General features: G+C 65.8%; 96 protein-coding genes and 1 pseudogene (2 of these 97 cut by a window edge). 50 read left to right on the plus strand and 47 right to left on the minus strand.

The features are described 5' to 3' along the window. The 5 genes from secF to queA form a co-directional block, all read right to left on the minus strand. Window positions 1-501 carry the 5' portion of a protein translocase subunit SecF gene (secF, locus tag NH14_RS10095; protein WP_035526871.1) on the minus strand. 450 nt of this gene lie to the left of the window's left edge, so the window shows 501 of its 951 coding nt (coding positions 1-501); it begins with the start codon at window positions 499-501; its stop codon lies off the left edge, out of view. Between the two features lie 15 nt (window positions 502-516). Then, a complete protein-coding gene (gene secD / locus NH14_RS10100) occupies window positions 517-2,595 on the minus strand; it encodes a protein translocase subunit SecD (protein WP_035526869.1) in 2,079 nt (692 codons plus the stop codon). Window positions 2,596-2,758: 163 nt separating this feature from the next. Continuing rightward, entirely contained in the window at window positions 2,759-3,088 is a 330-nt protein-coding gene (gene yajC, locus NH14_RS10105; RefSeq protein ID WP_035526866.1) for a preprotein translocase subunit YajC, read from the minus strand. A 330-nt stretch (window positions 3,089-3,418) separates the two neighbouring features. Beyond that, window positions 3,419-4,618, minus strand: a complete 1,200-nt coding sequence (gene tgt / locus NH14_RS10110) for a tRNA guanosine(34) transglycosylase Tgt (RefSeq protein WP_035526862.1) — start codon at window positions 4,616-4,618, stop codon at window positions 3,419-3,421. 99 nt (window positions 4,619-4,717) lie between these two features. Next, window positions 4,718-5,791: a tRNA preQ1(34) S-adenosylmethionine ribosyltransferase-isomerase QueA gene (gene queA, locus NH14_RS10115; RefSeq protein WP_035526859.1), complete on the minus strand. Its 1,074-nt coding sequence runs from the start codon at window positions 5,789-5,791 to the stop codon at window positions 4,718-4,720. A gap of 239 nt (window positions 5,792-6,030) precedes the next feature. Here queA and recG point away from each other — a divergent pair, with 239 nt between their 5' ends. The 5 genes from recG to ubiA all read left to right on the plus strand — a co-directional run bounded on the left by recG (window position 6,031) and on the right by ubiA (window position 12,623). Next, window positions 6,031-8,334: an ATP-dependent DNA helicase RecG gene (gene recG / locus NH14_RS10120; protein WP_035526856.1), complete on the plus strand. Its 2,304-nt coding sequence runs from the start codon at window positions 6,031-6,033 to the stop codon at window positions 8,332-8,334. A 192-nt stretch (window positions 8,335-8,526) separates the two neighbouring features. Next, the gene (locus tag NH14_RS10125; protein ID WP_035526853.1) at window positions 8,527-9,486 is read left to right on the plus strand and encodes a hydrogen peroxide-inducible genes activator; all 960 of its coding nucleotides are present in this window, start codon (window positions 8,527-8,529) and stop codon (window positions 9,484-9,486) included. 387 nt (window positions 9,487-9,873) lie between these two features. Beyond that, window positions 9,874-11,331, plus strand: coding sequence for a catalase (locus NH14_RS10130; protein WP_035526849.1), 1,458 nt, complete (start codon window positions 9,874-9,876; stop codon window positions 11,329-11,331). An 82-nt stretch (window positions 11,332-11,413) separates the two neighbouring features. After that, a complete protein-coding gene (locus NH14_RS10135; RefSeq protein WP_152617154.1) occupies window positions 11,414-11,599 on the plus strand; it encodes a hypothetical protein in 186 nt (61 codons plus the stop codon). Between the two features lie 157 nt (window positions 11,600-11,756). Then, window positions 11,757-12,623, plus strand: a complete 867-nt coding sequence (ubiA, locus tag NH14_RS10140) for a 4-hydroxybenzoate octaprenyltransferase (RefSeq protein WP_035526847.1) — start codon at window positions 11,757-11,759, stop codon at window positions 12,621-12,623. A gap of 84 nt (window positions 12,624-12,707) precedes the next feature. On the opposite strand, the gene proC is transcribed toward ubiA, so the two are convergent. The 6 genes from proC to NH14_RS10170 form a co-directional block, all read right to left on the minus strand. After that, window positions 12,708-13,523 carry a pyrroline-5-carboxylate reductase gene (gene proC, locus NH14_RS10145; protein ID WP_035526844.1) on the minus strand — a complete coding sequence of 272 codons (816 nt, stop codon included), beginning with the start codon at window positions 13,521-13,523 and terminating at the stop codon, window positions 12,708-12,710. Window positions 13,524-13,545: 22 nt separating this feature from the next. Next, window positions 13,546-14,256, minus strand: coding sequence for a YggS family pyridoxal phosphate-dependent enzyme (locus NH14_RS10150; RefSeq protein ID WP_035526841.1), 711 nt, complete (start codon window positions 14,254-14,256; stop codon window positions 13,546-13,548). Window positions 14,257-14,475: 219 nt separating this feature from the next. Then, on the minus strand, window positions 14,476-15,705 hold the full coding sequence (gene glcF, locus NH14_RS10155; protein ID WP_035526838.1) for a glycolate oxidase subunit GlcF: 1,230 nt from the start codon (window positions 15,703-15,705) through the stop codon (window positions 14,476-14,478). A gap of 18 nt (window positions 15,706-15,723) precedes the next feature. Then, window positions 15,724-16,812, minus strand: a complete 1,089-nt coding sequence (gene glcE / locus NH14_RS10160) for a glycolate oxidase subunit GlcE (RefSeq protein WP_035527054.1) — start codon at window positions 16,810-16,812, stop codon at window positions 15,724-15,726. A gap of 189 nt (window positions 16,813-17,001) precedes the next feature. After that, complete coding sequence (locus NH14_RS10165) at window positions 17,002-18,486, minus strand: FAD-linked oxidase C-terminal domain-containing protein (RefSeq protein ID WP_407947138.1); 1,485 nt, start codon at window positions 18,484-18,486, stop codon at window positions 17,002-17,004. Between the two features lie 61 nt (window positions 18,487-18,547). Continuing rightward, the gene (locus NH14_RS10170) at window positions 18,548-19,963 is read right to left on the minus strand and encodes an FAD-binding oxidoreductase (RefSeq protein ID WP_035526831.1); all 1,416 of its coding nucleotides are present in this window, start codon (window positions 19,961-19,963) and stop codon (window positions 18,548-18,550) included. 191 nt (window positions 19,964-20,154) lie between these two features. Between NH14_RS10170 and NH14_RS10175 the strand changes: the two genes are divergently transcribed. Next, window positions 20,155-20,787 carry a cob(I)yrinic acid a,c-diamide adenosyltransferase gene (locus NH14_RS10175; protein WP_035526828.1) on the plus strand — a complete coding sequence of 211 codons (633 nt, stop codon included), beginning with the start codon at window positions 20,155-20,157 and terminating at the stop codon, window positions 20,785-20,787. Window positions 20,788-21,003: 216 nt separating this feature from the next. After that, window positions 21,004-22,209 carry an NO-inducible flavohemoprotein gene (gene hmpA, locus NH14_RS10180; RefSeq protein ID WP_035526825.1) on the plus strand — a complete coding sequence of 402 codons (1,206 nt, stop codon included), beginning with the start codon at window positions 21,004-21,006 and terminating at the stop codon, window positions 22,207-22,209. A 101-nt stretch (window positions 22,210-22,310) separates the two neighbouring features. On the opposite strand, the gene aroG is transcribed toward hmpA, so the two are convergent. Then, entirely contained in the window at window positions 22,311-23,384 is a 1,074-nt protein-coding gene (gene aroG / locus NH14_RS10185) for a 3-deoxy-7-phosphoheptulonate synthase AroG (protein WP_035526822.1), read from the minus strand. 62 nt (window positions 23,385-23,446) lie between these two features. Between aroG and NH14_RS10190 the strand changes: the two genes are divergently transcribed. Next, window positions 23,447-23,752 (plus strand): hypothetical protein, encoded by a 306-nt coding sequence (locus tag NH14_RS10190; RefSeq protein ID WP_152617153.1) that lies wholly within the window; start codon window positions 23,447-23,449, stop codon window positions 23,750-23,752. Between the two features lie 72 nt (window positions 23,753-23,824). Here the strand turns inward: NH14_RS10190 and tldD are convergent, their stop codons facing one another. From tldD to NH14_RS10205, 3 genes are all read right to left on the minus strand, one after another. After that, window positions 23,825-25,291 (minus strand): metalloprotease TldD, encoded by a 1,467-nt coding sequence (tldD, locus tag NH14_RS10195; RefSeq protein WP_035526820.1) that lies wholly within the window; start codon window positions 25,289-25,291, stop codon window positions 23,825-23,827. A 99-nt stretch (window positions 25,292-25,390) separates the two neighbouring features. Next, window positions 25,391-26,275: a carbon-nitrogen hydrolase family protein gene (locus NH14_RS10200; protein ID WP_052148073.1), complete on the minus strand. Its 885-nt coding sequence runs from the start codon at window positions 26,273-26,275 to the stop codon at window positions 25,391-25,393. A 79-nt stretch (window positions 26,276-26,354) separates the two neighbouring features. Beyond that, window positions 26,355-30,785: a YhdP family phospholipid transporter gene (locus NH14_RS10205; RefSeq protein ID WP_035526818.1), complete on the minus strand. Its 4,431-nt coding sequence runs from the start codon at window positions 30,783-30,785 to the stop codon at window positions 26,355-26,357. A gap of 210 nt (window positions 30,786-30,995) precedes the next feature. Here NH14_RS10205 and glnE point away from each other — a divergent pair, with 210 nt between their 5' ends. The 4 genes from glnE to NH14_RS10225 all read left to right on the plus strand — a co-directional run bounded on the left by glnE (window position 30,996) and on the right by NH14_RS10225 (window position 38,136). After that, window positions 30,996-33,818, plus strand: a complete 2,823-nt coding sequence (gene glnE / locus NH14_RS10210; protein ID WP_035526816.1) for a bifunctional [glutamate--ammonia ligase]-adenylyl-L-tyrosine phosphorylase/[glutamate--ammonia-ligase] adenylyltransferase — start codon at window positions 30,996-30,998, stop codon at window positions 33,816-33,818. Window positions 33,819-34,241: 423 nt separating this feature from the next. Then, window positions 34,242-34,976 carry a gluconate 2-dehydrogenase subunit 3 family protein gene (locus tag NH14_RS10215; protein ID WP_035526813.1) on the plus strand — a complete coding sequence of 245 codons (735 nt, stop codon included), beginning with the start codon at window positions 34,242-34,244 and terminating at the stop codon, window positions 34,974-34,976. 6 nt (window positions 34,977-34,982) lie between these two features. Continuing rightward, on the plus strand, window positions 34,983-36,758 hold the full coding sequence (locus tag NH14_RS10220; RefSeq protein WP_035526811.1) for a GMC family oxidoreductase: 1,776 nt from the start codon (window positions 34,983-34,985) through the stop codon (window positions 36,756-36,758). 16 nt (window positions 36,759-36,774) lie between these two features. After that, window positions 36,775-38,136 carry a c-type cytochrome gene (locus NH14_RS10225; RefSeq protein ID WP_035527048.1) on the plus strand — a complete coding sequence of 454 codons (1,362 nt, stop codon included), beginning with the start codon at window positions 36,775-36,777 and terminating at the stop codon, window positions 38,134-38,136. Between the two features lie 95 nt (window positions 38,137-38,231). On the opposite strand, the gene recN is transcribed toward NH14_RS10225, so the two are convergent. Together recN and NH14_RS10235 are read right to left on the minus strand one after the other, a co-directional pair. Further along, the gene (gene recN, locus NH14_RS10230; RefSeq protein WP_035526809.1) at window positions 38,232-39,911 is read right to left on the minus strand and encodes a DNA repair protein RecN; all 1,680 of its coding nucleotides are present in this window, start codon (window positions 39,909-39,911) and stop codon (window positions 38,232-38,234) included. Window positions 39,912-39,918: 7 nt separating this feature from the next. Next, on the minus strand, window positions 39,919-40,830 hold the full coding sequence (locus tag NH14_RS10235) for an NAD kinase (protein ID WP_035526806.1): 912 nt from the start codon (window positions 40,828-40,830) through the stop codon (window positions 39,919-39,921). A 221-nt stretch (window positions 40,831-41,051) separates the two neighbouring features. Between NH14_RS10235 and hrcA the strand changes: the two genes are divergently transcribed. The 9 genes from hrcA to NH14_RS10280 all read left to right on the plus strand — a co-directional run bounded on the left by hrcA (window position 41,052) and on the right by NH14_RS10280 (window position 51,339). Next, window positions 41,052-42,071 carry a heat-inducible transcriptional repressor HrcA gene (gene hrcA / locus NH14_RS10240; RefSeq protein WP_035526803.1) on the plus strand — a complete coding sequence of 340 codons (1,020 nt, stop codon included), beginning with the start codon at window positions 41,052-41,054 and terminating at the stop codon, window positions 42,069-42,071. Between the two features lie 230 nt (window positions 42,072-42,301). Beyond that, window positions 42,302-43,369: a ferrochelatase gene (gene hemH, locus NH14_RS10245; RefSeq protein WP_035526801.1), complete on the plus strand. Its 1,068-nt coding sequence runs from the start codon at window positions 42,302-42,304 to the stop codon at window positions 43,367-43,369. Window positions 43,370-43,406: 37 nt separating this feature from the next. Then, window positions 43,407-43,814 carry an RNA-binding S4 domain-containing protein gene (locus NH14_RS10250; protein WP_035526799.1) on the plus strand — a complete coding sequence of 136 codons (408 nt, stop codon included), beginning with the start codon at window positions 43,407-43,409 and terminating at the stop codon, window positions 43,812-43,814. A gap of 519 nt (window positions 43,815-44,333) precedes the next feature. Beyond that, complete coding sequence (grpE, locus tag NH14_RS10255; RefSeq protein ID WP_035526797.1) at window positions 44,334-44,906, plus strand: nucleotide exchange factor GrpE; 573 nt, start codon at window positions 44,334-44,336, stop codon at window positions 44,904-44,906. A 261-nt stretch (window positions 44,907-45,167) separates the two neighbouring features. After that, a complete protein-coding gene (gene dnaK, locus NH14_RS10260; protein WP_035526796.1) occupies window positions 45,168-47,111 on the plus strand; it encodes a molecular chaperone DnaK in 1,944 nt (647 codons plus the stop codon). 317 nt (window positions 47,112-47,428) lie between these two features. Further along, window positions 47,429-48,565, plus strand: coding sequence for a molecular chaperone DnaJ (gene dnaJ / locus NH14_RS10265; RefSeq protein ID WP_035526794.1), 1,137 nt, complete (start codon window positions 47,429-47,431; stop codon window positions 48,563-48,565). Window positions 48,566-48,610: 45 nt separating this feature from the next. Further along, entirely contained in the window at window positions 48,611-50,512 is a 1,902-nt protein-coding gene (pabB, locus tag NH14_RS10270; RefSeq protein ID WP_035526792.1) for an aminodeoxychorismate synthase component I, read from the plus strand. Between the two features lie 285 nt (window positions 50,513-50,797). Beyond that, a complete protein-coding gene (locus NH14_RS10275; RefSeq protein WP_035526785.1) occupies window positions 50,798-51,040 on the plus strand; it encodes a type II toxin-antitoxin system CcdA family antitoxin in 243 nt (80 codons plus the stop codon). Beyond that, entirely contained in the window at window positions 51,040-51,339 is a 300-nt protein-coding gene (locus NH14_RS10280) for a CcdB family protein (protein WP_035526783.1), read from the plus strand. Before NH14_RS10275 ends, NH14_RS10280 begins: the two co-directional genes overlap by 1 nt. Window positions 51,340-51,615: 276 nt before the next feature. Here the strand turns inward: NH14_RS10280 and panB are convergent, their stop codons facing one another. From panB to hda, 6 genes and pseudogenes are all read right to left on the minus strand, one after another. Then, window positions 51,616-52,431: a 3-methyl-2-oxobutanoate hydroxymethyltransferase gene (gene panB / locus NH14_RS10285; RefSeq protein WP_035526781.1), complete on the minus strand. Its 816-nt coding sequence runs from the start codon at window positions 52,429-52,431 to the stop codon at window positions 51,616-51,618. Window positions 52,432-52,473: 42 nt separating this feature from the next. Then, the gene (locus NH14_RS10290; RefSeq protein WP_035526779.1) at window positions 52,474-53,157 is read right to left on the minus strand and encodes a deoxynucleoside kinase; all 684 of its coding nucleotides are present in this window, start codon (window positions 53,155-53,157) and stop codon (window positions 52,474-52,476) included. After that, a complete protein-coding gene (gene folK, locus NH14_RS10295) occupies window positions 53,154-53,747 on the minus strand; it encodes a 2-amino-4-hydroxy-6-hydroxymethyldihydropteridine diphosphokinase (RefSeq protein WP_035526776.1) in 594 nt (197 codons plus the stop codon). The genes NH14_RS10290 and folK overlap by 4 nt, the downstream gene beginning before the upstream one ends. A 66-nt stretch (window positions 53,748-53,813) precedes the next feature. Further along, complete coding sequence (gene pcnB / locus NH14_RS10300) at window positions 53,814-55,430, minus strand: polynucleotide adenylyltransferase PcnB (RefSeq protein WP_035526774.1); 1,617 nt, start codon at window positions 55,428-55,430, stop codon at window positions 53,814-53,816. Beyond that, window positions 55,427-56,113, minus strand: coding sequence for a histidinol-phosphatase (locus NH14_RS10305; RefSeq protein WP_035526772.1), 687 nt, complete (start codon window positions 56,111-56,113; stop codon window positions 55,427-55,429). Before NH14_RS10305 ends, pcnB begins: the two co-directional genes overlap by 4 nt. A gap of 644 nt (window positions 56,114-56,757) precedes the next feature. Further along, window positions 56,758-57,462: pseudogene (gene hda / locus NH14_RS10310) on the minus strand (DnaA regulatory inactivator Hda); the annotation flags it as partial. A 187-nt stretch (window positions 57,463-57,649) separates the two neighbouring features. On the opposite strand from hda, the gene purM reads away from it, so the two are divergent. Continuing rightward, window positions 57,650-58,711 (plus strand): phosphoribosylformylglycinamidine cyclo-ligase, encoded by a 1,062-nt coding sequence (purM, locus tag NH14_RS10315; RefSeq protein WP_035526770.1) that lies wholly within the window; start codon window positions 57,650-57,652, stop codon window positions 58,709-58,711. Between the two features lie 103 nt (window positions 58,712-58,814). Here the strand turns inward: purM and kynA are convergent, their stop codons facing one another. The 3 genes from kynA to kynB all read right to left on the minus strand — a co-directional run bounded on the left by kynA (window position 58,815) and on the right by kynB (window position 61,759). Next, window positions 58,815-59,792, minus strand: a complete 978-nt coding sequence (kynA, locus tag NH14_RS10320; protein ID WP_084225438.1) for a tryptophan 2,3-dioxygenase — start codon at window positions 59,790-59,792, stop codon at window positions 58,815-58,817. A gap of 10 nt (window positions 59,793-59,802) precedes the next feature. Then, window positions 59,803-61,053 carry a kynureninase gene (gene kynU, locus NH14_RS10325; protein WP_035526768.1) on the minus strand — a complete coding sequence of 417 codons (1,251 nt, stop codon included), beginning with the start codon at window positions 61,051-61,053 and terminating at the stop codon, window positions 59,803-59,805. 67 nt (window positions 61,054-61,120) lie between these two features. Continuing rightward, on the minus strand, window positions 61,121-61,759 hold the full coding sequence (kynB, locus tag NH14_RS10330; protein WP_035526766.1) for an arylformamidase: 639 nt from the start codon (window positions 61,757-61,759) through the stop codon (window positions 61,121-61,123). 131 nt (window positions 61,760-61,890) lie between these two features. On the opposite strand from kynB, the gene NH14_RS10335 reads away from it, so the two are divergent. Next, window positions 61,891-62,394, plus strand: a complete 504-nt coding sequence (locus NH14_RS10335; RefSeq protein WP_035526763.1) for an Lrp/AsnC family transcriptional regulator — start codon at window positions 61,891-61,893, stop codon at window positions 62,392-62,394. Between the two features lie 50 nt (window positions 62,395-62,444). Here NH14_RS10335 and NH14_RS10340 read toward each other — a convergent pair whose 3' ends face one another. Beyond that, window positions 62,445-62,969 carry a flavin reductase family protein gene (locus NH14_RS10340; protein ID WP_035526759.1) on the minus strand — a complete coding sequence of 175 codons (525 nt, stop codon included), beginning with the start codon at window positions 62,967-62,969 and terminating at the stop codon, window positions 62,445-62,447. Window positions 62,970-63,263: 294 nt separating this feature from the next. Between NH14_RS10340 and NH14_RS10345 the strand changes: the two genes are divergently transcribed. From NH14_RS10345 to msrA, 3 genes are all read left to right on the plus strand, one after another. Continuing rightward, on the plus strand, window positions 63,264-63,551 hold the full coding sequence (locus tag NH14_RS10345; RefSeq protein ID WP_035526756.1) for a CopG family ribbon-helix-helix protein: 288 nt from the start codon (window positions 63,264-63,266) through the stop codon (window positions 63,549-63,551). Then, window positions 63,551-63,835, plus strand: a complete 285-nt coding sequence (locus tag NH14_RS10350; protein ID WP_035526753.1) for a type II toxin-antitoxin system RelE/ParE family toxin — start codon at window positions 63,551-63,553, stop codon at window positions 63,833-63,835. The genes NH14_RS10345 and NH14_RS10350 overlap by 1 nt, the downstream gene beginning before the upstream one ends. 69 nt (window positions 63,836-63,904) lie before the next feature. Then, window positions 63,905-64,453 carry a peptide-methionine (S)-S-oxide reductase MsrA gene (gene msrA, locus NH14_RS10355; protein WP_035526750.1) on the plus strand — a complete coding sequence of 183 codons (549 nt, stop codon included), beginning with the start codon at window positions 63,905-63,907 and terminating at the stop codon, window positions 64,451-64,453. 9 nt (window positions 64,454-64,462) lie between these two features. Here msrA and NH14_RS10360 read toward each other — a convergent pair whose 3' ends face one another. The 3 genes from NH14_RS10360 to pdxH all read right to left on the minus strand — a co-directional run bounded on the left by NH14_RS10360 (window position 64,463) and on the right by pdxH (window position 68,047). After that, window positions 64,463-65,851 (minus strand): DUF72 domain-containing protein, encoded by a 1,389-nt coding sequence (locus NH14_RS10360; RefSeq protein ID WP_084225436.1) that lies wholly within the window; start codon window positions 65,849-65,851, stop codon window positions 64,463-64,465. Between the two features lie 128 nt (window positions 65,852-65,979). Beyond that, window positions 65,980-67,194: a class I SAM-dependent methyltransferase gene (locus NH14_RS10365; RefSeq protein ID WP_035526747.1), complete on the minus strand. Its 1,215-nt coding sequence runs from the start codon at window positions 67,192-67,194 to the stop codon at window positions 65,980-65,982. A 217-nt stretch (window positions 67,195-67,411) separates the two neighbouring features. Beyond that, window positions 67,412-68,047, minus strand: a complete 636-nt coding sequence (gene pdxH, locus NH14_RS10370) for a pyridoxamine 5'-phosphate oxidase (protein WP_035526745.1) — start codon at window positions 68,045-68,047, stop codon at window positions 67,412-67,414. Between the two features lie 181 nt (window positions 68,048-68,228). Between pdxH and NH14_RS10375 the strand changes: the two genes are divergently transcribed. After that, complete coding sequence (locus NH14_RS10375; protein WP_035526743.1) at window positions 68,229-69,110, plus strand: tRNA threonylcarbamoyladenosine dehydratase; 882 nt, start codon at window positions 68,229-68,231, stop codon at window positions 69,108-69,110. Between the two features lie 136 nt (window positions 69,111-69,246). On the opposite strand, the gene NH14_RS10380 is transcribed toward NH14_RS10375, so the two are convergent. The 4 genes from NH14_RS10380 to NH14_RS10395 all read right to left on the minus strand — a co-directional run bounded on the left by NH14_RS10380 (window position 69,247) and on the right by NH14_RS10395 (window position 72,283). Further along, complete coding sequence (locus tag NH14_RS10380) at window positions 69,247-69,549, minus strand: type II toxin-antitoxin system RelE/ParE family toxin (protein ID WP_035526741.1); 303 nt, start codon at window positions 69,547-69,549, stop codon at window positions 69,247-69,249. Beyond that, the gene (locus NH14_RS10385; RefSeq protein WP_035526739.1) at window positions 69,546-69,788 is read right to left on the minus strand and encodes a type II toxin-antitoxin system ParD family antitoxin; all 243 of its coding nucleotides are present in this window, start codon (window positions 69,786-69,788) and stop codon (window positions 69,546-69,548) included. The genes NH14_RS10380 and NH14_RS10385 overlap by 4 nt, the downstream gene beginning before the upstream one ends. A 695-nt stretch (window positions 69,789-70,483) precedes the next feature. After that, window positions 70,484-71,332, minus strand: coding sequence for a thioredoxin (trxA, locus tag NH14_RS10390; RefSeq protein ID WP_035526737.1), 849 nt, complete (start codon window positions 71,330-71,332; stop codon window positions 70,484-70,486). A 66-nt stretch (window positions 71,333-71,398) separates the two neighbouring features. Beyond that, on the minus strand, window positions 71,399-72,283 hold the full coding sequence (locus NH14_RS10395; RefSeq protein ID WP_035526733.1) for a pirin family protein: 885 nt from the start codon (window positions 72,281-72,283) through the stop codon (window positions 71,399-71,401). A gap of 186 nt (window positions 72,284-72,469) precedes the next feature. Here NH14_RS10395 and NH14_RS10400 point away from each other — a divergent pair, with 186 nt between their 5' ends. Next, window positions 72,470-73,387, plus strand: coding sequence for an EamA family transporter (locus NH14_RS10400; protein WP_035526731.1), 918 nt, complete (start codon window positions 72,470-72,472; stop codon window positions 73,385-73,387). Between the two features lie 57 nt (window positions 73,388-73,444). Here NH14_RS10400 and NH14_RS10405 read toward each other — a convergent pair whose 3' ends face one another. Together NH14_RS10405 and tsaE are read right to left on the minus strand one after the other, a co-directional pair. Further along, complete coding sequence (locus NH14_RS10405) at window positions 73,445-75,034, minus strand: N-acetylmuramoyl-L-alanine amidase (protein ID WP_035526728.1); 1,590 nt, start codon at window positions 75,032-75,034, stop codon at window positions 73,445-73,447. After that, window positions 75,016-75,558 carry a tRNA (adenosine(37)-N6)-threonylcarbamoyltransferase complex ATPase subunit type 1 TsaE gene (tsaE, locus tag NH14_RS10410; RefSeq protein ID WP_035527039.1) on the minus strand — a complete coding sequence of 181 codons (543 nt, stop codon included), beginning with the start codon at window positions 75,556-75,558 and terminating at the stop codon, window positions 75,016-75,018. The genes NH14_RS10405 and tsaE overlap by 19 nt, the downstream gene beginning before the upstream one ends. 65 nt (window positions 75,559-75,623) lie before the next feature. On the opposite strand from tsaE, the gene queG reads away from it, so the two are divergent. The 7 genes from queG to NH14_RS10445 all read left to right on the plus strand — a co-directional run bounded on the left by queG (window position 75,624) and on the right by NH14_RS10445 (window position 82,703). Then, window positions 75,624-76,883 carry a tRNA epoxyqueuosine(34) reductase QueG gene (queG, locus tag NH14_RS10415; RefSeq protein ID WP_084225434.1) on the plus strand — a complete coding sequence of 420 codons (1,260 nt, stop codon included), beginning with the start codon at window positions 75,624-75,626 and terminating at the stop codon, window positions 76,881-76,883. Window positions 76,884-76,933: 50 nt separating this feature from the next. Then, window positions 76,934-77,407: a methylated-DNA--[protein]-cysteine S-methyltransferase gene (locus tag NH14_RS10420; RefSeq protein WP_035526726.1), complete on the plus strand. Its 474-nt coding sequence runs from the start codon at window positions 76,934-76,936 to the stop codon at window positions 77,405-77,407. Further along, entirely contained in the window at window positions 77,404-78,354 is a 951-nt protein-coding gene (xerD, locus tag NH14_RS10425; RefSeq protein ID WP_035526724.1) for a site-specific tyrosine recombinase XerD, read from the plus strand. The genes NH14_RS10420 and xerD overlap by 4 nt, the downstream gene beginning before the upstream one ends. 74 nt (window positions 78,355-78,428) lie before the next feature. Then, on the plus strand, window positions 78,429-78,920 hold the full coding sequence (gene ybaK / locus NH14_RS10430; protein WP_035527033.1) for a Cys-tRNA(Pro) deacylase: 492 nt from the start codon (window positions 78,429-78,431) through the stop codon (window positions 78,918-78,920). Between the two features lie 171 nt (window positions 78,921-79,091). Next, entirely contained in the window at window positions 79,092-79,712 is a 621-nt protein-coding gene (gene plsY, locus NH14_RS10435) for a glycerol-3-phosphate 1-O-acyltransferase PlsY (protein WP_035526722.1), read from the plus strand. A 159-nt stretch (window positions 79,713-79,871) separates the two neighbouring features. Then, window positions 79,872-81,671: a methyl-accepting chemotaxis protein gene (locus NH14_RS10440; RefSeq protein WP_035526720.1), complete on the plus strand. Its 1,800-nt coding sequence runs from the start codon at window positions 79,872-79,874 to the stop codon at window positions 81,669-81,671. 582 nt (window positions 81,672-82,253) lie between these two features. Then, window positions 82,254-82,703 (plus strand): DUF2442 domain-containing protein, encoded by a 450-nt coding sequence (locus tag NH14_RS10445; protein ID WP_035527030.1) that lies wholly within the window; start codon window positions 82,254-82,256, stop codon window positions 82,701-82,703. Window positions 82,704-82,829: 126 nt separating this feature from the next. On the opposite strand, the gene NH14_RS10450 is transcribed toward NH14_RS10445, so the two are convergent. Further along, on the minus strand, window positions 82,830-83,315 hold the full coding sequence (locus tag NH14_RS10450) for a YajQ family cyclic di-GMP-binding protein (RefSeq protein WP_035526718.1): 486 nt from the start codon (window positions 83,313-83,315) through the stop codon (window positions 82,830-82,832). Between the two features lie 308 nt (window positions 83,316-83,623). Here NH14_RS10450 and murB point away from each other — a divergent pair, with 308 nt between their 5' ends. Then, entirely contained in the window at window positions 83,624-84,697 is a 1,074-nt protein-coding gene (murB, locus tag NH14_RS10455) for a UDP-N-acetylmuramate dehydrogenase (RefSeq protein ID WP_407947134.1), read from the plus strand. Between the two features lie 77 nt (window positions 84,698-84,774). Here the strand turns inward: murB and NH14_RS10460 are convergent, their stop codons facing one another. Then, complete coding sequence (locus tag NH14_RS10460) at window positions 84,775-85,602, minus strand: EAL domain-containing protein (protein WP_035526714.1); 828 nt, start codon at window positions 85,600-85,602, stop codon at window positions 84,775-84,777. A 341-nt stretch (window positions 85,603-85,943) separates the two neighbouring features. Between NH14_RS10460 and hmgA the strand changes: the two genes are divergently transcribed. Together hmgA and fahA are read left to right on the plus strand one after the other, a co-directional pair. Then, a complete protein-coding gene (hmgA, locus tag NH14_RS10465; protein WP_052148065.1) occupies window positions 85,944-87,269 on the plus strand; it encodes a homogentisate 1,2-dioxygenase in 1,326 nt (441 codons plus the stop codon). Next, on the plus strand, window positions 87,266-88,606 hold the full coding sequence (gene fahA / locus NH14_RS10470; protein WP_035526712.1) for a fumarylacetoacetase: 1,341 nt from the start codon (window positions 87,266-87,268) through the stop codon (window positions 88,604-88,606). The genes hmgA and fahA overlap by 4 nt, the downstream gene beginning before the upstream one ends. 41 nt (window positions 88,607-88,647) lie before the next feature. On the opposite strand, the gene NH14_RS10475 is transcribed toward fahA, so the two are convergent. Beyond that, on the minus strand, window positions 88,648-89,805 hold the full coding sequence (locus NH14_RS10475; protein WP_035526710.1) for an MFS transporter: 1,158 nt from the start codon (window positions 89,803-89,805) through the stop codon (window positions 88,648-88,650). A 277-nt stretch (window positions 89,806-90,082) separates the two neighbouring features. On the opposite strand from NH14_RS10475, the gene NH14_RS10480 reads away from it, so the two are divergent. Continuing rightward, window positions 90,083-90,343, plus strand: coding sequence for a hypothetical protein (locus NH14_RS10480; protein ID WP_152617150.1), 261 nt, complete (start codon window positions 90,083-90,085; stop codon window positions 90,341-90,343). Between the two features lie 129 nt (window positions 90,344-90,472). On the opposite strand, the gene NH14_RS10485 is transcribed toward NH14_RS10480, so the two are convergent. Beyond that, the gene (locus NH14_RS10485) at window positions 90,473-92,254 is read right to left on the minus strand and encodes a winged helix-turn-helix domain-containing protein (protein WP_035526705.1); all 1,782 of its coding nucleotides are present in this window, start codon (window positions 92,252-92,254) and stop codon (window positions 90,473-90,475) included. A 353-nt stretch (window positions 92,255-92,607) separates the two neighbouring features. Here NH14_RS10485 and NH14_RS10490 point away from each other — a divergent pair, with 353 nt between their 5' ends. After that, a complete protein-coding gene (locus NH14_RS10490; protein WP_052148064.1) occupies window positions 92,608-93,159 on the plus strand; it encodes a plasmid fertility inhibition factor family protein in 552 nt (183 codons plus the stop codon). A gap of 112 nt (window positions 93,160-93,271) precedes the next feature. On the opposite strand, the gene NH14_RS10495 is transcribed toward NH14_RS10490, so the two are convergent. After that, a complete protein-coding gene (locus NH14_RS10495) occupies window positions 93,272-94,300 on the minus strand; it encodes a LysR family transcriptional regulator (protein WP_084225430.1) in 1,029 nt (342 codons plus the stop codon). After that, window positions 94,297-94,551: a hypothetical protein gene (locus tag NH14_RS10500; RefSeq protein WP_152617149.1), complete on the minus strand. Its 255-nt coding sequence runs from the start codon at window positions 94,549-94,551 to the stop codon at window positions 94,297-94,299. Before NH14_RS10500 ends, NH14_RS10495 begins: the two co-directional genes overlap by 4 nt. 323 nt (window positions 94,552-94,874) lie before the next feature. Here NH14_RS10500 and aspT (NH14_RS10505) point away from each other — a divergent pair, with 323 nt between their 5' ends. The 3 genes from aspT (NH14_RS10505) to NH14_RS10515 all read left to right on the plus strand — a co-directional run bounded on the left by aspT (NH14_RS10505) (window position 94,875) and on the right by NH14_RS10515 (window position 100,248). Further along, complete coding sequence (gene aspT, locus NH14_RS10505; protein WP_035526702.1) at window positions 94,875-96,557, plus strand: aspartate-alanine antiporter; 1,683 nt, start codon at window positions 94,875-94,877, stop codon at window positions 96,555-96,557. Window positions 96,558-96,752: 195 nt separating this feature from the next. Beyond that, window positions 96,753-98,438 carry an aspartate-alanine antiporter gene (gene aspT, locus NH14_RS10510; RefSeq protein ID WP_035526699.1) on the plus strand — a complete coding sequence of 562 codons (1,686 nt, stop codon included), beginning with the start codon at window positions 96,753-96,755 and terminating at the stop codon, window positions 98,436-98,438. 157 nt (window positions 98,439-98,595) lie between these two features. Further along, window positions 98,596-100,248, plus strand: coding sequence for a bifunctional aspartate transaminase/aspartate 4-decarboxylase (locus tag NH14_RS10515; protein WP_035527022.1), 1,653 nt, complete (start codon window positions 98,596-98,598; stop codon window positions 100,246-100,248). Window positions 100,249-100,370: 122 nt separating this feature from the next. Here NH14_RS10515 and NH14_RS10520 read toward each other — a convergent pair whose 3' ends face one another. Beyond that, on the minus strand, window positions 100,371-101,579 hold the full coding sequence (locus NH14_RS10520) for an MFS transporter (RefSeq protein ID WP_035526696.1): 1,209 nt from the start codon (window positions 101,577-101,579) through the stop codon (window positions 100,371-100,373). 356 nt (window positions 101,580-101,935) lie between these two features. On the opposite strand from NH14_RS10520, the gene xdhA reads away from it, so the two are divergent. From xdhA to NH14_RS10540, 4 genes are all read left to right on the plus strand, one after another. Further along, the gene (gene xdhA, locus NH14_RS10525) at window positions 101,936-103,492 is read left to right on the plus strand and encodes a xanthine dehydrogenase small subunit (RefSeq protein WP_035526693.1); all 1,557 of its coding nucleotides are present in this window, start codon (window positions 101,936-101,938) and stop codon (window positions 103,490-103,492) included. Window positions 103,493-103,539: 47 nt separating this feature from the next. After that, window positions 103,540-105,894: a xanthine dehydrogenase molybdopterin binding subunit gene (xdhB, locus tag NH14_RS10530; RefSeq protein WP_035526690.1), complete on the plus strand. Its 2,355-nt coding sequence runs from the start codon at window positions 103,540-103,542 to the stop codon at window positions 105,892-105,894. A 48-nt stretch (window positions 105,895-105,942) separates the two neighbouring features. Further along, window positions 105,943-106,551 carry a xanthine dehydrogenase accessory protein XdhC gene (gene xdhC, locus NH14_RS10535; RefSeq protein WP_052148062.1) on the plus strand — a complete coding sequence of 203 codons (609 nt, stop codon included), beginning with the start codon at window positions 105,943-105,945 and terminating at the stop codon, window positions 106,549-106,551. A 229-nt stretch (window positions 106,552-106,780) separates the two neighbouring features. Beyond that, window positions 106,781-108,208: a Fic family protein gene (locus NH14_RS10540; protein WP_152617148.1), complete on the plus strand. Its 1,428-nt coding sequence runs from the start codon at window positions 106,781-106,783 to the stop codon at window positions 108,206-108,208. A 3-nt stretch (window positions 108,209-108,211) separates the two neighbouring features. Here the strand turns inward: NH14_RS10540 and NH14_RS10545 are convergent, their stop codons facing one another. The 3 genes from NH14_RS10545 to NH14_RS10555 all read right to left on the minus strand — a co-directional run bounded on the left by NH14_RS10545 (window position 108,212) and on the right by NH14_RS10555 (window position 111,667). Beyond that, the gene (locus NH14_RS10545) at window positions 108,212-109,195 is read right to left on the minus strand and encodes a LysR family transcriptional regulator (RefSeq protein WP_035526685.1); all 984 of its coding nucleotides are present in this window, start codon (window positions 109,193-109,195) and stop codon (window positions 108,212-108,214) included. Window positions 109,196-109,424: 229 nt separating this feature from the next. Next, window positions 109,425-110,078: a 2-hydroxychromene-2-carboxylate isomerase gene (locus NH14_RS10550; protein WP_035526682.1), complete on the minus strand. Its 654-nt coding sequence runs from the start codon at window positions 110,076-110,078 to the stop codon at window positions 109,425-109,427. Between the two features lie 149 nt (window positions 110,079-110,227). Beyond that, window positions 110,228-111,667, minus strand: a complete 1,440-nt coding sequence (locus NH14_RS10555; RefSeq protein WP_052148061.1) for a TAXI family TRAP transporter solute-binding subunit — start codon at window positions 111,665-111,667, stop codon at window positions 110,228-110,230. A gap of 612 nt (window positions 111,668-112,279) precedes the next feature. On the opposite strand from NH14_RS10555, the gene NH14_RS10560 reads away from it, so the two are divergent. Together NH14_RS10560 and NH14_RS10565 are read left to right on the plus strand one after the other, a co-directional pair. Continuing rightward, entirely contained in the window at window positions 112,280-112,645 is a 366-nt protein-coding gene (locus NH14_RS10560; RefSeq protein ID WP_035526679.1) for a BON domain-containing protein, read from the plus strand. 231 nt (window positions 112,646-112,876) lie between these two features. Then, a complete protein-coding gene (locus NH14_RS10565) occupies window positions 112,877-113,137 on the plus strand; it encodes a hypothetical protein (protein WP_035526677.1) in 261 nt (86 codons plus the stop codon). Between the two features lie 30 nt (window positions 113,138-113,167). Here NH14_RS10565 and NH14_RS10570 read toward each other — a convergent pair whose 3' ends face one another. Further along, entirely contained in the window at window positions 113,168-113,956 is a 789-nt protein-coding gene (locus NH14_RS10570; protein WP_035526674.1) for a sulfite exporter TauE/SafE family protein, read from the minus strand. A 285-nt stretch (window positions 113,957-114,241) separates the two neighbouring features. Between NH14_RS10570 and rarD the strand changes: the two genes are divergently transcribed. Continuing rightward, window positions 114,242-114,382, plus strand: partial view of an EamA family transporter RarD gene (gene rarD, locus NH14_RS10575; RefSeq protein WP_035526671.1) — the 5' portion only. Its footprint extends 753 nt past the window's final position; the window shows 141 of its 894 coding nt (coding positions 1-141); the start codon lies at window positions 114,242-114,244; its stop codon lies off the right edge, out of view.

Below are 114,382 nucleotides of genomic sequence, written 5' to 3' on the forward strand. Positions count from 1 at the left end.
CGCTATCACGCCGGCCACGGCGTACTTCCACTCGAAGCGGAACGACAGGTAGATGATGATGCCGGCGACCACGCACGCGAGCGCCAGCAGGCCGTCCGTGGCGAGCTCCTTGCCGACCTGCGGGCCGACGAACTCCACGCGCTGCAACTGCACCTGCGCGTTGTCGGCCTTGAGTGTGGACATCACCTGGTCGCTTTGCTGCGCCGACGAAAGGCCGTGCTTGAGCGGCAGGCGGATCAGCACGTCGCGCGAGGTGCCGAAGTTCTGCACCTGGGCGTCGTCATAGCCGATCTTCGCGAGCGAATGGCGCACGGGTTCGAGCGGGACCGCCTGCGGGTACTGCACTTCGATGACCGTGCCGCCCGTGAACTCGACCGACAGATGCAGGCCGCGGTGAAACAGGAAGAACACCGCCGCGATGAACGTGATGAAGGAAATCGCGTTGAAGATCAACGCGTGCTTCATGAACGGGATGTCTTTGCGGATGCGGAAAAATTCCATGTTCTTGACTCCGTATCAGCGCGACGAGCCCGGCGTGCCGGGGTCGCCAGGATTGTTGCGGCGGCGCACGACCGGCTTGGCGCGGGTGGTGCCTTTGGCGCCCTTGGCGCCGGCCTTCGCCGTGGCCTTTTCGGTTTCGCGAGGCTTCGCGGCCGAAGCCATGGCGCGGCCCAGATCCGTGTCGGCGTCGGACGCGCCCAGTGCGAGCCCAGCCGCGTTCGTACCCGTTTCCGGCTCCGGACGCCACACCTGGCCCACGGCCAGCGACTTGAGCTTCTTCTTGCCGCCGTACCAGAGATTCACGATTCCGCGCGAGAAGAACACGGCCGAGAACATCGAAGTGAGAATGCCGATGCAGTGCACGATTGCGAAGCCGCGCACCGGGCCCGAGCCGAACGCGAGCAGCGCGAGACCGGCGATGAGCGTGGTCACGTTCGAGTCGAGAATGGTGGCCCAGGCGTGCGCGTAGCCGTTCTGGATGGCCAGTTGCGGCGGCGCGCCGTGGCGCAGCTCTTCGCGCACGCGCTCGTTGATCAGCACGTTCGCGTCGATCGCCATACCGAGCGCGAGCGCGATAGCCGCAATGCCCGGCAGCGTGAGCGTGGCCTGCATCAGCGAGAGCACGGCCACGAGCAGCAGCAGGTTCACCGAGAGGCCGATCATCGAGATCAGGCCGAACAGCAGGTAGTAGCAGATCATGAACACGGCGATCGCGGCAAAGCCATAGACCACCGAGTCGAAGCCCTTGCGGATGTTGTCGGCGCCAAGGCTCGGGCCGACCGTGCGTTCTTCGATGATGTCCATCGGCGCGGCGAGCGAGCCCGCGCGCAGCAGCAGCGCGAGGTCGGCGGCAGCTTGCGGCGTGGGCTGGCCCGTGATCTGGAAGCGGTCGCCGAGTTCCGACTGGATCGTGGCCACCGTGAGCACTTCACCCTTGCCCTTCTCGAACAGCACCATCGCCATCGGCTTGCCGATGTTGTCGCGCGAGACGCTGCGCACCGAGCGCCCGCCTGCCGAGTCGAGTCGGATGTTCACCGACGGGCGGTTGTGCTCGTCAAAGCCCGCCGAGGCGTCGATGATGCGGTCGCCCGTGAAGATCACCTGCTTGCGCAGCAGCACGGGACCGACGTTGCCTTGCGTGAAGAGCTCGTCGCCCGGCGGCACCGGATCGGACGGGTTCGGGTGCAGGCCGTTCGGGTCGGCGAGACGCGCTTCGAGCGTGGCCGTGCGGCCGATGATGTCCTTCGCCTTCGCGGTGTCCTGCACGCCCGGCAGCTCGACCACGATGCGGTCGTCGCCTTGCTGCTGGATCACGGGCTCGGCCACGCCGAGCTCGTTCACGCGGTTATGCAGCGTGGTGATGTTCTGCTTGAGCGCGGCGTCCTGCACCGACTTCTTCACGGCCGGCGTGAAGGTGCCGACGAGCTGCGCGCCGCCATCGGGCGCGTTCTGCGTGGCCCAGACGAGTTCGGCGACGCCGCTCGAGCCCGACAGCACCTTGCGCGCCTGCTCGGCCACGGCCGGGTCGGCGAAGTTGATCACGACGCTCTGGTTGACGCGGTTCACGCCGCCGTCGCGGATGTTCTTGTCGCGCAGGATCGTGCGTGCGTCCGAAGCGTCGGAGTCGAGCTTCTTGTTGAGCGCGCCGTTCATGTCGACCTGCAGCAGGAAGTGCACGCCGCCGCGCAGGTCCAGACCGAGGTACATCGGCAGCGCGTGCAGCGCCGTCAGCCAGCGGGGCGAGGCGCTTTGCAGGTTCAGCGCGACGATATAGCTCGGGTCGGTCGGGTCGGGGTTCAGCGTCTTCGCGAGCACGTCCTTCAGACGCAGCTGCGTGTCCGTGTCGGCGACGCGCACGCGGATGTTCGCGTTCAGCGACGAGTTGTCGAACGTGACGTCGTCGGCCTTGATGTTGTTCGCGGGAAGCGCGGCTTCGATCTGCGCGAGCGTGCCCGAGTCCAGCTTCACGGTGGCTTTGCCGCTCGATACCTGGACCGCCGGCGCTTCGCCGAAGAAATTGGGCAATGTGTACACGAGGCCGATGACGAGCGCCACCAGCATCACGACATATTTCCAGAGGGGGTAACGGTTCATTGGTTGGCCCAACGGGGGAGGGAAATGGCCTGCACGATGTGCGCGCGTCCGACCGAGCCTTCATGATGCCCTTGCGGGCGTGTCAGGGACACTTTGGCGGCGGGGCCGGACGCGCAAGGCCGCTGCTAAGCGCGGCGGCCAGGAGAAGATGATCGCTGGAGGCTTACAGCGACTTGATCGTGCCCTTCGGCAGGATGGTCGAGACCGACGACTTCTGCACGGTGATTTCCGTGCCGTCGGCGATTTCGACGCCGACGTAGGCTTCGCTAACCTTGGTCACCTTGCCGACGATGCCGCCGCTCGTGATGACTTCGTCGCCCTTGGCCATGGCGGCGAGCATGTTGCGGTGTTCCTTCTGGCGCTTCATCTGCGGACGAATCATGATGAAGTACAGCACGGCGAACATCAGAATGAGCGGCAGGAAGCTCATGAGGCTCGATTCTGCGCCGCCGACTGCGGAGCCTTGGGCGAAGGCATTGGAAATGAACGACACGTTGGTCTCTCCGTTTATACGATCACTACGATCAAAGATACGATCAAAAAGCGAGCCGATTATTCTACCACCGGCAAGATACGCGACGAGGGCGCAAAATGGGCTTTCCGATCAAGCTGTTATCACGTATTTGCCCGCTTGGGCGGGGTGCGACGCGCGTGACCCGGCTGGAAAAGCGCCCATGAAGCACCATCAAGGCGAAAGGTAATTGTAAAGTCTGGCGGCGCCCGCCGCATTCCGATATCGGAAAGCTTCGAAAGCGCCGCCGCCTTTTCGAGATGCTTGAGGCTTCGAGATGCTTGAGGCTTCGAGATGCTTGCCGCGCCGCGCTCAATCCACGCCGCGCGCGCGATTTTCCGCAAAACGCTTCCTGAACGCCTCGAACGTCTTCGTTTCGATGGCCGCACGCATCTCGCTCATCAGTTCGAGGTAGTAGTGCAGGTTGTGGATCGTGTTGAGCTGCGCGCCGAGGATCTCGCCCACGCGATGCAGATGGTGCAGATAGCCGCGCGTGAAGTTGCGGCAGGTGTAGCAGCCGCATTGCTCGTCAAGCGGGCGCAGCGAGTTGCGATGCACGGCGTTGCGGATCTTGATGTCGCCAAAGCGCGTGAAGATCCAGCCGTTGCGCGCGTTGCGCGTGGGCATCACGCAGTCGAACATGTCGACGCCCGAGGCCACGCCCGCCACGAGGTCTTCGGGCGTGCCCACGCCCATCAGGTAGTGCGGCTTGTCGGCGGGCAGCTTCGGCGCGATGTGCTCGAGCACGCGCATCATGTCTTCCTTGGGCTCGCCCACCGACAGGCCGCCGATCGCGTAGCCGTGGAACGGCATCTGCGAGAGGCCGGCCAGCGATTCGTCGCGCAGGTCCTCGAACATGCCGCCCTGCACGATGCCAAAGAGCGCGTTCGGATTGCCAAGACGGTTGAACTCGTCGATCGAGCGCTTCGCCCAGCGCATCGACATGCGCATGGAGTCGGCCGCTTCCTTGTGCGTGGTCGGCACGCCGTTGGTCGCGTAAGGCGTGCATTCGTCGAACTGCATGACGATGTCCGAGTTCAGCACCTTCTGGATCTGCATCGACACTTCGGGCGAGAGGAACAGCTTGTCGCCGTTTACGGGCGAGGCGAAGCGCACGCCGTCTTCGGAGATCTTGCGCAGGTCGCCGAGCGAGAACACCTGGAAGCCGCCCGAATCGGTGAGGATCGGCCGGTTCCAGCCCATGAAGCGATGCAGGCCGCCGTGCGCTTCGATCGTTTCCAGACCCGGGCGCAGCCACAGGTGGAAGGTGTTGCCGAGAATGATCCTGGCCTGCATTTCTTCGAGCTCGCGCGGCTGGGTGGCCTTGACCGTGCCGTAGGTGCCCACCGGCATGAAGATCGGCGTTTCGACCACGCCGTGATTGAGCGTGACGCGGCCGCGGCGCGCGAGGCCGTCGGTGCCGAGCAGCTCGAATTTCAGGCCATTTTGCGGGCGTTCGCCCAGATAGGCGCCGTGTTCGGCGCGTGCGCTATTTTGATGACCGTCGGTCATGCGATTGACTCCTGTGCTACCGGAAAACAGTCCGGCGCAATGGGGTGAAAGCCGCCGCGCACGAGGAGCGCGCGACGGCGAGGAAAAAGAGGCGAGCGCTTACGAATTGAGCGCGTCGTCGGTTCTCGTCAGCAGCATCGCGTCACCATAGCTGAAGAAGCGATAGCGCTCTTCGATCGCGTGACGGTACGCGGCGCGAATCGTCTCGATGCCTGCGAACGCCGAAACCAGCATCAAGAGCGTTGACTTCGGCAGGTGAAAGTTCGTGACGAGCCGGTCCACTACGCGGAATTTGTACCCAGGCGTGATGAAGATGTCGGTCTCGGCGGACGTGGCGGCGAGTTCGCGGCCCGCGTTCGCCGCATCGCGCGCGGCGGCTTCGAGCGCGCGCATCGAGGTAGTGCCTACCGCGATCACGCGGCCGCCGCGTGCGCGCGTGGCCGAGATCTTGTCGACGAGAGATTGCGGCAGTTGATACCACTCGCTGTGCATCGTGTGATCGGCGATGTTCTCCACGCGTACCGGCTGGAACGTGCCCGCGCCCACGTGCAGCGTGAGTGTGGCGCGCTCCACGCCTTGGGCGTCGAGCTGTGCCAGGAGCGCGTCGTCGAAATGCAGGCCCGCCGTGGGCGCGGCCACCGCGCCTGGATTTTGCGCGAACACGGTCTGGTAACGCGTCTCGTCGTTCGCGTCGGCGTCGTGCGTGATGTAGGGCGGCAGCGGCAGGCGGCCGAATTGCTCGATCAGCGTGAGGCAGTCGTCGGGGAAATGCAGCGTGTAGAACGGCTCCACGCGCTCGCCCACGGTGACGTCGAACGCATCGGCCAGGCGCAGCACGGTGCCCTGGCCCGGGCTCTTGCTCGCGCGAATCTGCGCGAGCGCCGTGCGCGCGCCGGTCAGGCGCTCGACGAGCACCTCGATCTTGCCGCCGCTGGCCTTCTGGCCGAAGAAGCGCGCCTTGAGCACCTTGGTGTCGTTGAATACGAGCAGGTCGCCGGGCGCGATGCACGCGGGCAGCTCCGCGAAGCGGCGGTCGGTGAAGCGCGCGGGTTGGCCCGGCAACCGGGCGGTGTTGTCCACCTCCAGCAGACGGCTCGCGCTGCGCTCGGGCAGGGCGGTCTGAGCGATCAGCTCGGGAGGGAGATCGAAGTCGAAATCGGAAAGCTTGAACATGCGGCCTGATGAAACGGAAATACGGCTCGGAAATACGGCGTGAGACCTGGCGCGCGCTGCTTTGGAGCAGCGAAACCGTCGGGTGACGGACCTCGGTTGCGCCCCAAAATGCAGCCGCAATGGCCGCCCGCGCACAGCGAACGGCTATGATTGCGGAACATGCCCGCCGGGAGCGGGCTTGTCGCGCGTTACGCGCGGCGCCTTGCCGGAAAGCCGATATTGTACTTGCGAAGCTGCTCATGCCCTCGTCCGTTAGCCGATTGATTTCCCAAGCCGATGCCACGAGCGAAGTGCACGACGATGCGCACGACGGCGCACGCGAGCCGCAAGCGCCGCCGCGCAAACGCGCAGCCCGCAAGCCATCGGCCGACAAAGCCTCGGACAAAGCCACAGCCAAAGGCGGCGACGTCGCCACGGCCAAAGACAAACCCAAGCTCGCCAAAACTGCCGATCGTCTCGCCAAGCTCGGCCTCACGCGCGACATCGACCTCGTGCTGCATCTGCCGATGCGCTACGAGGACGAGACCACGCTCACGCCCATCGGCGAACTGTTGCCGGGCGGCATGGCGCAGACCGAAGGCGTGGTGTTCGACAACGAGATTGCTTATCGCCCGCGCCGCCAGCTGCTCGTGAAGCTGCGCGACCCCGACCACGCGAGCGGCGACGAACTGCATCTGCGCTTTCTGAACTTCTACGGCTCGCAGGTCACGCAAATGGCGGTGGGCAAGCGCCTGCGCGTGCGCGGCGATGTGCGCGGCGGCTTCTTCGGCATGGAGATGGTGCATCCGGCCGTGAAGGTCGTGGAAGGCGACACGCCGCTGCCGCAGGCGCTCACGCCGGTTTATCCGTCGACGGCGGGCGTAAGCCAGGCCTATCTGCGCAAGGCGATCGACAATGCGCTCTCGCGCGCCTCGCTGCCCGAACTCTTGCCAGAGGCCGTAGCGCGCGAATTCCTGGCGCCGCTCAATCTGCCGCAGCTGATGGATGCGGTGAAGACGCTGCATCATCCGCCCGTGGACGCCGACCAGCACGAGTTGATCGACGGCACGCACCCCGCGTGGACGCGCATCAAGTTCGACGAACTGCTCGCGCAGCAGCTTTCGCTCAAGCGCGCGCACGAGGAGCGCCGCACGCGCGCCGCGCCCGCGATGGCGCGCCACGTGGCCGGACGCGATTCGAGCACGGCGCTGCTCGCGCGTCTGCGCGCGGCTCTGCCGTTCACGCTCACCGGGGCACAGGAGCGCGTGGTCGAGGAGATCGCGCGCGACCTCGAACAGCCGCACCCGATGCAGCGTCTCCTGCAAGGCGATGTGGGCAGCGGCAAGACCGTGGTGGCGGCGTTAGCGGCCGCGCAGGCCATCGACGCCGGCTACCAGGCCGCGCTCATGGCGCCCACCGAAATCCTCGCGGAGCAGCACGCGCGCAAGCTGCGCGGCTGGCTCGAGCCGCTCGGCGTGCAGGTGGCCTGGCTCTCGGGCAGCCTCAAGGCGAAGGAAAAGCGCGCCGCGCTCGAAGCGGCGGCGCTGGGCACCGCGCAGCTCGTGATCGGCACACACGCGATCATTCAGGACGCCGTGGAATTCGCGCGGCTCGGTCTGGTGATCGTCGACGAGCAGCATCGCTTCGGAGTCGAGCAGCGCCTCGCGCTGCGCGCCAAGGCCCAGAACGCGAAGACGCCCGAGCAAACCACGGCGGAGACAAAAGCGGCAGCGCGCGAGTTCCAGCCGCACCAATTGATGATGTCGGCGACGCCGATTCCGCGCACGCTCGCCATGACGTATTACGCGGATCTCGACGTCTCCACCATCGACGAGCTGCCGCCCGGCCGCACGCCCATTCTCACGAAGCTGATCTCCGATGCGCGCCGCGAAGAGGTGATCGCGCGCGTGCGCGCGGCGGCGCTCACGGGGCGCCAGGTGTACTGGGTGTGCCCGCTGATCGAGGAAAGCGAAACGCTGCAGCTCCAGACCGCGGTGGAGACCTACGAAACGCTCGTGGCCGCGCTGCCAGAGCTCACGGTCGGGCTCGTGCACGGGCGGCTTGCTTCGGCGGACAAGGCCGCCGTGATGGACGCGTTTTCGCGCAACGAAGTGCAGCTGCTGGTTGCGACTACGGTGATCGAAGTGGGCGTGGACGTGCCCAACGCCTCGCTGATGGTGATCGAGCACGCCGAGCGCTTCGGGCTCGCGCAGCTGCACCAGTTGCGCGGACGGGTGGGGCGCGGCAGTGCGGCATCGGTGTGCCTGCTGCTCTATAGCGGGCCGCTCTCGTTCACCGGACGCGCGCGGCTGCAGACCATGCGCGAGACCACCGACGGCTTCGAGATCGCGCGCCGCGATCTGGAGATTCGCGGCCCCGGCGAGTTCCTCGGCGCGCGCCAGTCGGGCGCGGCCATGCTGCGCTTCGCGAGCCTCGAAAACGACGCCTGGCTGATCGACCCCGCGCGCGAGGCGGCGGAATGTCTGCTGCGCGAATGGCCGCACGTCGTCACGCAGCATCTGAACCGCTGGCTCGGCGCGCGCGAGCAGTATCTGAAGGCATGACGAAGGCCCGGAGGCTGATCAAGTCTGTCTTCGCCGGGCCAAATGACGCACGCGCGGAACCCGCGCGCCGCCGCGCCGTCTGAGCGTTTTGCGATCCTGCCCCGCATAGGGGTGTTGATTATTGGCGAATCATCGCCATAGGTGTATAAGTACAAACTATTGATTCACCTCTTTTGATTGGTCCCCAAAGAAATGACGCTCACAGAACTGAAATACATCGTTGCTGTTGCCCGCGAGCGCCACTTCGGGCGGGCCGCCGAGGCGTGCTTCGTGAGCCAGCCGACCTTATCGGTTGCAATCAAGAAACTCGAAGACGAGTTGAACGTGCAGATTTTCGAGCGCGGCACGAGCGAAGTAAGCGTGACGCCGATTGGCGAGCAGATCGTGACGCAGGCGCAGCGCGTGCTCGAACAGACGCTCGCCATCAAGGAAATCGCCAAGCAGGGCAAGGACCCGCTCGTTGGTCCGCTGCGTCTGGGCGTGATCTACACGATCGGGCCGTACCTGCTGCCCACGCTAGTCAAGCAGATGATCAAGCGGGTCCCGCAGATGCCGCTGATGCTCCAGGAGAACTACACGCTCAAGCTGATCGAGCTGCTCAAGCAGGGCGAGATCGACGTGGCCATCATGGCGCTGCCGTTCCCCGAAACCGGGCTCACGCTGCGCGCGCTCTACGACGAGCCGTTCGTGGTCGCGCTGCCCTCGGGCCATGCGTGGGAGCAGCGCGAGAAGATCGACCCCGACGACCTCAAGCAGGAAACCATGCTGCTGCTCGGCAGCGGCCATTGCTTCCGCGACCATGTGCTGGGCGTCTGCCCGGAGTTGATGCGCTTTTCGCAGAACGCCGACGGCATCCAGAAGACCTTCGAAGGCTCGTCGCTGGAGACCATCCGCCATATGGTGGCGAGTGGCGTGGGCATCACGGTGCTGCCGCGCATGTCGGTCACCGAAGTGAAGCCGCATGCGGGCGGCGTGGATTCGGGCCTGCTTTCCTACGTGCCGTTCGACGACCCGGTGCCGGACCGCCGCGTCGTGCTGGCGTGGCGCAAGAGCTTCACGCGCATGCCGGCGATCGAGGCGATTGTCGACGCGATTCACGCCTGCGAACTGCCGGGCGTGAGGCGGGTCGAAGCGCCCGCCGAGGCCGCTTGAAGCCCGCTTGAAGCCCGCTTGAAGCCCGCTTGACGCCCGCCTGACGTTTTATCGCCCCGCGCGTCAAATCCGCGTGGGGCATGCTCCCCTCCCAACTTCCCCCCGCATTATTTCTATCGTGCGACCCCAATAAGTCACGCCTATTCGATAGATTAAATAAATCAAATTTCAAATATCAATAGTGCTTGATACAGTTCTTCACACCGACCCACTCAAGACGAACTGGAGAAAGCGATGCAAATCAACGTTCCGAACCCCGCCGCCGCAGCGGCTCAAGCGTCCGCCTCGGAGAGCGTTATCGCAGGCTTGCGTACTGTCGCGTTTTCGTTGCTCGTCGACCGGGCTCTCTCCGCCTGACCGATTTCCCACCCTTATCAGGAGTTCAGAATGACCGACCGTACCCTTACCTCAGCCGCGGGCGCACCCGTTGTCGACAATCAGAACTCGCTTACCGCTGGCCCGCGCGGCCCGGTGCTGTTGCAGGACGTATGGCTGATCGAAAAGCTCGCGCACTTCGATCGCGAAGTGATTGCCGAGCGCCGCGTGCATGCCAAGGGTTCGGGCGCATTCGGCACGCTCAAGGTCACGCATGACATCTCGCGCTACACGAAAGCCAAAGTGTTTAGCGAAGTCGGCAAGGAAACGCCGCTTTTCATGCGCTTTTCGACGGTCGCGGGCGAGCGCGGCGCAGCCGATGCCGAACGCGACGTGCGCGGCTTCTCGATCAAGTTCTACACGGAAGAGGGCAATTGGGACGTCGTCGGCAATAACACGCCAGTGTTCTTCATTCGCGATCCGCTCAAGTTCCCGGATTTCATCCACACGCAAAAGCGCGATCCGCGCACGAATCTGCGCAGCAACGTCGCGGCTTGGGACTTCTGGTCGCTCCATCCGGAATCGCTGCATCAGGTCACGATCCTCATGAGCGATCGCGGCATTCCGAAGAACTATCGGCAGCAGCATGGGTTCGGCTCGCACACGTTCTCGTTCATCAACGCGAACAACGAGCGCTTTTACGTGAAGTTCCACTTCAAGTCGGCGCAGGGCGTGGAGAACTACACCGACGCCGAAGCGGCGCAGGTGGTCGCGCAGGACCGCGAGTCGGCGCAGCGCGATCTGTACAACGAGATCGAGAAGGGCAATTTCCCGAAATGGCATTTCCGCATTCAGGTGATGCCCGAGGCCGATGCCGCCAAGGTGCCGTACAACCCGTTCGACATCACGAAGGTGTGGCCGCACAAGGATTACCCGTTGATCGAGGTGGGCACGATCGAGCTCAATCGCAATCCGGAGAACTACTTCGCCGATGTCGAGCAGGCCGCGTTCACGCCTGCCAACGTGGTGCCGGGCATCGGCTTCTCGCCGGACCGTCTGTTGCAGGGGCGTTTGTTCTCGTATGGCGACACGCAGCGTTATCGCCTCGGCGTCAATCATCACCAGATTCCGGTGAACGCGCCGCGCTGCCCGTTCCACTCGTTTCACCGTGACGGTGCGCTGCGCAGCGACGGCAATCTCGGCGGCACCGTGAACTACGAGCCGAGCCGCACGGGCGAATTCGCGCAGCGTCCGCAGGCCGGCGAGCCGGCGCTCGCGGCAGGCGCGGTCGATCACTACGATCACCGCGAGGACGACGATTACTACAGCCAGCCAGGCGCGCTGTTCCGCCTGTTCGATGCGGGCCAGCGCGAACGGCTCTTCGGCAATATCGCGCGAGCCATCGAGGGCGTGCCCGACGACATCGTGCAGCGGCAGATCGAGCATTTCCGCCGCGCCGATCCGGCGTACGCGCAAGGCGTGATCGCGGCGATTGCCACGCTCGCCGAGGCACGCAAGTCGGCGCGGTAATCGCGATTCACAGAGAAGGGGCGCGGCGTTGCTTTGGGCGCGCGCCGCTGCCTGCAAGGCAAGACGTCACAGGAGCACGATCATGACCAGGACGATGACGATGACACTCAAGACCATGGGCCCGGGCCGCGCAGCCGCAATGGCGCGCACGCGCGCCGAGGGCACGCAGGCGGTGCGCCGCGCGGTGGGCTTCGCGATCGTGGCGAGCGGCTTCGTGGCGCTCGCCTCGCAAGGGCTCGCGCATCTCACCCCTTTGATGGGCCACTGAGCCTGAACCACCCAAGCTCGATGCTGGGCTGATTCCGGGCGCGATGCGGGGTTTGATGCGGGGATGGAAGCGGGTCCGCCGGCGTGGGGGACGATGGGCGGGCGGGGCAGCGCCGCTCTCGCCTACAATAGGCGGCATTGTTTTTCCCGTTCCCATCATGTTCGCCCGACTCCCGCTCTATCTGCGGCTCGTCCGCATGGACAAGCCTGTCGGCAGCCTGCTGCTGCTGTGGCCGACGCTCAACGCGCTGTGGATCGCCTCGAATGGCCATCCGTCGCTCTCGCTGCTCGTGATTTTCACGGTGGGCACGGTGCTCATGCGCTCGGCGGGCTGCGCGATCAACGATTACGCCGACCGCGACTTCGACCGCCACGTGAAGCGCACGGCCGAGCGGCCCATCACCTCGGGCCGCATCCACGCATGGGAAGCGGTGGCGATTGCCGTCGTGCTCGCGTTCGTCTCGTTCCTGCTGATCCTCCCGCTCAATGCGCTCACCAAGCAGCTTTCGGTCGTGGCGCTGTTCGTGGCGGGGTCGTATCCGTTCACGAAGCGTTTTTTCGCGATTCCTCAGGCGTATCTGGGCATCGCGTTCGGCTTTGGCATTCCGATGGCGTTCGCCGCCATCCAGGATCAGGTGCCGATGCTCGCGTGGATCATGCTCGTCGCGAACGTGTTCTGGTCGGTGGCCTACGACACCGAATACGCGATGGTCGACCGCGACGACGACATCAAGATCGGCATCCGCACCTCGGCGCTCACGTTCGGCCGCTTCGACGTGCTCGCGGTCATGCTGTGCTATGCGGCCACGCTCGGCATCTACGTGTGGGTGGGCGCGACGCTGCACTTCGGCGCGCTGTACTGGCTCGGCTGGGCGGCCGCCGCGGGCTGCGCGGTCTACCACTACACGCTGATCAAGGACCGCGAGCGCATGCCGTGCTTCGCGGCGTTCCGCCATAACAACTGGCTGGGCGGCGCGCTTTTTGTGGGGATCGCGGCGCACTACGCTTTTGCGGGCGCGATGTAACCGATCGGGTTCCGCCCGGATCAGCCGTTAAAAAAGCGCCCGTAGGCGCTTTTTTTACATGCGTGGTCTGGCAGGCCTCGCGGATTACTGCTTGCCGAACTCTTCGCCCATCTCTTTCGCCCGCGCGTCGGCGGCCAGCGCGCCGCGCACGATCGCATCCTTGATGGCCGACGCGTCGAACGACGCGAGCGCCGCGGCGGTGGTGCCGCCCTTCGACGTCACGCGCTCGCGCAGCACGGCGGGCGGCTCGTCCGATTGCAAGGCGAGCTGCGCCGCGCCCGTGAAGGTGGCGATGGCGAGCGCGCGGCCTTGGCTCTCGTCCATGCCGAGTTCGCGGGCCGCGGCTTCGAGCGCTTCGATGAAATAGAACACATAGGCCGGGCCGCTGCCCGAAATGGCCGTGACGGCGTCGATCTTGCTTTCGTCGTCGAACCAGACGGTCTGGCTCACTGCGCCGAGCACGTTCGACGCCAGTTCGCGGCCTGCCGCGTCGACGCCGCTGCCCGCACAGAGGCCCGTCGCGCCCATGCCGATCAACGCGGGCGTGTTGGGCATCGTGCGCACGACGCGCGCGTGGCCGCCCAGCCAGCGCGAGAGATCTTCGATGCGGATGCCCGCCATGATGCTGATCACGACCTGATGCGCGCCCAGATGCGGCGCGAGCGATTGCGCCACGGCCTTGGCGATCTGCGGCTTCACCGCGAGCAGGACCGCGTCGTATTCGGCGAGCGCGGCGTCGGCGGCCGCGCCGGTGCGAATGCCGAACTGATCCGCGTTGCGCTTGCGCGCGTCTTCGTTGGGGTCTATCGCGTACAGGTCGCTGGCGGACACGCCCTTGCGGATCAAGCCGCCGATGATTGCAGCGGCCATGTTGCCGCCGCCGATGAAGGCAATTTTCATGGTGATGGTGAGCGTCAGTGAATCAGTGGGAGTAATCGCGTGCGCCGAAGATCGCGGTGCCCACGCGCACGATGGTCGCGCCTTCGAGCACGGCGGCTTCGAGGTCCGCCGACATGCCCATCGAGAGCGTGTCGAGCGTGAGGCCATCGGTGCGCAGCGAGTCGCGCAGTGAATCGAACAGCTCGCGCAACTGTCTATGCGGCGCGCGCTGCGCATCGAGCGTGGTTTCGGGCTCGGGAATCGACATCAGCCCGCGCAGGCGCAGATTCGGCAAAGCCGCAATCGCATGCGCGACCTGAGCGGCGTCCTGCGGCGCGACGCCGCTCTTGGTGGCCTCGCCGCTCACGTTCACCTGAAGGCATACGTTGAGCGGCGCCATGCCTGCGGGGCGCTGTTCGGACAGGCGCTGCGCGATCTTGAGGCGGTCAACGGAATGCACCCAGTCGAAGCGCTCGGCCACGAGGCGCGTCTTGTTCGACTGCAATGGTCCGATGAAATGCCATTCGAGACTGGCGCGCAGGTCGGCGAGGGACTCGATCTTGTCGACGGCTTCCTGCACGTAGTTCTCGCCGAAAGCGTGCTGGCCCGCTGCGTGCGCGGCGCGCACGTCTTGTGCCGGAAACGTTTTCGATACTGCGAGCAGCGCGACGGATTCCGGCGCGCGGCCTGCATTGCGCGCGGCGACGGCGATGCGCTGGCGGACGGCTTCGAGATTGTGGGCGAAATCGGTCATCGGCATGGAGGCTGGCGCGCAGGCGCTGCTCAGCCACAAGTGGCGCGTGGGTGCACATAGGTACGAAAAGGCAATTATACGGACCATTCGGACCGCGCCTGGCGCATGAAATCTGCTTTGCGGTGTGCCGAAAGCCCTATGCCGAATGGCCGACTGTTGGCGAGAGCGGCGCCTCGCTATGCTGGATCGTCGTCGAAATCATTGTCGAAACCGCGGGATTCAATTGGCCGCCAGCATATGTTCCACGAGCTCGATCCAGTGCGTGACCGGAATGGTCGTGCCGCTTTGCAGGTGCGCGATGCAGCCGATGTTCGCCGAAACGATCAGTTGCGGCTCCAGCGCCTTGAGCCGTTCCACCTTCTGATTGCGCAGCGTGTAGGACAGGCGCGGCTGCGTGATCGAATATGTACCGGCGGAGCCACAGCACAGGTGGCTGTCCACGGGCAGCCGCACGTCTATTCCCAGCGCGGCGAGCACCTTCTCCACGCCGCCGCGCAGTTGCTGGCCGTGCTGCAGCGTGCAGGGCGGGTGATATGCCACCGTGTGAATGCCGCGCCGGCGCGTGGCGGCGAGGAGCTGGTCCTGGAACGCGGGCAGGATCTCCGAGAGATCGCGCGTGAGCCCGGCAATGCGCCGCGCTTTCTCCGCATAGGCCGGGTCGTTGCGCAGCAGGTGCGCGTATTCCTTGACCGTCGCGCCGCAGCCCGAGGCGTTCATGACGATTGCTTCCACGCCTTGCTCGACGTAGGGCCACCAGGCGTCGATGTTCGCGCGCACGTCGTGAAGCGCGTCGTCCACGTAACCCAGATGCAGGCGGATCGCGCCGCAGCAGCCGGCTTGCGGCGCCACCACGGTTTCGATGCCGAGTGCGTCAAGCACGCGTGCCGTGGCCACGTTGATGTTCGGCATCATCGAAGGCTGCACGCAGCCCGCGAGCATCAGCATCTTGCGCGAGTGCTTCGTGGTGGGCCATGCGAGCGCGCGCTGGCGCACCGGCACCTTGTCGCGCAGGCGGCGCGGCAGCAGTGCGCGCACTTGCTGGGCTACGCGCATGGTGGGCGAGAACAGCATGCGGTGGGGCAGGAAGCCGGCCAGGAAGCGGCGCAAGAGGCGCTGGCGCAACGGCCGCGACACCATCTGCTCGGCGTGCTTGCGGCCCACTTCCACGAGCCGGCCGTATTGCACGCCCGAAGGGCAGGTGGTTTCGCAGCTGCGGCAGGTCAGGCAGCGGTCGAGGTGCGTGAGCGTGCTCTTCGTGACGGGCGCGCCTTCCACCATCTGTTTCATCAGATAAATGCGCCCGCGCGGGCCGTCGAGTTCGTCGCCGAGCAACTGGTAAGTCGGGCAGGTCGCGGTACAGAAGCCGCAGTGCACGCACTTGCGCAGGATCGCGTCGGCTTCGTCGCCGTCGGGAGTATTGCGAATGAAGTCCGCGAGGTTCGTCTGCATTGCGGCGTGAAGGTCTTGTCAGAAGTCGGAGTAAAGGCGTCCGCGATTGAAGATGCGGGCCGGGTCGAACGCAGCCTTCAGGCCGCGGTGGATCTTCATGAGCGGCGCGGGCAGGGGCGTGAACACGCCGGCGCTGCGGTCGTAGTTGTGGCCCGTGCGGAACATCGTGGCATGGCCGCCGGCCTGCTTCGCGCTAATGCGTACCGTTTGCGCGTCGGTTTCGGTGATCCACCAGCGTTGCGCGCCGCCCCATTCCATCAGTTGTGTGCCCGGCAACTGCAACGGCTCGGCAATCGAGGGCAGGGCGAGGCGCCACAGCGCGGCGTCCGGTGCGATCGAGGCGAAGAACGGATCGGTCTGCTCGCGCAGTCCCGCCCAGAAGCGCTCGGCTTCCACCGCGTCCACGACTTCTCCGCCCAGCAGCGCGCGCGCGGCCTTCACGCCGGCCTCCGCGCCCGCAAGGCGCACGGCCAGCGTGCCATTGCGCCAGGCGCTCGCGGTCATCGGCAGCGGCCTGCCGCCCCATTCGTTGAGCTTGCGCACGGCGTCCGTGCCGTTCATGTCGAACTTGAGCGTGGTTTCGGCCTGCGCCACGGGCAGCACTTTCACCGAAAGCTCGAGAATCAGGCCGAGCGTGCCGAGCGAGCCGGCCAAGAGCCGCGAGACGTCGTAGCCGGCCACGTTCTTCACGACCTGGCCGCCGAAGTGCAGCACCTCGCCGTGGCCGTTCATGACGACCGCGCCGAGCACGAAATCGCGCGCGGCGCCCGCGCTTGCGCGTCGCGGTCCGGCAATGCCGGCCGCGACGCAGCCGCCGAAGGTGGCCTGCGGGCCGAAGTGGGGCGGCTCGAAGGGCAGCATCTGGCCGTGCGCCGCGAGCGCGTGCTCGATCTCGAGGAGCGGCGTGCCGGCGCGTGCGGTAATCACGAGCTCGGCCGGGTCGTAAGAAACGATGCCCCGGTGCGAGCGCGTGTCCAGCACTTCGCCTTCGAGCGTCTGGCCATACCAGTCTTTTGTGCCGCCGCCGCGTATGCGCAGCGTGCGTCCGTCCGCGGTGGCCGCGCGAATGCGCTCGGACCAGGCCGCGACGATATCGTCGTCTTCCATGATTTCCATGGCGCGTTTGTCGTTGTGGTTCGCTCGATTGTACTGACGCGCCTCACTCTGGCAACCCGGGGCAGGCCCGCATGGGTCATGCGTTCCGCATTTCGGCATGCGCACCGGGTCGCGGTGCGCATGTCCGGCACGCAAATGTGGCCTGAAAGTGCGGCCCGCGGTGAGGCTCAGCAGCGCCGTTTAAAAGCGCGGCAGATCCGGATGCGGCAGCAGGTTTCCGCGCACGTGCATCCTGCCGTATTCGGCGCAGCGCGCACGCGTGGGGATGCCCTTGTCTGGATTGAGCAGGCCGGCCGGGTCGAACGCATGCTTTACGGCATGAAACGCGTCGCGCTCCTCGCGCGAGAACTGCACGCACATCGAATTGATCTTCTCGATGCCCACGCCGTGCTCGCCCGTGACCGTGCCGCCCAGTTCCACGCAGGCTTCGAGGATATCCGCGCCGAACGCCTCGGCGCGGTGCCACTCGTCGAGATCGTTGCCGTTGAAGAGAATGAGCGGGTGCATATTGCCGTCGCCCGCATGAAACACGTTGATGCAGCGCAGCCGGTATTGCGTTTCCATTTCGTGGATGCGCGCGAGCAGCGGCCCTATCGCGCGGCGCGGCACTGTGCCGTCCATGCAGTAATAGTCAGGCGAAATGCGGCCCGCCGCCGGAAACGCGTTCTTGCGGCCGGACCAGAAGCGCAGCCGCTCTTCCTCGGTGCGCGAAATCTGGATGCGGGTCGCGCCGTGCTCGCGCAGCACGATGGTCATGCGCGCGACTTCCTCGGCGACTTCCTCGGGAGTACCGTCGGATTCGCACAGCAGGATCGCGGCGGCGTCGAGGTCGTAGCCCGCGTTGACAAACTCCTCCACCGCGCGCGTGGCGGGCTTGTCCATCATCTCGAGGCCTGCGGGAATGATGCCAGCGGCAACGATGCCCGCCACCGCGTCGCCGCCTTTCACGACATCGTCGAAGCTCGCCATGATGACTTGCGCTGTCTGCGGGCGCGGGATCAGCTTGACCGTGACCTCGGTGACGATGGCGAACATGCCCTCGCTGCCGATCATCACCGCGAGCAGATCGAGGCCTGGCGCGTCGGGGGCGAGCGAGCCGAATTCCACGATCTCGGCATCCATCGTCACCGCGCGTACGCGCAGCACGTTGTGCACCGTGAGGCCGTACTTGAGGCAATGCACGCCGCCCGAGTTCTCGGAGACGTTGCCGCCGATCGTGCAGGCGATCTGCGACGACGGGTCGGGCGCGTAATAAAGGCCGTAGGGCGCAGCCGCGTCGGACACCGCGAGGTTGCGCACGCCGGGCTGGACGGTGGCCGTGCGCGCGTAGGGATCGACTTCGAGAATGCGCCTGAAGCGCGCAAGCGAGAGCACGATGCCATGGCGGATCGGCATGGCGCCGCCCGAGAGGCCCGTGCCCGCGCCGCGCGGCACGATGGGCACGTCGAGACGCCGGCAGATCTGCACGATGCGCTGCACTTGCGATTCCGTTTCCGGCAGCGCCACCGCAAGCGGCAGGCGCCGGTAGGCCGCAAGGCCGTCGCATTCATAGGCGACCGTGTCTTCCTCGCGGTGCAGCAGGCAGTGCGCCGGCAGCACCGCCATCAACGCCTGAACCACTTCGCGCTGTCGTTGCGCGAGCGCTTCCGGCGTGAGTTCCGGCATATTCGCCTCCGGTGCGTTCATGTCTTCTCCGCTCCCATGCTGGATGGTTGTTGTCCGCGTGTTACGCCGCCCAGCTGAAGATCTTGCCGGGGTTCATCAGATTGTGCGGATCGAGCGCGTGCTTGATCGCGCGCATCGTGTCGACCGTGTCGGCGCCGTGCTCTTCCACGAGAAAGTCCATCTTGTGCAGTCCTACGCCGTGCTCGCCCGTGCAGGTGCCGTCCATTCTGATCGCGCGCTGCACGATCAGGTGGTTCAGGCGCTCGGCTTCCTCGATTTCCTCGGGCTTGTCGGGGTCGATCAGGATCGCGACATGGAAGTTGCCGTCGCCCACGTGGCCCACGATCGGGCAAGGCAGCGGCGAGGCGTTGAGGTCGGCCTCCGTCTCCACCACGCATTCGGCGAGGCGCGAGATCGGCACGCATACGTCGGTCGTCACGGCGCGGCAGCCGGGCCGCAGTTGCAGCATCGCGAAGTAAGCGCTGTGGCGCGCGTTCCACAGGCGGCTGCGGTCTTCGGGGCGGGTCGCCCATTCGAAGCCCTCGCCGCCGTTTTGCGCGGCCAGCTCCTGCACAAGCTGCGCCTGTTCGGCGACACCTGCTTCGGTGCCATGGAACTCGAAGAACAGCGTATGCTTTTCGCGCAGCGTCAGGTTCGAATGGCGATTGATCGCGCGCACCGCGAGCGAGTCGATGAATTCCACGCGCGCGATCGGCACGCCCATCTGAATCGTTTCGATGACCGTGCGCACGGCCTCGGCCATGGAAGGAAACGCGCACACCGCCGCCGACACCGCTTCGGGCTGCGGATAGAGCCGCACGGTGATTTCGGTGATCACGCCGAGCGTACCTTCGGAGCCCACGAACAGGCGCGTGAGGTCATACCCCGCCGCCGACTTGCGCGCGCGCGTGCCGGTCTTGATGACGCGGCCGTCCGCGAGTACGGCGGTGAGGCCCAGCACGTTCTCGCGCATCGTACCGTAGCGCACGGCGTTGGTGCCGGAAGCGCGCGTCGCCGACATGCCGCCGATGCTCGCGTCCGCGCCCGGGTCGATCGGGAAGAAGAGACCGGTGTCGCGCAGCGCTTCATTGAGCGCCTTGCGCGAAATGCCGGGCTCGACGGTAACCGTGAGGTCTTCGGCGTTGATCGACAACACGCGGTTCATCTGCGAAAGGTCGATCGAGACGCCGCCCTGGACCGCGAGCAGGTGGCCTTCGAGCGACGAGCCATTGCCGTAGGGAATGATCGGCACGCCATATTGCGCGCACAGTTTCACGATCGACTGGACTTCTTCGGTCGTCTGCGCGAACACGACGGCGTCGGGTAGTTGCGGGTCGAAGCGCGATTCGTCGCGGCCATGATGCGCGCGCACGGCTTCGGACGAGGAAACGCGTTCGCCGAACGCGCTGCGCAGCTTGTCGAGGAGATCGGTGGGGAACGGGCGGCGTGCAAAGGCCGGCGGCGCGGGATGATTCACGCGGGGGTCTCCTTCGTTTGGACGTAACGCATGGTGGAATTCGGAGCGCAGTTCATTTTACGCCCAACGTTTAAGGGCGCGGTCCGCCGCTCATGACTCGCGCGCAAACAGGCCCTGGCCCATGCGGGCCGGGTTCGGCACAATTGCGCTTAAATCAGCTTCAATCAGATTGCTATTCGGAGAGACATATCATGGGCAACCGCCTGAGCAAGATCGTCACGCGCACCGGCGACGACGGCACGACGGGCCTCGGCGACGGCAGCCGCGTGCGCAAGGACGATGCGCGCATCGCAGCGATCGGCGAGGTCGACGAACTGAATTCGCACATCGGCGTGCTGCTGTGCGAGACGCTGCCGGACGACGTGCGCGCCGCGCTCACGGCTATCCAGCACGACCTGTTCGACCTGGGCGGCGAGTTGTGCATGCCCGGCCACGCCATCGTCACGGACGCGCACCTCGAGCGCCTCGATGGCTGGCTCGCCGAGTACAACGCCACGCTGCCGCCGCTCAAGGAGTTCATCTTGCCAGGAGGTTCGCGCGCGGCGGCGCTCGCGCACGTCTGCCGCACCGTGTGCCGGCGCGCGGAGCGCATGATCGTCGCGCTCGGCGCGGCGCAGGACGCGAGCGCGGAGGGTGCGGCGGGTGGGGCTGGGCAATCGGCCGCGCCGCTTGCACAAACGCCGCGCCGCTATGTGAACCGGCTCTCCGACCTGATGTTCGTGCTCGCGCGCGTGCTCAACCGCGCGGCTGGTGGCGCCGATGTGCTCTGGCGCCACGACCGCGGCGCAGCGTCGGGTGAATCGGCGGATAAATCTGCGGATTAATCGATGGATGAGTCGGGCAGCGAGCCCGACCCCGGTTCCAGTGAATAACGCGATTGAAGCACGGGCGTGGAATACTGGCGGCCGGCCTGCAAAGCCGGACCGCCCGCGCCGCGTGCATTCCGCAACCCGGAAAATGCCGTGGTGCGACAAAATGCCTGGGCGGCATGTGTCATTAAACATGTATCTTATTCGCATGTTTAACAAGGAGAAGCCTCAATGACTGCGCTTACCGCCGACCAGATCGCCCGCGTCAAGGCCACCGCGCCCGTTTTCGCCGAACACGGCGCTACCATCACGAAGCACTTCTACACGCGGATGTTCAATGCACATCCGGAACTGAAGAACCTCTTCAACCAGACGCACCAGAAAAGCGGTAGCCAGCCCGAGACGCTCGCGCGCGCGGTCTACGCCTACGCGGCGAACATCGACAACCTCGGCGCGCTCGGCGGCGCGGTCTCGCACATCGCGAACAAGCACGCGAGCCTGAACATCCGTCCGGAGCACTATCCGATCGTCGGGCGGCATTTGCTGGGGGCGGTGGTGGACGTGCTGGGCGACGCCGTCGATCAACCCACGCTCGACGCGTGGGCGGTGGCGTACGAGCAGCTCGCGAACATCATGATCGGCGCCGAGGCGAAGCTCTATGAAGCCGCGCCGTGGAGCGGCTTCCGTCCGTTCAAGGTGATGCGCAAGCACGTCGAAAGCGACGAGATCACCTCGTTCTACCTCGCGCCCGCGGACGGCGCGCCGGCGGGTGGCTTCGAGCCCGGCCAGTACGTGAGCGTGACGCGCTATGTCGACAAGCTCGGTGTCGACCAGCCGCGTCAGTACAGCCTTTCCGATGCCCCGCACGGCCGCTGGCTGCGCATCTCGGTCAAGCGCGAGGACGGCCGCGGCGAAGTCGAGCCGGGCCACGTCTCGAACCTGTTGCATGACGGCGTGGAGGAAGGCGCGATCGTGCACGTGAGCGCGCCGATGGGCGAATTCAAGCTCGATCGCAAGAAGACCACGCCGGTCGTGCTGATGAGCGGCGGCGTGGGCATCACGCCGATGGTGTCGATGCTTGCCACGCTGCTGGCCGAGCGCAGCGAGCGCAAGGTGACCTTTGTGCACGCCTGCCGCAACCGTGGCGTGCACGCATTCGGCGAGTGGATGCGCCGCACGGCGGCCGAGCATCCGAACGTGAAGTTGGCGGTGTTCTACGAAGAAGTGAGCGTGCAAGACCGTGTGGGCGTCGATTACGACTTCGAAGGCCGCGTCGAGCTTGATCGCATCGCCGCCGACGCGATCCTGCCCGATGCCGATTACTACGTTTGCGGCCCGGTCGCGTTCATGCGTGCGCAGCGCGACGCGCTGGTCGCTCGCGGCGTCGATCCCGCGCGCATCTCCACGGAGATCTTCGGTTCGGGCATGCTCGACTGAGGTTCTGCAGCGTCAGCAGCCATGTAAAAAAACGCCCCGGTTTGTGCCGGGGCGTTTGTCGTTGAAGTTTGTCGTTAATTCGCGATAAGGCGAAAAACGGCTCAGTTGCCGCTGCCGCGCGCGATGCGGCGTTGCCTGACCGCTTCGGCGAGCCCTTCGAGCACGCCTACGCTTTCGTCCCAGCCGATGCAGGCATCGGTGATGCTCTGGCCATAGGTCAGCGCGCAGCCTTCCTTGAGGTCCTGGCGCCCCGCCACGAGGTGCGACTCCACCATCACACCGACGATGCGCTCGTCGCCAGCCGCGATCTGGCGGCCGATGTCGGCGCACACCGGGATCTGGTTCTCGTGCTTCTTCGAGCTGTTCGCGTGGCTCGCATCGATCATCAGACGCGCGGCTAGACCTGCCTTGCCGATGTCGCTGCACGCGACGTCCACGCTTTGCGCATCGTAGTTCGGCGTCTTGCCGCCGCGCAGGATCACGTGGCAGTCCTCATTGCCGGCCGTCGAGACGATGGCCGAATGGCCGCCCTTCGTCACCGAGAGGAAATGGTGCGGCTGCGAGGCCGCCTTGATCGCGTCAACGGCAATCTTGACGTTGCCATCTGTGCCGTTCTTGAAGCCGACCGGGCACGAGAGGCCCGAGGCCAGCTCGCGGTGCACCTGCGACTCGGTCGTGCGCGCGCCGATCGCGCCCCACGAAACGAGGTCGGCGATGTACTGCGGACTGATCATGTCGAGGTATTCGGTGCCAGCCGGCAGGCCCAGTTCGTTGATCGACACAAGCAGCTCCCGCGCGGTGCGCAGGCCGTCATTGATCTTGAAGCTGTTGTCCATGTACGGATCGTTGATGAGGCCCTTCCAGCCCACCGTCGTGCGCGGCTTTTCGAAGTACACGCGCATCACGATCTCGAGTTCGTTCTTGAAGCGATTGCGCTGCTCCACGAGCTTGTTCGCGTATTCGAGCGCGGCCTTGGTGTCGTGAATCGAGCACGGCCCGACGATCACGATCAGGCGGTCGTCCATGCCGTGCAGGATGCGGTGCAGGGCGCGGCGCGACTCGAAGATCAGCGTGGAGGCGGCTTCCGAGCACGGGAATTCGCGGATCAGGTGTGCGGGCGGCGTGAGTTCCTTGAGTTCGCGGATACGGACGTCGTCGGTGTTGTGCGGGGGCATGGTGGTTTCTCCTGATCCTGTGTAGCGTGCAACGCGCGGGTGCTGCGTCGAAATTCGGTTAGATGAAAGCTGGGCTCTTCAAAAGGCTCGAAACGATGGGGCGAAAAAAAAACCGCCAGGCTTTGCTGGCGGTTTTTCGTGTATTCGGGTTCCTGCACGTACTGTCAACCCTCTCGATCCGCCAGCGGTCTGAGATACCAAAAGAAGTAAAAGTAAAACTTCGTGGCGAACATGGCGGATTCGGAATTGGCTTTGAAGTAACTTCGGTTCGTTACGTCGAAAAGGTTGATTGCCTTTATAACCCGAGCTTCTCGTGGCTGGCAAGCTGGGTCGTGAAAAAATGCGGACTATCCGCGCGCTACCGGTGAAAGATGCAGAAAATCCGCGCGGCGATGCGGACTTTCCGCACCGCTGCGCATGAATCCTGCGGTCCCGGGCGCTTAGACTGTGCCGCCCACCGTCATGCGGTCGATGCGCAGCGTCGGCTGGCCCACGCCCACCGGCACGCTCTGGCCTTCCTTGCCGCACACGCCCACGCCCGAGTCGAGGCGCATGTCGTTGCCGATCATGCTCACGTACTTGAGCGATTCCGGCCCGCTGCCGATCAGCGTCGCGCCCTTCACGGGGTAGGTGATCTTGCCGTCCTCGATCATGTACGCCTCGGAGGCCGAGAACACGAACTTGCCGTTGGTGATGTCGACCTGGCCGCCGCCGAAGTTCACAGCGTAGAGCCCGTTCTTCACCGAGGCGATGATCTCCTGCGGGTCCTTGTCGCCGTTGAGCATGTAGGTGTTGGTCATGCGCGGCATCGGCAGCGCGGCGTACGACTCGCGGCGCGCGTTGCCGGTCACGGGCATCTTCATGAGGCGCGCGTTGAGCGAGTCCTGGATGTAGCCCTTGAGGATGCCGTCCTCGATCAGCGTCGTGCACTGCGTGGGGTTGCCTTCGTCGTCGATATTGAGCGAGCCGCGGCGGTTGGGCAGCGTGCCGTCGTCGACCACGGTGACGCCCTTGGCGGCCACCCGCTCGCCAATGCGTCCCGCGAACGCCGACGAGCCCTTGCGGTTGAAGTCGCCCTCGAGGCCGTGGCCGATGGCTTCGTGCAGCAGCACGCCGGGCCAGCCCGGGCCAAGCACCACCGACATCGCGCCAGCCGGGGCAGGGCGCGCTTCGAGATTGACGAGCGCCGCGTGCACGGCATCGTCGACGTACTTCGAAAGGACGTCGTCGGTGAAATACGCGTAGTCGAAGCGACCGCCGCCGCCGCCGCTGCCGATCTCGCGGCGGCCGTTCTGCTCGGCGATCACCGTGACCGAGACGCGCACGAGCGGGCGGATGTCGGCGGCGAGCGCACCGTCGCTGCGCGCGACCAGCACCACGTCGTATTCGCCGGCGAGCGCGGCCATCACCTGGGTGATGCGCGGGTCGCGTCCGCGCGCCATTTGCTCGATGCGCTCGAGCAGCTTGACCTTTTCGGTGGCGTCGAGCGAGTTGAGCGGGTCGGCGGGCAGATAGAGGTCGCGGCCCGCGATGCCCTTGAGCGAGGTGGCCGCCTGGATCTTCTGCTTGCCGCCGCCGGCCTGCGCAATCGAGCGCGTGGCGATGGCGGCCTGGCGGATCGCCTCGGGCGAGAGGTCGTCGGAGTAGGCGAAGGCGGTGCGCTCGCCGGACACGGCGCGCACGCCCACGCCCTGGTCGATGCTGAAGCTGCCCGACTTGACGATGCCTTCTTCCAGGCTCCAGGCCTCGCTGCGCGTGGTCTGGAAGTAGAGGTCGGCGTAGTCGACGCGGTGCGTGAAAATCTCGCCGAGCGTGCGCGTGAGCACTGCCTCGTCGAGGCCGTAGGGCGTAAGGAGCAGGTCCTTCGCGGTCGCCAGATTGCGGATGCCGGGTTCGATGATGTTCATGCGCTCAGTTAGCAATCTCAGTTAGCGGTGTCTGTCGGAATAGATTCGGGTGAAACGTCTTGAATTCAAGCGCTTCGGTTATGGCTCGTGGATGGGGCGTCAGGGACAGTCCAGCACGCGATGCCGCCAGGCGGGCAGGCTTGCGCGCACGGCGGCCATGCGTTCGAGGTCGATTTCGCCGATCACCACGCCGGGGCTTTCGTCGAGCACGTCGACGATCTCGCCCCACGGGTCGATCAGCATGCTATGGCCCCAGGTGCGCCGGCCGTTCTCGTGCTGGCCGCCTTGCGCCGCCGCGAGCACGTAGCACTGGTTCTCGACCGCGCGGGCGCGCAGCAGCGTTTCCCAGTGCGCGCGGCCCGTGGTGTACGTGAACGCTGATGGCACCACCATCAGCGCGCAGTCGCCCATGCGCCGGTAAAGCTCGGGAAAGCGCAGATCGTAGCAGACCGACAAGCCGACGCGGCCGAATGGCGCGTCGAAGGTGCGAACCTCGGCGCCGGGGCGGATCGTGCGCGCCTCGTCGAACGATTCGGCGCCTTTTTCGAAGCTGAACAGGTGAATCTTGTCGTAGCGTGCGCGCTCCGCGCCGCTCGGGTCGAACACGAGCGTGGTGTTCAGTACCCGGTTTTCCTCGGGCGCCGGGTTTGTCGCACGCAGCGGCAGCGTGCCGCCGATGATCCAGACGCCGTGGCGCTTCGCGGCAGTGGCGAGAAAGCGCTGGATCGGGCCGTCGCCGTAGGCTTCGCGGATGGTGAGCTTGTCGCTGTCCTTGTGGCCCATGAAGCAGAAGTATTCCGGCAGCAGCACGAGGCGCGCACCCTGATTCGCGGCCTGGGCGATCAGGCCCTCGGCGTCGGCGAGGTTGCGCTCGCGATCGGGCGTGCTGACCATCTGCAACGCGGCGACGCGAAACGGCGCGCTGTTCGAACTACTGCTCGAACCACTGTGGATGGGCGTTGCGGGAGAGGCAGGATGGCTCATCGACGGCTCTTGAGAAGAGAGGCGGTTGGTTCCGGTTGCGGTGCGCGGCACGAAGGCGCGCGCCAAGCCGCTGCGTTGTTCAATGCGCTGGCGCCGGAACCGGCGTATTCATCTTACCCTGATCATCCGGCAGTCGCTCGACGTGCGGTTTGGACCACGAACCGGTAATCGCATAGGTGCGCGCGAATGCCACCTCGACGGTATGCAGGAGCGCGACATCGGCGATCAGCGCGCCAAGGCCGAAGAGCGGATTGATGATCGTCGCGGCGATCACCCCCGCGCCCGCGCTCACCGTGGGCACGACATGCACGCGCAGGTCCTGGGTCTTGCCGGCGAGATCGATGGTGCCGGTCATCTGCGCGCGGCCCGGCGCGGTCACGAGCTTGAAGTCGTCGGTGCGGCCGATGCCGTTCTGGATCTGTCCGGTGCCCGTCACGCTCGTGAAGGGCAGGCCAGTGCCGAGCACGTCGCGGAAGTCCATCTCGGGAAAGTGCGCGAGGCTTTGCAGGCTCAGCACGCCGAGCAGCGACGCCACGCCCGGATTGATCTTGAGGATCTGGCCGTGGTGCAGGTCGAGCGCGAGGTTGCCGTCGAGCGTCGGATAGTCGAGCGCCGTCGGGCCGCCGCGCCATACGAGCTTGCCGGTCAGCGTGCCTTGCCCGCCCTTGATCACGTGCGCTACGCCCGCGCGTTCGAGCAGCGAGCCTGCGTTCTTGATGTCGAGATGGAAGTCGAGCGCGGTGCGGCGCGGCGTTTCTCCGGCGGCGCCTGCCGTGTCGGCGGGGGGCGCTTCGTCGCCCACGGCGCGCCAGTTCTCGGTCGCGATGAAGTGCGCATCCGGGTTGGTGATGTCGAGGTTGTCGAGCTGCCAGACCGGCACGCCGTTGTCGACGTAATTGTGGGCGTTCATCTGCAGGCGGCCGAAGTCGTGGTCGCGCACGATGAGCTGGTTCACGACGAGGTCGATCGACGGCATGTTCTGGGCACGCTGTGACATCGCCTGGCCGAGCAGATCGTTCTCGGTCGCGGCGGGCACGACGAGGCGGGCGAGTTGCGCTTCGAGCGTGCCGGGCGAGCCCGCCACGGGGCCCGGCTTCCACGCGACGTGGCCCGAGACCTGGTTCGACGCGACGTTGGCCTGCCATTCCTTGCCGGTGCGCGTGGCGCCCACGATCACGTTTTCCCAGTGACGCTTGAGCAGCGTGAGCGTGCCGACGTGGACCGCGAAGCGCGAGGGCAGGAAGGGTGCGAACGCGCCGCCGGGGATGGGCGCGGCGGTTGTGCTTTCGGCGCTTTCGGCGCTCGCTGCCGATGCGGCTTGCGGCGCGCTGGCCAGGCTCGCTGCGCTTGCGGCATTCACGGCGCTCGCCGTTGCCGGCGATGCGGCTTGTGGCGGAGTGGCGCTCGCTGCCGGCGGCGACGCGGGCTGCGCCGCTGCAGCCGCGGTTTCGCTCGCCGCCGCGCTGCCGCGCAGTTCCTGCGCGACGCGCCGCCATGCATCGGCGTTGAAGGTGGGCACGTCGACCACCGCGACCACGCCTTCGCTGGGCAGATCGGCGGGCCGGTTCATGGCAATCACGCCGCGCACCACGCCCGGCACGTGCCCCGGATTGCGGCGCAGCACATAGCGCGCCGCGAGCGGCCCGAGCGTCAGATCGGCATGTTCGTAGAGCGGGGCGCCGGTGGCGGCGCCGGCGGCCATCGTCCCGCTAGTCCCAGCGTCGCTGCCGTCGCCGGCGCCGGGCTGCAGTTCGAAGCGCAGCGGCATGGGCGCGCCAGCGGTCTTGCCGAACGGCGCGGGCAGGTCAATCGCGAGATCGGTCAGGTCCGAGTGCGCCTTCACGTCGGGCAGATGGCCGCGCTCGCCCGCCACCGAGAGCGACCACGGCGCCGAACCCGAGAAGCGGCCGAGCACCGCCGCCGCCGTGCCGTGCAGGTTCAGCCCGCGCGCCGCATCGACGGCCACGTTGCCGGCGACGTCCACGTGATAGCGGCCGTCATCGCTCAGGCCGCCGTTCGCGCGCACCTCGCCGCCGAGGAAGCGTCCCGTGAGCCGCTCGACCTGCGCGCTGTGGTTCGTGAAGCGCACCTTGCCGGTGAGGCTGGACAGCGGCGGCACGTTATTGGCGGCGAGCGTGTCGTTCTCGAAGCCGATGGCGCCCGCCACCGTCACCTTGGGCATCGGCTTGCGCGGAATCGTGAGCTTGAGCGCGAGCGTGGCCGGCCCCTGCGCCTGCACCTTCTCCATCGCGTGCTTCGACATCGCGCCGATCGAGCTGTTGTCCGCATAGTCGAGCAGGTCCGCGAGCGGCCCGCGCCCCGCGCCCTCGATCACGATATCGGAGCCCTTGATGCCGAGTTCGTCGATGCGTCCGATCACGTCGCGCAGCACGAAGTCGCGGTAGTGGCCGCGCGCCACGTCGAAGCGCAGCTTGTTCTCGTGCAGCTGGAACACGCCGTCGATGCCGTCGAACGCGGGCCAGACGTTCGGCGCGCCGTTGCGCAGCTTGCGCGGCGGAAACGGCGTCGGCTCGAAGCGCCCATTCCGGAATGGCGCGACGATGCGGAACTGGCCCGCCTCCGGGTCGCGCGAGTAGGGGAACTTGGTGAGATCGCCATGAATCTCGATGCTCCCGCCTTTCGAGATTCCCGCCTGCAGCCCGTGGCCCAGATAGACGCGGGTTTTCTCCGGGATGCTGGTGGGCAGATAGCGCGGGATGGCCTTGACCTGCGCCGTATCGAATTTGGCGACGAGGTCGAGCGCGCCGCGTCCATGGCCGGGGTTCGTGTAGTGCGCGGTCGTGGTCGCGCGCGCGTCGGCGTTCTGCACGCCCAGCTCGCTCACGTTAATTGCGAACGCCTTGAGCTTGTCGCCGGGCTGGCGCCGCGCGGCGATCGTCCAGGTCATCGCGCCCCACAGGCGGTCGAACTTCAGGCGCGGATCGTCGAATACGCCCGGCAGCGTGAGCGTGCTCGCGGCCGTGTCGAGGTGCAGCGAGCCGCGCGATTCGTCGGCGTCGATTTTCCCCCAAAGGTTCTCGATGCCGGGCAGGCCCGCTCGCGGATGGCCGCGCGGCGTGAGGCCGGGCCCCGGCTCCTGGGCCGCCACGCTGATGCCTTGCAAGTCGCCCTTGAAGCGATAGTGGACGATGGGTTCGACGCTCATGTCGCGCTGCTCGGCGGCCGCTTCGCCGCCCTCGGGCTTTGCACGCTCCAGCGCGAGTTCGTAATCGGCGATCACCCCTTGCGGATTGAAGCGCACGAGCGCGTTCTGCACGCGTCCGGGCACTGGCAGCGTGCGCATGAATTCGGCGAGGATGCCCAGGTCGATGCGGTCGCCGTTCACCGAGAGGAGCTGGCCGGACTGCAGCGACTGCTGGCGCATATGGCCGTTCAGCGTCGTGAACGCGAGCGAGCGCGTGAGCGGCGTGCCGTCGTCGAGCGGTGGCTGTCCGAGTTCGGCATGGAAATCGCGCATTTGCAGGGTGTAGTCGCCGGGCTGGAGCGCGAGGCGCCAATTGAACTGCGCGACCGGCAGGTCGAGGCGCGGCCGGGTCGGCTTCGTGCGCAGCGCGATGTCGTTGCCGCTCAGCACACCGTCGGCGGACTGGATGCGGCCGGTCTCGAAGTGCGCCCAGATTGCGTTGTTGATGCGCCCCGCATAGGTCGCAAGCGGCAAGGTGATGTAGCGCGCGAGCGTGGGCAGGTCCACGGGGCCGGTCGAGATGTAGGCGTCGCCGCTCCAGTCGAGCGGCTTGCCCGCCTGCGCGTTGCGCGCGTGCCGGAAGTGCGCGCGGAAGTCGAGCGGCCCGTGCAGCACCGTGCCCTCGGCGGGCGCCTGCAGCGCGACGCGGTGGTCGTAGCCGTCGTTGAGGATCGCGAGGCGAATGTCCGAGAGCTTGAGCTCGGGCGCGTCGCGCGTGGCGTCGTGCCAGCGCAGCGTGCCGCCGCGCAGCACGATGGCCTGCTGGCGCATGAGCCAGGTCGTGAAGGTGGCGTTGCCCGTGTGCGCCGTGGGCACCGGCACGCCGGCGACCGTGAGCATGCCGTCGTCCTCGCGCGCGAGCAGCACGTCGGGGCGCTCGACCACGACATTCGAGAGCAATAGCTCGAAGCTCACGAGCGAGCGCCACGAGACCGCGGCCGTTGCGTGCGGAACGTTCAGCGCGAGGTTGCCGTGGCGGTCGCGGATCGTCAGGCCCGCGACGTCGATGCCGGGCTGAAAGCCCGACCAGTGTGGCGAGAGCTTGCCGATACGAAACTCGGCGTGGATCTTCTCGGAGACGAGCTTTTCGATGCGCGGACGAAAATCGTCCACGTAAGGCAGCACGACATAGCGCAGGCCGAGCAGCAGCACCGCGACGATGAAATAAAGGACGAGCGCGATGCCGGCCAGCACGCGGAACGTGTGGCGCAGGACGGGGTGATGGTGCTGTGAGCCCACGCCTGCATTTTCCCGGCTGACATGTCCGGTTTGATGCTGGCCCGCGGGGTCGTTACGCTCGGACATGCTGCGGCGGGTGGGGTATGGTAGCGTTGCGTTCTGACGTCGAAATGTATCACAGGGGGCCATGGGACCGGCCATCCGGGGAAGCCGGGATGGCTTGTCGCGCGCTGGTGCACGGGGTTTTGGGCACGGCGGCGGGGGCGGCCGACGCAATGCCGGTGTTCGCTCACCCTCCACTCAACCCCCGCTCCACGAGCCGGGCAAAGATCCACCATGACTGACATTTCCCTTCTGAGTTCCCAATATTCGCGTTATGCGGCGCGTGCCTACGCGGCCCGCGCTGGTCTGGCCGATCAGGTTCAGGCGCTTGCGGCTTCGCCGCTCACGCGCGCGGCGCTGTCCGCGCGGCTCGATGCGTTGTGCGACGAGACGCGCGGCGGCACTGGCAGCCCCGGCATGATCAACCCCGCGCCGCTCACCGACGAGCAGTTGAAAAAGGCGCTGCGCCAGTTGCGCGCCGAGGTCATCTGCGCGGTGATGGAGCGCGACCTGGCTGGCGCGGCCGATGTCGTCGAAGTGACCGGCGCCATGACCGAACTCGCCGAACTGACGATCCAGCGCGCGCTGGCGATCGTGAGCGCGGACCTCGAAGCGGTGTTCGGCGAGCCGCGCGGGCCGAACGGCGAGCGGCTGACGCTGGGCGTGGTGGGCATGGGCAAGCTCGGCGGGCGCGAACTCAATGTGTCGTCGGACATCGACCTGATCTTCGTCTACGAGGACGACGGCGAGACCACGGGCGGCCAGCGCTCGCCCATCGCCACTCAAGACTTCTTCTCGCGCGTGGGCAAGCGCCTTATCGGCGCCCTCTCCGACGTGACGGCGGACGGCTTCGTGTTTCGCGTCGACATGCGGCTGCGCCCCAACGGCGACTCGGGCCCGCTCGTGTGCAGCCTCGGCATGCTCGAGGAGTACTTCTACGTGCAGGGCCGCGAGTGGGAGCGCTATGCGTGGATCAAGGGGCGGCTCGTCTCGGAGACGGCGAGCGAAAGCGCGCTGCGGCTCGCCTCGCAGCTCGAAGGGCTCGTCAAGCCGTTCGTCTACCGCCGCTACCTGGACTTCGGCGTGATCAGCGCAATTCGCTCGCTGCACATGCAGATCCGCCAGGAGGCGCAGCGCCGCGCCTCCATGCGCCCCGACAAGGCCGACGACATCAAGCTCGGGCGCGGCGGCATCCGCGAGATCGAGTTCAGCGCGCAGGTGTTCCAGTTGATTCGCGGCGGCCAGGATGCGGGCTTCCGGGTGCGCCCGACGCTCGCGGTGCTCGGCTACGCGGCGGCGCGCGGGCTGATCGCGCCCGAGGTTTGCAGTGAACTCACGAGCGCCTACAACTTCCTGCGCGAACTCGAACACAGGCTGCAATACCGCGATGACGCGCAGACCCACGCCATGCCCGTCGATCCCGAAGAGCGCGCGGCGCTCGCGAAGTCCATGGGCTTCGACGACTACGCCGCGCTGATGACGGTGCTCGACGCGCATCGCGAGAAGGTCGAGCGCCAGTTCGACCAGATCTTCTCCGACAAAGTGGGCGGCGACAGCGGCTGCGGCGCGCCCGGAGACGGCGTGGCCGCCTGGGTCTGGAGCGACGCGCTGACCGAAGAGGGCGCCGATGGCACGCTGCTCGAACGCCTCGCCGAACTCGGCATCGACGATCCGGCGCCGCTGCTCGCGCGCCTGCGCGGGTTGTGGCAGTCGTCGCGCTATACGGGCCTGCCCGAGAAGAGCCGCGAGCGCTTCGACAGCGTCGCGCAGCGCGCGCTCGAAGCGGCGCGCACGCTTACGCCGCGCGAGCGGCGCGGCGACACGCTCGCGCGCATGTTCGATCTGCTCGAAGCCGTGATCCGGCGCGGCGCGTATCTCGCGCTGCTCACCGAATATCCAGATGCGCTCAACCGCGTGCTGAAGGTGCTGGGCGCATCGCGCTGGGCGGCGGGCTATCTGGTCCGCCATCCGCAACTGCTCGACGAGTTGCTCGACGACGAGGCCGTCGCCACGCCGTTCGACTGGCCGGCGTTTTCGCGCCTGCTGCGCGCGCGCCTGGCGGCCGCTGCCGACGTCGAGCAGCAGATGGACCTGCTGCGCCACGCGCACCAGGCCGAGGTGTTTCGTATCCTGCTCAACGACCTCGCGGGCCGGCTGTCGGTCGAGCACGTGAGCGACCGGCTCTCCGAGCTTGCTGACGCGGTGCTCGACGTGACCATCGAAACCGTGTGGAAGCAGTTCGCGAAGCGCCACCGCGAGGTGCCGCGCTTCGCGGCGATCGCCTACGGCAAGCTCGGCGGCAAGGAGTTGGGCTACGCGTCGGACCTCGACCTCATCTTCCTCTACGACGACGAGGACGAACGCGCCTCGGAAATCTACGCGACGTTCGCGCGGCGGCTCATCACGTGGCTCACGACCTCCACGGGCGCGGGCACGCTGTTCGACGTCGATCTGCGCCTGCGGCCCAACGGCGAATCGGGGCTGCTCGTCACCGATCTCGGTTCGTTCCGGCGCTACCAGCTGCGCGAGGGCGACGCCGCGAATACCGCGTGGGTGTGGGAGCATCAGGCGCTCACGCGCGCGCGCTTTTCGGCGGGCGACGCGGACATCGGCAATGCCTTCGAGGCGATTCGCGTGCAGGTGCTCACGACGCCGCGCGATGCGGCGCCGCTCGCCAAGGAGATCGTCGAAATGCGCCAGCGCGTGGAAGACGGCCACCCGAACCGCACCGAGTTGTTCGATCTGAAGCACGACCGCGGCGGCATGGTCGATATCGAATTCCTCGTGCAGTACTGGGTGCTGCTGCACGCGGCGCAGGACCCCGAGCTGATCCGCAACACCGGCAATATCGCGCTCCTGCGCGAGGTGTCGCGCTTCGGGCTCATGAGCGAGGAGGAGGCCGACACGATCGGCTCGGCGTACCGGCTCTATCGCAAGCTCCAGCATCAGTTGCGGCTCGACGGCATGGAGGCGGCGCGCGTCGGTCCCGCGCGGGTCGAGCGCGAGCGCGAAGCGGTGCTGGCGCTCTGGAAGCGGGTGTTTGGGGAGCAGGGCTAAGACGGCGAGCGACACGGCGTGCACAGACGGCGCGCCGTGTCGCCGTCGCTTTTCAGCGGCCGGAAGCGGCCTCCATATACTTAGGTATGCAATGTAATTGCAGCGGGTCTGCCGTTGCGATATCTCGATCTGCTCCGCTCTTGTATTTAACGTTTATCCGTCGGAATTGACGGTGTCCGCCCCGTGACCTGTAGGGTTCCGTCTGACTTGCATCAATCCATCTGAATGAAACGCCCGCTGGGCTACTCGCAAAGGCCAGTACATCGTTTAAGGTGATGACGCCACTGGCATCTCAACGCCTAACATCGATCGTTGCCTGCGCATCTAAATCGAAGAGCGCACATAAAAGTGCGTCGCGTCTGGCCTGCGCATCGCGGTGCTGACGCCGATTTCCGCGCGTCTCAGGCCAAACCGGAACACGTCATGTCAAACAATCACGAACCGCGTCGCCGTTTCCTGCGGCAGATGCTGGCCGCTGTGCCCGCTGCTTCGGTCACCGCCGGCGGCGCGCTGTCGCTCACGGCGTGCGGCGACGCTGCCGCGCCGTCCGCCGCGACGGCCGACGGCGCTCGCCACGCATCGCATCCCGAATACTTCACCGCCGACGAATGGCGCTTTCTCCAGGCCGCCGTCGATCGCCTGATTCCCGAAGACGCGTCGGGTCCCGGTGCGCTCAAGGCGGGCGTGCCCGAGTACATCGACAGCCAGATGGATACGCCCTATGGGCACGGCAAGATCTGGTACATGCATGGTCCGTTTCATCCGGACCAGCCGCCGGAGTTCGGCTTCCAGTTGAATCTCGCGCCACGCGAAATTTATCGCCATGGCATCAAGGCCTGCGACGAGCACTGTCGCCGGCACTATGGCGGCAAGCCATTCGCGCAACTCGCGGCGGCCGATCAGGACGCCGTGCTGGGCCAGATGGAGCATGGAAAGATCGAATTCGAAGCGGTTCCATCAGCCACCTTCTTTGCATTCTTGCTAAGCAATACGAAGGAAGGCTTCTTTGCCGATCCGATCTATGGCGGCAACAAGGGCATGGCGGGCTGGAAGACGATCGGCTTTCCGGGCGCGCGCGCGGATTACGCGGACTGGATCGATCAGCCCGGGGCGAAGTACCCGTACGGGCCGGTGTCGATCGACGGAAGACGGGGGTGAAGCGAAATGAGCATCAAGAAGAAACCAGTTGATTGCGTGATCGTGGGTTTCGGCTGGACTGGCGCGATTCTCGCCCAGGAACTGACCGATGCGGGCCTCAATGTCGTCGCGCTGGAGCGCGGCGACATGCGCGATACGCCCACCGACGCTGCATATCCCAAGGTCATCGACGAACTCAAGTACGCCGTGCGCGGCAAGCTGTTCCAGGATCTCTCGAAGGAAACGGTGACGATACGGCACAGCGTGAACGATCTCGCCGTGCCGTATCGCCAGCACGGCTCGTTCTACCTCGGCAATGGCGTGGGCGGCGCGGGCTTTCACTGGAACGGCATGCACTACCGCGCGCTGCCGGAAGAATTGCAGCTGCGCACGCGTTATGAGGAGCGCTACGGCAAGCGCTTCATGCCCGAAGGCATGCAGGTGCAGGACTTCGGTGTGACCTACGACGAACTCGAACCGCACTTCGATTACGCGGAGAAGGTGTTCGGCACGTCCGGCCGGGCCGGCAACCTGAACGGGACGATCCAGCCGGGCGGCAATCCACTCGAAGGACGCCGCGCGAGCGAATATCCCACGCCCCCGCTCAAGAACGGCTATGGCGCGACGCTGTTCGAACAGGCCGCGCGCGAAGCGGGGTTTCATCCCTATCCGGCGCCCGCCGCCAATTGCTCGCAACCGTATACGAATCCGTACGGCGTGCGTCTCGGACCGTGCAATTTCTGCGGTTTTTGCGAGGATTTCGGCTGCTATATGTATGCGAAGGCCTCGCCGCAGACCACCATCCTGCCGGTGCTGCTGAAGAAGCCTAACTTCGAACTGCGAACCAATGCATATGTGACGAAGGTGCTGCTCGACGCGGACAAGACGCGGGCAACCGGCGTGACCTACATCGACGCCCAGGGCCGCGAGGTCGAGCAGGGCGCTGACCTCGTAATCCTCTCGGCATTCCAGATGCACAACGTGCGTCTTCTGTTGCTGTCCGGCATCGGCAAGCCATACGACCCGAAGACCGGCGAGGGCGTCGTGGGCCGCAATTACGCGTACCAGATGAACGGCGCGGTGAACGTGCTGCTGCCCAAGGGCACGCAGCTCAATCCGTTCATCGGCACGGGCGCGGGCGGCGTCGCCCTCGACGACCTGAACGGCGATCAATTCGATCATGGCCCGCTGGGCTTCGTAGGCGGGGCGAGCATCCGCCACGTGCGCTATGGCGGGCGTCCGATCCAGCAGACGCCGACCGTGCCCGGCACGCCCGCCTGGGGCGCGAAATGGAAGGAAGGCGTGGCCGATGCCTATCAGCGTTTTCTGACGATCGGCATTTCGGGCTCGGTCATGCCGTACCGCGATGCTTACCTCGATCTCGATCCGACTTATCGCGACGCGCACGGCCTGCCGCTCCTGCGCATGACGTTCGACTGGCACGACAACGAGTACGCCATGCTCGGCTACATGGGCAGCCGCATGGAGGAAGTGGCGCGGGCGATGAAACCCGAGACGTATTTCAAGGCGGTGCGAGTGAAGGGGCAGCACTACGACACACGCGTTTATCAATCGACGCATACGACGGGCGGGGCGGTGATGGGCGCATCGCCGCAAACGAGCGTGGTCAACAAGTATTTGCAGAGCTGGGACGTGCCCAATGTGTTCGTCACGGGCGCATCGGCGTTTCCGCAGAACATGGGTTACAACCCGACGGGCCTCGTGGCGGCGCTCGCCTGGCACACCGCGAAGGCGATCCGCGAGCAATACCTGAAGCATCCCGCGCCGCTGGTGCAGGCTTGAGGAGGAGGCCATGACGATGAAGAAAATGACGATCGCCGTGGTTTCGTCCACGCTGCTGGCCGCCGCCGCATGGGCCGCGCATGGGCTTGCCCAGGAGCCGCCGGCCGCAGGGGCGGCGAATGTACCGCAGCCTCTCGCGCTGTCGACGGGTGCTCAGGCGCAACTGATCGAGCAAGGCCGTTACCTCGCAACGGCCGCCGACTGCATCGCCTGCCATACGGCCAAAGGCGGCAAGCCGTATGCGGGCGGAGTGGGCATCGCCTCGCCGATCGGCACGATCTACTCGCCCAATATCACGCCCGACAAGGCGACGGGCATCGGCGGCTATAGCTTCGAAGCGTTCGACCGCGCCGTGCGTCGCGGCATCGCGAAGGACGGCTCGACGCTGTATCCCGCGATGCCTTTCGTCTCCTACGCGAAGATGCCGCCTTCGGACGTGAAGGCGCTGTACGCGTATTTGATGCAAGACGTCGCGCCAGTCGAGCAGCAGAACAAGGCTACGGACATCCCCTGGCCGCTTTCGATGCGCTGGCCGCTGCGCTTCTGGCGCATGGCGTTCGCGCCTGACGTCGTGAGCGACGTCGCACCCGGCGCAGCCGATGGAGTGGTCGCGCGCGGCCGCTATCTGGTGGAAGGACCCGCGCATTGCGGCACATGCCACACGCCGCGCGGTCTCGGGCTACAGGAAAAGGCGCTGACCGACGATTCCCGGCTGTTCCTGTCCGGTGGCGTGGTTGACGGCTATCTGGCGAAGAACCTGCGCGGCGACCGCAAGGACGGTCTTGGCGAATGGACGCCGGAGCAGATCGTCGCGTTCCTCAGGAGCGGGCGCAACGCTCATGCGGCGGCCTTCGGCGGTATGGCGGAAGTCGTCGGGCGCAGCACACAGAACATGAGCGACGCGGATCTCGCGGCGATTGCGGCCTATCTCAAGACGCTTTCGCCTGCTCATGCGGATGGGTCGGCGCTGGCGGCGGACCCCGCCGCCACGCAGAAGCTGCGCGCGGGCACGGACCGCAGCAACGGCGCGCTGACCTTCGTGGACAACTGCGCGGCTTGCCACCGTACGAGCGGAAGCGGCTACGAGAGCACGTTCCCGACGCTCGCATTGGGTTCCGTGGTCAACAGCGACGATCCAACCTCGCTGATCCACATCGTGCTCGAGGGCGGCCGGATGCCGTGGACGAAGGCTGCGCCGGCACAGTTCGGCATGCCTGGCTTCGCCGAGCGTCTCACCGACCGCGATATCGCCGACGTGCTGACCTTCGTTCGTTCGAGCTGGGGCAATCGCGCGCCGGCGGTGAGCGCCAGCGAGGTCGCGAAGGTGCGCAAGGCGGTGCGCGCGGCGCCGCAGCCGACGCGGCCGGAAAACGGTTAGGGCTGGGGGCTCACTGGCGTGGCGATTGCCGCCACGCCTGCACTGCAGGAAGCGCGCGCTGTGCGTCGGCGCATTTGCGCTGGCCTTCGGGCGGCTCAAGCCGCCAGCATCTCCTTCGCATGCCGGCGCGTGGTGGCCGTGATCTCCAGCCCGCCGAGCATGCGCGCGACTTCCTCCACGCGGCCCGGCCTGTCGAGCGGCGTGACGACCGAGACCGTGCCGCCATTGCCGTCGCCGGACTTCGAGACCTGGAAGTGGTGATCGCCGCGCGCGGCGACCTGGGGCAGGTGCGTGACGCACAGCACCTGGCGCTGGCGGCCGAGCTGATGCAGCAAGCGCCCGACCACCTCGGCGACGCCGCCGCCGATGCCGGTGTCCACCTCGTCGAAGATCAGCGTGGGCGTGGGGCTCGCGGCGCTCGCGATCACGGCGAGCGCAAGGCTGATGCGCGCGAGTTCGCCGCCCGAGGCGATTTTCGCGAGCGGGCGCAGCGGCACGCCCGCGTGGCCGGCCACGCGAAATTCGATTTGCTCCAGACCGTGCGCGCCGCCGATCGGCTCGCCGCTCGCGCTGTTGCCGAGCGGAACCAGCGCGACTTCGAAGCTGCCGCCCGCCATCGACAATTCCTGCATGCCCTGCGTGACTGCCGCGCCAAGCGCCTTGGCGGCCTTCGCGCGCGCCTTCGAAAGCTGGCGGGCCTCGGCGAGATACGCTTCGTGCGCCTTGTCGGCGGCGGCGCGCAGCACGTCGAGATCGGAGGCGGCGTCGAGCGCCGCAAGCTGGGCGCGGCGCGCCGCGTGTTCCTCGGGCAGCGATTCGGCTTGCAGGCGGAACTTGCGCGCCGCCGAGTGCAGTGCGTCGAGCCGGTGCTCGACCTGCGCGAGCCGTTGCGGATCGAGATCGAGCCGTTGGGCGTAATGGGAGAGCGAGTAGGCCGCTTCCTGCAACTGGATAGCGGCGGGTTCGAGCGCGGCGAGCGCGTCGCCGAGCGCGGGATCGACCTCGGCGAGATCGCGCAGCTTCGAGAGGATCGAGTTCAGATGCGAGATCATCGCGTCGTCGGATTCGGAGAGCGCTGCGAGCGCGCCTTGCACGCCTTCGATCAGATTCGCCGAATTCGCAAGCCTTACGTGCTCGGCGTTCACTTCTTCCCACTCGCCGGGCTGCGGCGCGACTTTGTCGAGCTCGGCGAGCTGCCAGGCAAGGCGCTCGCGCTCGAGCTGGAGTTCGCGGTCGCGCGACATCGCGGTTTGCACGGCGAGGCGGGCGTCGCGGGCGACGCGCCACGCGCGCGTGACGGCGGCAGCCATGTCGACCAGGCCCGCGTGCGTGTCGAACAGTTCGCGCTGCGCGTCGGGGCGCATGAGCAGCTGATGCGCGTGCTGGCCGTGAATGTCGACGAGGCGCTCGCCCACCTCGCGCAACTGCGCGAGCGTGGCCGGCGTGCCGTTGATGAACGCGCGCGAGCGCCCGCCGCTGTCGACCACGCGGCGCAGCATTACCGTGTTTTCGCCATCGGGCGTGGCGAGCGCCTGCTCGTCGAGCCACTGCGCCACATGCGGCGGGGCGTCGAATTCGGCGGTGATGTCGGCGCGGCTTTCGCCCGTGCGCACCACGCCGGCGTCGGCGCGCGCGCCGAGCGTGAGCGCGAGGGCGTCGATCAGGATCGACTTGCCCGCGCCGGTCTCGCCGGAGAAGACGGAAAAGCCGTTGTCGAATTCGAGGTCGAGCGCGGCGACGATCACGAAGTCGCGGATCGAAAGATGGCGGAGCATGGCGGCCTCAGTCTTCCGGGTCGTCTTGTAGCGAGGGATGTTCGTTCCAGTGCAGCTTCTGGCGCAGGGTCCGGAAATAGCTGTAGCCGACCGGATGCAGGAAAGGCACGGTATGGCGCGAGCGGCGCACCTCGATCACGTCGTTGAGTTCGAGGGCCGTGAACGACTGCATGTCGAAGTTCACATTGACGTCGCGCCCCGCGATGATCTGGATACTGACCTTGCAGTCGTCGGGCAGCACGATCGGGCGGTTCGAGAGCGCATGCGGCGCAATCGGCACGAGCACGATGCCCTGCAACTGCGGATGCAGCAGCGGCCCCTGCGAGGAGAGCGAATAGGCTGTCGAGCCCGTGGGCGTGGCGACGATCAGCCCGTCCGAGCGCTGGTTGTACATGAAGCGGCCGTCCACGTGCACGCGTAGCTCCGCCATGCCGGAAACGCCGCTGCGGTTCACCACCACGTCGTTGAACGCGAGCGCATGGTAGATCGGGTCGCCGCCGCGCGTGATGCGCGACTCGAGCAGCGAGCGCTCCTCGCGCTCGAAGCTGCCCGCGAGCAGTTGCGGCACGACTTCCTGCATGTCGGCAAACGGGATGTCGGTGATGAAGCCCAGACGCCCGTGGTTGATGCCGATGAGCGGCGTGCGGTAGGGCGCGAGCTGGCGGCCGGTGCCGAGCATCGTGCCGTCGCCGCCGAGCACCACGGCCACATCCGCGCGCGCGCCGATTTCGGCGATCTGCAGCGCCGGATAGCCGGTGGCGCCGATCTCCTGGGCCGTGTGCGCTTCGAACACCACGTCGAAGCCGCGCTGCGAAATCGTATGGGCGAGCGCCATCAGCGGCTCGCCGATGCCTTGCGTATTGCTGCGCCCGACGAGCGCAACCGTTTTGAACTGGCTCTGGATCTTCTGGATCTGCATGCCGGCATTACACCATAGTCGGGTCTCGAAAAGAACCTGGCAGCCCTTGCCCACGGGGCGCGGGCAAGGGCTGCGCCCCCTTTTTGCAGGCCGGCGTGACACGGCGATGACGGTGCGCCCAAAACAGTGCAGGGGCTACCGTGTTTGCTGGGCGCCCGGGCCACCGGCGCGAACGCGGGCGGGCTCGCCGCCAACCCGGCATTAGGCTAGAATTTTCAGTCATGCTAGACCCTCGCGCACAAACCCTCCTCAAAACGCTGATCGAGCGCTACATCGCCGAAGGTCAGCCGGTCGGCTCGCGCACGCTGTCGCGCTTTTCCGGCCTGGAGCTGAGCCCGGCAACGATCCGCAACGTGATGTCGGACCTCGAGGAGCTGGGGCTTGTGTCGAGCCCCCACACCTCGGCGGGGCGCGTGCCCACGCCGCGCGGCTACCGCCTGTTCGTCGACACCCTGCTCACCGTCGAGCCCTCGGCCGACGACGACGCGCTCACGCGCGCGGTCAAGACCACGCTGCGCCCCGGCGAGCCGCAGAAGGTGGTGGCGGCGGCGGCCAGCGTGCTCTCGAATCTCTCGCAGTTCGCGGGCGTGGTGCTCACGCCGCGGCGCACGCACGTTTTCAAGCAGGTCGAGTTCATGCGCCTGTCCGACAAGCGCATCCTGCTCATCATCGTGACGCCCGAAGGCGACGTGCAGAACCGCATCATGGCGACGCAGCGCGACTTCGCGCCTTCCGAACTCATAGAAGCCTCCAATTACATCAACGCGCACTTTGCGGGCCTGTCGTTCGACGAGGTGCGGCAGCGCCTGCGTGAAGAGATCGACGCGCTGCGCGGCGACATGACCACGCTCATGCACGCCGCCGTGACCGCGAGCACCGACGAAACCGACACCGGCGAGACTGTGCTCATTTCCGGCGAGCGCAACCTGCTCGAAGTGGCCGATCTGTCGTCGGACATGGCGCGCCTGCGCAAGCTGTTCGACGTGTTCGACCAGAAAACGAGCCTCCTGCAACTGCTCGACGTGTCGAGCCACGCCCAGGGCGTGCAGATCTTCATTGGCGGCGAGTCGAACCTCGTGCCGATCGAGGAAATGAGCGTGGTGACCGCGCCTTACGAAGTGAACGGCAAGATCGTTGGCACGCTCGGCGTGATCGGCCCGACGCGCATGGCTTACAACCGCGTGATTCCGATCGTGGACATCACCGCGCGCCTGCTCTCGCTCACGCTCAGCCAGAACTGACCGCGCTTGCCGCACGGTTTGCCCGCGTTTCACTGTGTGTCCATCTTCTCCCGTGGTGGCGCGGCCCGCCACTGGCCGAATGGCTAACGTTGGTGGTTTGGCGCGCGCCGCCGCTGTGCATACAGCGCCTCGTGAGCAGGCTTTGGAGCCCGGCGCATCCAGCACGCCCGCTATAATGCGCACTTGTACAACCCTTGCCGCGCGTTCAAGCGCGGCGCACCTGATCGCCTATGCGTTTCGACCTGGAGCGGCCCCTGCAGTCCGCCGTCGCGCATCGTGTCGCGGTGCTGCTCATCAATCTGGGCACGCCCGATGCGCCCACGCCGCGCGCGGTGCGCCGCTATCTGGCGCAATTCCTCTCCGATCCGCGCGTGGTCGAGATTCCCGCGCCCATCTGGCAAGTCATCCTGCGCGGGCTGATTCTGCCGTTTCGCAGCCGTTCGTCGGCGAAGAAATACGCAGCGGTCTGGACGCCCGAAGGCTCCCCGCTGCGCGTGCACACGCAGAAGCAGGCCGACGGCTTGCGCCATCTGCTGCATCTGAACGACTACGCCGTACTCGTGGAGCATGCGATGCGCTACGGCACGCCCGACATCGCGGCGATGCTCAGCCAGCTCAAGCTCGCGGGGGCCGAGCGCATTTTGCTGGTGCCGATGTATCCGCAATACTCGGCGTCGACCACGGCCACGGCGTTCGACGCCGCGTTTGCCAAGCTGCGGCGCATGCGCAATCAGCCGGAAATCCGCACGGTGCGCGCGTATCACGACCATCCGGCCTATATTGCGGCGCTCGCGACCCAGGTGCGGGAGTACTGGCAGGCCCACGGCCGCCCCGACTTCGCGGCAGGCGACCGCCTCGTGCTGAGTTTTCACGGCGTGCCGAGCCGCACGCTCGATCTCGGCGACCCGTACCACGATCAATGCCAGCAGACGGCCTCGCTCCTCATGCACGCGCTTGAACTCACGCCGGTCGAATGCCGCGTCACGTTCCAGTCGCGCTTCGGGCGGGCCCAGTGGTTGCAGCCCTATACCGCGCCGACGCTCAGGGAACTCGGGCAGGGCGGCGTGCGTCGCGCCGACGTGTTCTGTCCTGGCTTCACGGCGGACTGCCTCGAGACCATCGAGGAAATCGGCATGGAGGTCCGCGACGAGTTCCTGCATGGCGGCGGCAAAGAGTTCCATCGGATTCCGTGCCTGAACGCGTCGCCGGCGTGGATCGCGGCGCTGGGCGAAATCGTCGCGCAAAACCTGCAGGGCTGGCCGGTGCGGGCGCCGGTTCCAGTCGGCGCGACGGCCTGAGCGCGGGACTTTGGCGGCGCTCAATCAGGAAGCATCTATGAACTACAAGATTTCGACCGAACCCGGCGCACGTCTGCGCATCGACAAATGGCTATGGGCCGCGCGCTTTTTCAAGACACGTTCGCAGGCGTCGGACGCCATCGGCAAGGGCCGCGTGCGGATCGGCGGCGATGTCGTGAAGGCTTCCCGGGACGTGCGCGTGGGCGACTTCGTGAAAATCGAGATCGATCACGCGGTATGGGAGGTGCAGGTGCTCGGCATCTGCGAGGTGCGCGGCCCGGCGAGCATCGCCCAGACGCTCTATGCGGAAACAGAAGCCGGCCGTGCAAAGCGCACGGCCGAACAGGAGCGCAGGCGGCTCTTCCGCGAGCCCGCCGCCGTGTTCCATGGCAGGCCCACCAAGCGCGACCGTCGCACTATCGACAAACTTTCGCGTGAGGATTGAAGAGCTCTTCCATCGTGGCGTGAACGCCCCCGTATTCCGTCGTATTTTCATTCACGACGCCGGACATGCAGATGGTGGTGGTCCCGGCGATGAGTACCAGAGCGACCACCGAGATGGCAAAGGTCAGTTTCACGGTACTCCCCCAAGGGAAGAAAAGCTGCAAAACGGCCAATACGCGGGCCAGAGACGCAACGGCAGGGGCCCGTCGGTGCGGTGCCGGACTCAGGGTAAACGCCCCGTGAGCAGCACCTGTTCCTGAGTGTAGGTCAGGGTTGCCCCGTACTCAATTTCATTGTTGCGGCACTGCAGTAATGGTTGTAACAAGCAATTCTCGCGGTTTGATCGGTGCATAAAAAAACCGCGCGAAGCCCTTGAAATAAATGATCCGGCACCCACGTGCTGTCGCGATGGACAAGGCGGCCGTCGCGCCGGCGCAACGCTTGCCGGCGTAGCAAACGAGCCGGCCAGGACGGCCCGCGCATTGTTCCCCCCTTTTACTATTCAACGACGTTCAGCGACATGGAAAACACGCAAGAGAACCCGACGAGCCAGAACCCCACGCCCGCGGACGAGGCGTCGCAAGCCGCTGCTCAGCCGCAACAACCCGCGGCTGAAGGCGCCGCGCAGATGCCCGAAGGCGACGCGCAAGCTGCGCTGGCCGAGGCCCAAGCGAAGGTCGCCGAGCTGCAGGATGCATTCATTCGAGCCAAGGCCGAGACGGAAAACGTCCGCCGCCGCGGGCAGGAAGACGTTGCCAAGGCGCACAAGTTCGCCATCGAGAGCTTTGCCGAGCACTTGCTGCCGGTCGTGGACAGCCTCGAAGCGGCGCTGGCGCACGGCTCGGACGACCTCGCGAAGGTCAACGAAGGCGTCGAGCTGACGCTCAAGCAGCTGATCGGCGCGCTCGAGAAGGGCAAGGTCATGCAGATCAACCCGGTGGGCGAGAAGTTCGATCCGCATCGCCATCAGGCCATCTCGATGGTGCCCTCGGAGCAAGAGGCGAACACGGTCGTCGCGGTGCTGCAAAAGGGTTATGTGATTGCCGAGCGCGTGCTGCGCCCGGCGCTGGTCACGGTTTCGCAGCCGAAGTAACGCGTCTCGGCCAACCGTTTCGCAGCTGTCTTGTAAGGCGTTGGAAAGATTGGGCGGCACCGTTTCGAGCGAAGCGCCGCCGATCGAAAAAATTTAACGAATGTATAGCCCAAAGCTCTTGAAAACGTCCTTGCGGCACCTATTTGGGCAACAGTGAATTGAAACAAACCGAATTGAGCTGAGGCGAACGCCCCCGCACCACGCGAGAAGCGGCGGAGAAGCGGCGAACGCACAGCGATCAAAATCTGGAGATTGGACAAAATGGGCAAAATCATCGGCATCGACCTCGGCACCACCAATTCGTGTGTGGCGCTGATGGAAGGCAATCAGGTCAAGGTGATCGAGAACTCGGAAGGCGCTCGCACGACGCCGTCGATCATCGCTTACATGGACGACAACGAAGTGCTGGTCGGCGCGCCGGCCAAGCGTCAGTCGGTCACGAACCCGAAGAACACGCTGTACGCGGTCAAGCGCCTGATCGGCCGCCGCTTCGACGAGAAGGAAGTGCAGAAGGACATCAACCTGATGCCCTACAAGATCGTCAAGCACGACAATGGCGACGCATGGGTCCAGGCGCACGGCAATAATCTCGCGCCGTCGCAGGTGTCGGCCGAAGTGCTGCGCAAGATGAAGAAGACCGCTGAAGACTACCTCGGCGAGCCGGTCACCGAAGCCGTGATCACGGTTCCCGCGTACTTCAACGACAGCCAGCGCCAGGCCACCAAGGACGCCGGCCGCATCGCCGGTCTGGAAGTCAAGCGCATCATCAACGAGCCGACCGCAGCCGCGCTCGCGTTTGGTCTGGACAAGGCCGAAAAGGGCGACCGCAAGATCGCCGTGTTCGACTTGGGCGGCGGCACGTTCGACATCTCGATCATCGAAATCGCAGACGTTGACGGCGAAATGCAGTTCGAAGTGCTCTCGACCAACGGCGACACGTTCCTTGGCGGCGAAGATTTCGACCAGCGCATCATCGATTACATCATCGGCGAGTTCAAGAAGGAGCAGGGCGTCGACCTCTCGAAGGACGTGCTCGCGCTGCAACGCCTGAAGGAAGCCGCTGAAAAGGCCAAGATCGAGCTGTCGTCGGGCCAGCAGACCGAAATCAACCTGCCGTACATCACGGCGGATGCCTCGGGTCCGAAGCACCTGAACCTCAAGATCACGCGCGCCAAGCTCGAAGCGCTGGTCGAAGACCTGATCGAGCGCACCATCGAGCCGTGCCGCGTGGCGATCAAGGACGCGGGCGTGAAGGTCAGCGATATCGACGACGTGATTCTCGTCGGCGGCCAGACGCGTATGCCGAAGGTGCAGGAGAAGGTCAAGGAGTTCTTCGGCAAGGATCCGCGCCGTGACGTGAACCCGGACGAAGCCGTGGCAGTTGGCGCCGCGATTCAGGGCCAGGTTCTGTCGGGCGACCGCAAGGACGTGCTGCTGCTCGACGTCACCCCGCTCTCGCTCGGTATCGAGACGCTCGGCGGCGTGATGACGAAGATGATCAACAAGAACACCACGATCCCGACGAAGCACGCGCAGGTGTATTCGACGGCCGACGACAACCAGGGCGCCGTGACGATCAAGGTGTTCCAGGGCGAACGCGAAATGGCAGCGGGCAACAAGCTGCTGGGCGAGTTCAACCTCGAAGGCATTCCGCCCGCACCGCGCGGCGTGCCGCAGATCGAAGTGAGCTTCGACATCGACGCGAACGGCATTTTGCACGTCGGCGCGAAGGACAAGGCGACTGGCAAGGAAAACCGCATCACCATCAAGGCGAACTCGGGTCTTTCGGAAGCTGAAATCGAGAAGATGGTGAAGGACGCCGAGGCGAACGCGGAAGAAGATCACCGTCTGCGTGAGCTGGCCGACGCGCGCAACCAGGGCGATGCGCTGGTTCACAGCACGAAGAAGGCCGTGGCCGAGTACGGCGACAAGATCGACGCCAGCGAGAAGGAGAAGATCGAAGCCGCACTGAAGGAACTCGAAGACACGCTGAAGAACACGTCGGCCGACAAGGCGACGATCGAAGCGAAGGTCGAGGCGCTGTCGGCAGCGTCGCAGAAGCTCGGCGAGAAGATGTACGCCGACATGCAGGCGGCGCAAGGCGCGGCGGGTGCGGCAGCAGGTGCCGCGGGCGCTGAAGCCAACCCGCAGCACGCCGCCGAGGACGTGGTCGACGCCGAGTTCAAGGAAGTCAAGAAGGACTAAGTCTGCTCGTTCAGGGCCAGGACATCCGGCGCGAAGTGCGCCGGATGTCGCGAGAATCGGGCCCGGGTCGAAAGGACTGAGCAGACCCAAGCACGGCCGCATCGGTTACGATGCGCTTCGGCATTGCAGCGCCTGGCGGGCCTTTTTGGCTCTCCGGGCACATTTGTTTTATGGAGGCCGTTCTCTTGCAGGGGCCGCCGGGGCGTGAAAGCGCCCGTGCGCGGAAGGTGCGAAGGAGCGGCAAACGGGTCACGAGATCCAGCATTCAAGAGGAGCCGGCGCGTGCGCGAAAGGTGCGCGGCCGGCGTTGAACCGATATGGCGAAACGGGATTACTACGAGGTTCTGGGCGTCGCGAAGAACGCGAGCGACGACGAAATCAAGAAGGCTTATCGCAAGCTTGCGATGAAGTATCACCCCGACCGCAATCCGGACAGCAAGGATGCGGAAGAGCATTTCAAGGAGGTGAAAGAAGCCTACGAGATGCTGTCGGACTCGCAAAAGCGCGGGGCTTACGACCAGTACGGCCACGCGGGTGTCGATCCCAACATGGGTGGAGCGGGTGCGCAGGGCTTCGGCGGTTTCGCGGACGCTTTCGGTGACATCTTCGGCGATATTTTTGGCCAGGCAGCCGGCGGCGGTGGCCGTGGCGCGCGTGGCGGCCCGCAGGTGTACCGCGGCGCGGACCTGCGCTACAGCATGGAAATCACGCTGGAGCAGGCGGCACACGGCTACGAGACGCAAATTCGCGTGCCGGGATGGAGCAGCTGCGACGTCTGCCACGGCTCGGGCGCGAAACCCGGCACCAAGCCCGAGACCTGCCCGACCTGCCACGGCTCCGGTTCGGTGCGCATGTCGCAGGGCTTCTTCAGCATCCAGCAGACCTGCCCGAAGTGCCATGGCACTGGCTCCTATATTCCCGAGCCCTGCACGAACTGCCACGGCGCGGGCAAGGTGAAGGAAACCAAGACGCTCGAAGTGAAGATTCCGGCGGGCATCGACGACGGCATGCGCATCCGCTCGGCAGGCAACGGCGAGCCGGGCATCAACGGCGGGCCGTCGGGCGATCTCTATGTCGAGATCCACATCAAGCAGCACGCGGTGTTCGAGCGCGACGGCGACGACCTCCATTGCCAGATGCCGATTCCGTTCACCACGGCGGCGCTCGGCGGTGAGATCGAAGTGCCGACGCTGGCGGGCCGCGCGAGCTTCACGGTGCCCGAGGGCACGCAGTCGGGCAAGACTTTCCGTCTGCGCGGCAAGGGCATCAAGGGCCTGCGTTCGAGCATCGCCGGCGATCTGTACGTGCATGTGCAGGTCGAAACGCCGGTCAAACTCACCGAACAGCAGCGCGACTTGCTCCAGCAGTTCGAGAAGTCGCTCGTGGAAGGCGGCTCGCGCCATAGTCCGCAGAGCAAGAGCTGGTTCGACCGCGTGAAGAGCTTCTTTGATTAATGCACGTCGGGATGTCGTGCGGTAGCAGGCAGGCGGTAACGTTCAATGGCAGTGAATCAAAGCGGCGCGGCCGGTGACGCGATCTTCGCGCTGCTCGACGATGGCGACTCCACGGCGGCGAGCCGTTCGAGCCGCCTGTACACGGGGTTCGTGCGCGAGATCGCATGCGAGCGCGCGGCGGATCTCGACGCGGCGTGCCGCGAAGTCAATGCAGCATTGAGCGCAGGAGCGGGCGAGGCCCTTCATGCGCTTGTGCTCGGCGACTACGAATTCGGGCGCGCGCTCGAATTCGCGAAGCACGATGTCTCATCCAGCGAAACGCAGCACGGCCACGCCGCGCTGCGTTTTTTATTGTTCGCGCGCTGCGAGCGTTTCTCGCGCGAGGAGGCCGACGCGTGGCTCGCCGCGCGTGAGGGCAACGCGGCCCCCGCGCCGGCAGGCATTGCCGGCGTGACGATGGGCGTCGGGCGCGAGCGCTTCGAGCACGACATCGGCGCGGTGCAGGACGCATTGCGTATCGGCGACTCGTATCAGATCAACTACACGTACCGGTTGGGTTTCGAGGCGTTCGGCGCGCCGGTGGCGTTGTACCGGCGTTTGCGCGAGCGTCAGCGCGTGCGTTATGGCGCGCTCATCGCGTTGCCTGGCGATCGCTGGGTGCTCTCGTGCTCGCCGGAGCTGTTCGTCGAGAAGCACGGCGAAACGTTGCGCGCGAGGCCGATGAAAGGCACCACCGCGCGTCGTGCCGATGTGGCCGAGGATGCCGCTGCCGCGCAATTCCTCGCAAACGACCCCAAGAATCGCGCCGAAAACGTGATGATCGTCGACTTGCTGCGCAACGACGTGTCGCGCGTCGCGCAGACAGGTTCGGTGCGCGTGCCCGCGCTCTTCAGCGTGGAGCCGTATGCCTCGGTCTGGCAGATGACCTCCACGGTGGAGGCGAAACTGCGCCCCGGCACGACCTTCGCCGACGCAATGCGAGCACTGTTCCCCTGCGGCTCGATCACGGGCGCGCCCAAGCACCGCACGATGGAGTTGATCGAGGCGCTCGAGCATGGCCCGCGCGGGCTCTACACGGGCACCATCGGCTGGCTGGACGCGCCAGGCGTTGGCGAGGTCTGCGGCGATTTCTGCCTCTCGGTCGTGATCCGCACGCTCACGCTCGACGCGCCCAGCAATGGCGATGGCGCAATGCGGCGCGGCGAGATGGGTGTGGGCGCGGGCATCGTGCTGGACAGCGTGGCCGCCGACGAATACGAGGAGTGCCGATTGAAAGCGCGTTTTCTCACCGAGGCCGACCCCGGCATCGAACTCTTCGAAACGATGTACGCGACGCGTGCCCAGGGCGTGCGTCACGTCGAGCGCCATCTCGCACGGCTTGCGTCGGGCGCGGCGTGGTTGGGCTTTCCGTGCGATGTGGAAGCACTGCGCGGGCGTCTCGCCGACGCATGCGCCGCGCTTGCGGAAGGGAACGCGCCGCATCGCCTGCGGCTCGCGCTCGGCAAGAGCGGCGTGGCAACGCTGACCAGCGCGCCGCTTGCGCCGCTCGCACACGACACCGTTGGCGTGCTGCTCGCGCCGGATCACGGCTTCGCGCCCGTCGCGTCAGGCGATGCGTTGCTGCTGCGCAAGTCGACGCGTCGCGCCGAATTCGACCGCGCATGGCGCGAGGCCGAAGCGCAGGGCGGCTTCGACATGCTGTTCTTCAACGAACGCGACGAGCTGACCGAAGGCGGGCGCTCGAACGTGTTCGTGAAGCGCGATGGGCAGTGGTGGACGCCGCCGCTGGCGTCGGGGCTGCTGCCTGGCGTAATGCGAGGCGTGCTGCTCGACGATGCGGCGTTCGGGGCGCGCGAGCGCGTGCTCACGCGCGAGGACGTGCTGAACGCCGAGGCGCTCATGCTCACCAATGCGTTGCGCGGGGCCGTGGCCGCGAGTTTGATCTGATAACGTATGCCCAAGCGCATCGGCGTGGCCGACGCGAACGGTCGGACACTGCCGTAGAGCGTCGCAGATGCTGCGACTGGAGACTGCGCGGCAAAGGCGCGTTGCCAGCTATGGCGACACAGGAGCGGCTCGCTCCCGAGCCACAGGTCGTGCGACCGGCCTATGCACACGCCACTGTCAGTGCATGTACATCGTCAAAGTGCATCCGGGATGTGCATTGACAATGTTGCCCGGCGCTCCAGTTCGTGGCACCATGATCGTGAAACTTTCACCGGGAGCCCGAACATGTCTGTCACCTACGCCCCCCTGCCCAAAAAATCCGCCAACGTGTCGATAGCCGAAAGTCTGCTGGCCGAAGCCAGGCAGCTTGGCCTGAACGTGTCCCAGGCGGCGGAGGCCGGGCTCGCGAAAGCCGTCTCCGATAAGCGTGCCGAGGTGTGGCTGAACGAGAACGCGGAAGCGATCGCGTGTTACAACGACTATATCGAGAGGAATGGGTTGCCGCTCGACGAGTTCAGGATGTTCTGATGGAGCGCTTCACGATCTATCCACATCCCACGAAGCGGTGGTACCTGCTGAACGTGCAGGCCGATACGATGGGCCACCTCGACTCCCGGGTCGTGATCCCGCTGTTGCCGCTGGCCGAGTTGCCCAAGCCTGCGACCCGGCTCAATCCGGTGGTCGATATTGACGGCGAGCAGTATGTGATGCTGACTCAGTCGATGGGCGCCGTGTCCGTCAAGCTGCTGAAGCAACCTGTCGGCAGTCTCGCTGACCGGTACGACGAAATCGTCGCCGCGATTGATCTGCTGTTACAAGGCTTCTGATCAGCTGAAACCACGCTCGCCGTGCTCTCGATTTTCGATGGGGCCGGCGGGTTTTCTTTTGCTGAGCGCATTTCAATGGCTTGGCGAGCCAAGTGCGCCAAATCTGTAGCACGCACCGCCCATTCCTCTATCGCGCCTTCGGTTGCCGTTCGCCAGTTGCACAAAAGTGGTAAGCGAGCACAAAAACAGCGCGTCCCGCAAGGAACGCGCTGTTTTGCATTGTGCGCCGATGCCATTTCAGCCGGCCATCGCCCGCTGCGGATCGGAAAACACCCATCAGAACGTGTGCTCTGGCCCCGGGAACGTACCTTCCTTCACGGCGCTCACATACGCGCGCACCGCAGATTCGATATCGGGCTGTCCCGCCATAAAGTCCTTCACGAAGCGCGGACGCTTGCCGGGGAAAATGCCGAGCATGTCGTGCAGCACGAGCACCTGGCCCGAGCAGTTGAGGCCTGCGCCAATGCCGATGGTCGGGATGCGCAACTGCTTCGTGACTTGCGCGCCGAGCGTCGCCGGCACCGCCTCGATCACCACGAGTTGCGCGCCCGCGGCTTCGAGCGCGAGCGCGTCGCGCACGAGCTGCACGGCGGCCGCGTCGGTCTTGCCTTGCACCTTGAAGCCGCCGAACGCATGCACCGATTGCGGCGTGAGGCCGATGTGCGCGCACACCGGCACTGCGCGCTCGACCAGCATTTTCACCGTGGGCGCGAGCCACTCGCCGCCCTCGATCTTCACCATCTGCGCGCCCGCGCGCATGAGCTTCACCGAATTCGCGAAGGCGTCCTCGGGCGTGCCGAACGTGCCGAACGGCAGATCGGCGATGATCAGCGCCTTCGGTTGCGCGCGCGCGACGCAGGCCGTGTGATAGGCGATGTCGTCGATGGTGACGGGCAGCGTCGTGGTGTGGCCCTGGAGCACATTGCCGAGCGAGTCGCCGATCAGCACCGTGTCAACGCCCGCGCGGTCGCACAGCGCCGAGAAGCTCGCGTCGTAGCACGTGAGCATCGAAATCTTCTCACCGGCGTCGCGCATTGCCTGGAGCTTGGGCACGGTAACCGCGCTGCGGCTCGTTTCCTGCAGGTAAGTCATGGGGAATCCGTTAGGGAAAGGGAATGCCGGACGGCGCGCCGCTCACAGCGTCGCGCCCTTGACGAACGATTCCTTGCGGCCGCGCATCGATTCGATACGCTCGACGATCAGCGCAAGGTCCGCGTCGGAGTCGAGCGGGTTCAGATTCTCGACGCCCACGGTCAGCACCGGCGCACGGTCGTAATGATAGAAAAATTCGTTGTAGCTGTCGCACAGCGCCCGCAGGAAAGTGTCGGAGATGTGCTGCTCCGCCGCCACCGCGCGCTTCTGGATGCGCGCATAGAGCGCTTCGGGGCTCGCCTGCAGATACACCACGAGGTCGGGCGGCGGCGACGCCACGCGCAGACGCGCGGCGAGCGCCTGAAAAAGCTGCAGCTCTTCTTCGGAGAGCGTCAGGCGCGCGAACAGGTCGTTGCGTTCGGCAAGGAAATTCGTCACGAGCGGGGTGCCGGCGGCAAGCTGCGCTGCCACTTGCCGTGAGAGATGCTCGCGCTGCAGCGCCACTGCGAGTTGCGCGGCCAGCGCGTGGCGCGATGTGTCGCGGTAGAAGCGCTCGAGAAACGGGTTGTCCGCGCGCGAGCCGAGCAGCGTCTGCATCGACCAGCGCTCGGCCAGTCGCGTTGCGAGCGGCGTCTTGCCCGAGCCGATCGGCCCTTCGATCGCGATGTACTGGAGCGCGGCCGGACGCGCGGCTACGGTGGTGGCGAAAGAAAGTGGCGTGCTCATCGGCAGGTGCCCTTCGATCGCGGCGTGTTATCCGTGGAGGCGGCGGAGTTGTCTGAATCGCCCACACCGCCCGCGGGTTTGCCCGCTTCCGGGTCGGCGAGACACTGGCACAGCGGTTTCATTTTTTCGATGCGCTGCTCGGCGACAGCGGGCAGGAAGCTGCTGACCACGCCCAGGCCCGGAATGGCGAGCTCAGGATCGATTTCGGCGAGCGGCGCAAGCACGAACGCGCGGCCCGTCATGCGCGGATGCGGCACGATCAGGTCGGGCTCGTCGATGATCGCTTCGCCGTACAGCAGAATGTCGATGTCGAGCGTGCGCGGCGCGTTGCGAAACGGACGCTCGCGGCCGAAGTGGTGCTCGATGCGATGGCACAGGCCGAGCAGCTCGCGCACCGAAAGCAGCGTCTCGAGCTTCACGACGCAGTTGAAATAGTCGTCGCCGCCCGCGTCGATGGGCGCGGTGCGGTACAAACTCGATTTGGCGAGCACGGTGATGGTGTGCTGCTGCGCGAGACACACCACCGTGTCTTTGAGCGTCTGGCGCGCATCCCCCAGATTCGCCCCGATTCCGAGCCAGGCAACCGTCATGGCTTCACTTCCTGTGTTGCGCGAGCGCATTCGACATGCCCGCGCCGGGTTGCGTGCTGCATGGCTTCAGTCCTCGTGCGGCTCGTCGTTGCCCCCGCCGTGGGCGGATGCCGCTGCGGCGCTTTCGGCGCCCGCTACGGCTTCGCCCGTCTTGCGGTTCCTCGCGCCGCCACGGCGGCGGCGCTTGCGCGGCGCGCGTTCCTTGCTGCCGCCCTGGGCGAGCAGCGTCTCGCGTGCGGCCGGGTCGCCGCTAATGAAGTCGGTCCACCACTGGCCCACTTCGGCGTCGAGCTCGCCCGATTCGCAGCGCAACAGGAGGAAATCATACCCCGCTCTGAATCTTGGGTGTTCCAGCAGCTTGATCGCGCTGCGGCCGCGTTTTTCGAGTCGCAGTTGCAGGCCCCAGATCTCGCGCATGTCCGACGAGTAGCGGCGATGGATCGCGAGCTTTTCGGTTTGCGCGTCGATCACGTCGTCCATCGCGCGATGCAGCGCCGGCACGGGGAATTCGCCCTCGGCCGTGTATTGCTGCAGGCGCTGCTGCACGTCGTGCCACAACAGCGTCGCGAACAGGAAGCCCGGCGAGACCGGCTTGCCCGCGCGCACGCGCGCATCGGTGTTCGAGAGCGCGAGCGTGATGAAGCGCTCGCCCTGCGGCTGCTCGAGAATCACGTCGAGCAGAGGCAAAAGGCCATGATGGAGGCCTTCCTTGCGCAGCCACTTGAGGCACTCGAGCGCGTGGCCCGAAAGCAGCAGCTTGAGCATCTCGTCGAACAGACGCGCAGCCGGCACGTTGTTGATGAGGTCCGCGAGTTCCAGGATCGGCGCGCGCGTGTGCTCTTCGATCTCGAAGCCGAGCTTCGCCGCGAAACGCACCACGCGCATCATGCGCACCGGGTCTTCGCGGTAGCGCGTGGCCGGGTCGCCAATCATGCGCAGCAGGCGCGCGCGCATGTCGGCCATGCCGTTGTGATAGTCGAGCACCGTCTGCGTGGACGGGTCGTAGTACATCGCGTTGATCGTGAAGTCGCGGCGCGTGGCGTCTTCGTGCTGCTCGCCCCAGACGTTGTCGCGCAGCACGCGGCCGCTTGCGTCCACGTGGTGGGTCTTGCGGTCGAGCTCGTCGCGGCGCATGCGCTTCGCGGGCGCCGCGTCGGCGGGCGGGGCCGCCGGGGCATCGACGAGCGCGCGGAAGGTCGAGACCTCGATGATCTCCTGGCCGAACTGCACGTGCACGATCTGGAAGCGCCGGCCAATGATGCGGGCGCGGCGGAACAGCTTCTGCACCTGGTCGGGCGTGGCGTCGGTGGCCACGTCGAAGTCCTTGGGCGCGACGCCGAGCAGCAGGTCGCGCACCGCGCCGCCCACGATGAACGCGCGAAAGCCCGCTTGCTGCAGGCCGTCGGTCACGCGCACGGCGTTGCGCGAGATCAGCGAGGGATCGATGCCGTGGATGTCGGCGGAGAGGACGACCGGCGTGGCCGGGTCGCCAGCGCCCTGGCCCGCGCGGGGCTTGGCGGCTTTCTTCGCGGTGACTGTCTTGCGGCGCGGGCGCGCGGTTGCCTCGCCTGTGGCATCGCCTTCATGCGGCGCGGCGGCCAATGCTGTGTCGCCGGCCGGGGCGCCTTGGGTCGCGGAGGCGTCGTCCTGGCCAAACAGTTTGCGGATGAATTTCTTGATCACGATGCCTGGAACAAATCGAGGATGCGCCAGCCTGCTTGTTGCGCATGCGCGCGCAGGGTGTCGTCGGGGTTGGTCGCGATCGGGTCGGTGACTTTTTCGAGCAGCGGAATGTCGTTGTGCGAGTCGCTATAGAAGTAGCTGCGCTCGAAGTCGGACCAGCGCTTGCCAAGCGAGGCCAGCCAGGTTTCGACGCGCACGATCTTGCCTTCGCGGTAGCTCGGAGTGCCGGTCGGGCGGCCGGTGAAGGCCGACGCCGGATGGCCGTCCACGGTTTCGACTTCGCAGGCGATCAGCTTGTCCACGCCGAACACCCCGGCGATGGGCGCCGTGATGAATTCGTTGGTGGCCGTGACCACGCAGCAGAGGTCGCCCGCTTCCTTGTGCTGTTTCACGAGTTCTAGCGCGGCCGGCACGATGGTCGGGCTGATCACCTCGTGCATGTACTGGTCGTGCCATTCCTTCAATTGCGCGCGCGAATACTTCGCGAGCGGCGTGAGCATGGCGAGCAGGTACGCGTGGATGTCGAGCTTGCCGGCCTTGTAGTCGGCGTAGAAGCGCTCGTTCTGCTCCGCGAAGCGTTCGGCGTCGACGATGCCGAGCTTCACCATGAAGCGGCCCCATTCGTAGTCGCTGTCGGTGGGGATCAGCGTGTGATCGAGATCAAAAAGTGCGAGATTAGCCATGGGCGCTCATTTTACTTGAAGCGGGTGAAGCCGTTGCCGGCGCCGGTTGCGGCGTCCGGCGATACGGAAGGGGGTTCGGACGCCGGCGCTGACGACGGTGGATTCGCCTCAGTGGACCCGGCGGGCGGAGCTTCGTGCGTGGCGCCGGGTGGCGCGGGATCGGCTGGCGCGGTGGGCGTGGCGGGATCGGTGTCGGGGGCGGCCGGCTCGGCGGATGGATCGAGGTCGCCGTCGAGCTCGCCGTTCATCTCGCCGCTGACATCGGCTTCCACTTCACCCTGGAGTTCGGCGCCCAGCTCGCGGTGGACGACGTCGCGGAATCTGGCCCCCAGTTCGCCTTCGACATTGTCTGTGGGCGGCTGGAACGGCGGCGCGCCAAGCGGCGCGCGCGGTTGCAGCGCGGGAGCACGCGGCGCTTCGTAGCCTGCGCTGGGCGGCTCGGCCGGCGCTGCGGCGTTCGGCGTGTCGCAGGACGGGAACAGCTCCAGTTCGACGCCGGGCCCATCCTGGCCGGCAGGCTCGGGCGCGTCGCGTTCTTCCGCTTGCGGCGTCGCGCTGGCCTCGTCCGGATGTTCCGCGGCCGTTGCTTCTTCGACGCGCGCATCGGCTGCATCACCGGTTTCGCCGGGCGTCGCCACGCCCGGCTCGGTCTCGCTATTCGCCAGCATCGTGCGCAGCAGCGGCAGCGTCACCGCGCGCTTTTGCTCGAGCGAGAAGCGGTCGAGCGCGTCGAGCAGGCGCATCAGGCTCGGCATGTCGCGCCGGAAGTGCGTGAGCAGATAGGCCGGCACGTCGTCGGCGAGATTGATGCCGCGCTCGCGCGCCGCCTGCTTGAGCACGGCAGCTTTGCCCGCGTCCGAGAGCGGCGCGAGGTGGAACACGAGACCCCAGCCGAGGCGCGTGCGCAGGTCCTCGCGCACGGCGAGCCCCATCGGCGGCGCGTTGCCGGTCGCGACGAGCGCCGTGTTCGGGTGCGAGCGCACCTCGTTGAACAGATTGAACAGGGCGATCTGCTGGGCGCCCGAGAGCGCGTCGCAGTCGTCGACCGCGTAAATCGGCACGCGCGCATCGAACGTGAAGGCAGCGAGGCCGCTCTTCGGGCCGATGTAGCGCACGTGCCCGGGCGGCGTCTCGAACGCGAGCGCATGCAGCAGATGCGAGCGGCCGTTGCCGGGCTCCCCCCAGATATAGAACGTGCGGTCGGCCTTCGGGTCGACGGTGGGGCCCGCCGCGAGCGCAGCGTCGAGCCCGCGCAGCCGCGCGACCAGCTCCGCATTGGCGCCGGTGTGAAAGTTGTCGAAGGTCGATGGCGGCGGGGTGCCGAGATCGAGCGTTAGCTGTCGCTGCACGGTGTGTCTGGCCGAAGGCGGTGTGTCAGTTATCGCTTGAAAATAGGCAGGTTCGGCGACAAAACGTGGTTTCCGGCTGACGAACCCGCGCCGCTACTACCAAAAACTCGCGCATCCTCACGCAAGCGGCGGCGGGGAGCCGTCAATCGGTTAAAATCGCATTTTACCGACCTTCTGCCTCTTCCCCATGAATCAACCGAAATCCGGCCCCGCTAATCAGGAGCAAGGGCTCTCCTACCGCGACGCGGGCGTGGACATCGACGCGGGCGACGCGCTCGTCGATCGCATCAAGCCCTTTGCGAAGAAGACCCTGCGCGAAGGCGTGATGGGCGGCATCGGCGGATTCGGCGCGCTCTTCGAAGTGCCGAAGAAGTACAAGGAGCCCGTGCTCGTCTCCGGCACCGACGGCGTGGGCACCAAGCTGCGTCTCGCGTTTCATCTGAACAAACACGACACGGTTGGCCAGGATCTGGTCGCCATGAGCGTGAACGACATCCTCGTGCAGGGTGCCGAGCCGCTGTTCTTCCTCGATTACTTCGCCTGCGGCAAGCTCGATGTGGACACGGCCGCCACGGTCGTGAAGGGCATCGCCCAGGGCTGCGAGCTCTCGGGCTGCGCGCTGATCGGCGGCGAAACGGCGGAAATGCCGGGCATGTACCCCGACGGCGAATACGACCTTGCGGGCTTCGCGGTTGGCGCGGTGGAAAAGAGCAAGATCATCGACGGCAGCACGATCGTCCCCGGCGACGTGGTGCTGGGTCTCGCTTCGAGCGGCATCCATTCGAACGGCTTCTCGCTCGTGCGCAAGATCATCGAGCGCGCGAATCCGGACATGAACGCCGACTTCGACGGCCGCTCGCTGGCGGACGCGCTGATGGCGCCCACGCGCATCTACGTGAAGCCGCTGCTCAAGCTGATGGAAACCATTGCGGTGAAGGGCATGGCGCACATCACCGGCGGCGGTCTGGTGGAGAACATTCCGCGCGTGCTGCGCGAGGGCCTCACGGCCGAGCTGAATCACGCGGCATGGCCGCTGCCGCCGCTGTTCTCGTGGCTGCAGAAGCACGGCGGCGTGGCCGATGCGGAAATGCACCGCGTGTTCAACTGCGGCATCGGCATGGCCGTCATCGTGGCGGCCGATCAGGCCGACGCGGCGGCTTCGCTGCTGGCTGCCGCGGGCGAGCAGGTGTGGAAGATTGGCGTGGTGCGCGAGAGCAAGGAAGGTGAGGCGCAGACGGTAGTGGTTTAACGCGCCCATTCCTGCCGCATAAAATATTCGCGCCGGTCCGGCGGGCTTTTCAGAGCCCTGCCGGCCGGCGCGAAGTCATTTCTGGTGTGGCGTGCGGGTGGCCTTACAACACCGTCCTCACATGCCAAAGCTCCGGAAACAGCACGACATCCAGCATCTTGCGCAGATAAGGCGCGCCGCTGGTTCCACCGGTACCCTGCTTGAACCCGATAATCCGCTCGACCGTGGTGACATGGCGGAATCGCCACTGCCGGAACGCGTCCTCGAGATCGACGAGTTCCTCGGCCATTTCATACAAATCCCAGTACTGCGAAGGGTTTCGATAGACCTCCAGCCATGCGGCCTCGACTGACGCATCGTGCAGCGTCGGCTGCGTCCAGTCGCGAGCGAGGCGTTCCGGCGCGATCGCAAATCCACGCCGCGCCAGCAGGCGGATCACCTCGTCATAAAACGAAGGCGCTTCTAGCGTGGCCTTGACCTGCGCGAGAACCTCGGGCCGATGCTCATGCGGCTTGAGCATCTGCGCATTCTTGTTGCCCAGCAGAAACTCGATCTGCCGATACTGATACGACTGGAACCCCGACGAAGCGCCCAGGTACGGCCGCATCGCCGTGTACTCGGACGGCGTGAGCGTCGACAGCACGCTCCACGCTTGCACCAGCTGTTCGAGAATGCGCGAGACGCGCGCGAGCTGCTTGAACGCAGGAGGCAGCTCGTCGCGATGCACGCACGCAAGCGCCGCGCGCAATTCGTAGAGCGCGAGCTTCATCCACAACTCGCTCGTCTGATGCTGGACGATGAACAGCATCTCGTTGTGATCGGGCGAGAGCGGATGCTGCGCGTTGAGCACCGAGTCGAGCGAGAGGTAATCGCCGTAGCTCATCGACTTCGAGAAGTCGAGCTGCGCGTCGTGCCAGCCTTCTCCTGTTTGCGCAGCCGCTGGCGCGGCGGGAGCCGCAGCGCCATGCCCGAACGGGCAGCCGCCGCGCGCCTGTTCGCTAGCATTTTGGGCGCTGGAAGAAGCGGGAGCCGGGGCGGCGTCGGTGTCGGGCACGCCGGGAATGTGCATGTGATCGGTCATCTCGCGCTCCTCAGGTCACTGCGCCGCGCGCGGCGAATTCGGGCTTGCGCCAGCTTTCGGTCGCGAGCACGTCGCGCAGCGTCTCGACGGCGTCCCACACATCGACATAACGCAGATACAGCGGCGTGAAGCCAAAGCGCAGCACGTGCGGCTCGCGATAGTCGCCGATCACGCCGCGCGCGATCAGCGCCTGCATCACTTCATAGCCGTGCGGATGCTCGAAGCTCACATGCGAGCCGCGCTGCTCATGCTCGCGCGGCGTCACAAGCGTGAGCGGGAATTCCTTGCAGCGCGTTTCCACGAGTTCGATGAAGAGGTCGGTGAGCGCGAGCGACTTGCGGCGGATCGCCTGCATGTCGGTCTGCAGAAAGACGTCGAGGCCGCATTCGACGAGCGCCATCGAGACGATCGGCTGCGTGCCGCACAGATAGCGGCCGACGCCGTTGTCCGGGCGATACACAGGGTTCATCTCGAACGGCGACTTGTGTCCCCACCAGCCTGAAAGCGGCTGCGAGAAGGTGTCCTGATGGCGCTTGGCCACCCACACGAAGCCGGGCGATCCCGGACCGCCGTTCAGGTACTTGTACGTGCAGCCGACCGCGTAATCGGCGTTCGCACCGTTCAGGTCCACGGGCACCGCGCCCGCCGAGTGCGCGAGGTCCCACAGCGCGAGCGCGCCTTGCGCATGAATGTGCTCGGTGAGCGCGCGCATGTCGTGCATTTCGCCGGTGCGGTAGTTCACGTGCGTGATCATCGCCACGGCCACGTCTTCGCGGATCGCGGCGGGCAGCTCGCTCGGGTCGTCGACGAGGCGCAGTTCATAGCCGCGGTCGAGCTGCTCGATGAGGCCTTGCGCGATGTACAGGTCGCTCGGGAAATTCGAGCGCTCGGAGACGATCACGCGGCGCTTGGGATCGCGCGCGTTCGCAACGCGCAGCGCGGCCGAGAGCGCCTTGAAGAGATTGATGGAAATGGTGTCGGTGACCACGACCTCATCTTCGGCCGCGCCGATCAGCGGGGCGAGCTTATTGCCGAGACGCCGCGGCATGGCGAACCAGCCCGCCGTGTTCCAGCTGCGGATGAGACCATCGCCCCATTCGCCGCCAATCACGGCTTGCGCGCGCGCGGCGCTCGCTCGCGGCGGCACGCCGAGCGAGTTGCCGTCGAGATAGATGGTTTCGGGCGCGAGCGCGAATTGCTCGCGCAGCGCGGCGAGCGGATCGGCGCGATCGAGCGCCAGGGCTTCGTTACGGTCGTTCATGTGGGTTCTTCGGGGCGGTGAGGTGTTGGGTCGGAGGTAGCAAAGGTTCAGCAGGGTTCAATGGCGCTCAGTTGTGCTCAGGCAGCGTGCGCAGCACGGCGCGCACGGGGCTTGCATCGAGCGTGGTGAATTTCAGCGGCAGCGCGATCAGTTCGTAGTCGCCGGGCGCGATGGCGTCGAGCACGACGCCTTCGAGAATCGCCATGCGATGCGCGCGGATGCGGTGGTGCGCGTCCATCGTCTTCGATTCCTGCGGGTCGAGCGAGGGCGTGTCGATGCCGATCAGGCGCACGCCGTGCCTGGCCAGCAAGTCGATCGTTTCGGGCGCGACGGCGCAAAACGCGCTGTCCCAGCGCTCTAGCGGGGCGTTGGCGTAGGTGCGCAGCAGCACGCGCGGCGGGATGTCCGCGAGCGCCGCCTGCAAGTGCTCGGGCCGCACGAGCGGCGCGGCGCCCACGCAGTGAATCACGCGGCACGCGCCGATATAGGCGTCGAGCGGCACCGCGCCGATGGGCGCACCCGCTTCGTCATAGTGCAGCGGGGCGTCGGTGTGCGCGCCGGTGTGGGGCGAAAGCGTCACGCGCGCCACGTTGACCGGCGAGCCGGCTTCCATGCGCCAGACGCGCTCGACGCCAACGGGCGTGTCGCCGGGCCAGACGGGCGTTTCGGGGCGGATGGGCGGGGAAATGTCCCAGAGGTCGTTCATCGCGTTGACGAGGTTGTCTCAATGTTTTTCGAATGATAGGCAACTCGTCGCGAAATGTGCTTGCGAAAAAAACGCCGTACGCTACAGTTCTTGGCACATAATTTGATTCAATAGCGGAAAGGGGACCAAATATGAACGCTATCTCGCTTGATGCAACCGATTGCCGGATTCTCGCCGTACTTCAGAACGAGGGGCGCATCAGCAATCTCGATCTGGCCGAGCGTATTTCGCTGTCGCCTTCCGCGTGCCTGCGGCGGCTGCGCCTGCTGGAGGAGCAGGGCGTGGTCGAGCGCTATCGCGCGAGTCTGAACCGGGAGATTCTCGGCTTCGAAATGGAGGCTTTCGTGCAGGTTTCGATGCGCAACGACCAGGAGAGCTGGCACGAGCGCTTCGTCTCCGCGCTGCGCGACTGGCCCGAGGTGGTGGGCGCTTACGTGGTGACGGGCGAGACGCACTATCTGCTGCGCGTGCTCGCGCACAACCTCAAGCACTACTCGGACTTCGTGCTCAACAAGCTCTACAAGGCGCCGGGCGTGATGGACATCCGCTCGAACATCGTGCTCACGACGCTCAAGGTCGAGGCGGGGCTGCCGGTCGACCTGATCGCCCAACGCGGCGAGCCGAAGGTTTCTTAGCGCCGCTTCGGTTGCGTTGGTGCGCCTGGTTTGGTGCGCCTAAAGCGCGTCTAGAGCGGCTGCAGCTGATGAAACGTGCCGCCGTGGAAGACGAGCGGCGCGGCGCTACCCTGGTCGTCCGTGCCGGGTTCGCGAACGCCGCAGCGCTCCACCTCGCCGACGAAGATCACGTGATCGCCTTCGTCGTAGCGGCTGCGGTTATGGCACTCGAACCACGCGATGGCGCCGTCGAGCACGGGCATGCCGGAGTCGCCGGCCGCGTGCGAGACGCCTTCGAAGCGGTCGCCCTTCACGGTGGCGAAGCGCTTGCACAGGTCGAGCTGCGACGCGGCGAGCACATTCACCACATAATGGCTGTTGCTGCGGAACACCGGCATGGATGCCGATCGCGTGGCGAGACTCCACAGCACGAGCGGCGGCGTGAGCGAGACGGAGTTGAACGAACTCGCGGTGATGCCGATCAGCTGGCCGTCGGGCGCGCGCGTCGTGATGACCGTCACACCGGTGGCGAACTGGCTGAGCGCGCGGCGGAACGCGCCGTCGTCGAAATTGGGCGGGTTGGCGCGGCGGGTCATGAGCGCAGGCCCCGGGCATGGGGGCGCGTGTCCGGCGCGGGCTGGACGGGGCGGGCGGCGTGAGCGGCACCGGCGGCGCAAGCGGAAGTCGAGGTGAACGTCATGTGTAATTTCGGCGAATTGCCCCAATTTTAACGAAAAGCGGCGTGCGACGGCTCATCGGCCTGACTGCATGGGGTGAAGCCGGAAATCAGAGAGCATTTGTTTCCGCCTTCCGGCGCGAGTTCTGACAATTTCAGCGTAACCGACGCTGTGCTACGATGCACTAATCATGTAACACATCAGGTTAGTGCCATGAGTGATGCAACCTTTACTTTCCGGGTCGATGAGACCCTGAAAAACGAATTCTCAGCGGCGGCAAAGGCTCACGACCGCACTGGCGCACAGCTCCTGCGTGACTTCATGCGCGACTACATTAAGCAACAGCAGGACGCGGCGGAATATGACGCATGGCTGCGTGCCAAGGTCGAGCGGTCACGGGCATCGGCCAACGCCGGTAATCTGGTGCCGGCCGCCGAAGTCGAAGCCAGGTTTGCAGCGCGTCGAACCGCAACACGTCGCCGGCTTGAAGCATCGAAGTAATGGCGCTGTTCTGGACGCCGGAGGCGATACGCGATCGCGATGACATCTACGACTACATTGAGGCCGACAACCCGGCCGCAGCGTTGGACCTCGATGAGTTGTTCGAGGAAAAGGCGATGTTGCTGGTCGATCATCCGAACCTTGGTCGACGTGGCCGGGTTGCCGACACGCGTGAATTAGTCGCGCACCGGAATTACCTCTTGATCTACGACGTAAGCGGCGACCAGATCCGCGTGCTGAGCGTCGTACATGCGGCCCGCCAGTGGCCACCAGTTCAGGAGTAGATCGAATATTCACGCGGGCCCCGGAGCAGTGGGTAATTGGGGCAGCACGGCATACAAGGAGGGGGCAGCATGACTCAGACGATTGAAACCGCCACGCTCGGCGGCGGGTGTTTCTGGTGTCTGGAAGCGGTTTTTCTGCGTGTGGATGGCGTGGTGGCGGTGGAATCGGGCTACGCGGGCGGCCATGCCGGGAATCCTTCCTATGAACAGGTGTGCGATGGCGACACGGGCCACGCCGAAGTCGTGAAGGTGGATTTCGATCCGGCGAAGATCGGCTATCGCGAGATTCTGGACATCTTCTTCGCGATTCACGATCCGACCCAGTTGAACCGTCAGGGCAACGACGTCGGCACCCAGTACCGCTCGGTGATCTTCACGCACTCTGAGGCGCAGCGCGAGACGGCGCTGCAGGCCATTCGCGAGCTGAAGGCCGAGGGCGTGTACGACGGCGAGATCGTCACGCAGGTGCTGCCGCTCGACGGCAACTATTTTCCCGCCGAAGCGTATCACCAGAACTACTTCGCGCAGCACCCGAATCAGGGTTATTGCGCGTTCGTGGTGGCGCCCAAGGTGGCCAAGTTCCGCCAGAAGTTCGCGCACCGGCTCAAGGCCGACTGACGGAGCGCGTCAGGCGCCGTCGCCGCGCATGCGCAGCATTTCGTCGACGATGGCGCGCGCGAGCTTCGCGCAAGTCAGCGGCGCCGAGCCCTCGGCCTTGTTGTTGGTCGTGATCAGCACCGGTTGGCCCGCGATCGCATAGCGCGCGGCCAGTTCGGCGAGGGCGTCGCGCGTGTGCGGGTCTTCGTCGACGAGCTTGTCGAAGGGCTCGTAGCGCGCCTTCGCCTGTTCATACTTGAAGCCGCTGTGCAGGCTCCAGCGCACGATCAGCGGCCCCGCGGGCGCTTCGCCATCCATTAGCGCTAGCGCCGCCGCCTGGCGCAGCGGGTCGGGCATGCGGGCGTGCAACCCGACGCAGTAACGCACGCCCGCCGCGCGCAGCGCGCGCACGAAGCGCGGCGTGAGCAGGATGCCGTCGCGGATTTCGACCGCGTAGCAGGGGCCGTCGCTGGGGAACGCAGCGCTTGACGCTGCTTCGCCTGCTTCGGCGTCTGCCGGCGGTGCCGAAGCAGGCGCGGGCAGCGCCGGCAGCGCGGCGAGAAACGCCGAGAGTCGCTCGACGAACACGGCCGGATCGGCAAGCAGTTGATCGGGCAGCGGCGGAAACTGGAACACGAGCGCACCGGCTTTTGCGCCGAGCCCCGCGAGGCAAGGCTCGACAAATTCGCGCGCGGCGAGATCGGCGTTCAGGAAGCAGGGATTGGCGGAGACCGGCTCGCCGCGATCGCCGCGCACGCTCGCATCGGTGATCAGCGCGGGCGCCTTGACGATGAAGCGGAAGTGGTCCGGCACCTGCTGCGCGTAGCGCAGGTAATCGGTGACGGTGAGCGGCGCGTAGAACGAACGGTCGATGCTCACCGAGCGCAGAAGCGGATGCGCGCCATAGGCCGCGAGCCCGTCGCGCGCGAGCTTCGAATTGCTGTAGTCGTCGCCGTAGACGATGCCGCGCCAGCCCGGAAACGACCACGATGATGTGCCGAGGCATACGCCCGGCGGCAGTTCCGCGGCGAGGTCGAGCAGGTCCGGTGTTGGTTCGGCGGGCAGCACGCCTTTCGCGCGGCGGCGCGGGGCGGGCGAGTCGGCGGCGGGCGTCGATTTCGTCGATTTCGGCGATTTGGCTGGCTTTGCCGTAATCGTCTGGTGTGCGCTGTCGTGTACTTCTGTCGCGGATGCGTCGGCATCGGCGACCTCTCTGCGCGCGGCGCGCCCCGCAGATGGCTCAGGGGGCACGAAGCCGAACAGGTCCGTCTGGGGCTCGGGTGGCGAATTCTCGCGCGCGCTACGCGCAGTGCGGCGGCCGGTGGCGCCCCTTCGCGGTAAAGCTTGCGCCGGGTTGCGCCCAGTGCCGGAGCTGTCGTTCTCTAATGCCCCGAAAAGGCCGTCGTCGCGTTCGTTCATGCGTGTGAGTCGTGATGGCGAAGCGCATGGTCGATGCGCGCGCCGTCCGTAAATTCCGGCCAAGCGTCCGGCAACGTTCGGCGCAAATGCAGCAGCGCGGCCTCGCCATGCACAACGGCAACGCAGCGTTAAAGCGGCTTCTCGTACATATACCGGCGCGACCACGGCAGCGTATTCGCATTGCGGCCAGCCTTGCGGCAGACGATCTGGTAGATCGACACGTCGTCGTGCTTGAACGCGTAGGCGCAACCCGCCAGATAGACGCGCCAGATGCGGAACTTCTCGTCGTCGACGAGCTTTTTCGCTTCCTCGGCGTGCGCCTCGAAGTTCTCCGCCCAGATTCCGAGCGTGTGCGCATAGTGACGGCGCAGGCTCTCCACGTCAACCGCCTCGAGCCCGCCGCGCTGCGCCGCTTCGAGCGCGAGGCCGATGTGCGGCAGCTCGCCGTCGGGGAACACGTAGCGGTCGATGAACTCGCCGGCGCCCAGCGCCGCCTCGCCGCTCTCGGCATCGGTCGAAGTAATGCCGTGGTTCATGGCGATGCCGTCGTCGGCGAGCAGCTCGCGCACCTTCGTGAAATAACCGGGCAGGTTCTTGCGCCCGACATGCTCGAACATCCCCACGCTCGTGATGCGATCGAACTGGCCCTGAATGTCGCGATAGTCCTGCAGGCGGATCTCGATGCGATCGGCGAGGCCCGCGGCCTTCACGCGCTCGGTGGCGAGGTCGAACTGGTTTTGCGAGAGCGTCACGCCCACGCAGCGCGCGCCGAACTTCTGCGCGGCGCGCAGCACGAGCGCGCCCCAGCCGCAGCCGATGTCGAGCAGCGTCTGGTCCGGCCGCAGCTGGATTTTGGTGAGGATGTGGTCGATCTTCTTGATCTGCGCGGCGGCGAGGTCTTCGTCGCCGTTCTCGAAATAGGCGCACGAATAGACCATGTTCTCGTCGAGCCACAGCTTGTAGAACTCGTTCGAGACGTCGTAGTGGTACTGGATGGCTTTCTGGTCGGAGTTCTTCGAGTGCGTGAAGTAGCGGCGCACCCGCGCGAGCTTGCCCGCGTTCGTGATGGTGTTGCGCGCGAGCGAGTAGCCGATGTCGATGATGTCGGCGAGCTTGCCTTCGATGTCGATCTTGCCCTTCACGTAGGCCTCGCCGAGATTGTCGAGGCTCGGTTCGAGCAGCAGCGGCAGCGCCGCCGCGCTATTGACCTTTAGCGTGACCTGCGGGGCGGCGAACTGGCCGAAGTCGTACTGCTGGCCGCTCCAGAGCACGAGCCGCGCGGGCAGGTTGGCCTTCTGACGCACTTCGTCGACCCATTGAGCGAGTTTTTTCTCCCAGAACATGCGTTTCTCTCCCTGTCAGATGAACGATTGAAGCCCAAAGACAAAAGCGAATTGCAATGCGTGCCGTGATGCAAACTGACTGGCGCTGCGCTGCGCTGCGCTGCGCTGCGCTGCGCTGCGCTGCGCTGCGCCGCGGCGAAGCGCGGCGCGCGTGATGCAGGGGTGTTGCAGGGTGTTGCGGATCAGACCAGCGAAACTTTCGGGATGTGCCTCTGGATCAGGGCGCGAGCCGCTCGATGCGCCACGTTGCGCCGTCCCTGGTATAGCGGATACGGTCGTGCAGCCGCGACGGACGCCCTTGCCAGAATTCGATGGCGGCCGGCACGAGCCGGTAGCCGCCCCAATGCGGCGGACGCGGCGGCTGCTCGCCGTACTGCGCGCTAACTTCGCGCTCGCGCGCTTCGAGTTCGGCGCGGCTGCCGATCACGGCGCTTTGCTCCGAGACCCACGCGCCAATGCGCGAGCCGAGCGGGCGCGAGTGGAAATACGCATCGCTTTCCGCATCGCTGGTTTTTTCGACCCGGCCTTCGATGCGCACCTGGCGCTCGAGCTCGATCCAGTGAAACAGCAGCGCCGCGTGCGGATTCGCGGCAAGCTCGCGGCCCTTGCGGCTCTCGTAGTTGGTGAAGAAAACGAAGCCGCGCTCGTCCACGGCCTTGATCAGCAGGATGCGCGCGGCGGGGCGGCCGTCCTGGTCGACGGTTGCGACGGTCATCGCGTTGGGTTCGGGCAGCCTGGCGTCGAGCGCCTGGTTGAACCAGGTCTGGAATTGGCGGATCGGGTCGGGGTCGACGTCGGAGGTGTCGAGCGAACCGAGTGAGTAATTCTTGCGGAGGTTGGCGAGCGAGGTCATTTTTTATGCAAACGCTTCAATGCGGACAAGTATATAGAACACGGCGCGAACATTGCGCGAAGGCGGTGGCAAAGCGGTGGCCAATGGGCAGGGCGCGCGCGTTTGGTCGCGATCGGGCAAAATACCGGCTGCCTGGGACCGTGGCAGTGCGCGATCGGTCCGCTTTCGACCCGCTATCGCCATGTCCAGTACTCCGCTTTCCGCCACAGCCGGTTCGACCGGCCTCGCTGATCTTACCGCGCCCGCTTCAACCGATGTTGCCGACCGGGCGCGCCGCTTTGGCGGTGTGGCGCGGCTTTACGGCGCACCCGCGCTGGCGGCCTTCGAGCGCGCGCACGTTGCCGTGATCGGCATTGGCGGCGTGGGATCGTGGGTCGCGGAGGCGCTCGCGCGCAGCGCGATCGGCACGCTCACGCTCATCGATCTCGACAACGTCGCGGAGAGCAATACCAACCGCCAGATTCACGCGCTCGACGGCAATTACGGCAAGCCGAAGGTCGAGGCGATGGCCGAGCGCATCAAGCTCATCGATCCGGCCTGCGACTTGCGGCTCGTCGAGGATTTTGTCGATCCGTCGAACTTCGATGCGCTGCTTGGCGGCGGCTTCGATTTCGTCGTGGACGCCATCGACAGCGTGCGCACCAAGACCGCGCTGATCGCCTGGTGCGTCGAGCACCGCGTGCCGCTCATCACCGTGGGCGGGGCGGGCGGCCAGCTCGATCCCACGCGCATTCGCATCGACGATCTCGCGCTCACGATTCAGGATCCGCTGCTCTCGAAGGTGCGCGGGCAACTGCGCAAGCACCACGGCTTTCCGCGCGGCCCGAAGGCGCGCTTCAAGGTGAGCGCCGTGTATTCCGACGAGCCGCTCATCTACCCCGAAGCGGCGGTGTGCGATATCGACAACGAGGCCGAGCACGTGAGCACTTCGCCGGGCCACCACGGGCCCGTGGGCCTGAATTGCGCGGGTTTTGGTTCGAGTGTGTGCGTGACGGCGAGCTTCGGTTTTGCGGCGGCGGCGTATGTGCTGCGCGCGCTTGCGCATGGGGCGGCGGCGGGCTGACGCCGTCCTGACCGCGTATATCCGATTGCGTCGAAGCCGCGCCCAGCCTCGCCACACATTCCGACCCTGCGCATCAGTGATTTTGGTAATCACATTCGACGCGCTGTTTGCCGGTAATACGGCCACGCTGAGGCGCTTAATTGTCGTCCCCGAGCCTGGCTGGAATATCCATCTGTTGATGCAGGATGCGGATCACGTCGATCAGCGCCGGCGATTGCTTGAAAAACACGACATGCATTCCAACCAGCGCTTTCCTGTAGCCTTCCCGCACCTCTTCGGCAGACAGACTTGGCTGAGTGCTGTCGGCCAAACCGACAATGGTGCTTTCGATGCTCAGAATGTAACGCTCAGCCTGCGACTCTCCCCATCTGGCGACGGTGTAATCCCAGATCTCGTCAAGGTCGCGCTCGGCCGCCGGAGAGAGAACATACGCTCTCATGCGGCCTTGTTCCGCTTACCCGCGACGTACTTGCGAAAATCAAACGGTCGCGACGGCCCAGAATGCTCGCCTTCGATCAGTGCGTTGCGCAGCGCCTCCAGCCTCGCTTCCTCAGTCTCAAGCAAGCGTAAGCCGGCTCGGACAACGTCGCTGGCCGTGCTGTAACGGCCGCTGCGTACGCGGTCATCGACGAATTCCGAAAAATGCTCACCGAGCGTGAACGATGTGCTTTTGCTCATGACTCGCACCTCCTCTGCCAAGAATACCAATTTCTGGTATTCGATGCCAGACGTTGCCCGAACATGATCGCGGCACCGATGCGGCAAGGCAGCCCGAACCCTGTTCGGATCTGACCGAACAGCGTCGAACGTGCGACAACTGGCGTACCTGTAAGGCATTTTCGCGTCGGACGAACACGGGCAGCTTTCATCAACGCCATCCCGACACCGGCGGATATCGATGTCCAGACGTGCTCCCGCCTGTGGACCTTTGGATTTGCTCCGCAGTGCTCCTGCGTCGGGCAGATGGATGCCTGAATGTGCTGAATGCGTTTTCCCGCCTAACTACACGACTGTGGAAGTACGCGCCTGGCGAGGATGCTTCGCATGTGACGGCGTCGCCGGGTGGGCGGCCCTTCTCGAACGAACGCAAAACGTACAAACATCTGCCGGATGAGGTCATTGCCCGTATCGAGGACGTGGTGCGCGAGGCGTTCGCTACGGCTTTAGCGCCCTCGGATATTGACGGAGACGCCCGCTCGGGGAGCCGGAGCTAATTGTCCGGCGACCCTGCAACGATCTTAATTCGAGGATGGGGCGCAGTTTCTGGTCCGGGCTGAAGAAATTTCGGGCGGAACGACCGAATCTCAGGTCTTGGTCCTCGAATTCCCCAATTAGATAGGGTGCCGTACCGACAAGCACGCCCCGCTCCCTCATCAGTTCAACGTAGCGCTCAACTTGCGCCGCCATTCGCTCACGAGCTGCGGTTGATGCGAAGCGAGATCGAACACCGAGAGCATGGTCTTGCGGCCGATGTCCTCGCGGAACGCGCGGTCGCGCTTGACGATCTCGAGCAGGTGTTCGAGCGCGCCCGCGTACTTGCGCCGCGCGATCAGCGCGCTCGCGAGGTCGAAGCGCGCTTCGAGGTCCTCGGGATGCTCGGCCACGCGGGTTTCGAGCGCGTCGGTGGGCGGCAGGTCGGCGGCGGCGTCAAGCGCGTCGAGGCGCGTCTTGAGGGCGTTGAAGCGCGGGTCGATGCCCTGCGTGGTCTTGGGCGAGAGCAGCTCGACTTCCTTGTGCGCTTCGTCGGCGCGGTTATCGGCGAGCAGCAGCTCGATCAGGTCCATGCGCGCGTCTTCCATGCCCGGGTCGAACGCGAGCGCGGCTTGCAGCGCCTCGTAAGCATCCTCGCGGCGGCCTTCGGCGAGCGCCTGCTGGGCGGCCTGGCGCGCGGCAAGCGCTGAATCCGGAATCAGCCGGTCGAGGAATTCGCGCAGCTGGCCTTCGGACAGCACGCCGATGAACTGGTCGACCGCCTGCTGGTCGGCGAACGCCACCACGTGCGGAATGCTGCGCACCTGGAAGTGCGCGGCGAGCTCCTGGTTCTCGTCGACGTTGACCTTCACGAGCTTCCATTTGCCCGCGTATTCGGCTTCGAGTTTTTCGAGCAGCGGTCCGAGCGTCTTGCACGGGCCGCACCACGGCGCCCAGAAGTCGACCAGCACCGGCGCGAGCGCCGACGCTTCGATCACGTCCTTTTCAAAAGTGGCCAGGGTGGTATCCATTAGGTCCTCGTTGGGAAAAATCCATTACGCACGATGAGCGTAAAGATGAGGGCGGATCGGCGCGCTTCAATCCCGCGGTTTCTTTTCGGGCAGCGGAATCCATTCGGTTTCGCCGGGGACGTGCCCCATTTCCTGGCGCGTCCACGCGTCCTTGGCGGCCTCGATCTTCTCGCGCGAACTGGCGACGAAATTCCATTCGATGAAGCGCTCGCCCGCGAGCTTCTCGCCTCCGAGCAGCATCACGCGTGCCCCGCTGGTGCTCGCGAGCGTGACGGTTTCGCCCGGTTCCAGCACGGCCATCGTGTACTGCTCGAGCGGCGTGCCGTCGATCGACAGGTCGCCTTCGACGAGATAGACGCCGCGCTCCTCGTGCTCGGCGTCGAGCGCGATGGCGCTGCCCGGCGCGAAGTCGGCGGCCACGTAGAGCGTGCCGGAGAACGTTGCGACGGGCGAGGTCGCGCCGAACGCCGTGCCCGCGATCACGCGCATCGAGACGCCGTTGCGCTCGAGGTTCGGCAGCGTGTCGGCGGCGTGATGGAAGAACGACGGCTCGGTGTCCTCGTGCTCGAGCGGCAGCGCCACCCAGGTCTGGATGCCGTGCATGGTGAGGCCGGTCTGGCGCGCTTCGTCGGGTGTGCGCTCCGAATGGACGATGCCGCGCCCGGCCGTCATCCAGTTGACGTCGCCGGGGACGATCTTCTGCGCCGAGCCGATGCTGTCGCGATGCATGAGCGCGCCGTCGAACAGATAGGTAACGGTGGCGAGGCCGATATGCGGATGCGGGCGCACGTCGACACCGGCGCCGGGCGCGAGCGTGGCTGGCCCCATGTGATCGAAGAAGATGAACGGGCCGACGAGGCGCGCGGCCATCGCGGGCAGCACGCGGCGTACATAGAGATTGCCGATGTCGCGCTGATGGGGCTTGAGAACCGCTTTGATCGATGAGGACATGAACGCTTCCTTGATGGGTCGGACGGCACGAATAAAGGCACGGCGGAGGGCAGCGCGAGGGGTGCAGCGCGCGAGCAGGCGCTCATTCTAACGCCGGGCTCGCCGGTGCGCCGCGAGGTCCGCGAGCACGCGCGCGCGCAGGCCGGTAAACTCGCGGTTTCGACTGAACAATAGGCGGAGCCGGAGATGTCACCGAAGGACTTGCTGAGTGCGCTCGTGGTCGTACTCGCGTGGGGCGTGAATTTCGTGGTGATCAAGGTGGGACTGCATGGCGTGCCGCCGCTGCTGCTGGGCGCGCTGCGCTTCATGCTGGCGGCGTTTCCCGCGGTGCTGTTCGTCAAGCGCCCGAAATTGCCGCTGCGCTGGCTGCTCGCTTACGGCGCGACGATCTCGTTCGGCCAGTTCGTGTTTCTCTTCACGGCCATGTACGTGGGCATGCCCGCCGGGCTCGCCTCGGTCGTGCTGCAGGCGCAGGCGTTCTTCACGCTCGTGTTCGCGGCGATTTTCCTTGGCGAGCGCTTTCGCGCGCAGAACGTGTTCGGCCTGCTGATCGCGGCGTGCGGGCTGGCGGTGATCGGCCTGCAATCGTCTTCCGCGGCGGCGGGCTCGGGCGCGCAGGCGATGACCGTGGCCGGCTTCCTGCTCACGCTGTGCTCGGCCTGCATGTGGGCGCTCGGCAACATCGTCACGAAGAAGGCGGGGAAGGTGGATCTCGTCGGGCTCGTGGTGTGGGGGAGCCTGATTCCGCCGCTGCCGTTTCTCGCGCTTTCGTTCTTCGTCGAGGGGCCGCAGCGCATCGAGGCGGCGCTCGGGGGCATCGGCGTCGATTCGATCGGCGCTATCGTCTATCTCGCGTTCGTGGCCACGATACTCGGCTACAGCCTCTGGAGCCGGCTGCTCTCGAAGTATCCGGCAAGCCAGGTCGCGCCGTTTTCGCTGCTCGTGCCGATTGTCGGACTGGCGGCCGCGGCGCTGCTGCTCGGCGAGCGCCTTTCCGCCGTGCAGATCGGCGGCGCGGCGCTCGTGATGGCCGGGCTGGCCGTGAATGTGTTTGGCGGGAGGATCGGGGCGCGGCTCGCGGCGATGCTGGCCGTGCGCTCCTGAGCGGGATCGTGCGCCGCTCGCTTCAGAATTCGGAAGCGAGCGGCAATTCGATCGGTCTTACGTCATCCGGCTCTTCGCGAGCGGCGGATTCGCCGCGAAGTAGCGCATGATGCCCTTGAGGATGGCGTTCGCCATCTTGTCGCGATAGGCGTTGTCGTTGAGCTTCTGCTCTTCCTCGGGATTGCTGATGAAAGCCGTCTCCACGAGGATCGACGGAATGTCGGGCGCCTTGAGCACCGCGAAGCCCGCCTGCTCGACCGAGCCCTTGTGCAGCTTGTTGATCGAGCCGACCTCGTTGAGCACGAAGCCGCCGTAACGCAGCGAATCGCGAATCTGCGCCGTGGTCGACATGTCGAAGAGCGCCCGGTTCACGGACGCGTCCGCCGTCTTCACGTTGATCCCGCCGATCTGGTCCGACGAGTTCTCCTTGGTCGCCATCCAGCGCGCGGCCGCGCTCGACGCGCCGTGCTCGGAAAGCGCGAACACCGACGAGCCGCGCGCGTCCGGCGTGGTGAACGCGTCGGCGTGGATCGACACGAACAGATCGGCGCCCACGCGGCGCGCTTTCTGCACGCGCACGTTCAGCGGTACGAAGAAGTCGGCGTCGCGCGTCATCATCGCGCGCATGTTGGGCTGCGCGTCGATCTTCATGCGCAGCTTCTTCGCGATGTCGAGCGCGATGTGCTTTTCGTACGTGCCTGCGCCGCCGATTGCGCCGGGGTCCTCGCCGCCGTGGCCAGGGTCGATCGCCACCGTCAGGAGACGCGTGGTGCCGCCCTTGCTGGATTTCGGCGTGGTGAAACCGTAGTTGTCGTCGGCCGCTCCGTTGTCGTCATCCTGCGCGATGACGGGCGGCTTCGGCGCGGGCTTCGGGCGCGACAGGATCGTCGCGGGCGGCACGGCAGGCGGCACTGCGGGCGGCGCCGTCGGGCGCGGCGAGGACGGCGTTGCCGGCGTGCCAGCAGCGTTCGAGCCCGCATCGTTTTGCGCGTAGCGCTCGAAAAAGGCATCGCTGTTGTCGTGCACGGGCGGGCTGTTGGGGCCCGCGAGCGTGGAGGGCGGCGCGGGCGGCACCTGGTTGCCCATCGCTTCGTGCGAATCGAGCTGCTGCTGCTTGCGCTCGGTCTGCGCGAGCAGGTCCATGAGCGGATCGGGCGCGACCGCCGGATAGAGGTCGAACACGAGCCGGTACTTGTACGAACCCACGGGCTGCAGATTGAAGACCTGCGGCTTGACCGAGCCCTTGAGGTCGAACACCATGCGCACCACGTGCGGCTGATACTGGCCCACGCGCACGGCCTGGATCTGCGGATCGTTCGGCGTGATCTTGGAGACGAGATTCTTGAGCGCGTCGTCGAGGTCAAGGCCGTTCAAATCGACGACGAGCCGGTCGGGGCCTTGCAGCAATTGCTGCGAGTTCTGCAGCGGCTGATCCGACTCGATGGTGACGCGCGTGTAGTCGCGCGCGGGCCACACGCGCACGCCGATCACCGAAGCTGCCCACGCGAGACGCGGCGCGGCGACCGAGAGGCCGAGCATCAGCGTGGATGCGCCCGCTTTCAGAATCTGCCTGCGCCGCCAGTTGTGGGTGGCGGTGGCCGCGGATTCGATCGAGCGGAACGGTTTGATTAACATCTTTCTAGACATGCCTTTCCTGATGCGCTGTATGCGTACGCGGTGAGCACGCGGCCTTCACCGTACGGACCCGGTTCGAGATGGAACACGAGGTCCGGCACGCCGAGCAGGCCGCCGGCGCGTTGCGGCCATTCGACGAGACACACCGCCCCTTGCGCGAAATATTCGCGAAAGCCGGCGTCGGCCCATTCGGCCGGGTCGCTGAAACGATAGAGATCGAAGTGATAGAGCTGGAGTTCCCCGCTCGCGGTGGCCACCGTGTAGGGTTCGACGAGCGTATAGGTCGGGCTGCGCACGCGTCCGGCATGGCCGAGCGCGCGCAGCGCGGCGCGCACGAGCGAGGTCTTGCCCGCGCCCAGGTCGCCGAACAGCTGCACATGCAAACCGTTTTGGCCGGATTCTTGCGTGCGCTGACTTTCGAACGCGTGCGCGAAGCGCGCGCCGAACGCATCGGTGGCGGTTTCATCCGCGAGCTCGAAGCGGCGTTCGAGCAGAATGGGCGCGCCAGGCAGGCTCGCGTGGTCGTGTCCGGGCATGTCGGGTGTTCCGGGCATTCTCGTAAAATAGCGTAATGAATCCCTCGCATTCCCCTTCGAACCCGATGCACGACAGAACGCAGGAAACGCACGAAGTGCCCGATTCGGTCGATGAGCGCGTGCCGGTCGAGACGCCGGCGAATTCGCCCGCGCCGCTCGACGAAGCGGCGCTGGCCGCGCTCGCGGATCGCATCCGCGCATGGGGACGCGAGCTGGGGTTCGGTGCGATCGGCATCAGCGACACCGATCTATCTCATGCCGAGGCGGGCCTTGCTGCGTGGCTCGAAGCAGGCTGCCATGGCGAGATGGATTATATGGCCAAACATGGGATGAAACGCGCGCGGCCCGCAGAGCTTGTGGCCGGTACGCGACGCGTCATCACCGCGCGCATGGCCTATTTGCCCGCCGCAACGCTGGCCGACAAAGCGCTTTCGGATAGCTGGCGGCAGCACGAACGCGCGCGTCTGGGCGACCCGCACGCGGCCGTGGTGTCGATCTACGCGCGCGGCCGCGACTATCACAAGGTGCTGCGCGCGCGGCTGCAGCAACTGGCCGAGCGCATCGAGGCCGAGATCGGCGCGTTTGGCTTTCGCGTGTTCACCGATTCGGCGCCGGTGCTCGAAGTCGAGCTTGCGCAAAAGGCCGGCATCGGCTGGCGCGGCAAGCACACTTTGCTATTGCAGCGCGATGCGGGCTCGCTGTTCTTTCTCGGCGAAATCTACGTGGACGTGCCGTTGCCCACCGATGCGGAAAATACGCACGACGCGCGCGATCGCGTCTCGCAAGCGCCCGAGCAGCCCGGCGCGCATTGCGGCAGCTGCACGCGCTGCATCGGCGCATGCCCGACGGGGGCGATCGTCGGGCCGTACCGCGTCGACGCGAGGCGCTGCATTTCCTATCTGACGATCGAATTGAAGGGCAGCATTCCCCTGGAATTGCGCGAGCTGATCGGCAATCGTGTCTATGGCTGCGACGACTGCCAGCTCGTGTGCCCGTGGAACAAGTTCGCGCAAGCCGCGCCGGTTGCGGATTTCGATGTGCGCCACGGGCTCGACCGCGCGAGTCTCGTCGAGCTTTTCGGCTGGAGCGCCGAGCAGTTCGACGAGCGCATGCAGGGCAGCGCGATCCGCCGCATCGGCCACGAGGCGTGGCTGCGCAATATCGCCGTGGCGATGGGCAATGCGCTGCGCGCGCCGCGCGATAGCGAGGAAGGGCTGGATCGGCAGGAAGGCCGGGCGGCGATCGTGGCGGCGTTGCGCGCACGCGAGCACGATGCTTCCGCGCTCGTGCGCGAGCATGTGCAATGGGCGCTGGAAGCGGCTTAGACTGGCGCTTGCATTGGGCTTGCATGCGATCGAAGCAAGGAGAAGACGCGATGTTCAACGCAGTAATCGAAGCGCCGTTCGGCAAGGTCGGCATTCGCACCGGCGATGGCGCGGTGCGCGAGATCGTCTATCTGCCCGAATCCACGCGTGCGCTCGCGCCCAATTGCCCGCTCGCCGAGCGCGCGGTCGCGCAGATCACGCGCTATTTCGCGAGCGCGCAAGCGGACTTCGACTTGCCGCTCGCGCCGCTCGGCACCGCGTTTCAGCGCCGCGTGTGGGACGGCATTAGCGCGATCGGCGCGGGCGAGGTGCTCACTTACGGCACGCTTGCGAAGCGCATCGGCAGCATCAGCGCGCGCGCGGTGGGACAGGCGTGCGGCTCGAATCCTTTTCCGATCGTGATTCCGTGCCACCGCGTGGTGTCGGCGAGCGGCATCGGCGGCTTCGCGCATCATGGCGGCGACGGCTTCTTTCGCGACGTGAAGCGCTGGCTGCTCAACCATGAAGGCGTAACCACCCTATGACCACCGGCACGCAGGAAGCCGAAGCGCCCGCGCTTGCTCCAGCCTCCGCGCAGGCGCTTTGCGCGAGCCTGCTCGCCATCGACACCTTCTGCGACGCCATGTGGCTCGAGCATGGCCTCTCGCGCAATACGCTCGACGCCTACCGGCGCGATCTGCGTTTGTTTGCCGAGTGGCTCGCGCACGCGCGCTCGCATGGTCTCGACGCGGTGCGCGAGGACGATCTGCTCGCCTACAGCGCGCGCCGCAAGGACGACAAATCGACTTCGGCTAACCGGCGTCTTTCGGTATTCCGGCGCTACTACGGCTGGGCGCTGCGCGAGCGGCGCGTGAGCGTGGATCCGACCGTGCGCGTGCGCTCGGCGAAGCAGGCGCCGCGTTTTCCGTCGACGCTCACCGAGGCGCAGGTCGAAGCGCTCCTGAACGCGCCCGACGTGACCACGCCGCTCGGCCTGCGCGACCGCACGATGCTCGAACTGATGTACGCGAGCGGCCTGCGTGTGACCGAGCTCGTGACGCTCAAGACCGTCGAGGTGGGCCTGAACGAAGGCGTCGTGCGCGTGCTCGGCAAGGGCTCGAAGGAGCGCCTGATTCCGTTCGGAGAAGAGGCAGCGGCATGGATCACCCGTTATCTACGCGAGGCGCGGCCCGAGCTGCTTGGCGCGCGCCCGGCCGATGCGCTGTTTGTCACCGCGCGCGCCGAGGGCATGACGCGCCAGCAGTTCTGGAACATCATCAAGCGCCACGCGCTCAACGCGGGCGTGCACGCGCCGCTTTCGCCGCACACGCTGCGCCACGCGTTCGCCACGCATTTGCTCAATCACGGCGCGGACCTGCGCGTGGTGCAACTGCTGCTCGGCCATAGCGACATCTCCACGACGCAGATCTATACGCACGTCGCGCGCGAGCGCCTGCGGCAACTGCACGAGGCGCATCATCCGCGCGGGTAGGGTGCCGGGGAGCGGGCGCGCAACGGCACATGCAACGCCACCGCCGGACCCCGTTGCACATTAAAATGCGCGCCATGAGCAAATCGAAACACGTCTCCGAAACGCCCGCCACGCAGATGCTGCGCCGCGCGGGCGTCGCGTTCGGCGAGCATCCCTACGAGTACGTCGAGCATGGCGGCACGGGCGAATCCGCGCGCCAGCTCGGCGTGGACGAGCATCGCGTCGTCAAGACCCTCGTGATGGAGGACGAGCACGCGAAGCCGCTGATCGTCCTCATGCACGGCGACCGCAAGGTCTCCACCAAGAACCTCGCGCGGCAGATCGGCGCCAAGCGCGTCGAGCCCTGCAAGCCCGAAGTCGCGAATCGCCACTCGGGTTACCTCGTGGGCGGCACCTCGCCGTTCGGCACGAAGAAGACGATGCCCGTGTACGTCGAATCGAGCATTCTCGAACTCGACCAGATCTGGCTCAACGGCGGCAGGCGCGGCTATCTCGTGAGCCTCGCGCCCGCGGCGCTCACGACGTTGTTGGGCGCCAAGCCGGTCCAGTGCGCGAGCGTTGAATAAGGCCAGAGCCAATGCCTGGACGCGCGCAGTACGCGCGCCGCTTTCCCTGATTGCCCTGGGGTGGCGGCAAGAGCCGCCCGCGCTTCGGTAGAATGAGCGTCTTCGCGCGCGCAACCCTGTTTATCCGCACCGGGTCGCCGCGCTTTGTTTTTCTTCCTTCGGGTTTCGTGCATGTACAACCTGTTTGTTGCCGTTGCTGCCTATCTGATCGGCTCGATTTCGTTTGCCGTGGTCGTGAGCGCCGTCATGGGCCTCGACGACCCGCGCTCCTATGGCTCCGGCAACCCGGGCGCGACCAACGTGCTGCGCAGCGGCAACAAGAAGGCCGCCATCCTCACGCTGATCGGCGACGCGTTCAAGGGCTGGCTCGCGGTCTGGCTCACGATGCGCTTCGGGCCGCGTTTCGGTCTGGGCGAGACGGCCGTCGCCGTGTCGGTCATTGCCGTGTTCCTCGGCCACCTTTATCCGGTGTTCTTCCGCTTCCAGGGCGGCAAGGGCGTGGCGACCGCAGCCGGCGTGCTGCTCGCCGTGAGCCCGGTGCTGGGCGGCGCCACGCTGCTCACCTGGCTGATCGTCGCGTTCTTCACGCGCTACTCGTCGCTGGCGGCGCTCGCGGCCGCCGTGTTCGCACCGTTCTTTTGCGTGCTCATGTTCGGCGCGCACGTGATGGCGCTCGCGATTCTCGCGATGAGCGTGCTGCTGTTCTGGCGCCATCGGACCAATATCTCGAAGCTCGTGAGCGGCACTGAAAGCCGTATCGGCGACAAGAAGAAAGCCGCTGCAAGCAAATAAGTCGGGGAGGGGCCGCCTTTTGGTGCTCGCGCCCCGATAAACCGGACTCAAGTCTTGGGCGCCGGACGCCGTAAACGCGTGGATCATCGTTTTTTGCCGCAGGTATCGCAGATCGATACCGCAGCTCGATTCACTCATCTACACGGCGCCTTTCGTTCTATGTTCACCACCATTCGGGCGCGCATCGTCGCGCTATGCGTCGTTATCGTCGTCGTTGCGCTGGCGGCCAACACGGCTCTCGACTACATCGTTGCCAACTCGCACAACCAGGATTCGATCGACGCCACGCTCACGGCCGTCGAGGACAGCCACGCCCAGGGTATCGGCGAATGGGTCGCGAGCCATGCGCACATGATCGATTCGCTGCAGGACGCGGCGCTGCAACCCGATCCCGTGCCCATGCTCAAGCAGGTCGCCGCGGCCGGCGGCTTCCTGGACGTCTATGTGGGCTACCCCGACAAGAGCGCGAAGTTCGCAGACAACGCCGGCATTCCCGCCGATTACGATCCGACCGGCCGGCCCTGGTACCAGCAGGCGGTAGCGGCGGGCAAGGGCGTGGTGACCGCGCCATACGTGGATGCGGCCACGGGCAAGCTCGTGGTGTCGTTCGCGCAGCCCGTGATCCGCGAGGGCGCCGTGAAGGCCGTGGTTTCCGGCGACGTCGTCATGGACGGCGTGATCGCCAACGTGCGCTCGATTCGTCCGACGCCCGCGAGCTTCGGCATGCTGATCGATAGCGCAGGCCAGATCGTCGCGCACAACGACCCGAAGCTCACGCTCAAGCCCGTTACCGAAATCGCGCCCGCGCTCACGGGCGACAAGCTGGCCGCGCTGTTCGCGGCTCGCGTGCCGCTGGTGGTCGAAGCAGGCGGCGACGCCCGGTTGATGCGCGCGCAGCCGATCGCGGGCACGGACTGGCGCGTGGTGGTTGCGCTCGACCGCGCCGAAGCCACGGCCGGCATGCGCTCGCTTCTCACGGCCTCGCTCGCCGCGCTGGTGGTGATCGCGGTGGCGGCGGCGCTGGTGGTCGGTGCGGTGACGGCGGTGTCGTTCCAGCGCCTCTCGCGCGTGCGCGATGCGATGGACGCCATCGGCAAGGGCGAGGGCGATCTCACGCAGCGCCTGCCCGCGGCGGGCAACGACGAAGTCGCGCAGATCGCGCGCGCGTTCAACGCGTTCATGGACAAGCTGCGCGACGTGATGCGCCAGATCCGCGACGCGAGCGAATCGGTGCGCACCGCGAGCGACGAGATCGCCGCAGGCAACGTCGATCTCTCGGGCCGCACCGAGTCTGCGGCGGCGAGCCTCCAGCAAACGGCGGCCTCGATGGAGCAGATCACGGCGACGGTGGCGCAGTCCGCCAACGCGGCGCAGCAGGCGGACGTGACGGCGTCGTCGGCCTCGGCGGTGGCCTCGCGCGGCGGCGCGGTGATTTCGGACGTGGTCGACACGATGGGCGCGATCGAGCACGCCTCGGTGAAGATCGCCGACATCATCGGCGTGATCGACGGCATTGCTTTTCAGACCAACATTCTCGCGTTGAACGCGGCGGTGGAGGCCGCGCGCGCCGGTGAGCAGGGGCGCGGCTTCGCGGTCGTGGCGGGCGAGGTGCGCAGCCTCGCGCAGCGCAGCGCGCAGGCTGCGCGCGAGATCAAGGGGTTGATCGAGTCGACGGTGGCTAGCGTGAATTCGGGCTCGCAACTCGTGCGCCGCGCTGGCGAGACGATGGACGAGATCGTCGCGAACGTATCGAACGTGACCACCATCATTTCCGAAGTGACCCAGGCGGCCGGCGAGCAGACGCGCGGCATCCAGGAAGTGAACCGCGCGGTGAGCCAGCTTGACGAGATGGTTCAGCAGAATGCGGCGCTCGTCGAGCAGTCGACGGCCGCTGCCGCCGCGCTGCGCGGGCAGGCCGCGAACCTCGCGCAGACGGTGGGGCAGTTCAGGCTCGATTGAGCACGCCGCCAAAATCGCGGGAGGCGTGCGGGAGAACGGCAGGAAAGGGACGGCGCTACGGCGCCGTTTTTTTTCGCCGGCGCGTTGACGCTAGCCGCGCGCCGCTAGCCGCGCGCCGCTAGCCGCGCGCCCGGTCTCGCCATTGGCTTCGAGCGTGCCTATGCCGATTGGCCGAGGTTACTCGCGAAGCTATGCCCCTTATGCTTGCTCAGGTCATTGCGTGTCGACCCGGAATTGGATGTCGGCTCGAATCCAGCACACGATTGATCTGGTGCAAACGATTACGTGTCCCGCGCGTTCGCGGGGCATTTCGGAAACCCAACGTTAGGTTATTATCGGAGCCATGCCCACAGTCCTTCGCGTACCCGGCGCCCGCGTGGTTATCTTTCCCAACGACCATTCGCCCGCGCATGTTCATCTCGTGAGTCCGCAGGGCTCGTGTGTCTTCAATCTCAACTGCCCAGCGGGCCCGCTGGCGTTGCGTGAGCGCTTCGTGCTCGCGCATTACGAGGTCGCGCGACTTGCCGGCGCGATCGAACCGGAAATCGGGCGCCTGTGCAGGGAATGGCAAAGGATCGCAGCATGGAGAATGCAAACATGGTCGACATCAACCACGAGCAGTTCGAAGCCGCGACCCGGGCGGCACAGGAAAGTCCGGTCGCGGTTGCCGCGCGGTACAGCCGCACGCATCGCAAGCTCGAGGTCGCGTTCGCGAACGGCGTGAGCATTGCGGTGCCCATCGGGCTCATTCAGGACTTCCAGATGCTCGAAACGCCGCCCACGGCCGCGCAGCTTGCGGAGGTCGAGATTTGGGGCGGCGGGCAGTCGGTCTACTTTCCCCGGCTCGATCTGCTGGTCTGGGCGCCGGGGTTGTTGCAAGGCGTCTATGGGTCGAAGGCGTGGATGCGCGAGCTCGCGCGCGGCATGGGTTCCGTCACCTCGCCGGCCAAGGCCGCCGCGGCCCGTGCGAACGGGCGCAAGGGCGGGCGGCCGCGCAAGAAGCCGCCCGCCTTGTGCGCGCAGGAAACCTGACAGGAGTGGTGCGGATGCGCCCGTCGAACCCAAACGCGCGCTCGAAGGAATCGGAGGCAGCCGTGGGTGAAAAGATGCAGAAACGGACGCAAAAACGGCCGCAAAAACGCGGCCAGGCGCGACGAATCAGTCGCGGAAGTTATTGAAGTCGAGCGGGGTATCGGTCACGTCCTTGCGCAGCATGGCAATCACGCTTTGCAGATCGTCGCGCTTGGTGCCGGCTACGCGCACGGCGTCGCCCTGGATGCTGGCTTGAACCTTGATCTTGCTGTCCTTGACGAGCTTGACGATTTTCTTCGCGAGGTCGCCCGAGACACCCCTCTTCACGGTGATAACCTGCTTGACCTTGTCTCCGCCGATCTTCTCAATCTTGCCGTAGTCGAGGAAGCGCACGTCCACGTTGCGCTTGGCCATTTTCGACACCAGCACGTCCTTGACCTGGCCGAGCTTGAAATCGTCGTCGGCGAACGCGGTCAGTTCGCGTTCCTTTTGCTCGACGCGCGCATCCGAGCCCTTGAAGTCGAAGCGCGTGGAGATCTCCTTGTTGGATTGCTCGACGGCGTTCTTTACTTCGATCATGTTGGCTTCGCTGACGACGTCAAACGATGGCATTGCTTTCTCCCAAAAGTGCGAGTGGTGCGCGAGCGGCGCGTATTGTGCGGCTCGCGGGCCGCAGCGGGGCTCGCCGGTGCGGCGCCCTGTACTCGCTATAATCACGGACCGACGCCATTTTACCGGCGCCGCCGCGTTTGCCCAAGGCTGCGCGGCGTTGCGTGCCGGGGACCTCGCAGCCCGCGTGCCTGCGCTTCGCGTCGCGCGGGTTTCAGCGGGTTTGAGCGGGTTTGAGTTTTCCGGTTTGCGTCGTTTTTGCCTCGTTCGTTTTCACCGCCCGTTCTTTCGGCTCCGTCTCCGATCTTTTCGTGTCACATCCGTCCTCGATGCCTGCTTCTGCCACGTCCGCCGTTTCGTCCCCTGTGTGGTTCGCCGCCGGCTACCCGCTGCGTGAGCACAACACCTTCGGTTTTGACGTGCGCGCGCGCTTCGCCTGCCGTATCGAGAGCGAGGCCGATATGGCCGACGCTTTGCGCGATCCGCGCGCCCAGGGCCTGCGCACGCTGGTGCTGGGCGGCGGCAGCAACGTCGTGCTCACGCGCGACTTCGACGGCCTCGTGCTGCTCGTCGCGCTGGCGGGCAAGCGCGTGACGCGCGAGGATGGCGACGCCTGGTACGTCGAAGCCGGCGCCGGGGAGAACTGGCACGACTTCGTGGCGTGGACGCTCGAAGCGGGCATGCCGGGCCTCGAAAACCTCGCGCTGATTCCGGGCACCGTGGGCGCGGCGCCGATTCAGAACATCGGCGCGTATGGACTGGAAATGGCCGAGCGCTGCGCGAGCGTGCGCGCGATCGAGATCGAGTCGGGCACGCCGTACGAGTTCGATTCCGCCGATTGCCGCTTCGGCTATCGCGACAGCTTTTTCAAGCAGGAAGGGCGCGACCGTTTCCTGATTACCTCGGTGACCTTCCGTTTGCCGAAGGCGTGGCGGCCCAACGCCGGTTACGCCGACCTTGCGCGCGAGCTTGCGCAGCGCGGGCTGTCCGAGGCGCGGTGCGCGCGCGACGTATTCGACGCCGTGGTCGCGGTGCGCCGTGCGAAGCTGCCCGATCCGCTCACGCTCGGCAATGCAGGTAGTTTTTTCAAGAATCCGGTGATCGACGCGCAGCAGTTCGACTCGCTCGTCGTGCGCGAGCCGCGCATCGTCTCGTATCCGCAGTCGGATGGCCGCGTGAAGCTCGCCGCGGGCTGGCTGATCGATCAATGCGGCTGGAAAGGCCGCACGCTGCGCGCAGCGGCCGTGCATGAGCGGCAGGCGCTCGTGCTCGTGAATCTCGGCGGCGCCACCGGCAGCGATATCCTCGAACTGGCCCAGGCGATCCGCAGTGACGTGTTCGAGCGCTTCGGCGTGGAGCTGGAGCAAGAACCCGTCAGCCTTTAGGTCCCCGCAGCCCTCTCCGTATCCGCCCTGCGCCGCACTACGCCGCACTACGCCGCACTACGCCGCACTACGCCGCACTACGCCGCGCTGTGCTGCGTGGCGAACACGGGCCCTTGCACGAAGCGCACGTCGTACTGCTGCAACTGCTCGAACTGTGGGGCGTCCACCACGCGATTGAAGATCAGCGGAATGCGCAGCCGCGCCGCGTAGCTCACCAGCGGCTTGACCATCGAATCGCGCAGCGCCGCGCTCGCATCCATCTTCAGGAAGTCGAGCCGCGCCATGTCCGACACGGACAGAATCTGCCCCGCGTTGGGCAAATTGCCCGCCACCTTGAACCCATAGCGCTGATAGCTCTTCGTCAGATAGCCGACAAAAGTCCGGTGCGCGACCGCCGCCGCCGGCAATTCAATCACCACACGCCCCGGGTTCAGCCCGAACGAAACCAGCACATTCGAAAAGTGCCGCCCGTGATCGTACTTCACGCTCTTGAGCAGTCGCTCGTGCACGCGCAGAAATAGCAGCCCATGCTGCTGCGAGCCGAGAAAGTTGATGGCGTGGAGCGCGCGCACGCAGCGGTCGAGCGCGACGAGCTCGGGGTCGTCGACCGTGGCGGCGAACGGATCGAAGGGTTCGGTTTTGCCGTCCACCTCGCGCAGCGTCACCGCCTGGAAGCCGAGTTCGTCGCCGAAGCGCGAAGCCAATGTGAGATCCGCCGTGAGCGATTGCGCGCCGCCGTGCACGCTGATGTCGTAGATCGGCTCGTAGGCGCTCAAAATCTCCACGCCATTGCGGTGCGCGACGGCCTGGGCGTGACGCGTGCCGGTGCCCATCGCGAGGTGCTCGCCGAGAAATGGGTGGTTGGCTGCACGGGCGACGAGCTCGGGAATGGTTGGGGCGATCATGACGCGATGAATGTGGCGTAACGGGGAATGCGCGGGCGGCCCGCGCCGATTGGTTTTATCGCGACAACAGGGCCGCATGGCTTGATGGTAGCAGCCCCGGGCGCTTCGGCATGCACCGATTAGTGATAACGATATCCATGCCAGGGCGCAATTCCGAAGCCCGCCGGGGAATATCAGGGTTTACATGTAATTTCACTAATCATAATCCGTTTTACTATTCGTAAATCTCGCGGCGAGTTTCGCCGGTAAAACGTGGAGAGACAGTGATGAACGCACCCTTGCGGGACTTAACCCAGGCGGGAGTAGAGAAAAGCGGATCGGACGCGGCAACCGTCCGCTACATGAGCGGCTTTGGCAATGAGTTCGCCACCGAGGCGCTGCCCGGGGCCTTGCCCGAAGGCCAGAATTCGCCGCAGCGCTGCGCCTATGGCCTCTATGCCGAGCAGCTTTCGGGCACGGCCTTTACCGCGCCGCGCGCACACAATCGCCGCACGTGGCTCTATCGCATCCGGCCCGGCGCGGTGCATCAGCCGTTCACGCCGCTTGCGGCGCGCGCGAGCGGCGTTGGCGTCGAAGGCGACAAAGGCCGCGCGCCGCGCCTCGTCGCCGATTTCGGTGCTGTGCCGCCCACGCCGCCGAACCAGTTGCGCTGGGATCCGCTGCCGATGCCCACGGAGCCGACCGATTTCATCGAAGGCTGGGTGACGATGGCCGGCAACGGCTCGGCCGCCTCGATGAGCGGCTGCGCGATTCATCTGTACGCGGCAAACCGCCCGATGACCGGCCGCTTCTTCTACAACACCGACGGCGAGCTGCTGATCGTCCCGCAGCAGGGGCGCCTCGCCATCCGCACGGAGATGGGCCGCCTCGACGTCGAGCCGTTCGAGATCGCGGTGATTCCGCGCGGCGTGCGCTTCACGGTCGAGTTGCCCGACTTCGAGGCGCGCGGCTATATCTGCGAAAACTTCGGCGCGCTGCTGCGTCTGCCCGACCTGGGCGTGATCGGTTCGAACGGCCTGGCGAATCCGCGCGACTTCCTCACGCCGCGCGCGGCCTATGAAGACCGCGAAGGGCAGTTCGAGCTGGTGACGAAACTGAATGGCGAGCTCTGGCGCGCCGACATCGGCCATTCGCCGCTCGACGTGGTCGCCTGGCACGGCAACTACGCGCCGTACAAGTACGACTTGCGCCGCTACAACACCATCGGCTCGATCAGCTTCGACCATCCGGATCCGTCGATTTTCCTCGTGTTGCAGTCGCCGACCGACACCCCGGGCGTCGACGCGATCGACTTCGTGATCTTCCCGCCGCGCTGGCTCGCGGCCGAGAACACCTTCCGTCCGCCCTGGTACCACCGCAACGTCGCGAGCGAATTCATGGGCCTCGTGCACGGGGTGTACGACGCGAAGGCCGAGGGCTTCGTGCCGGGCGGCGCGAGCCTGCACAACTGCATGACAGGCCACGGCCCCGACGCCGAGACCTTCGAGAAGGCTTCGAGCATCGATACGACCAAACCGAACAAGGTCGCCGACACGATGGCGTTCATGTTCGAGACCCGCACGCTGATTCGCCCGACGCGCTTCGCGCTCGAAACGGCGCAACTGCAGGCGCATTACTACGAGTGCTGGCAAGGCCTCAAGAAAAACTTCAATCCGGAGCAGCAATGAGCAACCCCAGCAACCCCATTCCCGCCGATCTGCAGGCAACGCTCGATCCGCAGCGCAAGAGCTGGGTCGAAAGCGCCAACGATGCCGCCTGTGATTTCCCGATCCAGAACCTGCCATTCGGCGTGTTCAGCACGGCAAGCCAGGAGCGCGCGCGCGTGGGCGTGGCGATCGGCGACTCGGTCGTGGACCTCGCAGTGCTGCACGAGGCCGGATTGCTGCGCGTGCCGGCCGGATCCTCGGGGGCCGAGAACGTCTTCGCGCGTGCCGCGCTGAACGATTTCATTGCGCTCGGCCGCGATGCGTGGCGCAGCGTGCGCGTGCAGCTTTCGTCGCTGCTTGCGCGCGACACGACGAGCGGCGTCACGTTGCGCGACGATGCGGGTCTGCGCCAGCGCGCGTTCGTGAAGCTCGCCGATGCGAAGCTGCATCTGCCCGTGGAGATTCCCGGCTATACGGACTTCTATTCGTCGAAGGAGCACGCGACGAATGTGGGATCGATGTTTCGCGATCCGAAGAATGCGCTGCTGCCGAACTGGTCCGAGATGCCGATCGGCTATAACGGGCGCGCTTCGTCGGTGGTGGTGAGCGGCACGCCGGTGCGCCGCCCCAATGGCCAGCTGAAGCTGCCCGATCAGGAGCGTCCGGTGTTCGGCGCGTGCCGCAAGCTCGACATCGAACTGGAGACGGGCTTCATCGTCGGGCGCGGCAATGCGCTGGGTGAGCCGATCGCGTGCGAGGACGCCGAGGCGCATATCTTCGGCATGGTGCTGCTCAACGACTGGAGCGCGCGCGATATCCAGCAGTGGGAGTACGTGCCGCTCGGGCCGTTCAATTCGAAGGGCTTTGCCACCACGATCTCGCCGTGGGTCGTGACGCTCGATGCGCTGGAGCCGTTTCGCGTCGCGCAGCCGGCGCAGGAGCCGCGGCCGCTCGACTATCTGCGTCACGCGGGCGACCATGCGTTCGACATTGCGCTCGAAGTGCTGCTGCGCCCCGAAGCGGCAGGCGAGGCCACCTCGATTTCGCGCACGAATTTCCGCCACATGTACTGGACGATGGCGCAGCAGCTCGCGCATCACACGGTGGCCGGGTGCAACACGCGCGTGGGCGATTTGATGGGATCGGGCACGATCTCGGGTCCCACGCCCGACTCGTTCGGCAGCCTGCTCGAACTCACGTGGAACGGCAAGAATCCGCTTGAATTGAAGGGCGGCGGCACGCGCGCCTTCATCGAAGACGGCGACGAACTCACGCTCGCGGGCTGGTGCCAGGGCGACGGTTATCGCGTGGGGTTCGGCGAGTGTGTCGGCAAGATTTTGCCGGCGTTGAAGTCATGAGGTAAGCGCGCCGACGCCGGGTTGGCGTTGGCACCGGCTTATCAAGCCTTCGCGCGCACGATCCCGCGCGCGCGTTCCCAGCGCAGCGTTCCGAGCAACACCAGCGCGCACGCGAACAGCACCCACAGCATGGCGTCCTGGCCCGCGTGCTCCATCAGCGCGCCGGTGACGATCGGTCCGCCGAAGCTCGCCGCACTCCACGAGGCGCTCACGAGCGCGCTTGCCGATACGAGCGCCACGCCCTCGAAGCGCTCGCCGCACGCCACGATGGCGAGCGTATAGATCGACCCCGCCGCCGCGCCCAGCACGAACAGCAGCGGCCAGCGCAGCCACGGCGTCGCGACGGCCAATGGCAGCAACGGCAAGAGCACCGCCACGAGCACGCCCATCAGCGCGTGCACGCGTTCGCGGCCGAGCCGGTCGGCGAGCCAGCCGATGGGGAACTGCATGGTGGTGTCGCCGAGCAGCACGACCGAGGCGAATAGCACCGCCGTTTCGCTGTCGATGCCGTGGCCCATCGCGAAGAGCGGCAAGAGCGAGAGCGCGAGCGTGTCGAAGAGCGCGAAGAACCCCGTGGCGACGACGAGCGCGGGCATCTTCGGCAGGATATGGCGCCAGCTGCCGTGCGGTTCGTGCAGGTCGGTGGTCTGCGCGGTCGTGCGGATGGCAGCGAGCGTCGGCAGTGCGACGAGGAAGATCGCGCCGCAGATCGCGAAGCGCCACGCCGTGAATCCTGCGATCTGGCTCACCAGCACCGGGCCGGACATCTGAAACAGCGTGAAGGTGGTCGCGTAGATGCCGACCACGCGGCCGCGATTGGTGTCGTCGGCGAGTTCGTTGACCCATGCTTCGCTGATGGTGAAGAGCAGCATCAGCGCCGCGCCGCAGACCATGCGCAAGAGCGCCCAGAGCCACAGGTTTGCGTTGAACTGCATGAGCGCGGTGGCGACGGCGGCGGCAAGCACCGAACCCACGATCACCTGGCGCGAGCCGAAGCGCGTGGAGATCCACGCCGTGGCCGGCACCACGAGCAGCCCGCCGAACGCTTGCGCGGCGGTCAGCAAACCGACGATGGCGGTGCCGTAGCCGGCATCGGTGAGGGCGAGGGCGGTGAGCGGCAGGGTCGCGCCGGAACCAAGGCCGACCACGGCCACGCTCAGGATCAGTGCGAGGAAGTCGCGGGTGAAGATGGTTTTCATCGGGCGAGATCCTACTACGGGTGAGAGCGCCGCGTCGCGAGCGTTCCGTGCGGCTTGCGTTCGTCTTACGTAACAGCGTCCTGCTGCGGGTGACCTTGACGATTTCTTCAGGTTGCGTCCATGGTGCACCCCGCTGGCGGGCCGCACCATTGGCCTACGATCCAGTGCGCGTTATCTGGTGCAATGCCCGTTCTTCAGCTTGGCGGGGGGACTACTGGTTTCGTCCGCGTTGCGCATGGCGGGTGGGGTGCATGCGCTGTTCTCCTGGAGCGATGACATGAACACGCTGAACACAGTACGCATCGCAGTGGCCTGCTCGGCCGCTTTCTTCGCAGGAATCGCGCTTGCCGATACGTCGTCCGATCCGTCACAGGGCGCGCCGTCGGCTTCGCAGGACGTGGGCGGCATGCCCATGACCAATAGCGCCGCGGGGGCGCCGCTATCGATGTCGCATGCGCAGGTGTATCAGGATCTGGAACGCTCGATCAAGTCGGGTGAGCGCGACCGTCTGAACAACGATCTGTATCACGGCAATTGAGACGAGAACAGAGACCTCAAGCGAAATCCTGGCCGAAGTGGCCGACAGACGAACAACGACAAAGGGTGCCTGACAAGGCACCCTTTGTGTGTCTGTGAGGACCACTTACGATTGAGGCTTTCGCGCGGTTCAGTGCGTGATGCCGTCGCCGATGTGCTGTTCGATGCGCCGCATGCGTCCGCTTGCGCGATACGGCTGGAACCACGGATTCATGCGCAGCTCGCACAGGCGCGAGCTGCGCTCGGCGAGCGCCGCGTCAAGCCACTGGAACATCTCGTTGGGCTGCGCGAGCCGCGCATAGGCCTCGGCAATCAGCAAGGGCGAAGTGTACTGCCTGCGCCGCCGCGCGAGCAGGTCGTCCAGATACCAGTGCAGCACCGCGTCGTAGCCGCCCGTTTCCCAATGCATGCGGATGGCCGCCGAGCGTGCGGGCAGATTGCAGCAATCGAGCGCTTCCGCGGTGGCGTCCACGGCCTGCGCAAAGAGCTTCTTCACTTCGAACGCGGTTGCCAGCACCTGGTACACGAGCGGCGAATGTTCCATGTGTCCCGGTGAGAGATATTCACTCACGACTTGCGCGTGCTGGCCTGCGAGGACCATGCTGAACGCGCGCGAGCCCTGGAACGCGTGCGGATCGATTTTTTCGGCGCGCGCCATCGCGGCCTGGCCTTCGGCATGGCGGCCCGCTGCGAGCAGCAGCCGCGCGTAGAGCCGGTGCGCTTCCGGGTAGCTCGGATTGCGCCGCAGCGCTTCCTTGAAGCCGGCCTCGGCGCGCGGCCAGTCCCAGTCGAAGAAGTAGCGCACCGCGGCTAGCGCGTGATGGGCTTCGGGCAGATCGGGGTCGAGTTCGAGCGCGCTTTGCGCAAGGGCGCGGGCGATCGGCCAGCCGTCGTCGGGTGCGAACAGGCCGTGCACGACCGACGCCCCGTAGTAGTTCGAGAGCCCGGCGTATCCGAGCGCGTAGTTCGGGTCGTGCTCGAGCGCCGCTTCGAAATAGGCGCGGCTGCGCGCGAAGTCTTCACCGTCGATGCCGTGCTGGGCGCAGAACCCTGCATCGAAATGCACGCGCCGGTACCAGAAGTAACGCCCGCGCACATAGGCGTCGTGCGCCGCGGGGTCGACCGGCAGCCGCCGCGCGAGCAGCGAGCGCTGCTGTTCGGAGAGCTTGGAGGCGAGTTCCTGCGCAAGCGCCGCGGCGGCCTCCTTGAGGAGGTCGAGCGCGCCTTGCGAAACCGGTTCGTGCGCGCGGCTCCAGATCTGCACTTCGTCGGCGCAGCGAATCAGGCGCGTGAGAATGCGCACTTTGTGCCCTTCGCGCGAGAACGAGCCTTCGAGCACATAGTCGAGCTTGAGCTCGCGCGCGATCTCGCCGATGCTCTTGGCCGTGTCGCGATAGCGCGCAGCCGTCGTGCGCGCGATCATGCGCAGACGGTCCGCGCCGAGCGCGCCGAGCGTGGCCGAGATTTCGTCGGCGAGCGCGCTGCACAGCGACTCTTCCTTGCCGTCGCCCGTGAGGTTTGCAAACGGCAGCACCAGCACGCGCACGGCGTTGTGCGCGACGCTGGGCTCCGTGGCGGCGGCCGGGTTCGGGAAGCTGGCGCCGTCGAGCCGGTAGCCCTTGCCTTTCACCGTGACGAGATGGCGCGGCTGCGCCGGATCGTCTGCGAGTGCGATGCGGATCTTGCGGATCGCGGTGTTGATGCCGTTCTCGGTGTCGCGCCAGGGATTGCCGTGCCATAGCCGCTCGACGATGTCCGCGCGCGAGATCAACTCGCCGTGGCGCGATGCGAGCAGGATCAGGAGATCCATCGGCAGCCGCTCCAGCCGCACCGCTTCGCCCGCGCGGCGAAGCTGGTAGCGCTCGACGTCGAGTTCGAAATCCGCGAACCGGATGATTCGATCCGTCGGCATGGGAGGTCCCCTGATGCAGCATCATGGGTTGTGCGCGGCGATGTTTCGTCCAGGGAATGCACCATCGTGCAACAGATGACATGGGCGATTCTGGCGGCGCTCGGTGCGGGCGGTGCAGGCAGCCGATCGATCGGTGGGGGGCTCGAAGCGACTGACGAATTTAAATTTAGCGGCTCGCGCGGCGACCTTCAAGAAGCAACGATCGATGTTGGCGGCGTGCGACGGATGCGTGTTTCGTCTGCTTTTTCCGGTGCGCGGGCAGCCTTCATTCGCGAGGCACAGGTCACGAAGAATTCACATATCCCCCGTAGCTTAGGCCCCTTTTCATCGCTACAAGAGGATGTGCCTGACGCATGCCGCAGACGTCTCTGTCCACGCCCACCGAAATGCCATCGATTCCGTCACCGCAGCTGCAGTCCGCGTCCGGACCTTCCTGGATCGTGCCGGTGCCCGGACATCATCCCTACGATCACGTGCGTTTGAAGCGCGTCTTCGCGACCGATGGCACGCGTCATGAAGTCGTGGTGGTCGATCTGTACAAGCTGCTGGTCTGCGCGGACCGCGACGACACCGACTACGTGCTCAAGCCCGTCGATGACTGGCATATGGGCAAGGTGCGCGGCATCCGCGAATTCCTCGACCCGCGCAACGAGCGGGTGCCGCAAATGCCCTACGTGACGATCGTGAAGCGGCGCGTGGGCGGCCTCACGGGATGGCTCGGCCTCGCGCACGAGGGCGTGGTGGCGTTTCGCAACGGCCAGCATCGTGCGCGCTATCTCTCATGGGCGGGCGCGCAGTGGCTACCGGTGGAAGTGCATCAGCGCGAAGCGCCGCTGCTGCGTGAGTTGTGCGGCGCCGTGGGGCTGGAAGAAGATGGGCGTGGTGCGGCGCCTGGGCCGGCATAACGCCGACGTAGCGCCGACGTAGCGCCGACGTAGCGCCGACGTAGCGCCGATGTAGCGCTGACGGGTCAGTACGGCCTCGCGCCCCTGCATAGAGCCGGCACGAGGCGAGCCCTCAGACGCCGTTCGACATCCGCAGCGCCGCACCGTTGCCGAGCGTGCCGTTCACGGGCCGCAGAGCGGCGTGGCCGGCTGCCGGGAGCGCCGCGGGCGTGACCGTGCTTCGTCCGGAGGCGCCGCTCTCACGCTGAAAATGCTCGATGGCGTAGTCGACGAAGCGCAGCGTTTTCGCAGGCAGATATTGGCGATTCGGATAAACGATCGACATGTTGGCCTCGGGGTCGTCGATCTCGTACTCGGGCAACAGGCGCACGAGCGTGCCGGCGGCCAGGTCTTCGGCGACGAGCGATGCCGGCACGATAGCCACGCCCATGCCCGCGAGCGCGGCGTGCCGCACCATCAGCATGTTGTTGACGGCATAGGCGGGCCGCAGCGTGACCTGCTGCGCAGGCTCGCCGGGTCTTGCGAATTGCCAGGTGACGCTGCGCGCCTCGGGCGGCAGGGTGACCGCCGCGTGGCGCGCGAGTTGCGAGGGCGTGCGCGGTTCGCCGTGCTCGGCAAGCCAGCCGGGCGACGCGCATGGCACGAACGTTGCCACGCCGAGTGTCCGCTCGACGAGATCAGGATCGCCGTCGCGCATGGGCGAGGCCGAGACGATGCCCACGTCGAAGCCGTCCTCGACGAGCGAGATTTGCCGCTCGGCAAGCGTGAGGCGCACGTTCACGCGCGGGTAGCGCCGCCGGTAGCCATCGATGAGCGACGTGAGCGTGCCGAGCGACAGCATGCTGGCCGCGGCCACGCGCAGCGTGCCGCCGGGCTCGCGTTCGGTGTGCGCGAGCGCATTTTCGAGGTGGTCCAGTTCGTCGAGCACGCTGCGGCAGCCTTCGAGATAGCGTTGGCCTGCTTCGGTAAGCGAAAGATTGCGCGTGGTGCGGTTGATGAGCCGGGTATGCAAATGGGCTTCGAGCATGGCAACCGAGCGGGTGACCAGGGCATTCGAGACGTCGAGTTGCTCCGCGGCCCGGCGAAAGCTTTGTGATTGCGCAACCGTGACGAAGACGCGCATGGCGTGTATCTGGTTCATGGAATTTCGCCTCGTATGCTGATTGCATTTACCCGGTTAAGGGCATTTCGTTCGGCATTGCCGGGATAACGTCCGGCAATGGGCGCGCGGCCTTGATGTGCGATTGCGGTGGCGATATTGGAAGGAAAATAATATTGACAGTTGTAAAGAATTGCAATATTTATCTCAAGCGGCGCCGGTATTTCACTTGTTGTATAGGAATAGAACTTCCGGAGATGCGTGTATTGAGCAGCAAAACGAACAGTGCGCACGCAATCGACGCCGATCGCGAAATCAATTGCATAATTCAGTCCGCATGCCTGTCATGTGGATGGCATTGCGGGATTATCACGCTGCGAAGGGCTCAGGTCTTGCCAGCCTTTGTGCGCTGCGGTTGCCGAATTGTCGACGCGTTGACGGCCTGGTTTCGGCTTTGTCTTGCGTTTTTCACATAAGCTTGATTCGATCGAGCCAAGTTTTTTTGTGCTTCGCGCAAAATAGTCGCGAAGCACGGGAAATAGAGATGTGCATGCCGCGCGCATGTTTTTTTTATGCATTTTTCTGAAAACTAAAAACGTAAATCGGCAGACCAGACATGATCGTCGAATTGCTGAAGTCGCAGCCCGAGATTGCCCTGTTCGTCAGTCTCGCGCTTGGTTATTTGATCGGTTCCATCCGTTTCGGGCCGATTTCGCTCGGCGGCGTATGCGGCACGCTGATCGTCGCGCTCGTGTTGGGTCAGACGGGCGCGCGCATCTCGCCCGATCTCAAGAACGTGGCCTTTGCGTTGTTCATCTTCGCGCTCGGCTTCACGGGCGGCCCGCAGTTCTTCGCGAACATCGGGCGCGGCTGGCGCTATGGTCTTCTTTCGATCATCGAGATCGTCTCGGTCATGACGCTCATCATGATCGCAGTCGTCGTGATGAAGCTCGACGCGGGCACCGCGGCCGGCCTGCTGGCGGGCGCTGCCACCGAGTCTGCGGTGATCGGCACAGCCTCGGAGGCGCTCACGAAACTGGGCCTGAGCGACGCCCAGGTGAGCACGCTGCAGGCGCACGTGGTGACCGCCTATAGCGTGAGCTACCTCTTCGGTTTGATCACCATCGTGCTGTTCACGAGCCAGATCGCGCCGCTCCTCTTGCGCGTGAACCTGCGCGAAGAGGCCGCGCGCCTCTTTCGCAAGCTCGGCGGCGACGGCGTGCTCGACGAAGGCCAGCGGCTCGCGCTGCCGCGGCTCGTGGCGCGCGCGTTCGAGGTGGGGCCGGCGGCGGGCACCGAGGTCTCGGCATTCGAGGCGCGCTTTGGCAACAACGTCACGGTCGAGCGCATCGTGCGCGGCAAGCAGGAGATCGACGCCGCCGCGCAAGCCGTGCTGCAGGCGGGTGACATCGTGTTCATCGGCGGGCGGCGCGAGGCCGTGGTGGAGGCGTCGGGCAGCCTTGGCGCCGAGGTCTCGGGCGAAGGATTCGTGAAACTGTTCGCGCAGCGCGTGGACGTGATGCTCACGCGCCGCGACGCCGACGGCCTCACGCTCGCGCAGATGCGCGAGCGCGCTTCGCCCGAAGAAGGGCGCGGCATCTACGTGGGCGCGATCACGCGTCTGGACACCGCGGTGCCCGCGCTGCCCGGCACCATGGTGCGCCGCGGCGACGTGCTCACGCTGATCGGCGCGCCCAGCGACGTCGCGCGCGGCGCCAAACGCCTCGGCTACGTGATCCAGCAGACCCAGAAGACTGACTTCGTCTACCTCGGCCTCGGCGTGCTCGTGGGCATGATCATCGGCCGCTTCGGCGTGAAGCTGGGCGGCGTCGCGCTCGAGCTCGGCACGGGCGGCGGGTGCCTGCTCTCGGGCCTGTTCTTCGGCTGGCTGCGCTCGCACTTCCCGGTGGTCGGCTCGCTGCCTTCGGCGGCGGCGCAGGTGCTCAAGGACTTCGGCCTCGCGACCTTCATCGCGGCCGTGGGTCTCTCCGCTGGCCCGGACGCCATCAAGCTCGTGCGCGAATACGGTCTCGCGCTGCCGCTCGTCGGCATCTTGATGGTGCTGATTCCGGGCCTCATGTCCCTCTGGATCGGACGCATGTTCCTCAAGCTCGAAACCCCCATGCTGCTTGGCGCAATCGCGGGCCAGCAGTGCAGCACGCCGGCAATCAGCGCGCTGGTGGGCGTGACCGGCAATTCGATTCCGGTGATCGGCTACACGATCACCTATGCGCTGTCGAATATCTTGTTGCCGCTCATGGGGCCCGTGGTGGTTGGGCTTGCAACGAAATTCGGCTGATTTCGGCCGACCAGCGGTGCGCGCCGCGGTTGAGCACATGGCGCGCACCGAATCCGTTCGTGGCCGATGATGGCCACGTCATGTCATTAACGACGCGCTTTCGTCAGGTCGTCCGTCCGGCTTACAACCGGTTGTCCAACCGGCCGTCCAACTTCAACGGCAGCAAGCAGTCACTTCTAACCATGCGAGGGCACGATGGAATGGCTACATGACATCTTTCACAAATCCCCGGAAATCGCCTTGTTCCTCTCACTGGCCGTTGGCTACTGGGTCGGGCAGATCAACTTCGGCAAGTTTCAGCTCGGCGGCGTAGGCGGGTCGCTGCTCGCCGCCGTGGTGATCAGCCAGGTTGGCGTGACGATCGACAACGGCGTGAAGGCGGTGATGTTCGCGGTCTTCATCTACGCCGTGGGCTATGACTCCGGTCCGGGCTTCTTCAACTCGCTCAACCGCAAGACGCTGCGCGAAATCGCCATGGCCGTGTTCATGGCCGTCGCGGGTCTCGCCACCGTGCTCGTTTGCGCGAAGCTCTTTCACCTCAACAAGGGCCTCGCCGCCGGCCTCGCTGCGGGCGGCATGACGCAATCGGCGATCATCGGCACGGCGGGCGACGCCATCGCGCGTCTCGGCCTTCCGCCCGATCAGGTCAAGGCCATGCAGGCCGACGTCGCGATCGGCTATGCCGTGACCTACGTGTTCGGCTCGCTCGGCGCGATCATCGTCTGCGTGAACATCCTGCCGAAGTTCATGGGCCGCAGCCTCAAGGACGCCTCCATGGATGCCGAGCGCGAAATGGCGGGCGGTGCCGCAACGGCAGGGCCGGGCCAGCTCGCAGCGCTGCCCGAACTGTTCGGCCGCGTGTTCCGCGTGGAGGCCGCAGCCGGCAAGACGGTCAAGCAGATCGAACTGGCCCAGCAGGATTTCGTCGCCGTCGAGAAGATCCGCCGCGCGGGCAAGGTCGTCGACGCCACGCCCGACTTCGTGCTGAGCCGCGACGACCTCGTGCTGGTCGTGGGCCGCCGCGAGCAGATGGTCGAAGTGGGCGCGCTGATCGGACCGGAAATGCCGGACTCCGGCGGCATGAGCCTCGTGATGCAGACGCGCCAGATCGTGTTCACGAAGAAGGGCATGAACCACACGACGATTGCCGAGGTGCGCAAGAACGTCGATCGCGACCTGCGCCACGGCGTCTACATCGAGAAGATCGAGCGCGCCGGGCAGCCCGTTGCGCTGCTGCCGGGCTCGAAGCTCGAGCACGGCGACGTGATCACCGTCTACGGTACCGCGACCGACACCAGGCGCGTCGCGCAGGACGCCGGCTACGAGCTCGCCTACAGCAACAAGACCGACTTCATCTACATGGGCGTTGGCCTCGTGCTCGGCCTGCTGATCGGCCTCGTCGTCGTGAACGTGGCCGGCATTCCGCTCACGCTCGGCTCGGGCGGCGGCTGCCTGCTCGCGGGTCTGCTGTTCGGCTGGATGCGCGGCAAGCACCCGATGTACGGCGTGATGCCGCCGGCCGCCTCGCAACTGCTCAAGGACTTCGGTCTGGCGGCGTTCGTTGCGGTGGTGGGGCTGAATTCGGGCCTGCAGGCCGTGGTGACGATCAAGCAGAGCGGCATCACGATCTTCCTGCTCGGCGTGGTCGTGACCATCGTGCCGCTCATTCTCACGATGCTGTTTGGCCGCTACGTCCTCAAGTACAACAACGCGGCGATTCTCGCGGGCGCGCTGTCCGGCTCCCGCAGTGCGAACCCGGCCTTCGGCGGCATTCTCGACAAGGCCGAGAGCGCCGTGCCCACGGCGCCGTTCGCCATCACCTACGCGATCGCCAACGTGCTGCTCACGCTGCTCGGGCCGCTCGTGGTGGGTCTTGCGTGACATGAAGTCAATCGGGCCGCGCAATTCGGGCTGCGTGAACAGTCGCCATAGGCGCAGGCCCGTCTGCATCAATTAGTTGAAGTCGCGTGCCGCACTCGCACTGTGCATCGAGCACATGCAGCGGCGGCGCGCTCAACGTCTTCCAATGGAGAGCATCATGGCAAAAGGTAAAGCTGAATCGAAGGAAAAGTCAGGCATCGAAGCACTGAGCCCGTTCGAGCTCAAGGACGAGCTGATCAAGGCGGCGGGCGGCGGCGCAACCGAGCGCCCGGCCAACTACGCGATGCTCAATGCGGGCCGCGGCAATCCCAACTTCCTCGCCACGATTCCGCGTCACGGCTTCTGGCAGCTGGGCCTGTTCGCCATGCGCGAATCGGAGCGCTCGTTCTCCTATATGCCCGAGGGTGTGGGCGGCTTCCCGCAGCGCGCCGGCATCGTCGAGCGCTTCGACCAGTTCCTGCGCGAGAACAAGGGCCAGCCGGGCATCGATTTCATCGGCGGTGCGGTGTCGTACGTGCGCGACCAGCTAGGCCTGTCGGCGGGCGACTTCCTGTACGAAATGTGTGAAGGCATCCTGGCCTGCAACTATCCCGTGCCGGACCGCATGCTCAAGCTGTCCGAAAAAATCGTCGCGCAGTACCTGCGCCGCGAGATGATCGGCAAGCATCCGTTCGTGGGCGAGTTCGACACGTTCGCGGTGGAAGGCGGCACCGCGGCCATGACGTACATCTTCAACACGATGCGCGAGAACTTCCTGATCAAGCCGGGCGATACCATCGCGCTCGGCATGCCGATCTTCACGCCGTACATCGAGATTCCCGAACTCAACGACTACCAGCTCAACGTCGTGCATCTCAACGCGACCGTCGAGAACAACTGGCAGTACTCGAAGAAGGAGCTCGACAAGCTGCGCGACCCGAAGATCAAGGCGTTCTTCCTCGTGAATCCGAGCAATCCGCCTTCGGTGAAGATTAGCGACGAGAGCCTCGAATACATTGCCGAGATCGTCAAGGAGCGCCCGGACCTCATCCTCCTTACCGACGACGTGTACGGCACCTTCGCCGACAACTTCGTCTCGCTGTTCGCGCTCGCACCGAAGAACACGATTCTCGTGTACTCCTACTCGAAGTACTTCGGCGCAACGGGTTGGCGTCTGGGCACCATCGCGACGCACCAGGACAACGTGCTCGACGCCGCAATCGCGAAGCTCCCGAAGGATGAGAAGAAGCTCCTGCACGAGCGTTACAAGTCGATCACGACGGAGCCGGACAAGCTCAAATTCATCGACCGTCTGGTCGCGGACAGCCGCACCGTCGCGCTCAATCACACGGCGGGCCTCTCGACGCCGCAGCAGGTGCAGATGGTGCTGTTCTCGCTGTTCTCGCTGATGGATACGCCCGACTCGTACAAGAATGCGTTGAAGCGCCTGATCCGCAGTCGCAAGCGCGCGCTCTTCGAGGAAATGGGCATCGCCTACGACGAAGCCGATCCGAACACGGTCGACTACTACACGATTCTCGACATGGAGTACTACGGCGAGAAGCTCTACGGGCGCGAGTTCGTCAATTGGCTCCTGAAGCAGGCGCAGCCTAACGAGCTGCTATTCCGTCTCGCCAGCGACGCGCGCGTCGTGCTGCTGCCGGGCAAGGGCTTCGGCACGGCGCATCCGTCGGGCCGCGTGTCGCTCGCGAATCTGAACGAATCGGATTACCGCAAGATCGGCCGTGCGGTACGCAAGCTCACGGCGGAGTATGTGGAGCGCTATAACGCGGCCACGGGCAAGAAGCTCGACCCGAATGCGGTGAAGTAGTAAGCCAGCAAGACGGGCGCGGCGGCGCGATGCCGCCGCGCCCGCAAAAAAAGCCGCACCCGGCGCATGCGCCCCGGTGCGGCTTTCTCTTTTAGGTGGATTCCGCGCTTTTTCCCGCGCGACTATTCCGCCTTCGATGCCGCGCCTTGCACGCTCTTGCGATGCAGCGAGACCGACAGCGCCACCGCCGCGGCAGCCGCAATGGCCGCGAACAGGTATACCGACCCGTAGCCGAACAGATTGGCCACATAGCCCGCGAGCGGCCCGGTGATGCCGAGCGAGAGGTCGAGAAACACCGAATATGCCGACAACGCCGCACCACGGCTCGCGGCCGGCACGAGACTGACCGCCTCCACGCCCAGCGCGGGGAACACCAGCGCGAAACCGAAGCCCGTGAGCGCGGCGCCCATCAGCGCGACCGTGGGCGTGGGCGCGAGCCACAGCAGCACCAGACCCGCGCATTCGCACGAGAACGAGGCGATGGCTACGCGAAAGCCGCCAAAGGTCTTGATCGTGTTCGAAAACAACAGGCGCGCGCCGATGAACATGAGCCCGAACAGCGTGAGCGCGAAGGCCGCGTTGGGCCAGTGGCGCGCCGCGTAGAACAGCGTGATGAAGGTGGCGATCGAGCCGAAGCCCGCCGAGCCCAGCGCAAGGCCGAGGCCATGCGGCAGCACGCGCGTGAGCACGCTGCGCCAGGGCATGCGCTCGCCATGGACGATCGGCACCGGCGCGATCGGGCGCCCGAGCCAGAAGCCGAGCGCGGCCAGCGCGATCACCGAAACGCCGAGCGACCAGAAGCCGAGGTAATGCACCATTTCCACGCCTAGCGGCGCACCGAGCGCCAGCGCGCCATAGGTGGCGATGCCGTTCCACGAGATCACGCGCGCGTTGTTCGCGGTGCCCACGCGGCCGATGCCCCAGAGAATCGCGCCGGTGCCGACGAGGCTCTCGCCGCAGCCGAGCACGAGCCGGCTCGTCACGAGCAGCGCGAGCGAGAGCGCCGGCCAGTGTGCGACGAGCGTGGCGAGGAGCAGCAGCACGCCGCTCGTGCCGCAGAGGATCATGCCGTTGGTGACCGTCTTCTTGGGGCCGAGCGTATCGGCCGAGCGCCCGGCCAGCGCCCGCGAGCAGAGCGTCGCGATGTATTGCACGCTGATTGCGCCGCCGGCCACGATCGTGCTGAAGCCGAGGTCGTTGTGCACGTAGCCTGGCAGGACCGCGAGCGGAATGCCGATGGTCAGGTAGCAGAGGAAGGTGAAAAAGACGACCGGGATGATCTGCAAGGTCGTCGATGCGGCGTTGCGCTGGGGCGCTGAATCGGCGGACATGGGGGAAATACGGATGGATAACGGCGGGAAAGGCGAGATTGTCCCATGGAACCGGTTCTTCTGCTGGTATGGAGAAAGTGCTCCACGCGGCGAAACCAGTGATTTCTCCGCCGCTTGACGGCCGATTCGCGCGAAATTAAACATAAATCGTGCGATTCGGCCATTCTCCGGCCATATAAGCCCAGCTCGCGCATGACTTAATGATTCATCGCGATAACGATATAACGCCCATGTACCTCTGCCTATGGGTTCGTGATATTGGCGGTGTTAATTTTCGTACCGTCCACAGAAGCGCGGCACACGCACCTCCATTCGGGGCGTCCTGCGAGCCGCAGAACACGACGAGACGAAAAACCATGAGTCAGCCGATCCGCTTTTATCACCGTAACGCGATCCGTGAAGTCAGCGACGCGGACGTCACCCGTACTGTTCTCCAGTACCTGCGCGAAGACGCGCACTGCACCGGCACGAAGGAGGGCTGTGCGGAAGGCGACTGTGGCGCATGTACGGTCGTCGTCGGCGAGCGCACGGCCGAAGGCGGCGTGAGCTTCAAGGCCGTCAATGCCTGTATCCAGTTCCTGCCGACGCTCGACGGCAAGGCGCTCTTCACCGTCGAAGACCTGCGCCAGCCTGACGGGTCGCTGCACCCCGTGCAGCAGGCGATGGTGGATTGCCATGGCTCGCAATGCGGCTTCTGCACGCCGGGTTTCGTCATGTCGATGTGGGCGCTCTACGAAAAGCATGGCCATGAGCACGCCGGGCAGGGCACTCAAGGAGCTCCGGCTGGACAAGGCTGCCCCGGCAAGGCCGCTTGCAGCGTGCCTTCGCGCGACGAGATCGCCAACGCGCTGACCGGCAACCTGTGCCGCTGCACCGGCTATCGTCCGATCCTCGACGCCGCCGAGCAGATGTTCAAGGCCGATGCGCCCAAGGCCCCTATCGACGTGAAGGCGCTTTCGCAGACGCTCGCCACGCTCGAGCGCGGCGAGACCTTCCATTACGAGCACGACGGCCAGCAATACGACGCGCCGCGCACCGTCGACGCGTTCGCCGCGATCAAGGCCGCGCGCCCCAATACGCGCATTCTCGCGGGCAGCACCGACATCGGCCTGTGGGTCACCAAGCAGATGCGTGAACTCGGCGACATCGTCTACGTGGGCCAGGTTGAGGCGATGCGCCAGATCGAGGTGAGCGACGCGTGGATCGAGATCGGCGCGGGCGTCACCGTCGAGCGCGGCTACGCCGAACTCGCGAAGCACTATCCCGAACTCGAAGAGATGTGGCAGCGCTTCGCTTCGCTGCCGATCCGCAACGCGGGCACGATCGGCGGCAACGTCGCGAACGGCTCGCCGATCGGCGATTCGATGCCGGGCCTGATCGCGCTGGGCGCACGCGTGGTGCTGCGCGGCGGCGACACGGTGCGCGAGATGCCACTCGAAGACCTGTACCTCGCGTACCAGAAAAAGGACATGGCCGAGCACGAATTCGTGCTCGCGCTGAAAGTGCCGACCCGCACCGGCGCGCGCGCGAACCTGCAGTTCCGCACCTATAAGATCTCGAAGCGCTTCGACTCCGATATTTCGGCCGTGTGCGCCGCGTACGCCTTTATCGCCGACGGCGATACGATCCGCGAGCCGCGCATCGCGTTTGGCGGCATGGCCGCGACGCCCAAGCGCGCGGCCCATGCCGAAGGCGTGCTCGCCGACGCGCAATGGCACGAAGCTACCGCGCAGGCCGCGATGATCGCGCTCGCCAACGACTACGCCCCGCTCTCCGACATGCGCGCGACGAGCGACTACCGCCTCGAAGCCGCGAAGAACACGCTGTATCGCTTCTGGCTCGAAACGCGGCCGAACAATCCGCTCGCACCCGAAGCGCTCAACGTGCGCGCGGTTGCGGCGGAAATAGTCTGATACCCCAGGAAGCGGATCAAAGCGGACAACATACGGAGATCGAAACAATGAACCAGCAAGCCGAACCGTTCCTGGAAGAAGCGAAGGCGCGCGAAGATTTCGCGCAGGTGCACGTCTCGCGTGCCCACGAATCGGCGCACCTGCACGTGAGCGGGCGCGCCACCTACACCGACGACATTCCGCTCGTGGCGGGCACGCTGCACGCGGCGCTCGGCCTCTCGCAGAAGGCGCATGCGCGCATCGTCTCGATGGATCTCGGCAAGGTGAGCGCGACGCCGGGCGTGGTGGCCGTGCTCACCGCCGGTGACATTCCGGGCGTGAACGACTGCGGCCCGATCATCCACGACGACCCGATTCTGGCAGATGGCGTGGTGCAGTACGTGGGCCAGCCGATGTTCATCGTGGTGGCGACCTCGCACGACATCGCGCGCCAGGCCGCGCGCCGCGCCGAAGTGCAGTACGAAGAGCTGCCCGCCGTGCTCACCGCGCAGCAGGCGCGCGCCGCCGAGCAATACGTGCTGCCTCCGATGAAGCTCGCACGCGGCGATGCCTCCACGCGCGCCGCGCGCGCCGCGCACCGCCACGCAGGCGAAATGCTGCTGGGCGGCCAGGAGCAGTTCTATCTGGAAGGCCAGATTGCCTACGCGGTGCCGAAGGACGACGACGGCATGCACGTCTGGTGCTCGACGCAGCACCCGAGCGAAATGCAGCATCTGGTCGCGCACGTGCTGGGCGTGCACTCGCACAACGTGCTGGTGGAATGCCGCCGCATGGGCGGCGGCTTCGGCGGCAAGGAATCGCAGTCGGGCCTGTTCGCGTGCTGCGCGGCGCTTGCCGCGTGGAAGCTGCTGTGCCCCGTGAAGCTGCGTCCGGACCGCGACGACGACATGATGGTCACCGGCAAGCGCCACGACTTCCACTACACGTATGAAGTGGGCTACGACGACGCGGGCACGATCGACGGCATCTCGGTCGACATGACCTCGCGCTGCGGCTTCTCGGCCGACCTGTCCGGCCCGGTGATGACGCGCGCCGTCTGCCACTTCGACAACACCTACTGGCTGCCGGACGTTTCCATCGCGGGCTACTGCGGCAAGACCAACACCCAGTCGAACACCGCGTTCCGCGGCTTCGGCGGCCCGCAGGGCGCGTTCGCGATCGAGTACATCATCGACGACATCGCGCGCTCGCTCGGCATCGACTCGCTCGAAGTGCGCCGCCGCAACCTCTACGGCAAGACGGACAAGAACCTGACGCCGTACGGCCAGACGATCGAAGACAACGTGATTCACGAGCTCATCGACGAACTCGTGGAAACGAGCGGCTATCACGCGCGCCGTGCGGCGATCCGTGAATTCAACGCGAACAACGCGGTGCTCAAGAAAGGCATCGCGCTCACGCCGGTGAAGTTCGGCATCGCGTTCAACGTCACGCACTTCAACCAGGCGGGCGCGCTCGTCCATATCTACACCGACGGTTCCGTGCTCGTGAACCACGGCGGCACGGAAATGGGCCAGGGCCTGAACACCAAGGTCGCGCAAGTGGTGGCGCACGAGCTTGGCATCGATTTCGGCCGGGTGCGCGTGAGCGCGACCGACACGAGCAAGGTGGCCAACACCTCGGCGACCGCTGCATCGACGGGCACCGACCTGAACGGCAAGGCCGCGCAGGACGCCGCGCGCCAGCTGCGCGAGCGGCTGGCCACGCTCGCCGCCGCGACGTGGGGCGAGGGCCGTGTGAGCGCCGCCGAGGTGCGCTTCGCCAACGACACCGTGATTGTCGGCGACGAGGTCGTGCCGTTCGAGACGCTCATCTCGAAGGCCTATTTCGCGCGCGTGCAACTGTGGTCGGACGGCTTCTACGCGACACCCAAGCTGTACTGGGATCAGAAGACGCTGCAAGGCCGCCCGTTTTACTATTACGCATATGGCGCGGCGGTTTCCGAAGTCGTGATCGACACGCTCACGGGAGAAATGCGCGTGCTGCGCGCCGACGCGCTGTACGACGCGGGCGACTCGCTGAATCCCGCGCTCGACGTGGGGCAGGTGGAAGGCGGCTTCATTCAGGGCATGGGCTGGCTCACGACCGAGGAACTGTGGTGGAAGCCGGACGGCAAGCTCATGACGCACGCGCCGTCCACCTACAAGATCCCGACCGTGAACGACACGCCCGTCGAGTTCAACGTGAAGCTGTTCAAGAACCGCAACGTCGAGAACAGCATTCATCGCTCGAAGGCCGTGGGCGAGCCGCCGCTGCTGCTGCCGTTCTCGGTGTTCTTCGCGATTCGCGACGCCGTGGCGAGCGTGGCCGACTACCGCTTCAATCCGCCGATGAATGCGCCCGCGACCGCCGAGGAAATCTTGAAGGGCGTGCGCGCGGTGCGGACGATGGCGCGCGCTTGAGTGTGATCTAGTGCGATCGAGTGCGATGCTTTAAAGGAGTCTCGTCAGATGACAAGCCGTGCGAATAAAAGCGCCAATCACTGTGAGCGGATCGACGCCGCGGGGCACGTCGTGATCGGTCGGCGCGGCACGCCGGTGCCGCACTATGGGCCGATGCATGTCGTGCTGTTCGGCGCGGGGCACGTGGGTCATGCACTGGTCACGCTGCTCGGCACGCTGCCGTGCGTAGTGCAGTGGGTGGACGAGCGCGACGAGCTCTTTCCCGACGAAGTGCCGGCCAACGTGCAGATCGAGGCGACCGACACGCCCGCCGCGATCGTTGACGAGGCGCCGCCGGGCGCGTACTTCATCGTGATGACGCACAACCACGCGCTCGATTTCGATCTGTCGTTGCGCATCATGGAGCGCGGCGATTTCGCGTGGTTCGGGCTGATCGGCTCGAAGACCAAGCGCGTGAAGTTCGAGCGCCGCCTGATCGATCGCGGCGTGGCGGCGCAGCGCATGGGCGAGATGACTTGCCCGATCGGCGTGCCGGGCATCGTCGACAAGGCGCCTTCGTCGATTGCGGTTGCCGTGGCCGCGCAGTTGATGCAGATGCGCGTGCCGCTTTCTGCTGCGGGCCAGACCGCGAGCGCGACGAGGTTCGCGCGCGTTTGAAGCTCGAGTGACCACCTGAACCCGAGCAGGGGCAGGTGGGCGAAAAAATTTCGTTTCTGCCGTGAGCTGCACCCCAAACGTTGGACGCCATCCTGCGTTTGGGGTGTTTTTTTGTCCGGACGCTCGGTTCTTGGTGTTGCGAGTTAGCGTTTTTATCGAGAGCGAAATCGGTGCAACACGGCGAACTATCCACCATAACGGCACCGTAAGGGAAGCCTATACCGCAGCGATGAAGCCGGCCGATACGCTGCCAGCCCATCTGACCTTTGCGCTCAAACACGAGGGTGTTTTCCTGGAGCCGCTCGCCAGGCTTTTCAACGCTATTCCGGAAGCCGAGATTCGCGATTGGGTTCTCGCTGAACGAACCGGCCAATATGCCCGGCGTGTGGGCTTCCTGTACGAGTGGCTCATGGGCCGTCAACTCGCCGGCGTTCCGGCGGTGGCTAACGGTGGCTATGTGGACGCACTCGACCCGCGTGCTTGTCTGGTCAGCACGTCTGCTCGCAACAATTCCCGGTGGCGCGTGCGTGACAATCTACCTGGCCGCCGCGAATTCCGTGTCACGGTGCGACGCACGGATCTCGTGCAGCAAGCAGAAGCCTACGATTGCGCGGCCCAACTCGATGCGCTTCAGGCGGAGTACGGTGTAGACGTGCTGCGGCGCAGTGCGGCGTGGCTGACGTTCAAGGAAAGCCGCGCCAGTTTCCAGATCGAGCACGAGTCGGATAAAAGAGATCGTATCAAACGCTTCGCGGCGGTCATGGAAGCGCGGATGGGCACCTATGCCAACCCATTGGAAATTGGCGCGCTTACAGAACTGCAACGGGAAATCATCGGCGAGCGGACTACCCTCAAGCATTTCGGTCTGCGGCAGTCGCCGGTGTTTGTCGGCGCGATAGACCATTTCCTCAACGTCATTCACTATATCGCCCCCCGCTGGGAGGACGTTGGTGGAATGATCGAGGGGCTCGATGCGTTCCTGACACACACGACGGGGGCCTCGGCGATTGTGCGGGCGGCAGCGGTGTCGTTCGGGTTTGTCTACATTCACCCGTTGGCCGATGGCAACGGCCGTGTGCATCGTTTTCTGATCAACGACGTTCTGCGCCGCGACAACGCAGTTCCGCAGCCCTTTATCCTGCCCGTTTCATCGGCCATTACCAGCAAGCCTCAGCATCTTGCTGCTTACGACCAGGTGCTCGAAGTCCTGTCCAGGCCACTGATGCAACGCTACGAGGAATACGCGGGTTTCGAGGCGCACCGCGAGTTCGGCGATGGCGTGAAGTCGAACTTCACGTTTGGCGCTTACGACGATGCGTCATTCACGTGGCGCTATCCGGATCTCACGGCGCACGTCGAATATCTGGCCGAGTTGATAGACAGAACGATCCGTACGGAAATGCGTCAGGAGGCCGAACTGATCCGGAATTGGGATCGGGCGAGGTCTTCCGTGAAGGAACTACTCGATGGTCCAAATCTGGATATCGACCGGATCATCCGGTCGATACGCGACAATCACTGGAGCGTTTCGGGCAAGCTGAGCAAGGAATTCCCTATTATCCAGGAGGCAAACCTGCGCGAAGCTATCGTGCGTGCGGTGCGCGAGGCGTTCGATGCGACTGACGCGCCACCGCCACCTTCTGATGCACGTTCTTGATGGTTATTCCGGACTACCCGCTGCCTGCCCAGCCCCCGCCTTGCGCGCCTTGCCCTTCCTCACCGGCTCGGTGAGCGTCGCCGACACCTTCTCGATCAACCCGCGCAGCCAGTCGATATCGCTCGGCCGGTCCGGCTGCGGATGCCACATCTGGTAGCAGCGTATGCGCGGAAACGCCAACGGCGGTTCGACCACGGCGATCGGCAAAAGCCTGGCGTAATGCGTCGCGAAGCGGCGCGTGGTCGTGAAGATCAAATCCGATTGCAGCAGCACCTGGGGCGCGAGCCCGAAGTAGGGCAGCGTCGCGACGATGCGTCGTTGCGCGCCCGCTTTCGCGAAGCCCAGGTCGACGGGGCTCGCGTTCGCGCCGGTATAGGGCGTGGGCGCCAGATGCACCGCGGCGAGATACGCGTCGCGCGTAAGCGGCGCGCGCGCGAGCGGATGGTCGGCGCGCATCATGCAGACGATCTTGTCGGTGAACAGGTCGCTGCGCGAGAAGCGCGGGTCGGGCTTGGGCCAGTTGCCGATCACGATGTCGATCTCGCCCGCCTCCAGCGCCGCGTGATGATCGAGCGAAGGCGACAGCGAAATGATCTCCAGACGCGCCGAAGGCGCTGCCTCGCGAAAGCAGGCGATCAGCGTCGGCATGAAGAAGTCGTTGAGATAGTCGGGCGCGGCCACGCGGAAGATGCGTTTGGAGCGCTCCGGGTCGAAGTCGCCGTGGGGCGTGGCCACGAAGTCGACGTCGCGCAGCACGCGTTGCGCGTGCTGCAGCAGCGACTCGCCGTATTCGGTCGGCACCATGCCCGCTTTGCCGCGCACGAGGATGGGGTCGCCGAGAATTTCGCGCAGCCGCCGCAGCGCCGTGCTGATTGCCGGCTGGGTTTGATTCAGCCGTAGCGCGGCCTGCGTGACGCTGCGCTCGATCAGCAGCGTGCGCAGCACGCGCACGAGCCAGATGTCGAGAGAAAGGGCAGTGTCGTCCATGGCAATGCGTATGCTCGGGGGGAGGTGCCGCGCGTTCTGTGCACTTCATGCTTGGCGCACTTCACATGCGCGCGGCTCGACATATAACGATATTCCGCTGAGTGCGCCGCCGCCATAGGGCGCCTGGTATGACCGGCATCAGCAGGGCGGCCCGGCGCGAGCGCCGCGCCGCCCGGTGGGGTAAGCACGGCGTTCGCTGCATCCGCTTTATACCCGCTTTACACCCGCTCTATACCTTGTCCTGCTTCGTGAGCCCCGAAGGCAGCGAGCTGATGCGCTTCACCTCGCGCGAGTCAAGCCAGTTCGGCGTGCGCGCGCAGTAAAGCACCATCGGCAGCGTGTCCTCGCCCCAGAAGAGCTGCTTGTTCATCCAGAAGGTGGGCACGCCGAACACGCCCATCGCGATGGCGTCGTTGGTGTTGCGGCGTAGTTGCGCGCGCACCGATTCCCGCTCAATCATCGCTTCGCCGTGCTCGATGCCCACGCGTTCGCACAGTTGCTCGAAGCCCTCCTCGCTCGACGGGTCGCGCCCCTCGCGCCAGATGAAGCGAAAGATCTCGCGCACGCAGGCGAACTCGCCACCGGCAGCGATGGCGAGCAGCATCGGCTTGACCGAGTCGAACGGATGCGCGGGCGGCATCTTGAATGGAATGCCGAGCTGCTCCGCGCGAAACAGCGCGTGCCGGTAGGTGAACACGCGCTTGGCCGGAATCGTCGAGCCGTACGGCGTGCCCCAGTGGCGGTACAGGTCGCTCAGCATCACCGGGGTGGGCACGAAGTCGAAGCCCGGCCATTTGTCGTATTGCTCCAGCAGCAGATACGAGAACGGCGACACGAAGTCGTAGAACCAGGCTGGCCGGTTGGCGTCGATGCCGCTGATCATGCTCTTCCTCCGATATGGGCTGCTTGTGGGCCGCATCGGCGGCCCGCTTTTCGCGTGGTTTTCGAGTAGTGATCGCGAGTATCGATCGAATTCGCTGTTGCGTGCTGCTTTTTTCGCAGGCGCGCCTGTCTTGCGCGCCCGCGCGTGGGTCAAGTCCGGACGCCATCGCCGCTGGGGTTACCAGTATGGCCGCCGCTTTCATCGTCCATTTCATCGCCCATTTCATCGCCCATGGCCGACAGCCGCTCGCGCACGGCCAGCAGTCGCTCGCGCACGAAGCCGATATGCTCGCGCAGCACGTAGAACTGCCCCGCGTAGGCGAGCGGCATCTTCATGCCGTTCACCGATTCCTCGATCTTGTCGAGCTGGTGCGTGAGCGTGCGCCGCTCGGCGGGCGAGTTCTCGGCGTTCGCGGCGCGCTCGAGCGCGATGAGCGAGCCGTACCAGCGGTAAATGCGCGATTTTACCCGCCACGCGTAAAGGCTCGGCACGAGCCGCAGGCCCGGGATCAGCACCACGATGATCGGCACGAGCACCACGATCAGGCGGTCGGCGAGGCTCGCGAGCCAGAACGGCAGCACGCGGTACAGGAAGCTCTTGCCCGACTTGTAGTAGCGCGCGGCGTCGTCGCTGATCGGGAAGTCCTGCGCGCGCGGCGCCGGGAATTCACCCGCGCGCTGCAACAGCGAAGATTTGCCGTGCACCTGCTTGGCCGCTTCGATCAGGAGGTCGGAGAGCGCCGGATGGAGCGAATCGCGCGCGACCAGCTCGGCCGTGGGCGCGATGAAATGCAGTGGCGCGGCGGGCAGGTTGCGCCCGAAATCGAACGCGCCCATCGGGATCGTGATGGCCGTGAGGTACGGGAAGCGGCGCGCGTAGGCGTCGGCCTGGGCGAAGTCGAAGAAGCGCACGCCCGGCATGCGCATCAGGCGCCCCATGACCGGCGGCTGCGCGGAGTCGCCCGCGAGGAAGGCCACGTCGATCTTGCCCTCGACGAGCGCGCGCGCGGCGTCGTCGCCCGAGAGCGGCAGCAGTTTGGTCTTGCCGCCCGGCTCGATGCCGTTGGCCTTGAGCAGCTTGAGCGCGAGCTCGCGCGTGCCGCTGCCCTCGGCGCCGATGGCGATGCGCTCGCCTTCGAATTCGGAGAGCAGCCGCACGGGCGGCCCGTGATAGAACACCGCGAGCGGCACGTAGGCCACGCTGCCGAGCGAAGCCAGGCCCTCGGGCGGCGTGCTCGCCAGTCCGTCCTGGACGAACGCGACGTCCACGTGCGAGGTCGGGTCGGACAGACGCTGGAGGTTCTGCGCCGAACCTTCCGACTCGAGCACGTTCACGGTGATGTTGTTGCGCGCGAGGATCGTCTTGTACTTCTGGGCGGCGTTCCAGAACGTGCTGCCCTGGGGGCCCGCGCTCAGCGTGAGCGTGCTGGGCGGGGCGGGCTGGATCAGGCGCACGGCCAGCCAGATTGCGGCGGCGCTGATCAACAGGATGGGGCCGAACGAGACCGCAAGGTCGCGCCATGAAATCGCCACGAAGCGGGCGACGAGATGGGTAGGATTAGGAGGTTTGCGGCCGGTGGGAAACTTCATTGGGGAAGGGCAGGGGCCTCGGGAAATTCAGGGAAAAATTGCGCGGCGCGGTGCGTCCGGGTTTGCGTTCGGTGTTGCGTCCGGTGTTGTGCCCGAAAGCGCGTCAGCGCCGCCATGCCAGCCGATGTTACCCGAGATTGGACGTTGCAACGGCATGTCCGCTGCGGCTCGCGCCGCTAAACCCTTTGCACTCGCGCCTCAGCCAGGCTAAATTGTGGATCGCCATGGCGCTTGCGCCATGCAGCACGCGCCACGAGGCCGTGCAACCCATAACAAACTACCCGGCGTAATCAGGCAATCGAGGCAGGCGCGAGGCAAACCGGCACATCGGCGGCGACAAAAGACCGACGACCGGAACAGCCGTCACGCACCGCCACTGCCGTCGCAACGGTCGACTGTGCCGTCGCGTGCCACTCCATCCTTGCCTCTCGCAGCAGCGTGTCCGGACCATGGCAGTGTCCGGGCGCGCGTTTCGCGTGCTCGCCCGCTGCCCGTGGGTGTCGTAACGAAGCCGCCGGACCGGGTCTGGCGGACGGCCAGTCCGTCCGCCCGGGAAGGCGGTCTATTCTCGCAACGAGTGAAGCAACAACGCGAAAGCAACAAGGAGAAAACATGAAATCGGTCGCTTTTCTGAAGACGCTGACGGCAGTAGCCTGCGTGACGGTCGCCTGCAGCGTGTACGCCCAGGACAATTCGGCGGCGAGCGGCACGGCTGCCGCCACGGCAGCGGCTCCGGCGGCAGCGGCCCCGGCCTCGACCAAGAAGGTCGACCGCAAGCTCGGCTACTCGGTGCGCAAGGCGCTCTCGAAGACCCAGGGCATCGACGTCTCGAACATCACCGTGCGCTCGCACAACGGTGCGGTCGTGCTCACGGGCTCGGTGCCGGCTCAGGAGCAGATCGACAAGGCCGGTGAGGTCGCACAGGGCGTGGCCGGCGTGAAGTCGGTGTCGAACAAGTTGACGGTCATGCAGCAGTAATACCCGCGGCATAACCCCGCTGTGCTCACGATTGCGGGCACAGCGGGGGTACGATCCGTGCGGACAGGCCCCGGCAGGTTGCCGGGGCTTTTTTGTCATCCGCGAGGTGTCGCTCAGCGATATCCCGCTCGCCTGTGTGGACTGACACACAACATTTCCGCGTTTAGGGGTATACGTTGTAAGTGCGCGAGCTCTACAGAGGCGCGCACGGCTTCATTGCGGGGAAATGCCATGATTATTCATAGCTACACCGATCTGCCGCTCGTCGACCGGGCGGCGTTCGAGCTGGCGTGCGCGCGGCACGGCTTTGCTCCGATTCACTTCGATGTCCATGGAGAAACCGATCCCGACGATCCCGAGCACAGCGAGCTCGTGATCGTGCGGCGCGGAGCCTGGGCGCAGGCCTACCGCATCGACGCGCGCGGCCAGTGGCTGCGCCAGTTCGAGACCGATCTGAACGGCCGCTTCTTTAGCAGCGCGCCGCGCGCCTGAGCGGCGCTGGCGTTCGGGCTGCCGTGGCGCTCAGGCGAGCACGAGGCGCGCGCCCACGAGGGTGAGCGTCGCGGCGAGCAGGCCGCGCAGCAGCTTTTCGGGTGCGCGCGAGGACAGCATGCTGCCGATCGCGATGCCGGGCAGCGAGCCGCACAGTAGCGAAAGCAGCATCGACCAGTCGATCGAGCCGAGCAGCCAGTGCCCCGCGCCGGCGAGCAGCGTGAGCGGCACGGCGTGCGCCACGTCGGAGCCGACGATGCGCAGCGTGGGCAGTGTCGGATAGAGCAGCAGCAGCACGGTCACGCCGATCGCGCCCGCGCCCACCGAGGTCAGCGACACCAGCACGCCCAGCACCGCGCCCGTGAAGATCGTGAAGAACAGCGTGCGCGCCTCGCTGGGCCCGTGGCGATGGCGCGACGCGAACGCGGCGAGCTGCGGCCGGAAGATCAGCGCGACCGCGGTGATGAGCAGCGCCGCGCCCAGCACCGACTGGATCAGATGCCCGGCGCGCGGTGTGTCCATGCCGTAGCGGTGCAGCAGGATCAGCGTGATGGTGGCCGCCGGCACGCTGCCCGTCGCGAGGCGCAGCGTCACGCGCCAGTCCACCGAGCCCTTGAGCCCGTGCACGAGCGTGCCCGCCGACTTGGTCGCCGCCGCGTAGAGCAGGTCGGTGCCCACGGCGGTGGCGGGGTGCACGTGGAACAGCAGCACGAGGATCGGTGTCATCAGCGAGCCGCCGCCCACGCCAGTCAGGCCGACCAGAAACCCGACCAGCAGGCCGGAGAGCGAATAGAGCGGATCGATATGAGGTAGGACCATCGCGGGCGCGCGCGAAAACGCGCAGCTTTCCTGTTGAAAAGAGAGGGCCGCCGACCGACGGGGCCGCGGGTTCATGCCTCGCGGATGACGCGGCAACGCTCACGCATACCCAAACAGAGCGTAGCGTCAGGCTGGACAGCGGCAAAGGCTGGCGGTGAAAATCCGCTATTGTCGCAAAACCGGCGGATCGGCGCAGGGGTGGTTTGAATCCCCTTGCAAATTCGCGGAATAACATCGCCGGTTGCCTGCACCGCCTCGCCTTGCCTCGCCTCGATAAAACCACTCATGAATCCCGGCATCGCCTACGCCCTGTGCGCCTTCACCATCTGGGGCCTCTTTCCCGTCTACTTCAAGACGCTCCATCAGATTCCCGCGCTCGAGATGCTCGCGCATCGCATGGCGTGGTCGCTCGTGTTCATCGTCCTC

Source organism: Paraburkholderia sacchari (assembly GCF_000785435.2).
GTDB lineage: Bacteria > Pseudomonadota > Gammaproteobacteria > Burkholderiales > Burkholderiaceae > Paraburkholderia > Paraburkholderia sacchari.

Excerpts from the sequence above, each read along its gene's own strand:
- secD (WP_035526869.1), bottom strand. The coding sequence starts at position 2,595 with ATGAACCGTTACCCCCTCTGGAAATATGTCGTGATGCTGGTGGCGCTC.
- tgt (WP_035526862.1), bottom strand. The coding sequence starts at position 4,618 with ATGACCGACGGTCATCAAAATAGCGCACGCGCCGAACACGGCGCCTAT.
- queA (WP_035526859.1), bottom strand. The coding sequence starts at position 5,791 with ATGTTCAAGCTTTCCGATTTCGACTTCGATCTCCCTCCCGAGCTGATC.
- recG (WP_035526856.1), top strand. The coding sequence starts at position 6,031 with ATGCCCTCGTCCGTTAGCCGATTGATTTCCCAAGCCGATGCCACGAGC.
- NH14_RS10125 (WP_035526853.1), top strand. The coding sequence starts at position 8,527 with ATGACGCTCACAGAACTGAAATACATCGTTGCTGTTGCCCGCGAGCGC.
- NH14_RS10130 (WP_035526849.1), top strand. The coding sequence starts at position 9,874 with ATGACCGACCGTACCCTTACCTCAGCCGCGGGCGCACCCGTTGTCGAC.
- NH14_RS10135 (WP_152617154.1), top strand. The coding sequence starts at position 11,414 with ATGACCAGGACGATGACGATGACACTCAAGACCATGGGCCCGGGCCGC.
- ubiA (WP_035526847.1), top strand. The coding sequence starts at position 11,757 with ATGTTCGCCCGACTCCCGCTCTATCTGCGGCTCGTCCGCATGGACAAG.
- proC (WP_035526844.1), bottom strand. The coding sequence starts at position 13,523 with ATGAAAATTGCCTTCATCGGCGGCGGCAACATGGCCGCTGCAATCATC.
- NH14_RS10150 (WP_035526841.1), bottom strand. The coding sequence starts at position 14,256 with ATGACCGATTTCGCCCACAATCTCGAAGCCGTCCGCCAGCGCATCGCC.
- glcF (WP_035526838.1), bottom strand. The coding sequence starts at position 15,705 with ATGCAGACGAACCTCGCGGACTTCATTCGCAATACTCCCGACGGCGAC.
- glcE (WP_035527054.1), bottom strand. The coding sequence starts at position 16,812 with ATGGAAGACGACGATATCGTCGCGGCCTGGTCCGAGCGCATTCGCGCG.
- NH14_RS10165 (WP_407947138.1), bottom strand. The coding sequence starts at position 18,486 with ATGCCGGAACTCACGCCGGAAGCGCTCGCGCAACGACAGCGCGAAGTG.
- NH14_RS10175 (WP_035526828.1), top strand. The coding sequence starts at position 20,155 with ATGGGCAACCGCCTGAGCAAGATCGTCACGCGCACCGGCGACGACGGC.
- hmpA (WP_035526825.1), top strand. The coding sequence starts at position 21,004 with ATGACTGCGCTTACCGCCGACCAGATCGCCCGCGTCAAGGCCACCGCG.
- aroG (WP_035526822.1), bottom strand. The coding sequence starts at position 23,384 with ATGCCCCCGCACAACACCGACGACGTCCGTATCCGCGAACTCAAGGAA.
- NH14_RS10190 (WP_152617153.1), top strand. The coding sequence starts at position 23,447 with ATGAAAGCTGGGCTCTTCAAAAGGCTCGAAACGATGGGGCGAAAAAAA.
- tldD (WP_035526820.1), bottom strand. The coding sequence starts at position 25,291 with ATGAACATCATCGAACCCGGCATCCGCAATCTGGCGACCGCGAAGGAC.
- NH14_RS10200 (WP_052148073.1), bottom strand. The coding sequence starts at position 26,275 with ATGAGCCATCCTGCCTCTCCCGCAACGCCCATCCACAGTGGTTCGAGC.
- NH14_RS10205 (WP_035526818.1), bottom strand. The coding sequence starts at position 30,785 with ATGTCCGAGCGTAACGACCCCGCGGGCCAGCATCAAACCGGACATGTC.
- glnE (WP_035526816.1), top strand. The coding sequence starts at position 30,996 with ATGACTGACATTTCCCTTCTGAGTTCCCAATATTCGCGTTATGCGGCG.
- NH14_RS10215 (WP_035526813.1), top strand. The coding sequence starts at position 34,242 with ATGTCAAACAATCACGAACCGCGTCGCCGTTTCCTGCGGCAGATGCTG.
- NH14_RS10220 (WP_035526811.1), top strand. The coding sequence starts at position 34,983 with ATGAGCATCAAGAAGAAACCAGTTGATTGCGTGATCGTGGGTTTCGGC.
- NH14_RS10225 (WP_035527048.1), top strand. The coding sequence starts at position 36,775 with ATGAAGAAAATGACGATCGCCGTGGTTTCGTCCACGCTGCTGGCCGCC.
- recN (WP_035526809.1), bottom strand. The coding sequence starts at position 39,911 with ATGCTCCGCCATCTTTCGATCCGCGACTTCGTGATCGTCGCCGCGCTC.
- NH14_RS10235 (WP_035526806.1), bottom strand. The coding sequence starts at position 40,830 with ATGCAGATCCAGAAGATCCAGAGCCAGTTCAAAACGGTTGCGCTCGTC.
- hrcA (WP_035526803.1), top strand. The coding sequence starts at position 41,052 with ATGCTAGACCCTCGCGCACAAACCCTCCTCAAAACGCTGATCGAGCGC.
- hemH (WP_035526801.1), top strand. The coding sequence starts at position 42,302 with ATGCGTTTCGACCTGGAGCGGCCCCTGCAGTCCGCCGTCGCGCATCGT.
- NH14_RS10250 (WP_035526799.1), top strand. The coding sequence starts at position 43,407 with ATGAACTACAAGATTTCGACCGAACCCGGCGCACGTCTGCGCATCGAC.
- grpE (WP_035526797.1), top strand. The coding sequence starts at position 44,334 with ATGGAAAACACGCAAGAGAACCCGACGAGCCAGAACCCCACGCCCGCG.
- dnaK (WP_035526796.1), top strand. The coding sequence starts at position 45,168 with ATGGGCAAAATCATCGGCATCGACCTCGGCACCACCAATTCGTGTGTG.
- dnaJ (WP_035526794.1), top strand. The coding sequence starts at position 47,429 with ATGGCGAAACGGGATTACTACGAGGTTCTGGGCGTCGCGAAGAACGCG.
- pabB (WP_035526792.1), top strand. The coding sequence starts at position 48,611 with ATGGCAGTGAATCAAAGCGGCGCGGCCGGTGACGCGATCTTCGCGCTG.
- NH14_RS10275 (WP_035526785.1), top strand. The coding sequence starts at position 50,798 with ATGTCTGTCACCTACGCCCCCCTGCCCAAAAAATCCGCCAACGTGTCG.
- NH14_RS10280 (WP_035526783.1), top strand. The coding sequence starts at position 51,040 with ATGGAGCGCTTCACGATCTATCCACATCCCACGAAGCGGTGGTACCTG.
- panB (WP_035526781.1), bottom strand. The coding sequence starts at position 52,431 with ATGACTTACCTGCAGGAAACGAGCCGCAGCGCGGTTACCGTGCCCAAG.
- NH14_RS10290 (WP_035526779.1), bottom strand. The coding sequence starts at position 53,157 with ATGAGCACGCCACTTTCTTTCGCCACCACCGTAGCCGCGCGTCCGGCC.
- folK (WP_035526776.1), bottom strand. The coding sequence starts at position 53,747 with ATGACGGTTGCCTGGCTCGGAATCGGGGCGAATCTGGGGGATGCGCGC.
- NH14_RS10305 (WP_035526772.1), bottom strand. The coding sequence starts at position 56,113 with ATGGCTAATCTCGCACTTTTTGATCTCGATCACACGCTGATCCCCACC.
- purM (WP_035526770.1), top strand. The coding sequence starts at position 57,650 with ATGAATCAACCGAAATCCGGCCCCGCTAATCAGGAGCAAGGGCTCTCC.
- kynA (WP_084225438.1), bottom strand. The coding sequence starts at position 59,792 with ATGACCGATCACATGCACATTCCCGGCGTGCCCGACACCGACGCCGCC.
- kynU (WP_035526768.1), bottom strand. The coding sequence starts at position 61,053 with ATGAACGACCGTAACGAAGCCCTGGCGCTCGATCGCGCCGATCCGCTC.
- kynB (WP_035526766.1), bottom strand. The coding sequence starts at position 61,759 with ATGAACGACCTCTGGGACATTTCCCCGCCCATCCGCCCCGAAACGCCC.
- NH14_RS10335 (WP_035526763.1), top strand. The coding sequence starts at position 61,891 with ATGAACGCTATCTCGCTTGATGCAACCGATTGCCGGATTCTCGCCGTA.
- NH14_RS10340 (WP_035526759.1), bottom strand. The coding sequence starts at position 62,969 with ATGACCCGCCGCGCCAACCCGCCCAATTTCGACGACGGCGCGTTCCGC.
- NH14_RS10345 (WP_035526756.1), top strand. The coding sequence starts at position 63,264 with ATGAGTGATGCAACCTTTACTTTCCGGGTCGATGAGACCCTGAAAAAC.
- NH14_RS10350 (WP_035526753.1), top strand. The coding sequence starts at position 63,551 with ATGGCGCTGTTCTGGACGCCGGAGGCGATACGCGATCGCGATGACATC.
- msrA (WP_035526750.1), top strand. The coding sequence starts at position 63,905 with ATGACTCAGACGATTGAAACCGCCACGCTCGGCGGCGGGTGTTTCTGG.
- NH14_RS10360 (WP_084225436.1), bottom strand. The coding sequence starts at position 65,851 with ATGAACGAACGCGACGACGGCCTTTTCGGGGCATTAGAGAACGACAGC.
- NH14_RS10365 (WP_035526747.1), bottom strand. The coding sequence starts at position 67,194 with ATGTTCTGGGAGAAAAAACTCGCTCAATGGGTCGACGAAGTGCGTCAG.
- pdxH (WP_035526745.1), bottom strand. The coding sequence starts at position 68,047 with ATGACCTCGCTCGCCAACCTCCGCAAGAATTACTCACTCGGTTCGCTC.
- NH14_RS10375 (WP_035526743.1), top strand. The coding sequence starts at position 68,229 with ATGTCCAGTACTCCGCTTTCCGCCACAGCCGGTTCGACCGGCCTCGCT.
- NH14_RS10380 (WP_035526741.1), bottom strand. The coding sequence starts at position 69,549 with ATGAGAGCGTATGTTCTCTCTCCGGCGGCCGAGCGCGACCTTGACGAG.
- NH14_RS10385 (WP_035526739.1), bottom strand. The coding sequence starts at position 69,788 with ATGAGCAAAAGCACATCGTTCACGCTCGGTGAGCATTTTTCGGAATTC.
- trxA (WP_035526737.1), bottom strand. The coding sequence starts at position 71,332 with ATGGATACCACCCTGGCCACTTTTGAAAAGGACGTGATCGAAGCGTCG.
- NH14_RS10395 (WP_035526733.1), bottom strand. The coding sequence starts at position 72,283 with ATGTCCTCATCGATCAAAGCGGTTCTCAAGCCCCATCAGCGCGACATC.
- NH14_RS10400 (WP_035526731.1), top strand. The coding sequence starts at position 72,470 with ATGTCACCGAAGGACTTGCTGAGTGCGCTCGTGGTCGTACTCGCGTGG.
- NH14_RS10405 (WP_035526728.1), bottom strand. The coding sequence starts at position 75,034 with ATGTCTAGAAAGATGTTAATCAAACCGTTCCGCTCGATCGAATCCGCG.
- tsaE (WP_035527039.1), bottom strand. The coding sequence starts at position 75,558 with ATGCCCGGACACGACCACGCGAGCCTGCCTGGCGCGCCCATTCTGCTC.
- queG (WP_084225434.1), top strand. The coding sequence starts at position 75,624 with ATGCACGACAGAACGCAGGAAACGCACGAAGTGCCCGATTCGGTCGAT.
- NH14_RS10420 (WP_035526726.1), top strand. The coding sequence starts at position 76,934 with ATGTTCAACGCAGTAATCGAAGCGCCGTTCGGCAAGGTCGGCATTCGC.
- xerD (WP_035526724.1), top strand. The coding sequence starts at position 77,404 with ATGACCACCGGCACGCAGGAAGCCGAAGCGCCCGCGCTTGCTCCAGCC.
- ybaK (WP_035527033.1), top strand. The coding sequence starts at position 78,429 with ATGAGCAAATCGAAACACGTCTCCGAAACGCCCGCCACGCAGATGCTG.
- plsY (WP_035526722.1), top strand. The coding sequence starts at position 79,092 with ATGTACAACCTGTTTGTTGCCGTTGCTGCCTATCTGATCGGCTCGATT.
- NH14_RS10440 (WP_035526720.1), top strand. The coding sequence starts at position 79,872 with ATGTTCACCACCATTCGGGCGCGCATCGTCGCGCTATGCGTCGTTATC.
- NH14_RS10445 (WP_035527030.1), top strand. The coding sequence starts at position 82,254 with ATGGAGAATGCAAACATGGTCGACATCAACCACGAGCAGTTCGAAGCC.
- NH14_RS10450 (WP_035526718.1), bottom strand. The coding sequence starts at position 83,315 with ATGCCATCGTTTGACGTCGTCAGCGAAGCCAACATGATCGAAGTAAAG.
- NH14_RS10460 (WP_035526714.1), bottom strand. The coding sequence starts at position 85,602 with ATGATCGCCCCAACCATTCCCGAGCTCGTCGCCCGTGCAGCCAACCAC.
- hmgA (WP_052148065.1), top strand. The coding sequence starts at position 85,944 with ATGAGCGGCTTTGGCAATGAGTTCGCCACCGAGGCGCTGCCCGGGGCC.
- fahA (WP_035526712.1), top strand. The coding sequence starts at position 87,266 with ATGAGCAACCCCAGCAACCCCATTCCCGCCGATCTGCAGGCAACGCTC.
- NH14_RS10475 (WP_035526710.1), bottom strand. The coding sequence starts at position 89,805 with ATGAAAACCATCTTCACCCGCGACTTCCTCGCACTGATCCTGAGCGTG.
- NH14_RS10480 (WP_152617150.1), top strand. The coding sequence starts at position 90,083 with ATGAACACGCTGAACACAGTACGCATCGCAGTGGCCTGCTCGGCCGCT.
- NH14_RS10485 (WP_035526705.1), bottom strand. The coding sequence starts at position 92,254 with ATGCCGACGGATCGAATCATCCGGTTCGCGGATTTCGAACTCGACGTC.
- NH14_RS10490 (WP_052148064.1), top strand. The coding sequence starts at position 92,608 with ATGCCGCAGACGTCTCTGTCCACGCCCACCGAAATGCCATCGATTCCG.
- NH14_RS10495 (WP_084225430.1), bottom strand. The coding sequence starts at position 94,300 with ATGAACCAGATACACGCCATGCGCGTCTTCGTCACGGTTGCGCAATCA.
- aspT (WP_035526702.1), top strand. The coding sequence starts at position 94,875 with ATGATCGTCGAATTGCTGAAGTCGCAGCCCGAGATTGCCCTGTTCGTC.
- aspT (WP_035526699.1), top strand. The coding sequence starts at position 96,753 with ATGGAATGGCTACATGACATCTTTCACAAATCCCCGGAAATCGCCTTG.
- NH14_RS10515 (WP_035527022.1), top strand. The coding sequence starts at position 98,596 with ATGGCAAAAGGTAAAGCTGAATCGAAGGAAAAGTCAGGCATCGAAGCA.
- NH14_RS10520 (WP_035526696.1), bottom strand. The coding sequence starts at position 101,579 with ATGTCCGCCGATTCAGCGCCCCAGCGCAACGCCGCATCGACGACCTTG.
- xdhA (WP_035526693.1), top strand. The coding sequence starts at position 101,936 with ATGAGTCAGCCGATCCGCTTTTATCACCGTAACGCGATCCGTGAAGTC.
- xdhB (WP_035526690.1), top strand. The coding sequence starts at position 103,540 with ATGAACCAGCAAGCCGAACCGTTCCTGGAAGAAGCGAAGGCGCGCGAA.
- xdhC (WP_052148062.1), top strand. The coding sequence starts at position 105,943 with ATGACAAGCCGTGCGAATAAAAGCGCCAATCACTGTGAGCGGATCGAC.
- NH14_RS10540 (WP_152617148.1), top strand. The coding sequence starts at position 106,781 with ATGAAGCCGGCCGATACGCTGCCAGCCCATCTGACCTTTGCGCTCAAA.
- NH14_RS10545 (WP_035526685.1), bottom strand. The coding sequence starts at position 109,195 with ATGGACGACACTGCCCTTTCTCTCGACATCTGGCTCGTGCGCGTGCTG.
- NH14_RS10550 (WP_035526682.1), bottom strand. The coding sequence starts at position 110,078 with ATGATCAGCGGCATCGACGCCAACCGGCCAGCCTGGTTCTACGACTTC.
- NH14_RS10555 (WP_052148061.1), bottom strand. The coding sequence starts at position 111,667 with ATGAAGTTTCCCACCGGCCGCAAACCTCCTAATCCTACCCATCTCGTC.
- NH14_RS10560 (WP_035526679.1), top strand. The coding sequence starts at position 112,280 with ATGAAATCGGTCGCTTTTCTGAAGACGCTGACGGCAGTAGCCTGCGTG.
- NH14_RS10565 (WP_035526677.1), top strand. The coding sequence starts at position 112,877 with ATGATTATTCATAGCTACACCGATCTGCCGCTCGTCGACCGGGCGGCG.
- NH14_RS10570 (WP_035526674.1), bottom strand. The coding sequence starts at position 113,956 with ATGGTCCTACCTCATATCGATCCGCTCTATTCGCTCTCCGGCCTGCTG.